The sequence below is a fragment of the Myceligenerans salitolerans genome, from assembly GCF_017349295.1.
GTDB lineage: Bacteria > Actinomycetota > Actinomycetes > Actinomycetales > Cellulomonadaceae > Myceligenerans > Myceligenerans salitolerans.
Genome location: NZ_JAFMPK010000046.1, coordinates 57,672 through 171,585, shown reverse-complemented (window position 1 = coordinate 171,585; position 113,914 = coordinate 57,672). Strand labels below are relative to the sequence as shown.

The following is a 113,914-nucleotide window of genomic DNA, read 5'->3' as shown; positions in this document are numbered from 1 at the left end:
CCGCAGGGGCGGCAGGCGCGGGAGCCTCGGCCGGGGTCTCCGGCGCGGGCTTCGGGGCAGGCTTGGCACCGGGCTTCGGTGCGGACTTCGCCGCCGGCTTCGGCGCGGGCTTGGCCCCGGGCTTCGGGGCAGGCTTCGCACCGGACCTGGCAGATGCCTTCGCGGCACCGGCGTCGGTGAACTTGTCGCGCATACGCCGCGCGACGGGCGCCTCGAGCGTCGATGACGCCGAACGAACGTACTCGCCTGCCGACTTCAGCTCGGCGAGCAGGGTCTTGCTTTCCACTCCGAGCTCCTTGGCGAGCTCGTAGACGCGGACCTTTGCCACAACTCTCCTGTCTCGGTCCGTCCCGAGGCAGGGGCGAACCGCACTAGTACGACGTACTCATCGCTGGGGACTCATCGGGTGCCCATCGGCTTCTGACCCGCTTTCCTGTCGACGATTCGCTGGTGCGGCCGGACGTTTCCGCGCCCGGTCGTGACGTCCCGGCCCTCACGGCCCGAGATGCTCCCGGAGCTCCGCCAGATCGACGGGGCCACCCGCGCGCAGTGCACGCGGTATCGCCCGACGACGCTCGGCGAGCTCCAGGCATTCTGCTCCCGGATGGATCCAGGCACCTCGCCCCGGCAGGCAGGCCCGCACGTCGACGACGATCCGGGGCTGCGCCGCTGCGGGATCCAGAACCACACGCAAGAGAGCAGACCGCTGGTCACGTCCCCGGCATCCGACGCACGTCCGCACCGGACCTGTCGGTGCGGGACGTGATGTCGTCACCGAAGTGGCCCCTGAAGCAGAAGAGGACGGAGTACGGGCTCGCGGCCCAGACTCGGTCAGTCTACCTTGCCTGTTCAACTGCTGTTACCGGTTCGGCGACATCCGAGCGCCGCCCCCGCCGCCCGCGGACGCCTCGCCGGCGTCTCCGTACCCGGCCGGGTCGGCCGCCTCGTCGGACCGGATGTCGATGCGCCAGCCGGTGAGCTTCGCGGCCAGGCGGGCGTTCTGCCCCTCCTTGCCGATGGCGAGGGACAGCTGGTAGTCGGGGACGACGGCACGCACGGCGCGGGCGGACTCGTCGACCACGGTCACGGACGAGGTCCGTGCCGGGGACAGCGCGTTGGCGACGAAACGGGTGGGGTCCTCGCTCCAGTCGACGATGTCGATCTTCTCGCCGTGCAGCTCGGTCATCACCGCCCTGACGCGCGCGCCCATCGGCCCGATGCACGCACCCTTCGCGTTCAGGCCCGCCACGTGCGAGACGACGGCGACCTTCGTCCGGTGGCCCGCTTCGCGCGCCACAGACATGATTTCCACCGACCCGTCGGCGATCTCCGGAACCTCCAGCTCGAACAGCTTGCGCACGAGACCGGGGTGCGTCCGGCTCAACGTCACCTGGGCGCCCTTCATTCCCCGGGAGACCTCGACGACGTATGCGCGCAGCCGCTCGCCGTGCTCGTACTCCTCGCCCGGGACCTGTTCGTGCGGCGGGAGCACGGCCTCGGTGTCTCCGACGTCCACCAGCACCATGCGCGGGTCCCGGCCCTGCTGGATGATGCCGGCGACGACCTCGCCCTCCTTGTCGCGGAACGTGCCGAGCACCTGGTCGTCCTCCGCGTCACGCAGACGCTGGACGATCACCTGACGCGCGGTCGCCGTGGCGATCCGGCCGAAGTCGCGTGGCGTGTCGTCGAACTCCGGCCCGAGCTCGACCGGGGCAGGACCCGCGGGGTCCTCCGGGTCCGTGTACGCCTCGATCTCCTCACGGGCCCAGACCGTGACGTGACCGCTGCTGCGGTCGACCTCGACGCGCGCGTGGCGGTAGGAGTCGGGCGTACGGTGGTACGCCGAGAGCAGGGCCTGTTCGATCGCCGAGACGAGCACATCCAGACTGAAGTCCTTCTCGCGCTCCAGCATGCGCAGCGCGGCCATGTCGATATCCATCTCAGCCCTCCTCGTTGCGGCCCGTGGCCCCGCGGCGGGGCCGTCGGGTCACGGCGTCGTCGTCAGCACCAGAACTCTCGCTCACCGCGGCGCCGTCGGCATTCCCGGCGCCCGGGCCCGCGGGCGCGCCGTCGCGCGCCACGTCGTCCTCCGCGGACGGCACGGAGGCATCCTCGTCCGGCCCGGGGTCGTCGGGCCGGCGGAGCTCGACCTCGATCCTTCCCCGGCGCACCTCGGACAGCGCGATCCTCCGCGAGTCGTCCAGCACGAGAACGGTGTCGTCGCCGTCACCGGCCACGTCGGTGAGTCTGCCCGACACCGCGTCGCCCCCGTCCGCACGGGTCAGCGTGACCAGCCGGGTGCGGGCGCGCCGGAAATGGCGCGGGGTGGTGAGCGGCCGGGAGGTTCCCGGCGTGGAGATCTCCAGGGTGTAGGCCCCGGCCACGACGTCGTCGGCGTCGAGCGCGGCCGACAACGCGCGGGAGACCTCGCCGAGCGTGTCGGAGTCCAGGCTGCCGATCCGTGTCTCGGGCAGGTCGAGCGTGATCCGCACGACCGACCTGTTCCCGGCACGCGTGACCCGCACCTCCTCGAGATACAGGTCGGCGTCGTCGACCACCGGTCCGACGATCCGGCGGACGTCGTCCTCCTGCCGGCTCGCGGGCTGCGCCATCGTGTTCCTCCCGTCGGCTCCCTGAAAAGGGGGTACCGCTCGAGCCAGGACCCGACCGGTGTGCTGTTGTCTACTGCGCTCAGCCTACGACGCGCCGCGTCCCGGGCGCAGGCGCAGCGACGTGACGTCGGACGCAGGCCGGGTGGTGCACCGGACGACTCCTGGGACATGCGCGAGCTCCTCAGCCGGACGTGGCATCATCAGGCACGATGAACCCCAACCCGGCCGCGCCGACCCGCCGCACCGCACGATCGCGCCGACGCGCGGCGATCGGGCTCGCCTGCGCGCTGCTGCTGAGCGGTTGCGGGGTGCGCTTCGACGCTCCCCCGCCGACCGAGCCGGTGCCCGATCCGGTCGAGATCGTCCGGCGTACCGCCGTCGACGACGCGCTGCACGTGGCCGAGCAGGCCGAGGCCGTCGCAGCCCGCCGGGACACGAGGCCGCGGGTGGCCGAGACGCTCACCGGCATCGCCGAGATCTCGCGGCAGCATGCCGGCCAGCTGGGTGGCGAGTACGAGTCGGGGCTGGAGTCCGAACCGTCGAGCCCGGCACCGTCCGAGGCTCCCGACGCCACAGGGCCCGGCGCCGTGCTCACCACCCTGACGGACGCGGCCGCGCGCAGTGCGACCGCCGCCGACGTGTGCGAGGACGGCCCGCTGGCGCGGCTGCTCGCGTCGATCTCGGCGGCGCAGACGCTGGCGGCACGTGACCTGGCGGGGGCGGCCGGGCGGAAGCAGCCGGCCTACGCCCCGCCGGCCGTCCCGGGAACGGAGGACTCCGGCCAGGCGACGGCGTCCGCACCGCCGGACGACGCCGGGACCGGCGAGTCGGACACGACGACGGCTGCCCTCACGCCGTCCGCCCGTCCCACGACGGCGCCCGGCGGCCTGGCGGAGGCCGATCTCGCCGCCATCGTCCTGGCCGAGGACTCCACGGCCTACGCGCTCGAGGTCCGCGCCGCGCAGGCCGACGACGAGGACGTCAGCGAACGGCTCACGGACCGCGCGGAGACACACCGCCGGCGAGCCGAGGGGTGGGCACGTGTCGCCGGCGTGGACGACACCGGCTCGGACCCTCGCCGGGCCGCGTACGAGCTTCCGAGCCCGGCCGTGACGAGCCCGGACGTCGTCCTGGAGGCCGAGGGCAAGCTCGCCGCCGGCTACGCGAGCATGGTGGGTCGCGCGGAGGCGGACACACGCGCCGTGGTGGTCGCCCTGCTCGCGGACTCGGCGCTCGCGCAGAGGTCCTGGGGAGCCCCGACGGCGCCCTTCCCCGGCCTGCCGGAGCAGGCCGGGGACTGACCCCGCAGCAGGCGGAAGACTGATCCCCCGGGACCGGGCCCGGAGCTGTCGAGAGCCCGGCGGCTCAGTCCGCCAGGAGCTGCTCGACGCGGCGGGCGGTCTCGGTCACGACGTCCTCGACCGAGAGCTGCTCCGCGTCCCCGGCGCGCGGGCGCACCTCCACGACGCCGTCCTTCAGCCCGCGGCCCACCACGACGACCAGCGGCGCACCGAGCAGCTCGGCGTCGGCGAACTTCACGCCCGGGGTCGCCTTGGGCCGGTCGTCGTACAGCACCTCGACGCCCGCGGCGACGAGCCCCTGGGCGATCTGCTCGGCGGCCTCGAACACCTCCGCGCCCTTGCCCGTCGCGACCAGGTGCACCTGCACCGGGGCGATCTGGGCCGGCCAGGCGAGGCCCTTGTCGTCGTGGTTCGCCTCCGCGAGCGCGGCCAGCGCGCGCGTCACGCCGACGCCGTACGAGCCCATCGTGACGACCGCCTGCTTGCCGTTCTCGTCGAGCACGGTCAGGCCCAGGGACTCGGCGTACTTGCGGCCGAGCTGGAAGATGTGGCCCATCTCGATGCCGCGCGCGAGCTCCAGCGGGCCGGAGCCGTCCGGCGCCGGGTCGCCCGCGCGCACCTCGGCCGCCTCGATCGTGCCGTCCGCCGTGAAGTCGCGACCGGCCACCAGGTCGAACACGTGCCGGCCGGGCTCGTTCGCGCCCGTGATCCAGCGGGTGCCGGACACGACCCGCGGGTCGAGCAGGTAGCGCACGGCGGACCGCTTCTCGCCGTCGTCCCCCTCGACCTGGGCACCCTGCGGGCCCAGGACCTGCGGGCCGATATAGCCCTTGACGAGCTCGGGGTGGGCCGTGAAGTCCTCCTCCGTGGCCGGCTCGGCCTCGGACGGCGCGACCGCCGCCTCCAGGCGCTTGAGGTCGACCTCGCGGTCCCCCGGCAGCCCGACGACGAGCAGCTCACGCGCCCCGTCGGGGTGGCGCAGTGCGAGCACGACGTTCTTCAGGGTGTCGGCGGCGGTCCAGGCACGGTCAGGGCGGGGGTACTTGTCGTTCGCGCAGGCGACGAGCGTCTCGATGGTCGGCGTGTCCGGGGTGTCCTCGACGTGCGCGGCGGGGGCGTCGTCGTACGGGACCGCCTCGGGGACGGGCGTGACGACGGCCTCGACGTTGGCGGCGTAGCCGCCGGCCGACCGCACGAACGTGTCCTCGCCGATCGGTGACGGGCTGAGGAACTCCTCGGACTTCGAGCCACCCATGGCGCCGGACATCGCCGAGACGATGACGTAGTCGAGGCCGAGCCGCGAGAAGATGCGCTCGTAGGCGTCGCGGTGCTTCTGGTAGGCGGCGTCCAGGCCGTCGTCGTGCACGTCGAAGGAGTACGAGTCCTTCATGACGAACTCGCGCCCGCGGATCAGCCCGGCACGGGGGCGCGCCTCGTCGCGGTACTTCGTCTGGATCTGGTAGATCACCAGGGGCAGGTCCTTGTACGACGAGTACAGGTCCTTGACGAGGAGGGTGAACATCTCCTCGTGGGTGGGCGCGAGCAGGTAGTCGGCCTGCTTGCGGTCCTTGAGCCGGAACAGGCCGTCGCCGTACTCGGTCCAGCGTCCCGTCGCCTCGTACGGCTCCCTCGGCAGCAGCGCCGGGAAGTGCACCTCCTGGCCGCCGATCGCGTTCATCTCCTCGCGCACGATCGCCTCGATCTTGCCCAGCACACGCAGTCCGAGCGGGAGCCACGAGTAGATCCCCGGAGCGGCCCGCCGGATGTACCCGGCACGGACCAGTAGCTTGTGGCTGGCGACCTCGGCGTCGGCCGGGTCCTCACGCAGCGTGCGGACGAAGAGGGACGACATGCGAAGCAGGTCGCCCGAGCGAAGTGCGGATGACATGGGGGCAACTCTACTGGCGGGCCGGCGCGGCGGGCAGTGCTGCGCGTGGCCGGGAGCGGACTCCGCAACGCTGGCGGCATGTGCGGCGACCGGCGAGGATGAGCCCATGCCGGAACTCCCCGAGGTCGAGGCGCTCGTGCGGTTCCTCGGCGAACGCACCGCCGGCCGTACCGTGGCCGGGATCGAGGTGGGCAGCATCGCCGCGTTGAAGACGGTCGACCCACCGCCCGCGGCACTGGTGGGCGGCGTCGTGCGGGGCTGGGAGCGGCACGGCAAGTGGCTGGATCTCGCGGTGTCCGCCGACGAACCGTCGGGCGGCGACGTCCGGGGGTCGTCGGGGTCCGCGGAAGGCACCGCACCGCGCCTCTCCACGCACCCCGTGCACCTCGTGTTCCATCTGTCCCGGGGCGGCTGGGTGCGCTGGTCGGACAGGCTGCCGGCCACACCGGTCAGACCACGGCTCGGCGGCTCGGGCAAGGGCGCGGTCATCGCGCTGCGCGTCCGGTTCGACGACGGGTCCGGGTTCGACCTCACGGAGGCCGGCACCCGCAAGCGTCTCGCCGTGCACGTGGTGCGCCGGCCCGCGGACGTCGGGATGGTGGCGTCGCTCGGGATCGACCCGTTGGACCCGGCGTTCACCGCCGGCGAGCTCGGGCGCCTGCTGGACGCGAGGAACCAGCAGGTCAAGGGGCTCCTCCGGGAGCAGTCGGCGATCGCCGGCATCGGGAACGCCTACTCGGACGAGATCCTGCACGCCGCACGGTTCAGCCCGTTCAAGCTGACGCGGACCTTCACCGAGGAGGACACCGCCCGGCTGCATGCCGCGATCGAGCAGGTTCTCGCCGGTGCGATCGCGGCGGCGACGGGGAAGCCCGCCAAGGAACTCAAGGACGCGAAGCGCGCGGGGATGCGGGTGCACGGGCGGACCGGCGCACCGTGCCCGGGCTGGGACGGGAGTCCCTGTGGCGACACGGTCCACGAGGTGAGCTTCGCGGACCGCTCGCTCCAGTACTGCCCCACCTGCCAGACCGGCGGTCAGGTCCTCGCGGACCGGCGCATGTCCCGGCTCCTGAGGTAGCGCTCAGAACAGTACGGTGGCGAAGGTGCCCACCTGCTCGAACCCGACACGGCGGTAGGTCGCGAGGGCGCGCTCGTTGTAGTTGTTCACGTAGAGGGAGACGACCGGGGCGATACTCTCGCGCACCGCCCCGACGACCGCCGCCATCCCGGCGACGGACCAGCCCCTCCCCCGGAACAGCGGGTCCACCCACACGCCCTGGATCTGCGCCACGGCGCCCGCCACGGCCCCGACCTCGGCCTTGAACGCGACGGTCTCGCGTCCGCGAGGAGTGGTCTCGGTACGGATGAAGGACCGGCCGTCGGCGATCAGGGACCGCACCCGCTGCACGTACGGGCCGCCTCCGCCCGCCACCGGGGAGTAGCCGACCTCCTCGGTGAACATGCGCACGCAGGCGGGCAGCACCATGTCCAGCTCCGCGAGCGTGGAACGCCGCAGCGCCGGATCGGGTGGGACGTCGGGCCCGCGCGTGATCGCCATCGACGGCTGGTCGACCCGGATCTCGCGCGGTGCCGGCCAGTACCGCTCCAGGCCGTCCCAGAGGCCGAGCGCCGCCTCGCGCTCCCCGACGATCGAGCTGGACCGGCGACCCTGCGACCGTGCCAGGGCGGCGAAAGCCGTCGCCGCGGCGTTCTGGCGGGCCGCGTCGAGCGTCTCCGGCACCACGGGCACCAGGTTCGCGCCGGCCCAGCAGACGGCCTCGATCGGTCCCGTGGCGGGAAACCCCCAGACCTGACCGCCCGCGGCCGTGAAACCCGACCGGGTGGCGATCTCCATCCGTGACGCCGCGAGCACGGACGCGACCGGCTCCGCGTAGCACACCGCGAGCGCCTCGGGCAGGTCCGGCATGCCGAGCACGCGCGCCTCCGCCGAGGAGCGGGGTCCGGGCGCACGCCCCGTGCCACCGCGAGGGTGGAGCGGGGTGCGCGAGGCGGCCATGAGCTCGTGTCCCTAGCCGACCGTCACCACGGGCGCGCCCGCCTGGGCGTCGTTCTCGGGAGCGGGCATGGACTCGGCGATCCGCATCGCCTCGTCGATCAGGGTCTCCACGATCATCGACTCGGGCACGGTCTTGATGACTTCGCCCTTCACGAAGATCTGGCCCTTGCCGTTGCCGGACGCCACGCCGAGGTCGGCCTCGCGGGCCTCGCCCGGGCCGTTGACGACGCAGCCCATGACGGCGACACGGAGGGGCACCTCCATGCCCTCGAGCCCGGCGGTGACCTTCTCGGCGAGGGTGTAGACGTCGACCTGGGCGCGGCCGCAGGACGGGCAGGAGACGATCTCGAGCTTGCGGGGGCGCAGGTTCAGCGACTGGAGGATCTGGTTGCCGACCTTGACCTCCTCGACGGGTGGCGCGGAGAGGGACACCCGGATGGTGTCGCCGATGCCCTGGCTGAGCAGCGCGCCGAACGCGGTCGCCGACTTGATGGTGCCCTGGAAGGCAGGGCCGGCCTCGGTGACGCCGAGGTGCAGCGGCCAGTCGCCGCGTTCGGAGAGCAGCTGGTAGGCCCGCACCATGACGACGGGGTCGTTGTGCTTGACGGAGATCTTGAAGTCGTGGAAGTCGTGCTCCTCGAAGAGGCTCGCCTCCCAGACCGCGGACTCGACGAGGGCCTCGGCGCTCGGCTTGCCGTACTTCTCCAGGAGGCGCCGGTCCAGGGATCCGGCGTTGACACCGATGCGGAGGGAGACGCCGGCGTCCTTGGCCGCCGCGGCGATCTCCTTGACCTGGTCGTCGAACTTGCGGATGTTGCCCGGGTTGACGCGGACGGCGGCGCAGCCGGCGTCGATGGCGGCGTACACGTACTTGGGCTGGAAGTGGATGTCGGCGATCACGGGGATCTGCGACTTGGCCGCGATGGCCGGCAGCGCGGCGGCGTCGTCGGCGCTGGGGACCGCGACGCGCACGATGTCACAGCCTGCCGCCGTCAGTTCGGCGATCTGCTGGAGCGTGGCGTTGATGTCGGTGGTGGGGGTGGTCGTCATGGACTGCACGCTCACGGGCGCGTCGCCCCCGACCTCGACCTTGCCGACCCGGATCTTGCGGGTCTTCCGGCGCGGGGCGAGAACAGGCGGGGGTGCTGCTGGCATGCCAAGACTGATCGCGGTCACGGTGTCCAGTATCCATGTTCCGGACGGCGCACTCGCAACCCGGTGGCAGGGATCACGTGATCCGCACCGGATCCACCAGGTCCGCGACGATGAGCAGGCCACCGAGCCCGAGCAGGGCGAGGAACACGACGTAGGTGACCGGCGTGAGGCGTGCGACGTCGGCCGGTCCCGGCCGGGGCAGGCCGCGCAGCTTGTGGAGCGCCCGCTTGGCCGCCTCGTAGAGCGCGTTGACCACGTGGCCGCCGTCGAGCGGGAGCAGCGGGATGAGGTTGAACACGAACAGGGCGATGTTCAGGCTGCCGAGGATTCCGATCGCCCAAGCCACCCGTTCGCTCGTCTGGTCGTAGAAGGCGAAGCCGTCGCCGAGCATGACGCCGACGCCGACGACGCTCTGCACGGAGTCGACGGACCGCTCCTCGTCCGTGAAGGCCTGGCGGGCGGTGTCGGCGATCCGCACGGGGAGCGTCGCCACCATCTTCATGGTCTCCCATGTGCCCTCGCCGACCAGCGGCAGCACGTCGGACCACTGGCCCCTGACGCGTTCCTGGAGCGGGCTGAAGCCGATGAACCCGGACGACTCCAGCACCGGTTCGCCCGTGTCGTCCTCGTCCACCTGCTTCTCGACGACCGTCGGTGTGACGGTCAGTTCCACCTCGGTGCCGTCGCGCTGCACGACGACCGGCACCGTGCGCGTTCCCGTCTCGGCGATGAGCCCGGACAGCTGTTCCCAGCTCGTCACGGTGGTGCCGTCGTAGGTGGTGATGACGTCGCCCTGCGCGAGACCCGCCTCCGCGGCCGGGACCGGCGTGTCGGTGCACTCCGGATCGTCGATGGTGTCCACGGTCACCGCGGCCGGAACGCACTCGGACACCTGGCCGACGGTGGTGGTGACCTGCATCTGGCCGAACCCGACGATCAGGATGCCGATCATCACCGTGGCGATCACCAGGTTCATCACCGGGCCGCCGAGCATGACGACGATCTTCTGCCAGGCGGGCAGGTTGTAGAACGCGCGGTGCTCCTCGCCCGGCCGGACCTCCTCGTTGGACTGTTCCCGCGCCTCGGCGATGAGGCGCCCGAACATTCCCTTGCCGGTCTCCCGCCCCTCGGGGGCCGGCGGCATCATGCCGACCAGACGGACGAAGCCGCCCAGCGGGATCGCCTTGACGCCGTACTCCGTCTCTCCCTTGACCCGGGACCAGAGGGTGGGACCGAACCCCACCATGTACTGGCTCACGCGCACACCGAACTTCTTGGCGGGAACCATGTGCCCGATCTCGTGCAACGCGATCGACAGCATGATGCCGACCAGCAGAACGAGGAAGCCTGCCACCCAGGGAAGAACGCTCACGCGGCGAGCCTACGGCACCTGCCTGACGGCGACGTGGGGATCCGGCGAAGGGCTCGCGCGCGATCGCGCGGAGGCGGGGGGGTGACGTCCGCCGTGCGACCCGCTTGGCCCGCCCCCCCCGCCAAATTTGCCTTTCGTTGACCGTGACATGATCTCGTGAATAATCTGCCGTCCATGGCAGACCTCGCAGAAGGGACGGAACTGGACGAGCACCGCGCCCACCTCCCCGCCGACCTCGACCAGATCGCCGAAGTGGTGTTCGACACCGAGGCCCGCGTGAGTGCCGACCACGCCTCGCCGCTGGCGAACCGGCTGCGCGGCCTCGGGTTCGACATCCCACGGATCTGGGCGGCGCCCCGGTGGAACATGGGAGCCACCCGCGCCTCCCGCCGCCGGCACACCGACCCCGACGACCCGCGCATCCAGCGCGCAGCCGAACTCCTCGAACAGGTCGTCGAGACGCCCTGCGGACCCGCACTCCTCGGCCTCTACCTCTGGTCGATCGCCGAGGACGCCTCCCAGCAGTCCGCCCGCCACGGGCGCGTCGCGGCCGCACTCACAGGCCTCCGCCGCGCCTGGATCGCGAGCCGCGAGCGGGTCCCCTGCCGCCACTGCCGCAGCGAGGCGGACGCCGTCGTGGCACTCGGCGACGCCTTCCGCGCCCGGCTCGACGTGGCCGCGGCCCGCAACTCCGGCAACGTCGACCGATTCGTGGTCATGCTGGACCGTGCCGTCCAGTCCTCCGCGCGGCTGGAGGAAACGGCCCGGCGGATCGCCGACGAGACGTCCTGCCTGCGCCGGCACCTGCTGCACCAGGCACGGATCCGGTTGCGCTACTTCAGCGTGGTCGGAGAGGCGGCCATCGCGACACGAGCCACGCTCGGCGGGGACCCGTCCGGCATCAGCGGTGCGATCGAGCAGCTGCGGGAACTCGAACAGGCGCCCGGCCTCAACTACATCCTCGCCAGCGAGCTGCGCGCCCACCGCGCGCACCTCGAGGCGCTCGCCGCCGGGGTCGGCTCGGACTGGCTGACCGTCGACCGCTGCCGCACGGTCTACGTGTTCCCCTTCGGCCTGCCGCAGATCGACGGCGCCGAGGCCACCGAACGCATCCGCGGGCTCGTGGGCAGCTCGCTGCCCGAGCTGCTCGGCACCCGCGCCGTGTCGGTGCGCACCGCGCTCAAGCTCGACGACGTCTGGGACACCGAGGATCCGTTCGGCGCCTTCGACGGCGCGACCCTGAACCTGCCCGACGTACGCGTCACCCAGCCGGACGGGACCCCCGTGGCGCACCTCTCGTGCGAGGTCCGGTTCGGCGACCTCGGGAACCACTACGTCCGGTTCCGCCAGACCGGGAAGCAGCTCGGGCCCCAGGAGGTCCGCGACGCCCGCTACCTGGTCTCCAGCCTGCACGACGACCTGCGGATGCACTGGGACATCCCCCGGCCCGACGGCACGGCCGCCAGCGCCTCGATCGTCGACTCCTCCGGCTACCACCCGGTACACCTCTTCCACCTCGCCTACCGCCTTCAGGAAGCCATCGCCGCGTACTTCGCCGGCCGGCCCGAGGGCTGGCGCACCCCGGAACGCCCCGACAACCCCGGCCCCGTCCTGAGCCAGAACCTCGCCCGCGGCCGCTCACACGTCCTGACGTTCGTGGTCGAGGCGAGCGCGGGGCGCGGTCCCGCCTGCCCCCCGCAGGACCGGCGCCCGGTCACGCGGGCCGACGAACTGCTGGCCACGTACGGCCACCAGCCGCTGCTCCAGCCCGTGCCGTACAACACGACGTCGCTCGTCGACTGGACGCTCCCCCAGCGTCAGCCCGTACTCCTGGAAGGCGTGCGCAACTCCGGCGACCTGGTCGCGGTCACGCCGAACGCCACGACCATCGCCATGTTCGACACGGCGCACTTCAAGATCGTGCAGTACGGCTCCCTCGTGGAGTTCGTGGCGAGCATCAGCGGCATGCTCGCGGCCTGGAACACCCGCCTGGCACAGTACTTCGACGAGGTGGAGGACATGCTCGGCCGGCCCGAGGCGGAGGAGACCGACCTCGCCGCCCGCACCACCTACCTCAGCCAGCAGCAGCTGCAGCTGCATCGGTTCGCCGGCCGGGCGCGGCGTGCGATGTCGGTCGTGAGCTCCCCGACCCTGCTCGCCTCGGCCACCGAGTACCAGCAGATGGCCGAGCTGCTGCGGGCCTTCGACCTGACCCGCCAGTCCCGCGAGCTCGACCGCCGGCTGCGCGAGCTGCTCGCCGAGCCCATCGCCGCCCGCCTGGCGACGGTTCGCCGGCAGCACGAGGAACGCGAGGCCGAGGAGCAGCGCCGCACCCTGGAAGGCCTCACCGTCGCCGTGTCCACGTTCGCCGTGCTCACCGTGTTCCACACGATCCTCGCGATCGCGGTGGAGGCGAACGACTGGGGCGGCTGGGTCCCGGTCACCCTGGCGGTCGTCTCCAGCGTGTTCGCGTTCGTCCTCGCCGTGGTGGTGTTCATGGTGTGGGTACGACGCCTGCGACGTCCCGGGAGGCGTCCCGTCCTGCCCGGGTACCGTGCCGCGCGCTGACCCGGCCCGCCGGAAGCCCTCCGTCCTGCCGTCCGCGCCCCGGGCAGCCGCGGCACGAAGGGCCGCGGCACGAAGGGCCGCGGCACGAAGGGCCCCGACCCGGGGCGACGTGGCTCAGCCGACGACGACGGAGCGGGCCCGCTCCCTCGCCCAGGCGTCCGCCGCGAGCACACCGGCGACCGACGACGCGTCACCCGGTTCGCTCGCGTGCGCGTCGACGACCGCGGCCACGGTGTCCACGATGTCGGTGAACCCGATCGCGCGGGAGTGGAACGCGTCCACGCACACCTCGTTCGCCGCGTTGTAGACGGCGGGGAACGTGCCCGCGGCCTCACCCACCTGGCGGGCGAGGCGCACGGCGGGAAACGCGTCGTCGTCCAGGGGCGCGAACTCCCAGGTGGCCGACCGGGTCCAGTCGATCGCCACGTCGACGTCGTCCAGCCGTTCCGGCCAGGACAGCCCGAGCGCGATCGGTACGAGCATCCGCGGGGGTCCCGCCTGCGCGACGGTGGAGCCGTCGACGAACTCGACCATCGAGTGGATCATCTGCTGCGGGTGCACGACGACGTCGATCGCGGAGAACGGCACACCGAACAACAGGTGCGCCTCGATGACCTCGAGCCCCTTGTTGACGAGGGTCGCGGAGTTGGTCGTGATGACCCGCCCCATGGAGAAGTTGGGATGCCGGAGCGCCTGTGCCGGCGTGACGTCGCGCAGTTCGGCGCGCGACATACCGCGGAAGGGACCGCCCGACGCCGTGACGACGAGGCGTCGCACCTCGGTCGTGGCGCCGGACCGCAGGGACTGGGCGATCGCGGAGTGCTCGCTGTCGACCGGGACGATCTGGTCCGGGCGCCGCACGGCCGCCCGCACCAGCGGACCGCCGACCACGAGCGACTCCTTGTTGGCGAGCGCCAGCGTGGAACCCGCTTCCAGGGCCGCCAGGGTGGGTCGCAGGCCGACCGATCCCGTGATGCCGTTGAGCACGACGTCGCTGCCGCGGCCCGCGAGGTCCGTGGCGGCGTCGGGCCCCGCGAGCACCTCGACGCCGGCGGCACCGGCACCGGCGAGCGCCTGACGCAGCTCGTCCGCACGGCTGGCGTCGGCCACGCCGACGGCACGCACACGGAGTTCGGCCGCCTGTGCGGCGAGCCGGGCCACGTCGCCGCCGGCGCTCAGCGCCTCGACGCGGAAGAGGTCCGGGTGCCGACGGACGACGTCGAGGGCCTGGGTGCCGATGGAGCCGGTGGAGCCGAGGATGGTGACGCTGCGCACCGGCCCATCCTTCCAGACCGCGACGGTCGTCCGGCGCGGTGTCGCGTCAACGTGACCGGGCCGGCGCCACGGGCGTGCTCCGGGTGCCGCATGCCTCGGCCAGGACCGCCAGGGAGAGGTCGAGGTCCTCGCGGTAGCGGGCACCGTGCAGTGCGACCAGGTCGTGCCGGATCGCGACGGCCTCGGTGGCATGCTCCACGGCCTCGTCGGTCAGGCCGAGCGTCACCAGGAGGGAGGCGCAGGTCGAGCAGGCACGGGCCAGGTCGGGGCGGAAGCGTGCGGGACACCGGGCCGCGAGGTCGCGCAGCAGGCCGATCGACTCACGCAGGAGCTCGGCGGCCTCGGTGACGCGGCCGAGGTCCGCGTACGTCGCCCCGAGGTTGGTGCACGCCGACGCGAGGTCGGCCCGGTGGCGCTCGGGGTCGTCGGCGGCGAGCCGGCGGAGGATCTCGACCGCCTCTCTGGTCGGTTCGACGGCGTGCTCGGGCTTGCCCAGGTCGGCGTACCGGACGCCGAGGTTCGACAGGGAGCGCGCCAGGTGCTGGTCGTACCGCTCCGGCGCCTCGGCGGCGAGATCGCGGCGGATCGCCACGGCTTCCTGCTCCAGCGGGAGCGCCTCGGTGTACCTGCCCAGCCGTGAGCAGGTCACACCGAGGTTGGAGAGGGAGGAGGCGAGCATGTACGCGTAGGCCCGTGGGTTCTGGCGGGCGAGCCGGCGCCGGGTCGCGAGCGCCTCGCTCTCGAGCGCGTAGGCGTGCTGGGCGCGCCCCAGGCCGGATAAGTGTGCGCCGAGCTGGGCGAGGGAGAGCGCGAGCTCCCAGTCGTACCGTTCGGGCTCCGCCGCGGCGAGGTGGCGGCGCATCTCCAGGGCCTCGGTCTCGGCGACGACGGCCTCCTCGAGGCGGCCGAGTTCGGCGAGCGCGTAGCTGCGCAGCGACAGCGCGAACGCCAGCTGCGGCTCGACGTCGACGGCGTACCGGCGGGCGAGACGGCGCCACAGGTCGAGCCCTTCGGTGACGGCCTCCAGCGCCTCCGCGGGCCGCCCGCGGTCCACGTCCGTCCCGCTGCCGATCAGCGCCCGGGCGAGCTGGGCCTCGTACTGGACCGGGTCGCGCCGGACGAGCCGGCGCAGCACCGCCACCTCCTCGAGTCCCGTCTCCTCGGATTCCGCGTAGCGGCCGAGGGACGCATAGGTCGACGACGCGGCCCGCAGGACGGCGGCGAGCTCGGGCTCGTTCCATACCTGCTCGCGGGGCGGGCAGGCGCGGAGGATCACCAGCGCCTCGGTGAGCGCGCCGAGGGCGTCCACGTGGCGGCCGAGACTGTTGCGGACGGTTCCCAGGCCGCTCAGTGCGCGTGCGAGACACCGGCCGTAGCGCTCCGGGTCCTCGGCGGCGACGGTGCGCCATGCGGCGACGGCTTCCGAGGCCGGCTGGAGCGCCTCCTGGTGCCTTCCCAGGACCCAGAGGGCGCGGGTGCGGTGGGTGAGTGCGTCTGCCCATGTCGCGGGCGTGCTGTCGAGCTCCAGGATGCGGGCCGTGAGCACCTCCGGCAGGCCGCCGGGTGGTGCCGGATGCTGTGGGAGCAGGCCCAGCAGCCCGCCCAGCGCGTCCGGGTCGGGCGGCAGGTCGTCCGCGAGGCGGCGGAGCACGGCCTCGACGGGAGCGCGCCGGGACGCGGACGGGGGGTCGATCTGCGCGTGGCACAGGATCGCGGCGGCACGGTGCGCGGTGGCGGCGGGCAGCCCGTGGGCCCAGCCGTCCGCGAGCCACGGGGTCGCGGCGAGGCGGCGGGCCACGTGCTGCTCGACCATCCGGTGCGGCAGAGCGGCACCGACGTCACCCGCCGAGCCGCCCAGGCCTCGAAGCCAGGTCACTCCCGCGTCGGTGGCCAGCACGGGCGCCGTCCTGCGCAGGGCTTCTCGGGCGGCGTCGTCCGATTCGGTTCCGAGCAGCATCGCGGCCGCCACGGCGTCCTCGACGTCGTCGGTGGGCAGACCGGCACGGGCGGCCTCGGCCGTCCAGCGTTCCCGCTCCCGGTCCAGCAGGGCGGTGACCGCCCGGGAGGGATCGACGATGACCGGCGCCGGATCGGCCGCGGGTGTCGCGGCTCCGCCTTCGAGGACGGCGACGAGCGCGGCCGCGTGCAGGTCGAGCGGGGACGGCCGCTCGGCGGAGCGTCGCACGGCCAGCTGGCGGGCGGCGCCGCCCAGCCGGCGCGCGAACACCTGCGCCGCAGTCGTGACGAGCTCCTGCTCGTCCTGGTCGTACGGCGGAGCGAGGTGCGTGGTGGAGGTGCGCACGTCGCGGCCTGCCCACAGGTCGCTCGCCCAGCGCAGCCGGTGCCACCACTCCCGGCCCGTCCGGGACAGGAGCAGCACGCGCAGCCTGCCGCTCGCCGAGGAGCGCAGGTGTGCGAGGAGCTTCGCGAGGTCGGTGCGCGAGGCGGCGTCGTCGACGACCACGAACACCTTGCGGGTGGCCGGCGTGCCGGCCGACAGCACGGCGCCCAGGTCGTCGTCGCCCGGCCGGATCCAGAGGCATCGCCACCCCGACCGGTCGAGCCGCCGCGCTGCCTCCACCCCGAGGCGGGTCTTGCCGACTCCTCCCGGACCGGTGGTGAGCCGGACCTGGACCGGGTGGGGATCACGGCACCAGGCCAGGAGTTCCGCGAGTTCGGCGTCGCGCCCGGAGTACGGGACGACACGCCGTGCGGGATCGAGGAGTGAGCACGGGCCGCCGTCGGACGGGCGGCCACGGAACGGTCCGGCGTTCGCGATGCGGCGCCACGCCGTCCGCGTCCGTTCGAGTACCTGGGGGCCTCGCCGACCATCGATGTCCACGCTCATGGTGCCCCAGTGAACTCCCGGCCGCCGGAGGGCTCCAGTCCTGGTCGTGATGCGCTTCCAGCCACGATGCCCGGGTTCGGCCTCTTGCGCTCTATATGGGCATTGGAGCGACGAAGCACCTCAAAGGCCGCCTTTCGTCGCCAACTCTCACGTTGCGGTTGAACTTGAGGTCACTTAGCGTCGCGACATGAGTCTTCCCACGGACCAGAAACCGACCAGGTCGGCCTTCTCGGTGATGAGAAGCACGCTCGCCCGCACCACCGCCGTCGCGGCGGTCGCGGCAGTCGCGGTCGGCACCGCGGTGTCCGCGACCCCGGCGTCCGCCCTTGCGCCGGACACCGACCGGACGGCGACCGCGCGAATCAGCTCCGCCGAGGACGGTTCCGGCGCCCCGACCTATCGCGTGTTCGCGACCCGCGAGGGCCTCGTCGGCCACACGACGGCCAACGGCCACCGGATCAAGAAGAACGACCACTTCGTCGCGCTTCCGTCACGTCTCGCCCTCTCCGGGAAAGGGGAGGGCGCCCGCTCGGTGCGCGTCTGCGCCCCTGCCACGGGACGCTGCGAGTACGCGCCCGTCTGGGACGTCGGTCCGTGGAACATCGACGACAACTACTGGGACCCCGCGAGCCGGCGCGCCCGCTTCGCCGATCTCCCCCGCGGCGTCCCCGAGGCGCAGGCCGCCTACTACGACGGCTACAACGGGGGCAAGGACGGCTTCGGGCGCGAGGTGCGAAACCCCGCCGGCATCGACCTCGCGGACGGGACCTTCTACGACGGGCTGGGCCTGACCGGCAACGCATGGGTCGACGTCACGTTCCTCTGGCTGGGCGACGGGCCGACGGGTACGATCCGGACCGGAACGAGATGGCCGCTCAACGTGCGATCCGGGCCCGGCACCAGTTATGCGCCGTCGGGGCTGGCCGCCGCCGGAACCCGCGTCACCATCCGGTGCACGGTCTGGGGCGAATGGGTCGACGGCCACCTGGGCAGCACTCCCCTGTGGAACAAGATCGGCCCGGGACACTTCGTCTCGGACGCGTACACCCGCACCGGGACCGGCCGGCCCGTCGCACCTCCGTGCTGACCACGGTCGGAGCGCAGATCACCGGTCGACACAGAGCACGAGTCGGACCATACGGCGCACGAGTCGGACCATACGGCCTGTAACGGGCCCGTAGCGGTAACCAGTGCCCCCATGGGCGATCACAGGTAGGGTCTCGAAGCGGTAACGAAATGCCACCGTCGCCACGGCGTTCGACACCATGCGCGCACACGCCTGCGATGGCGGTATTTTCGCAGGTCAAAGCCGCTTTTTTCGAGCAGGACCACAACACCTGCCCAGGTGTACAGGAGCACCGACACCCTGTTCCATACGTCGTTGAGAACCCAGACGGCCTCGGCATAAGGTCAAAGCCAATCCAGGCAAACCCGAACCGGCGTGCCAGGACGGCGCGCCGCAACGCAACCGAAAGGTCGTGGCCATATGGCCCTCCGACGCAAGACGACCCTGGCCGCGCTGACCGCGATCGGCGCCCTCACCCTCGCCGGCTGCGGCGGCGGGGACAACGGCAGCGAGGACGACGCCAGGGAGACCCTGACCATCGGCATCGCCAACGAGCAGCCCTACGGCTACATGGGCGACGACGGCAAGGCCGCCGGATTCGATCCGGAGATCGCGCGTGAGGTGCTCGGCACGATGGGCTACTCCGAGGAGGACCTCGAGTTCAAGGTGGTCGAGTTCGGCCAGCTCATCGGCGGTCTCCAGGCGCAGCAGTTCGACCTCGTCGCGGCGGGCATGTACATCAACGCCGAACGCAAGGAACAGGTCCAGTTCTCCGACCCGGACTACTGCACCAAGGAATCGTTCGCGGTCGAGGCCGGGAACCCGGAGAACATCGTCGACTACCAGTCCTTCGCCGAGAACCCGGACCTGACGATGGCCGTGGCGAGCGGCACGGTCGAGGTGGGGTACGCGGAGGACGCCGAGATCCCGGACGAGCAGCTCAAGCCGTACTCCGGCATCGACCAGATGTACGACGCCCTCGCGGCCGGCGAGGTCGACGCCGTCAGCGGTACGGCCGCCACGGTCAGCGGCCAGGTCAGGAGCCGCGACAACATCGAGGCCGTCGACGCGTTCATCCCGAAGGACGCCGCGGGCGAGGAGACCCTCCCGTGCGGCGGCTTCGCCTTCCGCCTCGACGACACGGAGTTCCGCGACGAGTTCAACACCGAGCTGAACAAGCTGCGCGAGGACGGGACGACGACGGAGATCATCACGTCCTTCGAGGACGCGGACGGCAACCCGTACTTCACGCCCGAAGACGTCGAACTGGCCAACGGACTCACGGTCGACGACTTCACGAAGTGACAAGTCTGACGTGACGCGGGCTCCGGGGCCGCTCGCCGGCTCCCGGAGCCCGCGCCGCACTATCGGAAAGGTCCATACTCGTGGAATCGTGGCTCCTGTCAGGTAGCCAGTACCGCCTCCTGCTCGAGGCGTCCGGGACGACGCTGCAGATCCTGGCCTACGCGTTCCTGCTCGGCATCGTGCTCTCCCTCGTCGTCGGGATCGCCCGCCTCTCGGAGCGCGCCTGGGTGCGAGGTCTCGCGCTGGTGTTCGTGGAGTTCGCACGAGGCATCTCCTCAATCATCCTGCTCTTCATCGTAGCGATCGCGATCCCGATCCTCTTCGGGGCGGAACAGGCCCCGCTGATCCTGCTCTCGGCCATCGCACTCGGCATCAACATGGGCGGCTACGGCGCCGAGATCATCCGCGGCGGCATCCAGGCCGTGCCGAAGGGGCAGACGGAGGCGTCGATCTCCCTGAACCTCGGTCCGGCACAACGGCTCCGCCACGTCGTCCTGCCGCAGGCCCTGACGATCATCCTGCCCCCCATGGGCAACCTGACCATCGAGATCCTCAAGGGCACAGCGCTCGTCAGCCTCGTCGGGATGACGGACATCATGCAGATGGCACGCAACATCCGCCAGCAGCAGCTGGCGGACGCCGTCGGGACGCAGCCGGTCCTGTTCCTGAACGTGCTCGTCCTCTACTTCATTCTCGCCCAAGTGATCAACCTGCTCTTCAAGGTCGCCGAAGCGTGGTTGGCCAAGCGGTACGAGGGTGGTCCGGCGCTGACCGGGACCGAACTGGAGGCGATCCGATGAGCACCGTGACCCACGAGGAGAAGACACCGGACATGGAGGAGATCCACCCGCACCGGCGCTGGTACCGGCGACCGAGCGTCGTCGTGCCGGTCGTACTGGTGGTGATCGGCTACTCCATCCTGGTCAGCCCGCTGGTGCGGGAGCAGAACTTCTTCCGTCCGGAGGTCGCCGCCGACGGCGGTGTCACGTTCGACTGGAACTTCTTCGTCCACCTGTTCCCGCTGATGCTCCAGGGACTCGTCGTCACGGTGAAGGCGACGCTGATCGGCTTCCTGCTCGCGATCGTGCTCGGGTTCTTCCTCGCGCTGGGACGACGCTCGAAGCGCCGGTTGCTCAGCTGGCCCGTCACGGCCGTGATCGAGTTCATCCGCTCCACACCGCTGCTGGTCCAGCTCTTCTTCTGGCAGGCGCTCGTGCGGGCGAGCGAGGGAATCACCCTCGAACCGATCACCATCCTCGCGCTGGGCCTCGGGATCCACTACGCGACCTACTGCTCCGAGGCCTACCGGGCGGGGATCAACAGCGTCGACAAGGGCCAGTGGGAGGCGGCCACGGCGCTGAACCTCGGTCCCGTGACGAGCTGGACGCGTGTCGCGATCCCGCAGGCGGTGCCGAACGTCCTGCCCGCGCTCGGCAACTACCTGATCGCGGGCTTCAAGGACGCCCCGATGGGCGTCGCGGTGAACGCTCACGGCCTGCTGTTCTTCGCGGACCAGGTGCGCAACGACACCTTCCGTGCCACCGAGCCCTACCTGATCGCCGGTGTCGGCTTCCTGCTCGTGAGCCTCCCCGCCGCGTGGCTCGTCCGCCGACTTGAGAAGAGGATTTCCTATGAGCGTGTCTGAGACCACCACGGCTCGCGACATCTCCAGCAAGGGTGCCGCCGGCGTCCGGATGCGGGGCGTGACGAAGGCGTTCGGCCAGAACGTCGTCCTGCGCGACCTGGACCTGGAAGTGGCACCCGGCGAGAAGGTCGTCGTCATCGGCCCGTCGGGTTCCGGAAAGACCACGATCCTGCGCACCACGATGACGCTGGAACGGATCGACGCCGGCACCATCGAGGTGGGTGGCCGGCACCTCTACCACGAATCCGTCAACGGCAAGCTGCGGCCGGCCCGCGAGAAGCACATCCGCGAGGTGCGGTCCGACATCGGTATGGTCTTCCAGCACTTCAACCTGTTCCCGCACATGACGGCGCTGGAGAACATCATGCTCGCGCCGATGAAGGTCCACGGGAAGTCGCGTCAGGAAGCCCAGGCCCTGGGCGTGGAGCTGCTCGACAAGGTGGGCCTCGCCCACGCCGTCAACCAGACACCGGGCCAGCTCTCCGGAGGCCAGAAGCAGCGGGTCGCGATCGCCCGCTCTCTCGCGTGCGAGCCCAAGGTGATGCTCTTCGACGAGGTCACCTCCGCGCTGGACCCCGAGCTCGTCGGGGAGGTCCTCAACGTGCTGCGTGACATCGCCGAGGAGGGCCGCACGACGATGATGCTCGTGACGCACGAGATGGGCTTTGCCCGCGAGATGGCCGACCGCGTCCTGATGTTCGACGGCGGCCAGATCATCGAGTCCGGCCCCCCGGCGGAGGTGCTCGGCTCCCCGCAGCACGAGCGCACGAAGGCCTTCCTGGGAGCGGTCAAGTCGCACTGAGGCGGGTTCACCTCGACCACAGGCGCCGAGGCCGGACGCCGTCTCGCCGGCCCCCGGCCCCGGCGTTCCGTGGCCGGGTTCCGGACGGGCGTGCGGTGCCCGCGTTCCGTGCGGCGTTCGGCCCACAGCGTGCCGTGTCCGGCGTACCTCACACGGTCGGGACGGGGTGGCGCAGCCGTCCCCGCCTCGACCGCCGGCCTCACTTGGGCTGCATGCGGATCGCGCCGTCGAGACGGATGACCTCACCGTTGATCAGCGGGTTGGCGACGATCTGGCGGACCAGGGCTGCGTACTCCGCCGGGGAGCCGAGGCGCGACGGGTGCGGGACCTGCGCCGCGAGGCTGGCCTGAACGTCGTCCGGCATTCCTGCCATCATCGGGGTCTGCATGATGCCGGGCGCCACCGTCACGACGCGGATCAGCAGCTTGGACAGGTCCCGGGCCATCGGCAGGGTCATCGACGCGATACCGCCCTTGGACGCCGCGTACGCCGCCTGCCCGATCTGGCCGTCGTACGCGGCCACCGAGGCCGTGCAGACGACGACGCCCCGCTCGGGGGTCTCCGGACCGCCGGGGACCTGGCCCGTGCCCGGCTCGTCGGCGGCCATCGCCGCCGCCGCGAGGCGTGTCACGTTGAACGTCCCGACCAGGTTCACGCGCACCGTGCGTTCGAAGACATCGAGCGGTGCCGGACCCTCGCGCCCGACGGTCCGCCCCGCCGTGGCGATCCCCGCGCAGTTCACGACGACACGCAGCGGACCGGCCTCCCGCGCCGCGTCCACCGCCGCCCGCACCTGTTCCTCGCTGGTGACGTCCGCCGCGACGAACCGGGCACGCGGCCCGATCTCCCGCGCGGCCTCCGCGCCACGTGACGAGGACAGGTCCACCAGGATCACCGATGCCCCGTCGTCGGCCAACGCCCGCGCCGTCGCGAACCCGAGGCCCGACGCCCCGCCCGTGACGATCGCCGATGCTCCGTCCAGCTTCATGCATGCCTCCTCGATGAGGTACCGCCGCGCGGGGTCTCCGCGCTCGACGAGGACAGCCTAGGAGACGGGCCCCGCTCGCCGGCGTCGCGGTGGGGCGGCGCGGCGTCGCGCACGCCGGTCTGCGGCGTCACTCGACGCCGAGGAGAACCTCCACCGCTCGCGAGAAGAACGCGTCCACGGAAGCCTCCTCGTACGCCTCCGGCCCTCGGGCACGGCCGAAGGTCGCCGAGCGCACCTCGGCGGCCGTCAGCGGCTCCTGCCGGTCGAAATAGCCGACGAGCCGGTCGCACAGGTCGTCGACGTCGTCCATGTTGTAGCCCTGCTGCCCACGCTCGGCGGGCGCGAACTTCTCGCCGTCGGGCCTGCCCAGACGGCCGTACAGCGTCCGGGCTCGCTCGGCGAGCGCGTTCATCCAGGCCTGCTGGCCGTTCGCGGACACGTACTCCGCACGCTGCCGCGCGATGAACGCGGCCTCGAGACGGTCGAGCGCCGCGTCGACCTCGTGCGTGTTGTAGCCGCCCCGGACCAGATCGAACGTCGAGGCCTGGATGTCGGCGCTCGTCACGCGCTCAGCGGTGCGGCCTTCGTAGGCCTGGCGGGCGTGCTCGAAGAACTCGTCCACCTCGTCCCTGGCGTAACCGGTGCGATACGGGGGAACGTTGTTGAACATGCCACCACTCACTCGTCGTCCTCCTCAGCGGCCAGCTGTCCGCAGGCGCCGTCGATGTCGCTACCGCGTGTGTCCCGGATCGTCGTGGGAATCCCCTGCCCGCGCAATCGTGCCACAAACTCGTCCTCGACCTCACGATCACTGGCGGTCCAGATCGAGCCGGGAGTCGGGTTCAACGGGATCGGATTGACGTGGACCCAGCCCTTGCCGCGGGCGTTGAGCTTCTTCCCGAGAAGGTCGGCGCGCCAGCCGTGGTCGTTCATGTCCTTGATGAGGGCGTACTCGATCGACACGCGACGGCCGGTGACCTCGTAGTAGTGCCGGGCGGCGTCGATCGCCTCGTCGACGCTCCACCGCGTGTTGATCGGGACGAGTTCGCTGCGCAGGTCGTCGTCGGGCGCGTGCAGGCTCAGCGCCAGCGTGACGGGGATGCCCTCGTCCGCCAGCTTGCGCATGGCGGGAACCAGCCCCACCGTCGAGACCGTGACGTTGCGCGCGCTCATGCCCAGGCCGTCCGGCTGCGGGGCGACGAGCGTTCGGACGGTCTCGATGATCGCCTTGTAGTTCGCCAGCGGCTCACCCATGCCCATGAAGACCAGGTTGTTCAGCCGTGCGGGGCCTCCAGGAATCTCTCCCCGGTCCAGTGCGCGGAACGCGGCCCGTACCTGCTCGAGGATCTCCGCGGTGGACAGGTTCCTGGTCAGGCCGAGCTGGCCGGTGGCGCAGAACGGGCACGCCATTCCGCAGCCCGCCTGGCTCGACACGCACAGCGTGGTGCGGTGCGGGTACCGCATCAGCACCGACTCGACCTTGGCGTCGTCGAACAGGTGCCAGAGCGTCTTGACCGTCGTTCCGCCGTCGGCCTCCATGACCTTGGTGGGCCGGATGAGCGGCGGGAACATCGTCTCGGCGAGCGCGGTTCGGCTCGCGGCCGGCAGATCGGTCATCTCGTCCGGGTCGGACGTGAAGTGCGTGAAGTAGTGCGTGGCGAGCTGCTTGGCCCGGAACGGCTTCTCCCCCGCCTCCACCACGGAGGCCACCCGCTCGGCCGGGGTCAGGTCGGCGAAGTGGCGCGGCGGCTTGCCTCTCCGGCGCGGCGCCATCTGGAGCGGTATGGGCCGGGTCTCGTCACCGGGACGGACCTGCGAGGCAGAGGACGGAACAGGCATCAGGCAACCACCGAGAGCACGAGGTAGACGAAGGGCGCGGTCAGCAGGAGTGAGTCCAACCGGTCGAGCACGCCCCCGTGCCCCGGGAGCAGCGAACCCATGTCCTTCAATTCTAGGTCGCGCTTGAGAAGGGACTCGGCCAGATCGCCGATGGTCGCCGTCACAGCCGTCAGCACGCCCAGGATCACGCCCACCCACGGATCGACGCCCAGCCCGTAGACCGCGCCGAGCACGCCCACCGCCGAGGCGAGCACCAGGGAGCCCATGAGGCCCTCCCAGGACTTCTTCGGGCTGACGGTCGGAGCGAGCGGGTGCCGGCCGAGCAGCACGCCGGCGATGTAGCCTCCGGTATCGTTCGCCACCGCCAGGAGCACGAACAGGGCCACGCGGAGCTCGCCGTCGGGCTGCGCGAGCATGAGCGCGACGAACCCGGCGAGGAAGGGCAGATAGGCCGCGCCGAACGTGGCCGCGGCCGCGTCACGGACCGCCGTCGTCCCCGAGCCGTCCAGCGCCCGCCACACCACGCACGCACCCACCGTGAGCATGAATGCGACGAGCAGCGCCTCGGCGCCGCCGTAGTAGGCCGAGACCAGCATCCCGACCGAGCCCGCGAAGAGCGGTGTCATCGGCAGCCGCAACTGGCGGCGGGCGAACGCCTGCCGCAGTTCCCACAGACCCGCCCACATGAGCACGGCCTCGAACGCGAGGAACGGCTCCGGCCGCCAGTACAACGACGCGGCGACCGCCGCGAGCAGGAGGAGGCCGACGGCGATGGCGGCCGGCAGGTTACGGCCGGCGCGCGACGTCCGGCCTGCGGCCGGCTCGGGCGACCGTGGCATCGGGACCTCGCTCGGAAAGGGTGCGGGCTGGGCGGTACTGGGCTGGAGTCGGCGGTCCATCAGACCTCGAGCAGCTCGCTCTCCTTGCCCGCGAGCAGCGCGTCCACGGCTTCGACGTGGCGCTTGGTCAGGGCCTCGAGATCCTTCTCCGCGCGAGCCACCTCGTCCTCGCCCGCCTCGCCGTCCTTGACGATGCGGTCGAGCGTGTCCTTGGCCTTGCGGCGCACGTTGCGCACGACGACGCGCGCCTCCTCCGCCTTCTGCTTGGCGAGCTTCACGTAGTCGCGGCGCCGCTCCTCGGTGAGGGTCGGCATGACGACGCGGATCGCGTTGCCGTCGTTCGACGGGTTGACGCCGAGATCCGACTCGCGCAGGGCCTTCTCGATGGTGGTCATCGAGCCCTTGTCGAACGGGGAGATCAGCACCGTGCGCGCGTCCGGGATGTTGAACGACGCGAGCTGCTGCAGCGGCGTCGGAGCCCCGTAGTAGTCGACGACGATCTTGTTGAACATGCCGGCGTTCGCGCGCCCGGTACGGATCCCCGCGAAATCCTCCTTGGCGACCTCGATCGCCTTCTCCATCTTCTCCTCGGCTTCGAGAAGTGTCTCGTCGATCACCGCTGCTCCTGTCTCTTGCTGCTGGTCCGTTGGGGCACTGCTAGGTCACTCTAGTCCGAACGGGCGAACTGAGCGGGTAGCCCTATCGTGCGGTGACGAGGGTGCCGAGGGGCTCGCCCTGCAGGACGCGCGTCACGTTGCCGTCGCCCTCCATGCCGAAGACCCGCATCTGCACGTCGTTGTCACGGCACATGCTCAACGCGGTGGCGTCCATCACCGCCAGGCCCTTCACGAGGGCCTCGGTGTAGGTGACGTGGTCGAGCCTGCGCGCGTCGGGCACCTTGCGCGGGTCGGCGTCGTAGACCCCGTCGACGCCGTTCTTGCCCATCAGGACCTGCTCGCAGTGCGTCTCCAGCGCGCGCTGGACGGAGACCGTGTCCGTCGAGAAGTAGGGCAGGCCGGCGCCCGCGCCGAACACCACCACGCGCCCCTTCTCCAGGTGCCGGATCGCTCGCAGCGGGATGTAGGGCTCGGCGACCTGCCCCATGGCGATGGCCGTCTGGACCCGGGTGGTGACCCCGGCCTGCTCGAGGAAGTCCTGCAGGGCGAGGCAGTTCATCACCGTGCCGAGCATGCCCATGTAGTCGGCGCGCGCCCGGTCCATGCCCGCCTGGCTGAGCTCGGCACCGCGGAAGAAGTTCCCGCCGCCGACCACGATCGCCACCTGGATGCCACTGCGTACCGCGGCACCCACCTCGGCGGCGATCCGCCGGACGACTCCCGCGTCCAGGCCGACACTGCCGCCACCGAACGCCTCACCGGAGAGCTTCAGGAGCACACGGCGCGCGGGCCTGCCCTCGGAGTCGACGGCCCTGCCGGTGGCCGCGTGCGGTGTCATGGCGGCCGCCGGGGGCAGCAGCCGCTGCTCCTTGCCGCTTCGGTCGTCCTGGTCGCTCACGTGCCTCGCCCTTCGTTGGTGGTGGTTCCCTGAGAATCGTGCCGCACGTGCCGCCGCCTCGCGCCTCCGCGGATCGCGGCGCCGCGGCCGTCGTCCATACGCAGGTGGCCCGGCCCGCGCGTGCGCGAGCCGGGCCACCTGGTGTGCGTCAGGAACCGACGCGGAAGCGGACGAACGCCTGCAGCGTGCCGTTCGCGTCGGCCACGTACTTGCCGACGGTCGTCTTCTGGTCCTTGGCCAGCGGCTGGTCCAGGAGCACGACCTCCTTGAAGAAGCCGCCCAGGCGGCCCTCGACGATCTTCGGGAGCGCGGCCTCCGGCTTGCCCTCGGCGATCGAGCGCTCGCGCGCGATCTCGCGCTCCTTCTCGACGACGTCGGCCGGAACCTCCTCGCGGTTCAGGTACTTCGGCGCCAGGGCGGCCACGTGCTGGGCCACGTCCCTGGCGACGGTGGCGCCGGCCTCGTCGGTCACCACGACGACGCCCACGCTCGGCGGCAGGTCCTTCGCCGTCCGGTGCAGGTAGGTCGTGATCCTCGGGCCCTCGACGCGCGCGACCCGGCGCAGCACGACCTTCTCGCCCAGGGTCGCCCCCTCGGCGGCGATCAGGTCGGCGACCGTGCCGTCGCCGGCAGGAGCGGCGGCGGCCGCGACCTCGTCCGCCGCGCCCGCGGCCGCGGCGGCCTCGAGAACGGCGTCTGCCAGAGCGATGAACTTCTCGTTCTTCACGACGAAGTCCGTCTCGGCGTTCAGCTCGATCATCGTCGCGACCTGGCCGTCGGCGGTGTCCGAGACCTTGGCCACGACGAGACCCTCGGACGTGGCGTTGCCCTCGCGCTTGGCGGCGCGGGCGAGGCCCTTCTTGCGGATGATCTCGACGGCCTTCTCGGCGTTGCCGTCGGCCTCGTCGAGAGCCTTCTTGACGTCGAGCATGCCCGCGCCGGTCTTCTCACGCAGAGCCTTGATGTCAGCGGCGGTGTAGTTCGCCATTGTCGTTCGTCCTCCGTGCAGGTAGGTCGGCTGTCACTTCTCGGTGGGCTCGGCGACGGGCGCCTCGGTCTCCGCGGGCGCGTCCGTCTCGGCGGGCGTCTCGGCCGTGGCGGCCGGGGCCTCCGCGGCGGGAGCCGGCTCGGCGGGAGCCTCCGTGGCGGCCGCCTCCGTGGCGGCCGGAGCGGTCTCACCCTCGGCGGCCTTGGCCTCGCCCGACAGGAGCTCGCGCTCCCACTCGGCCAGCGGCTCGGCCTCGGCGGTGGCCTCCTCCTCGGCACCGGTCTTGCCGGAGTGACGCTTCATGAGGCCTTCGGCGGCGGCGTCGGCGATCACGCGGGTCAGCAGGCTGACGGAGCGGATGGCGTCGTCGTTACCGGGGATGGCGTAGTCGACCATGTCGGGGTCGCAGTTGGTGTCGAGGATCGCCACGATCGGGATGCCCAGCTTGCGAGCCTCGTCGACCGCGAGGTGCTCCTTGTTCGTGTCGACGATCCACACGGCCGAGGGGACCTTGGCCATGTCACGGATACCGCCGAGCGTGCGCGTGAGCTTGTCCTTCTCACGGCGCAGCACCAGGAGCTCCTTCTTGGTGAGACCGGAGCCGGCGACGTCGTCGAAGTCGATCTCCTCGAGCTCCTTGAGGCGCTGCAGGCGCTTGTGCACGGTCGAGAAGTTGGTGAGCATGCCGCCCAGCCAGCGGTGGTTCACGTACGGCATGCCGACGCGCGCGGCCTGCTCGGCGACCGCTTCCTGCGCCTGCTTCTTCGTGCCGACGAACAGGATGGTGCCGCCGTGGGCGACGGTCTCCTTGACGAACTCGTAGGCACCGTCGATGTACGACAGCGACTGCTGGAGGTCGACGATGTAGATGCCGTTGCGCTCCGTGAAGATGAAGCGCTTCATCTTCGGGTTCCAACGGCGGGTCTGGTGCCCGAAGTGGACACCGCTCTCGAGGAGCTGACGCATGGACACGACGGCCATGACACGTCCTTCCGGTGCACCGCAGGGCTCCGCCCGTGCCGGTGCACACGATCAGGCGGCGGCAGCTCTCGCTCCCGCCGCGGTTTCCGGTTGCGTGACGACCGCCGGCTGACGGCCGTCCCTGGCGTCACCCCGCCCGGCGCCACCCTGGCCGGAGCCGGGGCGGACCGCTGCCGTGACGGGCACACGTGACGCGCGATGTCGATCGGTGAGTCGCTTGCTCGGCACGCCGATCGCGGCTCGAAGTCTACCGGACGACCACGGTGCCGGACGGGCCGCCGCCTGTGATCCGCGCGATGCCGCGTGGCCCCCGCCCGCCGCGGCCGGGTCAACGGTGCCGGAGGTGCCCGATCACGGTGACCGCGAGGCTACCGAGACCCGCCACCAGCATCCCCAGGCCCACACCCGCATCACCGGCGACGTTCAGGAGGACGGCGCCGACGGCGGCGCCGGCGAGGATCAGCACCACCGCCAGGAGACGACGCGCCCAGTTCTCGCCACTGCCCTGGGCGAGACGGGAGTCCGCCGCGAGCCCCGTGAGCGTCGAGGTGACCACGACCGTCGTGACGTCCTTCACCGCGATCCGCCGGGCGGCGGCGGCCTGGAGGCCCATCGCGACGGCGAGCACACCGGTCACGGAGAAGCCCCACGGCGTCCCCTCGACAGGCGGCTCGACCATGGCAGCCACGCCCAGCACGGTCGCGACCGTCCCCGTGGCCGCGAAGGCGATGGTCGAGGCCCGGGCCCAGTCCCGCGGCGCGGCGTTGGTCAGGCGACCGCCGAGCAGCGCACCGGCGAAGAACGCGCCGAGCGCGAGGAGCGGCCCGGCGACGGGAAGGTCGTCGCCCCCCGCGAGCGCCATCCCGAGGATCACCACGTTGCCGGTCATGTTCGCGATGAAGACGCGGTCGAGCCCCAGGTAGCCGACGGCGTCGATGATCCCGGTGGTGAAGGTCAGCACGAGCATCAGCACGAGCCGGGAGGGAATCCGGGAGCCGTTGGCGGGAGTGGTGCTCACGGCGTCATGGTGCCATGGGCCAGGACCGCACCGGTCGCGCCCGACGTCTCCGGGACGATGCCGTGCGCGTCAGGATCGGCACGGCCTCCGGCGGCACGGGCGGTCCGTCCGTGCCGCCCCGGGAACGTGACGCCGCGCGACACCGACCCGATTCCGTGGACGGCTCAGATGATGCACACCCCGCCCCGGCGCCCGCCGCGGATCCATGATCCTCACGTCAGGCTCGTGCCATGAACCTTGTCGCCGCGATGCTCCTGACCCTCGCGCTCGTCGTCCTACCCGCCAACCCTGCCTACGGGATCGGCGGTCCTCACGCCGAGGGCCGGGAGGACGTCACGGCGAGCGGTCACCCGGCGAACGATCACCCGGCGACCCGTCGGGGAAACGGCGGACCGCCTGCGAGTCCGGCCGGGTACGTGTCGCCCGTGGGCGGTACGCGGGTACCGGGCGGCGTCCTGCGCACGTTCGACGCACCGGAGAGTCCGTGGGGCGCGGGCCATCGTGGCGTGGACCTCGCCATGACCGCGGGCCAGGAGATCTCCTCGCCCGCGCCGGGAAGAGTGGCGTTCGCCGGCATGGTCGCCGGCCGGGGTGTCGTCGTCGTGGAGCATGCGGACGGGTTGCGGTCCAGTCTCGAACCGGTGACCCCGGCGGTACCGGCCGGCACGCCGGTGGACGCCGGCGAACCGGTCGGCAGGGTCGCGGCGGGACCGGGTCACTGCGGCCGTGAGCTCTGTGTCCACTGGGGCGTCCGGAACGGGGAACGGTACATCGATCCCCTCGCCCTGCTGCTCACGGAGCGTCCGGCCGTCGTGCTGCTCCCCGACGGCTGAACGCTCCGAGCCCGTCGCTCCGGCCGGGCGTGCGGCCGGACACGCGCGTCACGCTCGGGGGAACGCCTGCGCGTAGACCGCGCGCAGGCGGTCGGCGTCCACATGGGTGTAGCGCTGCGTCGTGGCCAGGCTCGCGTGCCCGAGAACCTCCTGGACGGACCGCAGGTCCGAACCACCCTGCAGGAGGTGGGTAGCCGCCGAGTGGCGCAACGCGTGAGGTGCGACGTCCTGGACGCCTGCCAGCGCCGCGAGCCGGTGGACCGCTTCACGCACCTGCCGTTGCCCCCATCGCCCGCCCCTCTCCCCCACCAGGAACGCGTCGCCGGTAGTGGCGGTCGCGAGTTCGGGCCGCCCCTCGGCCAGCCACTCGCGCACGGCACGTGCGGCCGGGACGCCGAAGGGCACGACCCGCTCCTTGCCCCCCTTGCCCAGCACCCGCACCAGACGCTCCCGCTCGTCGACCTGGCCGACGTCGACCGAGACGAGTTCACCCACCCGGATCCCGGCCCCGTAGAGCAGTTCGGCGGCGACCCAGGCGCGCAGCGCGGCAGGCCGGGCGGCGCCCTCCGCGCCGTGTGCGCCTTCCCGCGCGGTATCGAGCAGTCGGGCCGCGTCGTCGACGTCGAGAACTGTCGGCAACGTCCGCGGCACCTTCGGGCTCGCCAACCGCGCGGAGACGTCTTCGTCGACGAGGCCGGCGTTCGCGGCCCAGCGCAGGAACGCCCGAGCGGAGGCCCCGCGGCGCGCGAGCGTGGACCGTGCGAGGCCCCGGTCCGACTGCGCGGCGAGCCAGCCGCGGAGCGTCGCGAGATCGAGTGCGCCGAGCGACCGCCGCCCGTGCCGGGCGGCGTACCGGAGCAGGTCCGTCACGTCCGCGAGGTAGGCGCGTCGTGTGTGCGCGGAAAGGCCGCGCTGGGTGTCGAGATGCGTGGCGAATCGGCTCACCGCCTCGTCGACGTCGGCGGGAAGCCTCGGCAAGCCGGACAGGTCCGTAAGGTCCACGTATTCCAGTTTGCTGCCGCCCCCTCGATTCCCGGCGCACGTCAGGCGGCGTGTCACCGCGGCCCTCGGCGAGCTCGCTCGGGCCGGGCGATCAGATCCTGCTGCAGCCGCCGCCTCCGGTGAGCGGCCACCGCATGGCGTCGCGGGTCTCGGGCCCGTAGTAACCGTCGACCTCGGCGCCGACGGCGATCTGGACCTTCTTCACGGCCTCCTCCGTGTTTTCGCCGAAGACGCCGTCGGTCACCAGCCCCGTGCCGTAGCAGGCGTTCATCGCCGACTGGAGGGCTCGGACGCCACTTCCGCTGTCGCCTCTCGTGAGCTGACAGTTCCGCGATCCTGTGGCGGTGTAGTACGGCTGCGTCGTCGCGTACGACCCCTTCCGCACCGCCTTGCTGCCGTTGCAGTGCGGGTAGGCGGCGGCCTCGATCGAGGCCGTCTCACCCGCCCCTGCGTTCTCACCCGCCCCTGCGTTCTCACCTGCCCATGCGTTCGCGACGCCGGTCAGGCCTGTGACCGACACGAGCACGGCGGCCGCCACGGCGGCCATGCGCGGCAGGATTGTCGTACGCATGTGGACCTCTCCTCGAAGGGCTCGGACTCCTCGTCCCGGCAAGGACGAACGGTGCCGGAACACTACGGAGACGGCCCCGGCCGGACAAGACGTTTCGACCATCCCTGAACGGTTCCCGTGCGCGGGCCCTGTCGCCCGGGCATGCCGCGCCCGGGCGCATCCGTCCGCAGACCCGCTCGCCCCCGCACCACACCCACGACCTCAGCTCGTCCTCGGCGGGCGGGCACGGCGCCAGGACCCCGCGTCCTTCTCGGCGAGGCCTTTGATCAGCAGGCTGCCCAGCTTCGCCCGGACGTCGGGAACGCCGAGGCCAGCCACGGTGGCGACGGACTCGACGGGCGCGGCCTGGCGCACGGGCAGTGCGTCGAGCACCTGGCGCGCGACCGGGTCGAGGCCGTCCTCCGGCCGCTGCTCCACGGCCGGTTCCGGGACCGCGTCCGCCATCAGGTCGCCGGCGAGCTCGGCGGCCTCCGCGTCGTCGGTGACGCACACGGCGGCGCCCGAACGCAGCAGGTCGTGGCATCCGGTGGACGCCATGGAGGTCACCGGTCCGGGCACGGCCCCCACGGGCCGCGCGATCGAGGTCGCGTGGTTCGCCGTCGACAGCGCCCCGGAGCGACGGGCGGCCTCGACGACGACGGTCGCACCGCCGAGGGCCGCGATGATCCGGTTACGGGCCAGGAACCGCTGCCGGAAGGGCACGGACCCCGGAGGAACCTCGGAGACCACGGCGCCGTCCTTCAGCGCGGCCCGCATCAGCCGGCTGTTCGCCGCCGGGTACAACCGGTCGACACCGGATGCCAGGAGCACCACCGTGCTTCCGCCCACCGCGAGCGTCGCGCGGTGCGCGACGGCGTCGATCCCGTACGCGCCTCCGGAGACCACGGTGAACCCCCGGCCCACCAGCCCGCGCGCCATCTCCTGCGCGACGGCCTCGCCGTACCCGGTCGAGGCTCGCGCCCCGACCAGCGACACCGAGCGCCGTGTCAGACCGGCCAGGTCCGCCCGGCCGCGCACCCACAACGCCGTCGGCGCCGCCGACCCGAGCGCGGCCAGGGGCTCCGGCCATCCCGGTTCTCCCGGCACGAGCAGCGTCCCACCGAGCCGCTCCAGCGCCTCCAGATCACGCGCCGGGTCGAGGCTCTCCAGACGCTGTGCCCAGCGGCGCACCCCGGCCATGAGTACACGCGCGGACGAGCCCGGGGCGCGACGCCCACCGCTGCCACCCCGGCCGCCGCTGCCACCGCTACCGGCGCCACCGCGGCCACCGCGCGCGCCGCCACCACCGCTGCCGCTCTCGCCGCCGCCGGGGCGTCCGCGACCGCCCCCGCCGTCCGCGTCCACGTCGTCCGACAGGGTCCGGGCCACGCGCTGCCCGGCCTCCATCCGGGCCAGTTCTGCCGAGGCGGCCGCGGGCGCGCGGACCGCCTCGACGAGCCACCCGAGCGCAGGCCCTGCTCCCAGCGCGCCGACGAGCGCCCCCGCGACGACGTCGGCCGGTTCGGCAAGTCTGCTCCACGCCGCCCGCGCCATCCGCTCGTCCATGGTGTCGATGGGGAACCGGGGCAGATCGGAGAGTCCCTCAGGCACGGGGACCACCTCGCAGCGCGACGGCCTCGTTCACCTCGTCCGGTCCGGGTGAGCTCTTGCCGTGCAGGTCCGCCAGCGTCCACGCGACACGGAGCACCCTGTCCACACCCCGCAGGCTCAGCAACCCCGAGGACAGTGCGGTCGTGACGATCTGGTCGATCTTCCCGCCCGGCTCGACGCGCTCTCGCAGCCACGCCCCCGGGATCTCGGCATTGGTCGTCCACCCGGTGCCCCACAACCGGTCGCGCGCCGCCTGGCGAGCCGCCAGCACGCGCTGCGCGACGACGGCCGTCGATTCCCCGGGCCCCGCGGCCCGCTCGGCCGGATCGACAGGCAGCACATCGACCTGGAGGTCGACGCGGTCCAGCAGCGGGCCGGACAGCCGGCCCAGGTACCGCCGCCGCATCATCGGCGTGCACGTGCACCGCAGCCCCTTCCCGATCGCCTGACCACACGGGCACGGGTTCGCCGCCAGCACCATCTGGAACCGTGCCGGATACCGCACCGAGCCTCCCGACCGGTGCACCGTCAGCTCGCCGCGCTCCAACGGCTGCCGCAGCGTCTCCAGCACGCTGGGCCGGAACTCCGCGGCCTCGTCCAGGAACAACACCCCGCGATGTGCCCGCGTCACGGCCCCGGGACGCGGTATCCCGCTCCCACCCCCGATCACCGCCGCAGCGGTCGCCGTGTGATGCGGGTCCTCGTACGGCGGCCGCCGGATCAGGCCTCCGGCCGGGTCGAACGACCCCGCCACCGAATGCACGGCCGTGACCTCGACCGCCTCGGTGTCGGTCAGGTCCGGCAGAATTCCCGGGAGCCGCGAGGCGAGCATCGTCTTCCCGGCACCCGGTGGCCCGACCAGGAACAGATGGTGGCCCCCGGCCGCCGCGATCTCCAGCGCCCGGCGGGCATCGGACTGCCCCACGACGTCGGACAGGTCCCCGGCGGATCGCCGGGACGTGCCCGCCGGCTCCTTGCGAACCGGCTCGACGCCTCGCACGAGCTTGTCGTCGCCCCCGTGCAGCACGACCGCCTCGGCGAGGCTCGCCACCCCCACCACGGACGCTCCCGGCACGAGCCGCGCCTCCTCGGCGTCGGCCGCGGCGACGACCACCCGCTCGAAACCGGCCTCCACCGCGGCGGCCACTGCCGGGAGCACCCCGCGCACGGGATGCACGCGCCCGTCCAGGCCCAGCTCACCGATGTGCACCACCCGATCCACCTGCCCCGCCGGAATCTCCCCCGCCCCGGCGAGCACGGAGACCGCCACGGCGAGGTCGTAGCCGCTGCCCCGCTTGCGCAGTCCCGCCGGCGAGAGGTTCACCGTGATCTTCCGGACCGGCCAGGTCAGACCGGTGGACGTCACGGCGGCGCGGACACGGTCCCGCGACTCGCTGAGCGCGGCGTCCGGCAGGCCGACGACGGTGAAGCCCGGCACGGTGGCGCTCAGGTGTGCTTGCACCTGCACCATGTGACCGTCCAGCCCGACGAGCGAGACCGCGGTCGTCGTCGCGATGCCCATCAGAGCACCGCCTCCAGGTGCTCGACGACCGGCGCGGCGCCGGCCGGCAGCATCACCGCGATCACGTCGATCCGCACCGCGGACCAGCGACGTGGCAGGTCCGAGCGCTCACGAACGCACGCGCGCTCGACGGCCTGCCGGTGCACTCCGGCCCATCGTCCGGCCAGGAGGCGCAGCCGGGCCAGCTTCGCGCCCGTCACCGCCTCGCTCGGGTGCCCGAACCCGGGTCCGGACCGGGTCTTGACCTCGACCACCACGAGCACGTCGCCGTCGAGCGCGACGATGTCGACCTCGCCGAGACGCCCGCACCGCCAGTTCGTCGCGAGCACGGTCCATCCGCGCGCCTCGACATGTGCCAGCGCTATCCGTTCGCCGCTGCGGCCGACCTCGTCCTTGGTTCGCATCCGCCCCACCTCCACGACCAGCCTGCGCCACCTCCCCCGTCCACGGAGGGGTACGACTCAGTGCCGGTGCACGAGGAGCGTCGTCCACAGCCATCGGTCGGCGTCTCCCCCGCCGAGTTCCACCGGCGAGGACCATCCGACCAGATCCGTTCAGAGCGTCAGTTCGGCCTTGGCCAGCTCTTCGACGTTGACGTCCTTGAACGTCACCACCCGCACGGACTTCACGAACCGCGCCGACCGGTACACGTCCCACACCCACGCGTCGGCCATCCGCAGCTCGAAGTACACCTCGCCCGCAGCGGACCGCACCTGCAGATCCACCTGGTTGGCGAGATAGAACCGGCGCTCGGTCTCCACCACGTACGAGAACAGGCTCACCACGTCCCGGTACTCGCGATAGAGCGCGAGCTCCATGTCGGTCTCGTAGTTCTCGAGGTCTTCGGCACTCACCCGGCCATCATCGCACCCGGGAGGTTCCACGACCGCCGGTGCAGCACGCTGGGCCCGTGGCTCACCAGCGCCGCGAGGTGGGCAGGCGCGCTGTAGCCCTTGTTGCTCTCCCAGCCGTAGTGCGGATGGTCGTCCGCGAGCCGGGTCAGGATCGCGTCCCGCTCGACCTTCGCCAGCACACTCGCTCCGGCGACCGACGAGCACCGCATGTCGGCCTTGATCATGGTGACCACGTCCGGCCCGCCACGAAAGGCGCCGGGATCGCTCGCGACGCCGACGCCCTCCGGAGGGGTGTCGAGACCGCCGGACGCGAACAGGTCGGGGACCGGGTCGCTCAACCAGTCGTGCCTGCCGTCGAGCAGGACGACGTCGACGGCGCCCACCTGGGACTGCGCCTCGTGGAGCGCTCGCCGCCCGGCGAGCCGGAGCGCGGCGATGATCCCGTGGGCGTCGATCTCCGCCGCGGAGGCGTGCCCGACGGCGGACGCCAGCGCCCAGCGGCGCACGCGCGGCACGAGCGCTTCGCGAGCGGCGGGCGTCAGCAGCTTCGAGTCGGCAAGCCCCTGCGGCGCCGTGCGGGTACGCGCGTCGATCACGACCACGCCCACGCTCACGGGACCTGCCAGCGCGCCCCGGCCGACCTCGTCCATGCCGGCGACGAGCCGGGGCCCGGAGGCGAGCAGCGCCCGTTCCGTCCGCAGGGTCGGCGTGGTTCGTGCAGCGCCCGGGGCTCTGACCCGCCTGGGACTCTTCTCGCCCAACGTTCTCCGCTTCCGGTCAGGCGGACGGCCGCGGCGCCGGTTCGGTCGCGTCCGGGACGTCCACGAAGACGCTCGCGGGGTTGGAGTGCCACTCCATGCGGTCGAGCGGCCAGACGGTCGAGAACGCCGTCCCGACCACGTTGTCCACGGGGACGAACCCACCGCCGGGCTTGCTGGTGTTGAACCGTGAATCGGCGGAGTTCTGCCGGTGGTCACCCATCACGAACAGCATGCCGTCCGGCACGGTGACGTCGAACGGCTTGCCCGCACTGGCGGTGTTGCCCGGCTTGAGATACAGCGACTCGTCGATCGGCACACCGTTGACCCGCACCGGCCCACCGGACTCGGCACACTTGTCGTTGCAGACCACGTGGTCACCGGGAAGACCGATGGCGCGCTTGATCAGGTGCTCCCCGGTGTCGGACGGGAGCAGTCCCACGACGGTCAGGCCGGCCGTGATCGCGTTGCCGACGGGGCCGCGGTCCGGTGGCGTGTAGGGCTGCAGCCACCCACCCGGGTCCACGAACACGACGATGTCTCCGCGTTGCAGGTCGACGATGCTCGGCGTCAGGCGAGAGACCATGACCCGGTCGCCGGTGACGAGCGTGTCCTCCATCGACGCGCTCGGGATGTAGAAGGACTGCACCAGGAACGTCTTGATCAGGAACGACAGCACCAGGGCGCTGATCACGATGATCGCGATCTCCTTGAGCACCGCGAGCCCGCCGGACTGCTCCCTCGGGGTTCTGCTCGAAGAGTTCGCGTGCTGCGCCACGGGGTAAGTCGTCACTGATCTCACTTTGTCGTCTCGGTCGGATCAAGGCTCACGAGCCTTCACGACTGTAGTGCACGCTCCTGTGAAGACCCGCACCACACGCCGCCGGCCGGGTGGATCGTTGCGTGACGCAACCACCCACCCGGCCGGCGGCGGGGCGGATCAGGAGGCGACGGTCTCGCGCTTCTCCTTGATCTTGGCCTTCTTGCCACGCAGGCTGCGCAGGTAGTACAGCTTCGCCCGGCGGACGTCACCGCGGGTCACGACCTCGATCGAGTCGATCGTCGGGGCGTGCAGGGGGAAGGTGCGCTCCACGCCGACACCGAAGCTGATCTTGCGGACCGTGAACGTCTCGCCGACACCACCGCCGTGGCGGCGGATGACGATGCCCTGGAACGCCTGGACCCGGGAGCGGTTGCCCTCGATGACCTTGACGTTGACCTTCAGGGTGTCGCCGGCGCGGAACTCCGGGATGTCGTCGCGCAGCGAGGCGGCGTCGACGCTGTCGAGCTTCTGCATCGTTCTTCTCCGGGCCTGCCACAGGTCAGGCGCGAATCTCGCGGCCGCGGATGCCCGCGGCCGACTGGGCTGATGTGAGGTGGCGAGTCGTGCTGGCGATCGTGCCGGGTCCGACCCGGCGGCCGTCCCCTGTGGCAGAGACCTGACCGCCGACGCGCCGAGGAACTATTCTGCCACAGCGGAACCGGACCGTCGGCACACCGATGTGGTGTCACCCGGCAGGCCCGGCACCCCGGTCCGTCGCCCCCTCGCCCTCGGGCAGAGCCACCACGCGGCCGTCGTCGGACACGCTCCAGCCGAGCTCCGCCAGCAGGGCCACGTCCTTCTTGTCCAGCGCCGTGCCGTCGAGGGCCGCGATCATCTCCGGCCGACGCCGGGCGGTCCGGCGCAGAGCCTCGTCCCGGCGCCACCGGTCGATCCGGGCGTGGTGGCCGGAGAGCAGCACCTCCGGGATCTCGAGGTCCTGCCACCGTGGGGGTTTCGTGTACACGGGGTACTCGAGCAGCCCCGCGGCGCCGTGCGACTCCTCCACCAGGGACTCGGGGTTGCCCACCATCCCGGGCACCAGGCGCGCGACGGCCTCGATCATCACCAGGGCGGCGACCTCGCCCCCGTTCAGCACGTAGTCGCCGATGGACAGTTCCCGCACGTCGAGTCCGCCGGTCCGGTAGTGCTCGGCGACCCGCGCGTCGATCCCCTCGTACCGGCCGCAGGCGAGGACGAGACGGTCCGCGGTCGCCAGGTCCTCGGCGTGCCGCTGGGTGAAGACCTCACCGGACGGGGTCGGCAGGATCAAGGTGGTGGCGCCCGGCGGCGGCGAGTCGCCGCCGGGAGACGACGGCGACCCCGCGGGACCTTCGGGCGGCGCCGTGCCCAGCACGTCGTCCAGGGCACGCCCCCACACATCGGGCCGCATGACCATGCCGGCGCCGCCCCCGAACGGGGTGTCGTCGACCGTGCGGTGCCGGTCCGCGGTCCAGTCCCGCAGGTCGTGCACGCGCAGGTCCAGCAGACCTCGCTGCCGCGCCTTGCCGACGAGCGACAGATCGAGCGCCGCGAGGTACTCCGGGAAGATCGTGACGACGTCGATCCGCACGTCAGACGCTCCCGTCGGCGACGTCCGGGTCGGCGCCGGGCTCGGACGGCGAACCCTCCTCCGCGTCCCGGGCCAGGAGACCACCCGGCGGATCGAGCACCACCCGGCCGCCGGCTACGTCGACCGTCGGCACGATGGCCCTGACGAACGGGACGAGCGTGCGGACCTTGCCGGTGGGCAGCGGCTCGGACAGCACGAGGACGTCGTGGGCGGGAAGGTGATCGAGGCCGACGACCTCACCGACCACGGTCCCGTCGACGAGCTCCGCGCGCAGCCCGCGGAGCTCGTGCGGGTACCAGGCGTCCTCCTCGTCGGAGGCGTCCACGTCGACCACGAGTTCGACGCCACGCAGCCGCTCGGCGGCCGTCCGGTCGGCTGCCTCGGCGAACATCACCACCCAGCGGTCCTGATGGACGCGGGACCGCGTCACCGTCAGCGGGCCGGCCTCGGGCGGCAGGGTCCGCAGCACCTGGCCGACGCCGAGCCGCTCGGCGGGATCGTCCGTGCGCACGTCGAGCGAGACCTCGCCCTTCAACCCGTGAGCACGCCCGACCCGGGCGACGGTGAGCTCCATCTGAGACTCCTCGGTTCGTGAGACGGGCAGCACCCGCATCACAAGACTGCGGGGCCCGGTCCTCGGACCGGGCCCCGTGTGCTTCGTTCTCGTCAGCGCCGGTCGACGTCCACGACGTCGACGCGGACCGAGCCGTCGGCCGCGAGCGCCCCGACGACCGACCGCAGCGCACGCGCCGTCCGGCCGCCCCGGCCGATCACGCGGCCGAGGTCGTCCGGGTGCACGCGGACCTCGAGCAGGTCTCCCCGGCGCAGCGTCTTCGCGGACACGCGGACGTCGTCCGGGTTGTCGACGATCCCACGCACCAGGTGCTCGAGGGCGTCCGCGAGCATCAGGCCTCGGTCTCGGCCGGGGTCTCGGCGCTCTCCGCCGGAGCGGCGTCGGCCTTGGCCGCGGCGTCGGCCTTGACCTTCTCGGCCTCGGCGTGGACCGCGTCGATCGCGGCGGTGGCGTCCGCCTTCTCGCCCTTGGTGCGCAGCGTGCCCTCGGCGCCCGGCAGGCCCTTGAACTTCTGCCAGTCACCCGTGATCTTCAGCAGGGCCGCGACCTGCTCGGTCGGCTGTGCGCCGACACCGAGCCAGTACTGCGCGCGCTCGGAGTCGATCTCGATGAGCGACGGCTCCTCGGTGGGGTGGTACTTGCCGATCTCCTCGATGGCGCGACCGTCGCGCTTGGTCCGCGAGTCCATGATGACGACGCGGTAGTAGGGCGCCCGGATCTTGCCGAAGCGCTTCAGACGAATCTTGGTGGCCACGAAGTGGTCTCTCCTGGTTCTCAGAATGGGTGACCCGTACCGCCGGGCCGTGGGGGTGGTCCGGCGGCTGAGGTCGGGACCGGGCGCGCGCGGGTGAGAGGGGCCCGGGCGCACCGAGTACCCGGACATTGTGCCAGACGGCGCAGAGGCCCACCAACTGCCGCGTCTGCGGGGGAGACACGGTCGAAAAGCTCAGTACAGCTCGCCGCGCAGCACGATCGCCGTGGGGTAGCGCAGTACGTCGATGTTCTCGCGCGGGTCCTCCGGGTACACGACGAGGTCGGCACTCGCCCCCTCGACCACCGACCCGAGGCCGAGGAACGAGCGCGCCCGCCACGAGACCATCGCCACGACCTCGGCGGCCGGAATGCCAGCGGCGACGAGTTCCGCGCACTCGTCCGCGATCCGGCCGTGCGCGATGGTTCCGCCCGCATCCGTCCCGACGAGCAGCCGGACGCCCGCGTCGTAGAGGTCGCGCACCTGCTCGTAACGGCGGGCGTGCAGGTGGCGCATCCGCTTCGCGAACAGGGGGTACTTCGACTCCGCCTGAGCCGCGATCTCCTCGAACCGTGCGACCTGGAGCAGCGTGGGCGTCACCGCGACACCCGCCGCCGCGGCCCGCGAGATCTGCTCCCCCGTCATGCCCGTGCCGTGCTCGATGCCGTCCACGCCGGCGTCCAGCAGGGCATCGACGGTCTCGGTCGCGAACGTGTGCACCGTGACGCGCGCGGCCTCGGCATGCGCCCCGGCCACGGCCCGGGCCAGCACGTCGGGCGGCCAGAGCGGGGTCAGGTCTCCCCCGCCCGGGAGCGACCGGTCGATCCAGTCCCCGACGAGCTTGACCCAGCCGTCCCCGCGCACGGCCTGCTCGCGGACGGCTTCGGGCAGGTCGGACGGGTCGTCCAGCTCGTGGCCGAAGTCACGCAGGTAACGTCTCGTGAGCGCCAGGTGCTTTCCTGCGCGGATGAGCCGGGGCAGGTCCGTGCGGGCCTGGACCCACCGCGTGTCCGACGGCGAGCCGGCGTCCCGCACCACCAGCACGCCCGAGTCGCGGTCGGTGATCGCCTGGCGCAAGGCGACGTCGTGCGGCACGGGCCCCTCGGCGGCCAGGCCGATGTGGCAGTGGACGTCGACGAGCCCCGGCAGCACCCAGCCCTCGATCACGCGCATGCCCGCGCCCTGTGCCGAAGGGCGGGTCAGGCTGACGCGACCGCCCCGTACCCACAGGTCGCCCACCTCACGGTCGTCGTCGAGGAGAACGTTTCCGCGGATGTGCAGGGTCGGGGCGTCCGACACGGAAGTGCTCACCGGCCCAGGAACTTGCCGAGCTGTTTCTCGAGCGCCTCCATGTCCGGCGGGGCCTGGTCCTCACCGGCCTTGCCGAACGCCGCGCCGGCCGGCGCGGACGACTGCGGGCCGCCGCCGAGGGCGCGCTGCATGGCCTCCCGCTCCTGCTGCGCGCGCTTCGCCGGGTTCCCGGACTTCCCCTTCTTCTTCTTCGGGGGCTGCGTCTTGCCGCGTGACTTCTTGCCCATGCCCATACCCGGCCCGCCCGGCATCGCGGGCATGCCGCCGGGGCCCATGCCCGGCATACCGCCGCCACGACCCATCTGCTTCATCATCTTCTGCGCCTGCGAGAACCTGTCGAGCAGCTGGTTGACGGCGTTCGCCGAGGTCCCGGAACCGCGGGCGATCCGGGCCCGGCGGGAACCGTTGATGATCTTCGGGTTGTCCCGCTCGGCGGGAGTCATCGACCGGACGATCGCCTCGATGCGGTCCACCTCGCGCTCGTCGAACTGTTCGAGCTGCTCTCGCATCTGGCCCATGCCCGGCAGCATGCCGAGCATCTTCTTCATCGACCCCATGTTCTTCAGCTGCTGCATCTGGACCAGGAAGTCCGAGAGCGTGAAGTCCTCGCCGGTGGCCACCTTCTGGGCCATCTTCTCGGCCTGCTCGGTGTCGAACGCCTTCTCGGCCTGCTCGATGAGGGTGAGGACGTCACCCATGTCGAGGATGCGGGACGCCATCCGGTCGGGGTGGAAGACCTCGAAGTCCGTCAGCTTCTCGCCCGTCGAGGCGAACATGATCGGCCGGCCGGTCACCTGCGCGACCGACAACGCGGCGCCACCGCGCGCGTCGCCGTCGAGCTTGGACAGCACGACACCGGTGAAGTCGACGCCGTCCGCGAACGCCTTCGCCGTGTTCACCGCGTCCTGGCCGACCATCGCGTCGATGACGAACAGGACCTCGTCCGGCGTGACGGCCTCGCGGATGTCCGCGGCCTGCCGCATCAGGACCTCGTCGATGCCCAGACGTCCCGCGGTGTCCACGATCACGACGTCGTGCAGCTTGGCGCGCGCCTCGGCGACACCGTCACGTGCGACACCCACGGGGTCGCCGATCAGCGGCGCGTCGGCCGCGGGGTCGTCCGCCGACGACGTGTTGCCCGGGTGCGGCGCGAACACCGGCACACCGGCACGCTCGGCGACCACGGAGAGCTGGTTCACGGCGTTCGGGCGCTGCAGGTCGGCGGCGACCAGCAAGGGCGTGTGCCCCTGCTCCTTGAGGGCGAGGGCGAGCTTGCCCGCGAGCGTCGTCTTACCGGCACCCTGCAGACCGGCGAGCATGATGACCGTGGGCGGCGTCTTGGCCAGGTTGAGGGGCCGGGTCCGGCCGCCCAGGATCGTGACCAGCTCGTCGTTGACGATCTTGACGACCTGCTGCGCCGGGTTGAGAGCGCCGGACACCTCCGCCGACAGCGCCCGCTCCCGCACCGCGCGCGTGAACTCGCGCACCACGGGCACGGCGACGTCCGCGTCGAGCAGCGCACGCCGGATCTCGCGCACGGTGGCATCGATGTCCGCCTCGGAGAGGCGCCCGCGCGAACGCAGGTTCTTGAACGTCTGGGTCAACCGGTCGGACAGGGAGTTGAACACGGGGTCCAGGGTACCCGCGACACCGGGCGCGCCCGCAGTTCATCCCCGCAGCGCCTCCCGGGCCCGCCGGGTCAGGCCGTCGACCAGGGAGGCCCGCCAGGCGGTCCAGCCCTTCGGTCCCAGCGACGTGGAGTCCGCCTCGGTGAGCAGGCGCAGCACGTCGAGCAGGTCGGTGCGACGGTCGACGGCGTCCAGCAGCGTGGCCAGCGTGGCCGGGTCGTCGTGATCGCCACCCACGGCCAGCTCCGAGAGCACCAGGTGATGCCGGACCAGCCGGGTGACGTCGTCGGACACTGCTCGTTCGAAGCCCATCCGCCGCAGGACGGCGGGCACGCGGCGAGCTCCCTCGACGGAGTGGTCGGCGGCCCCGCGCACCTTGCCGATGTCGTGCAGGAGCGCGGACAGCAGGAGGAGATCACCGCCGTCGTCGTTCGTGGTACCGCCGTCGTCGTCCCCGAACGTCGCACCGCGCTTGAGGCGGGCCGCCAGACGCGCCGTCTCGACGAGGTGCCGGTCCACGGTGTGCCGGTGGATCGCCGCACGCTGGGGCCGGTTGCGCACGTCGGCCCACTCCGGGATCCAGGTGGTCACGACACCCGCCAGGTCCAGGGCCTCCCACACGGGCACCTGCGCACTGCCCGACGCGAGCAGCGCCAGCAGGTTGGCCCGGGCGGCGGGTGGCCACGGCTCGGGCAGCGGCGGGCAGCCGCGCAGGGAGGAGATCGTCACGGGCGAGAGATGAAGGCCCGTCCGGGCCGCCGTGGCGGCGGCCCGGAGGGAGAGCTGGGCGTCCGACGCCGGATCCGCGTCCACACCGAGCACCAGCTCGCCGTCGTGCTCCACCAGGCCTTCGCCCACCGGGCGCAGCCGCGGCGGTTTCCTGCGGCCGCGGATCACCAGGGGCTTCCCGATCGGCCTGCGGTCCAGCGCCTTGCGAGCACGGCGCACGGTGGAGTCGAGCGCGTACGAGATCTCACGCCCGGCGGCCGCCAGGCTCGCGAGGAGGTCGTCGCCGTCGCCGTACCCGCAGCGGCCGGCGACCTCCTCGAGGTCCGACAGGAGCAGCCGTGTGGTCCGGCGCCGGGCGGTCACCTGCAGTGCGTCGCGTACGTCGAGCAGGTGCTCGTAGGCGTCGTCGACCATGCCGTGCGGACGATCGGTGAGCCAGGTCGCGGCCAGCGCCGAGAGCACGACGGCGTCGCGGATGCCGCCGCGGGCCTCCTTGAGATCCGGCTCGATGAGATAGGCGAGCTCGCCGGAGCGCTCAGCGCGCTCCCGCACCGTCCCGAGGAGCTCGGGCAGGCGGCGGCGCGCCGCGTCCCGCCAGTCGGTCAGGACGCCCGTCGCGGCGCGGTGCACCAGGGTGGCGTCACCCGCGATCACGTGGACGTCGAGCCACGAGACGGCCGCCGGCAGGTCCTGGGACGCCACCTTGCGGCACTGGGCCAGGGAGCGGACGGAGTGGTCGAGGTCGATGCCGGAGTCCCACAGCGGGTACCAGAGGCGCTCGGCCATCCGGCCGAGCCGTTCGTCGCCGTGGGTGCGGCCGTCGTGCACGAGCACGAGGTCGAGGTCGCTCATCGGCCCCAGGTCGCCGCGGCCGAGGCTGCCGACCGCGGCCAGCGCGGCGCCGGTGGGTGGGACGCCCTCGGTCGCGTACTCCCAGAGCGTGGCGAGCCGGTCCGTCACGTGCCGCACGAGTGCGGCCCGGCGGTGCGGGCCCGAGTCCTGCGGCCCCGTCGTCTCCGAGGCGATGGCGAGCAGTTCGTCGCGGAGGCCCCGCATCCCCTGGACGGGATGCGGGGCCTCCGGCTCGTGCCCGTTCAGCGCGGCCGAGCGGTCAGTGTTCATGTCGACGTTCCCGGTGACCGGCGGGGGCGGGTGCCGTCATCCCGGCCCTGTCCCCCGCGAGCCCCTCGTCGTCAGAGCGCGGCGTCGCCGTGCTCACCCGTACGGACACGGGCCACGTCGTCGACGGGCACCGTCCACACCTTGCCGTCCCCGATCTTGCCGGTCTGGGCCGCGCCGACGATGGCGTCCGTCACGGGGGTGACGTCCTCGTCGGAGACCAGGACCTCGATGCGCACCTTCGGCACCAGGTCGACGGTGTACTCCGCGCCGCGGTAGACCTCGGTGTGACCCTTCTGACGGCCGTAGCCGCTTGCCTCGGAGACGGTCATCCCGCGGACACCCGCGGACTCGAGGGCCGACTTCACGTCGTCGAGCCGGTGCGGCTGGATGACTGCAGTGACGAGCTTCATGCACGTACCTTCCTGGTCGTAAGGTCGCTGTCCCGGACCAGGCCGGGTCAGCGCACCTCGCTGATGGTCGAGCCGACACCTTCGTACGCGGTCTCGCCGTGCACGGCGAGGTCGATTCCGTCGATCTCCTCCTGCTCGGTGACGCGCCAGCCCATGGTGGTCTTGAGAAGGTAACCGATGATCACGGTCACGACGGCCGAGAAGGCGATCGCGACGAGTGCGATGACGGCCTGCACACCGAGCTGCGCCACGCCGCCGCCGTAGAAGAGCCCCGTCGAGTCGGCGAGGAAGCCGAGCGACACCGTGCCCCAGAGGCCGGCGACGAGGTGGATGCCCACCACGTCGAGCGAGTCGTCGAAGCCGAACTTGAACTTCAGGCTGACGGCGAACGCGCTGAGCACACCGGCGACCGCACCGACGGCGATCGAGCCGAGCGGAGTGACGTCGCCCGCCGCGGGGGTGATCGCGACGAGGCCGGCCACGATGCCGGAGGCCGCACCGAGCGAGGTGGGCGCGCCGTCCCGAATCCTCTCCACGAGCAGCCAGCCGAGGATGGCGGCGCAGGTGGCGGTGGTGGTGTTGACCCAGGCCAGACCTGCGTCGTCGCCGCTGGTGTAGGCCGAGCCCGCGTTGAAGCCGAACCAGCCGAACCACAGGAGCGCCGCGCCCATCATGACGAACGGCAGGTTGTGCGGCCGCATCGGCTCCTTGCCGAATCCCTTGCGCTTGCCGACGATCAGCGCCAGCACGAGCGCCGCCACACCCGCGTTGATGTGCACCACGGTTCCACCGGCGAAGTCGATCGGTGCCGCGTCACCGAAGACGAACGGGCCCTCGTCCGACAGCAGGCCGCCTCCCCACACCATGTGGGACATCGGGAAGTAGGCCACCGTGACCCACAGGGCCGAGAAGACGATCCACGTGCTGAACTTGACGCGGTCCGCGATGGCACCGGAGATCAGCGCCACGGTGATGATGGCGAACGTCGCCTGGAAGCCCACGTCGACCAGCGTCGGGAAGTACGTGCCCGCCTCCTCGTCCACGAACGAGACGGGGTCGAAGTTGCCGCCGAGGCCGAACTGGTCGAACGGGTTGCCGAAGATCCCGCCGACCGACGGCCCGTACGACATCGACCAGCCCCACAGCACATAGATGACCCCGACCACGGCGATCGCCGAGAACGACATCATCATCATGTTGAGAACGGACTTGCCACGCACCATGCCGCCGTAGAACAACGCCAGGCCGGGGGTCATGAGGAGCACCAGTGATGCCGACACCAGCATCCACGCGGAGACTCCGGAATCCAGAACGGGTTCCATAAGCTTGTTCCTCCCTATGCCAGCCCGGAGTGGCTGGACCCGCATCACGCTCCCCAAGTGTCGTTACACAGGACCGGCATTGGTGTTACGGGTGCGTGACGCAGAGCGGGAGGGTGTAAATACTTGATTTCGTGCCCGTAGTGGGCGAAATTTCTCTCCGCATCGTGACCCGATCGTGATGGCATCGCGATCTTCACGTGACTTCACGGCCCGTGCACAGGTTCTCACCATTTGGACACATCCGTGTCCCGGAGCAACCGGAGACGGTCCCGGCGCTCAGCCGAGGATGCCGTCCACGAAGTCCGCCGCGTCGAACGGTGCCAGGTCGTCCGGTCCCTCGCCCAGGCCGACGAGCTTCACCGGGACACCGAGCTCCCGCTGCACCTGCACCACGATGCCGCCCTTCGCCGTACCGTCCAGCTTGGTCAGCACAATGCCGGTGACACCCGCGACCTCCGCGAAGACGCGAGCCTGCGTGAGACCGTTCTGGCCCGTGGTCGCGTCCAGCACGAGGAGCACCTCGCTGGGTACGGCGATCTTCGACGCCACCCGCACGATCTTGCCGAGCTCGTCCATGAGCCCGGCCTTGTTCTGCAGGCGCCCCGCCGTGTCGACCAGCACGACGTCGGCCTTGTCGTCGCGGCCGCGCGCCACGGCGTCGAACGCCACCGACGCCGGGTCCGCGCCCTCCTTGTCCGACCGCACGGTCTCGACGCCGACCCGCGCCCCCCAGGTGGTCAGCTGGTCCGCGGCCGCAGCGCGGAACGTGTCCGCGGCGCCCAGCACCACCGACTTGTCCTCCGCCACCAGGACGCGCGCGAGCTTTCCGACGGTGGTCGTCTTGCCCGTTCCGTTCACGCCGACCACGAGCACGACCGCCGGCAGCCGCGTCCCGTTCTCGCCGGAGCCCGGTTCGAGGTGCAGGGACCGGTCCATGTCCGCGCCCACGAGCGCGACGAGCTCCTCGCGCAGCAGCTCGCGCACGGCGGAGGGCTCACGCACACCCAGCACACGCACACGCGTCCGCAGGTTGTCGAGGAGTTCGGTGGTGGGACCGGCACCGATGTCGGCGAGCAGGAGCTCCTCCTCGAGCTCGTCCCAGTCGTCCTCCGTGAGCGAGTCGCGGGACAGCACCTCCAGCAGCCGCGCCCCGAGCGGCGAACCCGATCTGGCGAGGCGGTCACGGAGCCGCACGAGCCGTCCCGCGACCGGTGCCGGTCTCTCGACGGCGGGCTTCTCGGCGGCCGGCTCCGCCGGCGGCGCGGTCTGCGCCGCCGCTTCCCCGGGCTCATGGATCACCACCGTGCCCGACGACGTCCCGCCGACCTCGTCACCGTCGGAGGTGATCTCCTCGGCACCCCGGTCGGGCCGTTCCGCGGTGTCGACTCCGCCGGCCGTCTCGTCCGACCGCCTGTCCTTGGTCCGGCGGGCTCGCAGCCAGCCGATCAGGCCGCCGCCGGAGGCGACCGCGACGAGTCCGACGATGATCTCGATCCAGGGAACTTCGTTCACGCCGAAGATTCTCCCAGACGTCGCCCCCGGGTGCCGGAGGCGGGGCCGTCAGGAGGGCTTGTCCCCCTGCCGCTCACCCCCGGGACGCAACGGCCGCGGCACGAAGTTCTGCAGTGTCCGCGGATCGCTGAGCACCGGCTTCACCGTCTGGATCGGCACGTTCACGGCCTTGGTCGCCTGGTCACGCGCCTTGCCGAGCAGCCCCTGGAGCTCTTCCGCGTCCATGTAGCCCGGCTTGTCCTCGACGGTCGCCTGGAAGAACTCCGACATCTCCATGTCGACGGGCGCGGCCTCGTCCCCCTTGCGTGCCTGGCCCGGCTTGCCGACCCACACCGACGGAGCGCCCACGGCGTGCGTGGCCACCGCCGACGCGCCCTTCACCCGACCGGTCTGCCGGGGCCAGCCGCCGCCGGCCACCCGCTGCCATCCGGCGCGGAAGCGGCCGGGGAACGAGTCGGCCCGCTGATTGCCGTCCGCGGCGTCCATGACATTGGCCACCAGGAACACCCCGGCAGCCAACAGGAGACACACGACGAGCAGGAGGACCGACCACCACATGACGTTATTGTCTCCCGAACTTTTGTCAGATGCCCCAACGGACGCGCCGAACGATAGTCAGAATTACCACACCGCACCAGGCAGCCCACCCCTGGCGGCCGGGCGCGGGACCGGGACACCTTCTGCCGGCGGCCGCAGGGCCGAGCCCGGTGGCTCAGGGACAGGCGGTGCGAGCCCGGCGGCTCAGGACATCACGGTCTCGCGCTCGCCCATCCGCTGACTGATGACGGTCGTGACCCCGTCGCCGCGCATCGTCACGCCGTACAGCGCGTCCGCGACCTCCATGGTGCGCTTCTGGTGGGTGATCACGATCAGCTGGCTGTCGCGCTGCAGCTCCTTGAAGATCTCGATCAGCCGGCCGAGGTTGACGTCGTCGAGGGCGGCCTCGACCTCGTCCATGATGTAGAACGGGCTGGGCCGCGCCTTGAAGATCGACACCAGGAACGCGACGGCCGCCAGCGACCGCTCGCCACCGGACAGCAGCGAGAGCCGCTTGACCTTCTTGCCGGCCGGCCGGGCCTCCACCTCGATGCCGGTGGTCAGCAGGTCGGACGGATCCGTCAGGCGCAGCTTGCCCTCACCGCCCGGGAACAGCCGGGGGAAGATCTCCAGGAACATGTTCGCGGTGTCCTGGAAGGCCTCCGCGAACACCTGCTGCACCCGCTCGTCGATGTCGGAGACGATCTGCAGCAGGTCCTCCCGCGACTTCTTCAGGTCGGCGAGCTGCGTCTCCAGGAACTGATGCCGCTCCTCCAACGCCGCGAACTCCTCGAGAGCCAGGGGGTTCACCGCGCCGAGACGCGCCAGCGCCCGCTCCGCCTTCTTCAGGCGGGCCTCCTGTTCCTCGCGCACGTACGGGACCATCCGGTCCGGCTTCGGCCGGCGATCGGACGAGGTGCCGCCTTCGGTCGCGGACTCCTCACCGCCCGCCTCCGGCGCCCCCTCCTCACGCTCCGGCTCGGCCCCGGCGACCTCCTGAACGATCTTGGCCGCCTCCGGGTCCGCCGGGTCCAGGCCGAACTCCCGCAGTGCCGCAACGCGCAGCTCGATGGCCTCCGCCCGCGCCGCCGCGCCGCGCGGCAGGGCGGGATCGCCCTCGTAGCGGACCGGGTTGCCCTCGTCGTCCCGCTCCACGACCGCGCGGCGCGCCCGGCGACGGGCCGGGGCGTCGCCGTCGTAGACCGGGATGGGCTGGTGCGGGCCGAACTCCTCGACCAGGACGTCCGGGTCGGTGCCGAGCTCGTCGACCGCGCGCGCCTGGAGCTGCTCCAGGCGAAGGCGTTGCTGGGCCCGGGCGACCTCGTCCTTGTGCGCGACGTCCGTCAGCTCGCGCAGCTCCGCGGTCAGCGACTCGACCGTCCCACGAACCGCACCGAGCTGCGCGTTGCCCGCGGCCCGGGCCTCCTCGGCTGCGGCCTTGTCCTCCTGCGCCCGCGCCAGGGAACGGTCGATGCGTTCGAGCGCCACGGCGGTGGCCTGGCGGACCACCACCGCCCGGGCGGCGTCCCGCTGCCGGGCGGCGGCCCGCTGCGCGGCGGCAGCCCGGGCCTCACGTTCCTGCTGGGCGGCGTGCGCCAGCGCCTGTGCCCTGCCCGACACCGCGCGTGCGCGTTCCTCGGCCGTGCGCAGGGCCAGCCGCACCTCCGTCTCGCGAGCACGCGCCTCGGTCGCGGCCGCCGCGGTCTCGTCGCGACGGGCCTGCGCCTCGTCGAGTGACTCGGCCGCCTGCTCCGGCTCCTCCTCGGCGGTCTCCAGGCGCTCGACGAGGGCCGCGAGGTCCATCTCGTCCTCCTCGCGGCGGGCCATCGCCTGCTCCAGGGCCGCGCGATGGCGCTCCGCCTCCTCCCGTGCGGACCGTGCGGAAGCTCGCAGCGAACCAAGATGCTCCGCCGCCGCGGCCATCGCGGCGTCCGACTCGTTGAGCCTGGCCAGTGTCTCGTCGTGCCGGGTCTTCGCCGCCTCGAGCTCCGCACGGGCGGCCGCCAGATGCGTCTCCGCGCTCTCCTGACGGACGGCCGCGTCGTCACGGGCGGCCTTGGCCTCGTCCAGTGCCGCCTGCAGATGCAGCACGCTCGGCGCGGCGGCCGAACCGCCCCACGCCCGGGCGCCACCGAGCAGGTCGCCGGCACGGGTCGCGGCGACCAGTTCGGGGTTCTCCCGGACGAAGGCGCGGGCGCGGGCAAGATCGTCCACCACGACGACGTCGCGCAGGATCGTGCGCAGCCCCGCCTCTGCGGGGCCCGCGGCGTGCACGACGTCGGCCGCCCAGCGGACGGTGTCGGGAAGCGTCACGTCCGGCCGGGGCAACTGCTCGGACGGCGACGCGCCCACCACCAGGCTCGCGCGTCCCGCGTCCTCGTCGCGCAGCAGACGCAGGGCGTCCACCGCCGCGTCCAGGCCCGACACCGCCACCGCGTCCGCCAGCGGACCGAGGGCGGCGGCCACGGCGTCCTCCCATCCGGGCTCGACACCCAGGAGCGCCGCGACCGAGCCGAGCACGCCGGGCTGGTTCGCCGCCAGCAACGTCCCCGCGCCGTCCTTGCGGTCCAGGCTGAGTTCCAGCGCCTCGACCTTCGCCGCCGCGGCGCCTCGCTCCTTCTCGGCGGTCGCCTTCTCGGCGGTGAGCCGCTCGACGGCGCCCCTGGCCAGCTCCAGGTTCGCCACGGCCGCCTCGTGCGCGACGTCGAGGCCTTCCTCACCCTCCTCGACGCCCGAGACCTCGCTCTCGAGGGCCGCGAACTCGCGGCTCGTCTCCTCGGCACGGTGCTCGGCCTCGAAGACGGCCTCCCTCAGGCGGGCCAGCTCGGACTCCGCGGCCTCGACCCGGCTCCGCCGCGCCGCGACCTGGCCGGCCAGGCGCGCCATGCCCTCACGCCGGTCCGCCGCCGCCCGCAGGAGGGTGCCGTGCGCGCGTTCAGCCTCCTGGGCCGCCGACTCCGCCTCCGCACGCTCCTCGACGGCCGCCTCCACGGCCTCGCGGGCGATCTCGACCTCGGCGGCCAGCTCCTCCTCGCCGGCACGCGCCCGGGCGGCCTGCGCCTCCAGGTCGTCGGGGTCCTGTCCCGTGTGGTGAGCGGGCTCCGTCGTGCCGAGCAGACGGGCGCGCTCGTCTGCCAGGGACTGGAGCGCGCGCAGGCGCTCCCGCGTCTGGGACAGCGCGAAGAGCGTGTCACCCGCACGGCTCACCTCGGTGGAGGTGGCCGACGCCGACTGCTCCAGGCGGGACAACTCGGCCCGCGCCTCGGCAAGCCCGGCCTCCGCCTGGGCCTGCCGCTCGCGCAGGGCGTTCTCGTCCGCGAGATCCGCCTCGATCTGGGCCTGGAGCTGGGCGAGGTCGTCCGCGAGCAGCCGGGCACGCGCGTCGCGCAGGTCACGCTGCACGGTCTGCGCCTTCCGGGCCGCCTCGGCCTGGCGTCCCAGGGGACCGAGCTGGCGGCGCAGCTCGGCGGTGAGGTCGGCGAGCCGAGCCAGGTTGCCCTGCATCTGGTCGAGCTTCCGCAGCGCCTTCTCCTTGCGCTTGCGGTGCTTGAGAACACCCGCGGCCTCCTCGATGAAGCCGCGCCGTTCCTCGGGTGTCGCGCGCAGGACGGCGTCCAGCTGCCCCTGTCCCACCACGACGTGCATCTCCCTGCCGATGCCGGAGTCGCTCAGCAGTTCCTGGATGTCGAGCAGGCGGCACGACGAGCCGTTGATCGCGTACTCGGAGCCACCCGTGCGGAACAGCGTCCGGCTGATCGTGACCTCGGTGTAGTCGATCGGCAGCGCGCCGTCCGTGTTGTCGATGGTGAGGCTGACCTCGGCGCGGCCGAGCGGGGCGCGACCGGACGTGCCGGCGAAGATGACGTCGTCCATCTTGCCGCCACGCAGCGACTTCGCTCCCTGCTCGCCCATCACCCAGGAGAGCGCGTCGACGACGTTCGACTTGCCCGAGCCGTTGGGGCCCACCACGCAGGTGATCCCGGGCTCGAGGTTCAGCGTTGTCGCCGACGCGAAGGACTTGAAGCCCCGCAGCGTGAGCGTCTTGAGATGCACCGGCCAACCCTAACTGGACACGCGGCGAAATCCGTCACACACGGCGTGTCTCCGTTCTCCCGAGCCGCCGGGCTCCCACGCTGCGGGCGCTCGCACCTCGCGTCCTCGCGTGGTCGCTACCGGAGTCCGGCGGCCGGGGACCGGTCGGCCTGGTCACGCACCTGGCCGGCACGGGTGAGCGGAGGCCCCGAGCCGCCGGGCTCCCGCGCTCAGAGCTCGGGGAACCAGAGGGAGATCTCGCGCGACGCCGACTCGGGCGAGTCGCTGCCGTGCACGAGGTTCTGCACCACCTTGGTGCCCCAGTCTCGGCCGAGGTCCCCGCGGATCGTCCCGGGCGCCGCCTCCGTAGGGTTGGTGGCACCGGCCAGCGAGCGGAAGCCGGGAACGACGCCTTCGCCCTCGGCGACCACGGCGAGCACGGGACCCGACATCATGAACTCCACCAGCGGCTCGAAGAACGGCTTGCCCTCGTGCTCGGCGTAGTGCTGGTGCAGCACCTCGGACGTGGGCCGGAGCAGGCGCACGGCGCGCAGGGTGTACCCCTTGGCCTCGATGCGACGCAGGATCTCGCCGGACAGGCCGCGGCGCACGCCGTCGGGCTTGACGAGCACGAGCGTCCGCTCGGCCACGGGCGCCTCGGCGTTCTCGGTGGTCAGGTTCTCGGTGGCGACGTCGGTCATGGGCCCAGCGTAGTGGGACGGCAGGACGGAGATCGCCGGACGGAGAGCCCCCTGCCGTCACGCGCCCCGGCCGAGACGGGGCGCGTGTCAGACGTTGGGCGCCGTCTCCGGGTGATCGGCGTCGTACGCGGCACGTTCCCGGTCGATGCGCACACCGAGGCGCACCGCCATCACCCACAGCAGCACGAACACCAGGTTGACGACGGTCGCCAGAGGTACGGCCAGCCCCGTGGCGAGCACCAGGACCTGCGCGACGGTCCCGGCGGCGAGCCCCGCAGGACGCCCGGTCAGCCGGGACAGGACCAGGAGCAGCAGGGCGAGGCCGCCGCCCACGCCCCACACGACGGCCGCCGAGTCGGACTGGAGCGGCCCCCGCTCGTACGCGAGGTCGCGCAGCCCGAAGGCGACCAGGGTCACGAACAGCACCAGTACGGCCTCGCAGGCCAGGACTGTGGAGGTGAACTGCACCAGCGCGGAGGGCCTGGCCTTGATGCGATCACCCGGGGCGGGTCGGTCCTTGCTCACCCCGCCACGATATCCGCACCGGGGCGGGTCCCCGGAACCGGCGCCTCCTCGCAGAGAACGGACCGCAACTCGTCGATCGCCTCCGGCATGTGGACCTGGACGCCGTGTCCTCCGCCGGACCGCACCCACGCGAGGGTGGTGGCCTGCACGACGGCACCGGCGGCCGCGAGGACCGTCTCGGCGTCCGCCACGAAGGGAGCCGCCGCCCGCCGTTCCTCCAGCAGTGCGAGCAGTTCCGTGCGATGTCGCTCGATGGCGTCCTGGTGGTGCTGCAGCAGCCGGGGCTCGCGCCGCACGAGTTCGACGGCCGCCCGCACGCGCGCGGGCTCGTCCCCCAGCTGGTCCAGCATGTCCCCGATCAGGGCGCGCAGATCGGTGAGCAGATGACCGGTGGGACCGCCCGCGGCGAACCTGCGGGCGGCGTCCGGATCCAGGCCCACGTCGGTCCGGATCCCGATGACCGCCTCGTCCTTGGTGTCGAAGTAGTTGAAGAAGGTCCGCGGCGAGACCCCTGCCTCGGCGGCGATCCGCCCGGTGGTCACGGCGTCGTACCCGTGTTCCCGCACGAGACGCTGGGCGGCGTCGATGATGGCACCTCGACGCGCGCGCTTGTTGAGCTCGCGCCGGCCCGGTCCGTTCTCGCTCATCGGAATATTCTGCACCGGCCGGCGGGCATCACACCTCACCGGCCGGCGGGCATCACACCTCGCCGAAACCGGAGCCGATCATCTCCGCGAGGACCTCGGCCGCGCCGGCCGCGTCCCGTCCGCTCACCGTGATCGTCAGTTCCCGGCCCTGCGTCGCACCGAGCGCCATGAGCTGCAGCACGCTGGACGCGTCCACGCCGTCGACCAGCACCGAGGCACCCAGCTCGGCCACCTTCCGGGACACCAGCGCGGCCGGGCGGGCATGCAGCCCGAGCGGGTTGCGCAGAGTCGCCGTCGTGGTGACGCTGCCGTTCTCGTCCGCCGGCACGCCCGCCGCCCCGGGCCCGGCGTCCTCGTCGGCAGCCTCCAGCGACGCCCCGCCGGCGGCTCTCGCGAACGTCCTCCCGGCGTCGCGCACGGCCGTCACCACACCGTGCACGTCGGAGCCGCCGTGCGCCGCGACCGCCGCGGCGACCGCGCCCTCGACGAACGGGCCGGGTGCCAGGACGGCGACCGAGGCGAGCTCGTCGTCGAGCTCCAGCGCCGAGTCGACCGTCAGCACCGACGAACCGAGGTCGGCCAGCACGACGACGTCGGACGCCGCCGCGGCGGCCCGGCGCAGGGCTGCCGTCACGTCGTCGAGGGCGCTGCCCAGACCGCCGTCGGGCAGCCCGCCGACGGGAACGAGAGTGACGTCAGGGGCCATCTGGCCCGCCAGTTCCGCGAGTCCGCGCGCCATCGCCGCCGAGTGCGACACGAGGACGATCGAGACCGTCATACCGTCTCCTCGTCGAGTGCCGAGACAGCGGCCGCCAACAGGAGCGCGGTCGAGCGCGCGCCCGGATCCTCGTGCCCGGCACTGCGTTCCCCGAGGTAGGAAGCACGGCCCTTGGTGGCCACGAGCGGAATGGTCGCGGTCGCCCCGGCGTCCGCGGCCGCCGCGGCGGCTCGGAGGGCATCCGCCTCGTCCCCCTCGCCGGCGGCGCGCTCAGCGGCCTCGACGGCGGGCGTCCAGGCGTCGACCATGGTCTTCTCCCCCGGTTCGGCCTTGCCGCGGGCGGTGATCCCGTCCAGCGCGGACTCGAGCATGGCCACGATCGTGCGGGTGTCGATCGCCTCGTGGCCGGTCACCTTCGCCGCCCGGAGGAACGCGGTGCCGTAGAGAGGGCCGGAGGCACCACCGACGGTGGACATGAGCGTGGTCGCGGTGAGCTTGAGGACGTCGCCGACCAGGCGCGGTGACCCCACGGAACCGTCGGCCTCGGAACGCCTGGCGTCCAGCTTGGCCACCACCGCGCGGAAGCCGCGGACGAGGTTCTCGCCGTGGTCGCCGTCACCGATCTCCCGGTCCAGCGCGGTCAGCTCGTCACGCCTGTCGGCGACCGCGTCGGCGGTCCGCCGGATCCAGCGCTCCGCCCAGTCAGCATCCAGCGTCACCGCAGCATCACCTCATGCCTCCAGTCGTGCCGTGGAGTCGGCAAATCGGACTTTCACCCGGTCTGCTCGCGAGCATCCGGTCACCAGCGCAGCGCGGCCGTGTGCACGGGAGCATCCCAGAGCGCCTCGAGCTCGTCGTCCAACCGCAGCACGGTCACCGACGCGCCCTGCATCTCGAGCGACGTGACGTAGCTGCCCACGAGCGAGCGAGCCACCGTCACGCCCCGCTGTTCGAGCAGGCGCCGCGCTCGACCATAGACCACGTAGAGCTCCGAGGCGGGGGTGCCGCCCATTCCGTTGACGAAAAGCAACACGCGCTCCCCGCGAGACAGCTCGAGGTCGTCGGCCACCGGGTCGAGCAGCATCCGGGTGACCTCGTCCGCTGGGGCCGTACGCACCCGCCGACGGCCCGGCTCGCCGTGGATCCCGATACCGATCTCCATCTGGTCGTCCGGCAGGTCGAAGCTCGGCCCGCCCACGTGCGGGACGGTGCAGGCAGTGAGCGCGACACCCATGCTCCGCACGTTGTCCACGACGTGCTGGGCGATCCGGGTCACGTCGTCCAGATCGCCGCCCTGCATGGCCGCGGCGCCGGCGATCTTCTCGACGCAGAGCGTGCCCGCCACGCCGCGGCGCCCCGCCGTGAACGTCGAGTTCTCGACGGCGACGTCGTCGTTCACCAGCACCGTGGCGACACGCGCGCCCTCGGCCTCCGCGAGCTCGACGGCAAGGTCGAAGTTGAGCACGTCGCCCGTGTAGTTCTTCACGATGGCCAGTACGCCCGCCCCGCCGTCGGCCGCGTGCAGTGCGGGCAGGATGCCGTCGGGCGTCGGCGAGGTGAACACGGCGCCCGGCACGGCGGCGTCGAGCATGCCGTCACCGACGAAACCGCAGTGCAGCGGCTCGTGGCCGGAGCCTCCACCGCTGACCAGACCCACCTTGCCGGTGGTGGCGCCGCCGACGCGCGCGACATAGGTGGGATCGTGGTGCACCTGGACCAGGTCGGCGTGGGCCAGCGCGAATCCCGCCAGCGAATCGGCGACGGCGTTCTCGGGATCGTTGAGCAGCTTCTTCACGGCTGGTCCCTTCCTCGTCGGCGCGGGTACGACCATCCTCTCACCGGCGCAGCAGCGTGCGGGCGTCGGCGACCGTGACGACGGACCCCGTCACCAGCACGGCGCTGCCCGCCCCGACCCCGACGTCGTCCCCCGCCTCCGCGAGGTCCGTCGCGATCTGGATCGCCTCGGTGAGGTCTGCCGCGACGTGCACCCGGTCCTCGCCGAAGACCTCGTTCGCGACCTCCGCGAGTTCCTCGGGTTCCATGGAACGCTCGTTGCTGTTCCGCGTGACCACGATCTCCGCGAGGGACGGTTCCAAAACGGCGAGCAGCCCTTCGGCGTCCTTGTCCGCCATGATGCCGACGACCCCGATGACCCGCCGGAGGTCGAACGCCTCCTCCAGCGTCTCCGCCATGGCCTCGGCGCCGGCCGGGTTGTGCGCGGCGTCGACGATCATGGTGGGGCTCGACCGCACCACCTCCAGCCGCCCGGGACTGCTGGCCTGCGCGAAACCACTCTCGACGACGCCGCCGTCGAGCGCCTTGCCGCCGCTGATCAGCGCTTCGGTCGCGGCGAGCGCGAGCAGGGCGTTGTGCGCCTGATGTTCGCCGTGCAGGGGCACGTACACGTCCGTGTACAGCCCGCCGGGCGTGCGCAGGGCGACGAGCTGTCCGCCGACGGCGAGCTGCCGGCCGGCGACCTCCAGATCGACCCCCTCACGGATCAGACGGGCACCGGTCCGCTCGGCGCGGGCACGGATCTCGATGTCGGCGTCCTCACGCTGGGCGGCGACGATCGCCGTCGCGCCGTCCTTGATGATCCCGGCCTTCTCCGCGGCGATCTCCGCGATGCTGTGCCCGAGCCACCTCTCGTGGTCCATCGCGACGGGCGTGAGGACCGCCACCGGTGCGTCGACGACGTTCGTGGAGTCCCAGGTACCCCCGAGGCCGACCTCGACGACGGCGACGTCGACCGGCGCGTCGGCGAACGCGGCGAACGCCATGACGGTCAGGACCTCGAAGAAGCTCAGGGGCGGGCCACCGTCGGCCTCGGACTCGCGGTCGGCGACGCCGATGTACGGGGCGACGTCCTCGAAGACCTCGACGAAGCGGTCCTCGTCGAGCGGTTCACCGTCGATCTGGATGCGCTCGGTGACGCTCGACAGGTGAGGGCTGGTGAACAGGCCGGTCCGCAGGCCGTGCTCCCGGACCAGCGACTCGACCATGCGGGCGGTCGAGGACTTGCCGTTGGTGCCGGTGATGTGGACCGCCCGGAACGTGCGGTGGGGGTCGCCCAGCAGTTCGAGCACGCGCTCGACGCGTGCCATGGTGGGATCGATCTTGTGCTCGGGCATCCGGGAGAAGATCTCCCGGGTCACGCTCTTGAAGGGGTCGCTCACGAGACGAGGATAGGTGGGCTGGCGACGGCCGGGCTCTCCGGTCCGCCATCCCGCCCGGTCGTCCCCTGCCGTCGCAGCCCGCCACAGGACCCGGTCAGGGACGGGTCATCCGTAGATCTTCTCCGCGTACCCCGGGCCGTAGTGCTTCTCGACCTCGGCGAGCGACTGGTCCTTGCGTTCCAGTTCCTTCGAGATGACGGCCCGGCGCGGGGCGGCGTCCGGTTCCCACGTGTCCGGTTCCCAGGCCTTCGACCGCAGGAACGCCTTCGAGCAGTGGTAGAACACCTCGGCGATCTCGATCTCGAGACCGATGGCCGGGACGTGGTTGCGCACCTGGACGTCGGAGAACCACGGCGCGTCGCGCACGACACGCGCGGTGCCGTTGATCCGGAGCGTGTCTCCACGGCCGGGAACGAGGAAGATCAGGCCGATGCGGGGGTCGGTCAGCAGGTTGTGGAACCCGTCCGCGCGGCGGTTGCCCGGGCGCTCCGGGATCCCGATCGTGCGGTCGTCCAGGACGACGGCGAACGAGCCGGCGGGGTCGCCCTTGGGCGACACGTCGAGGCCGCCGCCGGGGTCGGCCGTCGCGACGAAACCGAGTGAGGAGGCGGCGAGGAACGCCTTGTCGAGCTCGTGCAGCACGGTGCGCACCTTGTCGCGCGCGGGGTACGTCGCCCGGCCGACGATGTCCTCCAGCTCCGCGGCCGACGTGATCGGGGTGCCCCGGTGGGTCGTTTGAGCAGCCATGCCCTCAACGTAGTGGTGGTGTCCAGCGACTCAGCGGAGCCAGCCCTGCTCGCGGGCGACCCAGACCGCCGCGGTGCGGTCCTGGACGTCCAGCTTGGTGAAGACACGGATCAGGTGCGTCTTCACGGTGGCTTCCGTGATGAACAGCTGGGCGCCGATCTCCGCGTTGGAGTGACCGCTCGCCACCAGGGTGAGCACCTCGACCTCACGGGGCGTGAGCCGGTCGGTCCGCACGGACGAGACCAGGCGGGTGGCCACGCTCGGTGCCAGCACCGTCTGCCCTCTGGCCGCCGCGCGGACCCCGGCGACCAGGTCGGCGCGAGGAGTGTCCTTGAGCAGGTAGCCCGTGGCTCCGGCCTCGACGGCGCGCAGGATGTCGGCGTCGGTGTCGTAGGTGGTCAGGACCACGACGCGGGGCGGGGATTCCGCCGCGCGGATCCGGGTCGTCGCTCCCACGCCGTCGAGCACGGGCATCCGGAGATCCATCAGCACGACATCGGGGGCGAGCTCGCGGGAGAGGGCGACCGCCTCGGCGCCGTCGTCCGCCTCGCCGACCACCTCGAGATCGGGTTCGACGCCCAGCATGCCGACCAGACCGGAGCGCACCACGGGATGGTCGTCGGCCACCAGAACTCGGATCATCCCTGCCGCCCTTCCGTCGCGCCCGTACGGCGACCCCGGTCCTCCGCGTCGTTCAGCGGCAGCCGTGCCACCAGCACCGTGCCGCCCGTCCGGCCCGGACCGATCGACAGGTCGCCGCCCGCCATCGCAACGCGTTCCCGCATGCCCGACAACCCGAAACCCTCGCCGGCTCCCAGCCCGAACCCCCCGGGGAGGCCGCGGCCGTCGTCGGACACCTCGAGAAGCACCGTATCGTCCACGCGGGTCAGGCGGACCTCGACCGCGCCGGCGCCCGCGTGCCGCCGCACGTTGGCCAGTCCTTCCTGCGCCACCCGCAGCAGCACCACCTCGGCCGACGGGGGCAGGTTCAGGACGCCGTCGACGACGAACCATGCCTCCAGGCCGGTTTCGTCGCCGAACCGGGTCACGAGCCGGCCGAGCGCCTCGAGGAGCGACTTCTCCTTCAGCGGTGCCGGCGCGAACGCTGCGACGAGCGCCCGGGCCTCGTCGAGGTTGTCCCGCGCGGTCTCCTCGATGAGGCGGAGGCGGTCGCGCGCCGCCTGGGCACCGCCGTCGACGTCCAGCACCGCCGACGCCGCCTGCGCCTGCATGACCACGCTCGTGAACCCCTGCGCGAGAGTGTCGTGGATCTCCCGCGCGATTCGGGCACGCTCGGCCTCCACGCCGGCCGCGTGGTGCGACCGAGCCAGGGCGTCCTGCGCGGCCCGTAGCTCGTCGACCAGGCGGGCGTGCTCCTCGCCCCTGCGCATCGTCCACGCCACCCACATCCCCAGCCCGACGGCGAACACCAGGACCACGCCCATCTGGGCCGGGACGGCCGTCATCGTCCGCGGCGTGAAACCCTCGCGGACCAGGATCCCGAGGGACGCCGACAGGGCGAGGGCCGCACTGGCGACGACCGACCAGCCGCGTCGGTCGAGCAACATCCAGCAGTGCGCGAACGCCGCGAACAGCAGGAGCGAGGCGTCCCCCGAGCGCGTGAGCGCCGCTCCCGTGCCGATCACCACCACCACGAGGTAGGCCACCGCGGCCTTCTGGTTCCGCGAGCGCGCGGCCGGACCTCCCCATCCCGCGTACGCGAGGCCGATCGCGGCGACGGCCACGCACGACAGCAGCAGGTCGGTGCCCCGCGCTCCCCCGACGGCGATCTGGATCGCCGTCAGGAGCAGGATCGCGACGAACGCGACGTCCCACCACACGACCATCCTCTCCCAGGCGGCGTACGGGCCACCCGGAGCGGGAAGGTCCTCGTCGTGTCCGGTCACCGCGTCGCCTGCCACCGCGCTCCCCCTCCGTCGCCTCACCCGTCGTCGCGCCTCCGCCAACGGAACGTCCGTACGCCGATCACGAGTCCTGCGATCAGCCACAGGCCGAGCACGACCGCGATGAGAAGATGCTGCCACTCGCCCGCCGTCTCGACCGTGGCGAACTCGTCGGGCAGGAACACCGACCGCATCCCCTGAGCCAGCCACTTCAGCGGGAAGACCTGTGCGACCTGCTGCATCCAGTCCGGCAGGGACGGGTAGGGGAAGAAGACCCCGGAGATGAACTGGAGCACCAGGACGACCGGCGTGACCACGGCCGATGCCGATCTGCCGGACCTCGGGACGGTCGAGAAGGCCACTCCGCAGACCGCCCCTGTCGCGGTCCCGAGGGCGAACACCCAGGCGAACGTCCACCAGCGGACGCCGTCCGGCATGGGGACGTCGAAGGCGAGCGCCGCGAGCGCGACGAGCGCGACCGTCTGTACGACCGAGACCAGGAGGATCTGCCCCACCTTGCCGAGGAAGTACGAGAGCGCGGACAGGGGTGTGGCGCGCAGGCGCTTGAGCGTGCCGTCGTCCCGTTCGACGGCGATCGAGATCGCCACGGTCTGGAAGCTGGACAGCATGACGCCGGTGGCGACCATGCCGGGCAGGAAGTACTGGGCGAAGTTGATCTCCATGCTCCCGGCACCGACGTCGAACACCTGCTCCTCACCTCCGAACACCGAGGCGAAGATCGCCATCATGATCAGGGGGTAGGCGAAGATGAAGATCATCGCGTCCCGTTCGCGCACGAACCCGAGCAGCTCGACGCGCATGCGCACGAGGCCGAGGGCGATCGGGCCGGGCAGCGGGTGGGTTCGGACGGGGCTCACCGAGTCACGGGTGCTGGTGGTCATCGCTGCTCCTCGTTCCCGGCGGGATCGCCGTCGCCGATCAGGTCCAGGTAGACGTCCTCCAGGGTCGGCCGCGTGACCGTGAGTCCGGGGATCTCGCCATCCGGAGCCGCGACCTCGTGCGCGATCCTCGCCACCGCCCCGGTGGGCCGGTCGGTGCGCAGCGACCGTCGTTCGCCGTCGTCCAGCCAGGTGACCAGCGGGGTGCGCGCGTGGGGCCCGCCGAGCCCGTCCGGTTCGCCGGACGCGACCGCCTGCCCGCGGTCGATGACGACGACCCGGTCGGCGAGGTACGCCGCCTCCTCCAGGTAGTGGGTGGTCAGCAGGATCGTCGCGCCGTCGTCCCGGAGGCTGGTGACCAGGTCCCAGAACGAGCGTCGCGCCTGCGGGTCGAACCCGGTGGTGGGCTCGTCGAGGAAGAGCAGCTCCGGCCGCCCGACGATGCCGAGCGCGACGTCGAGGCGGCGTCGCTGGCCGCCCGACAGGGCGCGGGTCCGCTTGCGCGCGTGTTCCGTGAGGCCGACGGCGTCGATCACCTCGGCCGGGTCGCGGGGACGGGGGTAGTACCGTGCCGTGGTGCCGACCATCTCCGCGACGGTCAGTTCACCCAGGTCGCGTGAGTCCTGCTGGACGACGCCGATCCGGGCGCGCCACGCACGGCCGGCGCGCGCCGGATCCTCGCCGAGCACGGAGACGTCACCCGCGTCCCGTTCGCGGAATCCCTCGAGGATCTCGACGGTGGTGGTCTTGCCCGCGCCGTTGGGGCCGAGGACGGCGAAGATCTCACCGCGTTCGACGTCCAGGTCCAGGCCGTCGACGGCCGCCACCTGCCGTGACCCGGTCGCGCTCGCGGCCCCGCGCGCGCGATACGACTTGCGCAGGCCGCGCACGCTCAGTGCCGTGCCGCGCACAGCGGTGTCCGCTGGGGGCCTTGTCGTGTCCGTCCGCATGCCGTCAATGCTGTCGCCGGACGCGAGCAGGCACCAGCACCGATCGGAGGGACGACGCGTCCACCGATCGGTGGACGGATCGTCGGCTCACCGCGGTGCGCGCAGCCTCCAGCCCGCCACCGCCACCCCCACGACCAGGGCGACCACCCACATGGACGCCGGCCCGTGCGCACCCGGGTCGATCAGCGTGAGCTGGAGGTACTCCCCCAGCACCCGGAACGGCTCGAACGGGTAGGCGCGGAGGAACTCCGCCCCCACATGCACCTGCTGCAAGGTGGCGGAGATCGCCGGCAGGAGCGACTGCGCCAGCCAGACGAGCGCGAGGGCCGGGACCCACATCGCCCATGTCCACGGCCGCCCGGCGGCGACGCTGGTCCCGAGCGCGACGCCCACCAGGACCGCCACGAGCCAGCTCGTTCCCAGATGCGCCCCCGGGAACTCGGGCAGCACGATGGCCAGCGCGTCCTGGGCGAACAGGATCGGCACCCCGGCCGCGCAGGCACGGAGCCAGACCGGGCCGAGGGCGGTGAGCAGACCGAGTGCGAGCCCACCGGTCGTGGCGGCCAGTGCGACGACGGCGAGCCCGGCGACGGTCTCCGAACCGGCCTCCGCGCCGCTCGGCCACCACCCCTCCAGCACCCCGCCAGCGAGGAGGAACGTCCCGACGGCGGTGCCGAGTGTGCCGACGGCGGCTGCTCCGGCCGCCCAGACGGCCGCGGTGTGCCGGCCTGCGATGACCTCACCGGCACGGCGCCGGACCAGGGCGGCCAGGCAGCCGGCGGCGGTTCCTCCCGCGACCATGCCGGTGACGAAGCTCGACACGGCCGGCACGCTGGGCTCGTCGGCCCGCACCAGGAGGAACACCTGCGGTGCGACCGCGACGAGCAACCAGGCCGCGGCCGCGGCGAGCATCACCCCGGCCCGCAACCACCACCGCCTGCGCGCCAGGCCGGGGTCGCCCGCGCGCGTCTCACCGTTCACGCGGGCGATCCTGGCAAGATATCTCCGTTCCGGTCAACTATGCGGACTTTTGCACCGAGACCGTCCGGTCCGTCCCGTCCGCGGCCGACAGGGCCACCGTGTCCGCCAGCGTCTCCGCGGCCACGAGCCCCTCGTACGCGTGCACCGCCTCGGCCCACTCGCGAGGCACCGTGAGCGTGAGCGCGATCCGGTCGGTCACGTGCAGGCCGGCCGCCTTGCGGGCCTCCTGCACGTCCCGGATCACGTCTCGCGCATACCCCTCGGCGCGCAGGTCGTCGTCGAGCGCGAGGTCGAGCACGACGAACCCGCCGCCGGCCAGGACGGCGGCCGCGACGTCGGCCCCCGCGTCCGCACCCACGACCGTGGCCAGCTCGTACTCGGACTCGAGCAGTTCGACGTCCCCGTCGTCGGTCCGCACGACGACCCGTTCGGTGCCGTCGCCGCCCGCCACCTTCGTCCAGGCGCCCGCCTTGGACGCCTTGATGACGGCCTGCACCCCCTTGCCGAGGCGCGGGCCCGCGGCCCGCGCGTTGACGGCGAGCCGCTCGGTGATCCCGTGCGACGCCGCCACCTCGGGCGAGAACGCCACCAGCTGGACCGACTTCAGGTTCAGCTCCGACGCCAGAAGGTCCGCGAACGGTGCGACGCCTTCCGGGTCCGGGACGGCCACCACGAGCGAGCGCAGGGGCTGGCGCACCCGAAGCTTGTTCGCCTTCCGCAGCGCCAGGGTCTGCGAGACGACGGCACGCGCCGACTCCACGGCGGCCACCAGCGCGTCGTCGGCCACCAGGACGGCGTCCTCCGCGCCCCCTGCCACCGTCCCGGCGGGCGCCCCGAGCGACGGCCAGTCCGCCAGGTGCACCGACCGGCCGCCCGTGAGCCCCCGCCACACCTCCTCGGTGGTCAGCGGTGCGAGCGGCGCCATGACACGGCACAGCACCTCCAGCGCGGTGTAGAGGGTGTCGAACGCGTCGGCGTCCTCGTCCCAGAACCGGTCCCGCTGCGTGCGGACGTACCAGTTGGTCAGCGCGTCGAGGTACTGGCGCACGGACTCGCACGCGCCCGCGATGTCGTACCCGTCGAGCTGATCCGTCACCACGGCGACCAGGTCGCGGGTCCGCGCGAGCAGGTACCGGTCCATCGCACCCAGCCCCGCCACACGCTCCGGGTCGAGGCTTCGCGCGATCCTGCCCCTGCTCTTCCCGGCGGAGCCGTCGCCGGAGCCCTTCACGCTGTTCGCGTACAGGGTGAAGAAGTAGTACGTGCTCCACAGCGGAAGCAGGACCTGGCGCACCGCGTCCCGGATGCCGTCCTCCGTCACCACCAGGTTGCCGCCGCGCAGGATCGGCGAGGCCATGAGGAACCAGCGCATGGCGTCGGACCCGTCGCGGTCGAAGACCTCGTTGACGTCCGGGTAGTTGCGCAGCGACTTGGACATCTTGCGGCCGTCGGAGCCCAGCACGATCCCGTGCGACAGGGCGGTCTGGAACGCCGGCCGGTCGAAGAGTGCCGTCGCGAGGATGTGCAGGGTGTAGAACCAGCCGCGGGTCTGCCCGATGTACTCCACGATGAAGTCGCCCGGGTAGTGGTGCTCGAACCAGTCGGTGTTGTCGAACGGGTAGTGCACCTGGGCGTACGGCATGGAGCCGGAGTCGAACCAGACGTCCAGCACGTCCTCGACGCGCCGCATGGTCGACCTGCCCGTCGGGTCGTCCGGGTTGGGGCGGGTCAGCTCGTCGACGAACGGGCGGTGCAGGTCCGGTACGTCAGGGTTCGCCGGATCGCGCGGCAGGCGGCCGAAGTCGCGCTCCAGCTCCTCGAACGACCCGTACACGTCGATCCGCGGATAGGCCGGGTCGTCGCTCTTCCAGACGGGGACGGGCGAGCCCCAGAACCGGTTACGGGTGATCGACCAGTCGCGCGCACCTTCCAGCCACTTGCCGAACTGCCCCTCCTGGATGTGGTCGGGCACCCAGGTGATGTCCTTGTTCAGCTCGACCATCCGGTCCTTGAACTTCGTCACCTCGACGAACCATGAGGAGACGCCCATGTACATGAGCGGCTGCCGGCAGCGCCAGCAGTGCGGGTAGGAGTGGTCGTAGGACTCGCGCCGCAGGAGCACCGTGCCCACGGTCACCGCCCCGGCCTCGTCGCCGGCCTCGCCCCGTGTACGCGCCTTCAGGTGGTCGATGATCGGCAGGTTCGCGTCGAACACCTGCAGACCGGCGTACTCGTCCACGGGGTGGGTGAAGCGGCCGTCGGCGCCGACCGGCATGACGGACTCGACGCCCTCACGGTCGCAGACGATCTTGTCGTCCTCGCCGAACGCGCCGGCGCTGTGCACCAGACCCGTGCCGTCGGTGGTGGTGACGAAGTCCGCCTCGACGACACGGTGCGCGCGCTCACGGCCCGCGTAGTAGGAGAACGGCGGCGTGTAGGCGACGCCCAGCAGGTCGCGGCCGGCGAGGCGGGCGACGACGCGCACCTCCTCCGCTCCCTCCTCGGCCAGCTCGCGGGCGTACGCGGCCGCGCGCGCCTCCGCGATCACGTAGCGGGTACCCGCCGACTCCACCACCACGTAGTCGATGTCCGGCCCCACCATGACCAGCAGGTTGGACGGCAGGGTCCAGGGAGTCGTCGTCCAGACCAGCAGTTTGTCGCCGGGCCGCACACCGGCCGACGCGGCCGGGTCCGGAACGGTCGTCACGTCGAAGCCGACCGTGACCGCCGGGTCCTGGCGGTTCTGGTAGACGTCGTCGTCCATGCGCAGCTCGTGGTTGCTCAGCGGCGTCTGGTCGTTCCAGCAGTACGGCAGGACACGGAAGTCCTCGTAGATCAGCCCCTTGTCGTACAGCGACTTGAACGCCCAGATCACCGACTCCATGAAGGTCGGGTCGAGGGTCTTGTAGTCGTGCTCGAAGTCGACCCAGCGGGCCTGGCGGGTGACGTAGGCGCGCCACTCGTCGGTGTACTTCATGACCGAGCTGCGGCAGGCGGCGTTGAACCTGTCGATGCCGAGCTCGACGATCTCGTCCTTGGTCTTGATGCCGAGCTGGTTCATCGCCTCGAGCTCGGCCGGTAGGCCGTGCGTGTCCCAGCCGAAGCGGCGCTCGACGCGCCGGCCGCGCATCGTCTGGTAGCGCGGCACGACGTCCTTCGCGTAACCGGTCAGCAGGTGGCCGTAGTGGGGCAGGCCGTTGGCGAAGGGCGGCCCGTCGTAGAACACGAACTCGTTGTCGCCGTTCTCGCCCGCGGCGCGCTGGTCGATGGAGGCCTGGAAGGTCCCGTCGACCTCCCAGTGGTCGAGAACCTCCCGCTCGATCGCGGGCAGGTCCGGGGACGCGGCGACATGCGCGTCGTCACGGTGCAAGGGATAGCGGGCTGAGTCAGCCATGGTCTGTGGCTCCTGCGGTGGTCGTCGGTCCGGCAGCGCTGCTGCGAGGACGACGTCGCGCCGCCGCCGTCGGGGGACGACGCCGGACCGCGTGCCGCGGTACCACCCCGCTTGCCGCACGCGTGTGCCGCCCCGTGGGGCGACGGCCGCGGGCGGCCGCTCGTTGACGGCTGTGACGGGCCTGCCCGTCCGGTTCTACTGAGGTGCCCCACGGCCGCGAGCGCGGTCACGCCGCGGGGAGACCCGTTCTTCCGGAGGCTCACCGGTGATGGCCGGGTCGATGCCTGTGCGGCACATCCTATCGCCAGGACAGGAGCGGGTCAGGAGACGGTGAACGCGACCGTGTGATGGCCCGTCGCCCCGTCCGGAGCCGGCGGGGCCTCCGCGTCCGTCTGCGTCTCGCCGTCGGCGTTCGTCGCACGGACCGACACGGTGTGGTCCCCCTCGTCGAGGTCCAGCACCGCCCGCCACTGGCGCCAGGTGTCGGGTCCGACGGACTCGGCGAGCTCGGCGGGCACCCAGTCGCCGTCGTCGGCCCGGACCTCGACGCTCTCGATCCCGACGTGCTGGGCCCAGGCGACCCCGGCCACGACCACCTCGCCGGCGCCGAGGTTCGCGAAGCCACGCGGCACGTCGATGCGGGACTGGACCTTGATCGGGCCGAGCGCGGACCAACCCCGAGGGGTCCAGTACCCCTCGTCCTCGTCGAAGGTGGTGACCTTGAGCTCGGTCACCCACTTGGTCGCCGACACGTACCCGTACAGCCCCGGCACCACGAGCCGTGCCGGGAAGCCGTGCCGGGTCGGCAGGGGCTCGCCGTTCATGCCGATGGCCAGGAGCGACGTGCGGTCCGGATCGGTGAGCACCTCCAGCGGCGTGCCCGCCGTGAAGCCGTCGACCGACCGGGACAGCACCATGTCGGCACCCGCCTGCGGCCGGGCACGCTCCAGCAGCTCCCGGACCGGGTACCCGAGCCAGAGGGCGTTCCCGATGAGGTCGCCGCCCACGGCGTTCGACACGCAGGCGAGCGTCACGTGGTGCTCGGTCATCGGCAGCGCGACGAGCTCGTCCCAGCCGATCTCGAACGGCTCGTCGACCATGCCGGTCACGCGCAGCGACCAGTCCGACGGGTCGACCTCGGGGACGCGCAGGGCGGTGTCGATGCGGTAGAAGTCGTCGTTCGGCGTGACGTACGGGGCCACGCCCTCCACCGACAGGTCCGCACCCGCCGGGACCGGGTCCGCCGGACGGGCCGCGCCCGGGAGGCGGAACCGCTCGCGCACCGCCTCGACGGCGCGGCCGCCCGCGCCGATCGCCTGCGACGCCGCGAGCGCCACGAGTGCACCGGCCGCGGCGAGACCGGTGAGCTGGAGGAACCGGCGCCGGTCGGGGGCCGACGACGGCGCGGAGGGAACGGCCCCGTCCAGGGGTGTGGTGGTCGAGCCGGCGTGGGCGTCGCGGGACTCGTCCGCCCCGCGCCCGCCCGGCGCGGCATCCGTCTCGTCGTCCCGTGCGGGCGGTGTTGCCGGACGGGTGCCCAGGGCGCGGACCGCGGCACGCAGCACCGGCACGGCGACGCCGATGCCGACCAGGCTCGGCGCGGCCCACAGCGGCGTGGCGCCGGGGCGCGTGACGGCGAGGGCCGCACCCGCCAGGCCGACGAGGACGAGGAGCGCGACGCCGGTCCCGGCCCGCCGACGTTCGAGCCATCCGGCGAGGGCCGCACCCGCGGCGAGCACGACGCCCATCGAGCCGAGCAGCACCGCCTTGTCGGCGGTGCCGAACCACTCGACGGCGAAGTCCTTGAGCCACGGTGGCACGACGTCGACGACTGCGGCACCGCCGGCGAAGATCGTGCTCGAGCCGGGCGCGATCACGGCGGACAGCAACTCGGAGACCGCCAGACCGAGACCACCGGTGACGATCCCCGCGACGGCGGCGAGTGCGCCGCGCTTGTCCCCTGGGTTCATGCCTGCCAGCCTGCCACCGCCGCGCCGTGGAAACCCTGCTGGGACGAGCACCGTCAGAACTCCGTAAGACCTGCCCCTCCCGGTGGTGCGACCGCCCGGTCGTGCTACCGGCCGCGGGTCACGCTCCGGCGTCGCGGACGATCTTGCTGTTGTGGGCCTGTGCGCGGGGGCGGAGCGTCACCTGGTCGATGTTCACGTGGTCGGGGCGGGAGACCGTCCAGGCGACGGTGTCGGCGACGTCGTCGGCGGTGAGCGGGGTGTAGCCGGCGTACACCTGTGCCGCCTTCTCGGCGTCGCCGCCGAAGCGCACCAGGGAGAACTCCTCGGTGGCGACCGCTCCGGGCGCGATCTCGATGACGCGCACGGGCTCGCCGGCGATCTCCCACCGCAAGGTCTGGGAGAGCATGTGCTCGCCGTGCTTGGCGGCCGTGTAGCCGGCGCCGCCCTCGTAGGCGCCGAACGCGGCGGTCGAGGTCACGTTGACCACGTCGGCGACGCCGCGTGCGGCGCCCGCCTCCCGCAGCATCGGCAGGGTCGCCTTGGTGACGCGCAGCGTACCGAGGACGTTCACCTCGTACATCCAGCGCCAGCCGTCCACGTCGCCGTCCTCGACCCGGTCGAGGCCGAGGGCGCCGCCCGCGACGTTGACGACGGCGTCCAGGCCGCCGGTCGCGGCGAGGTGCGCGGCGAGCCGGGCGACGGCGTCGTCGTCGGTCACGTCCACGGTGTACGGCTCCGCGCCGGTCCGCGCGGCGAGTGCCTCGAGCCGCTCCTCGCGGCGGGCCGCGGCCACGACCCGCCACCCGTCGGCCGTCAGTCGGCGCACCGTGGCCGCGCCGATCCCCGACGACGCCCCGGTGACGAGTGCTCTTCTCCCAGTGCTCATGTGGCACGAGACTACGGGAGGATGTCGGGCCGGGAGCGGCGACTCGTGGCACCATTTCCGACATACCGCGTTACGGACGGCGACGCGGGAGGGACGACAGGGAGCCTCAGTGAGCGATCTGCACCTGCTCGCACCGGTCGGACGCGAGGAGCCGAGGCCGCGGCGCGGCCGGTCGGCGGTGCTCGGCATCGCACTGGTGCTGGTGGTCGCCGCCGTGGTGTGGCTGTTCGTCAACCTGCTGCAGGGCTCGCGTGCGGAGGCCAGGACCGAGGCGGCACTCGGGCACAGCGCGCACGCCGCCGGCGACTGCGACGCGGCCGACAGGCACCTGAAGTCGGCCCTGAACTCCGGCACCGTCTCGTTCCTGGACTCTCCGGTCGACCGGGCGGCGCTCCGCGCGGAACGGGTCGCGTGCGAGGACCTGGAGCGCGCGCGGCACCTGGCGGGCCGCGAGGAGTACCGCAAGGCGATCCGCGGGTACGACGACTATCTCGCCTCGGGTGTGGCGCGGTACCGCGGGGCACTGGAGGAACAGTCCGAGCTGCGCATCGCGCTCGGACGCGAGCTGGAGGCGCAGGACTCGCAGCTGCGTGCCGTGCGGCAGTACGCCGCCGTCATGACCGACGCGCCCCAGACGGATCCGGCGCGGACGGCCGAGAAGCGCGTGTGGCGGCTGTACGAGCGCGACGTCGAGCGGGGCAGCAGGAAGAGACCCTGCGCGGCGCTGGATCCGGCGCGCACCTGGACGCGGCAGGAGGGAGAAGCGCTCGCGCCCGTACGCGCCGCCGCCCACGAGACCCTGTCGTGGTCGCTGCTGCGCTGCGGGGAGCAGCGGATCGCCCGCGGCGAGAGTGCCGCCCGGGACGGCCGCTACGCGGCGTCGGCATTCCGCTCGGCCCGCACCGTCCTCGGCCGCGCGGCCGAGAACTACCCGGGGACGAGGCCCGGCGAGCTCGCGGGTCGACGGCTCGACACGCTGCCGGCCGTGACCGCGCGGGCCCAGTCGCGCGCCGCGGAGGTCGCGCGGGAACGCCTCCGGGTCGCCACCATCAAGAAGCAGGTGCGGGCGGCCCTGCGCGAGGGCGGCAGTCTTCGGCGCCCCGGCAGGACCGGGGACGGCGGCAGCATGGTGCGCCTGACGGTTCGCAACGCCACGGGCCGGGAACTCCATGTCGCGTGGACCGGACGCGAGACGGACTCGCTCACGATCCCGGCCGGCGGGAGAACCTGCGCCAGGGCGAGAGCGGTCACGATCACGCTGGAACCGGGCGACTACTCGTTCGCGATGCGCGAGCGGGGCACCTGGTCCGCCGGCAGCTGGTCCTTCCCGGACAAGGACTTCACCACCTGCGTGAAGTGACCGGTACGCCCGGCACGGCGGATATGCTGTGAGCCGGATCGCGGGGCTCTTCCGGTCTGCCCCGTCGTCGCGGCCCGAGCTGTGGGTCGCTGGTCCGCTGGCGCGAGATGGCGCGTCGCCCAGACCCGGCGCCGTACGGCGCGGGTGTCATCAGCGAGCCTGCACAGGAGCCATCGTGCGCACCCTTTCCCGCGCTGCCCTCCGCCCCTTCGTCGTTCCGGCCGCCACCGTGCTGGCGGTCACCGCCCTCGCCGGCTGCTCCGGCACCGCCACCGGCATGGACGACGACGGTCCCGCGTCGGACACGTTCCCCGTCCGCATCGACAACTGCGGATTCGTCACCGAGATCCCGGCACCGCCCGAACGCGTGGTCACGATCAAGTCGTCGACCACCGAGATGCTGCTCGCCCTCGGGCTCGGCGACCGGATCGTCGGCACGGCCTTCCTGGACGGTCCCGTTCCCGACGCGCTCGCGCAGGCCGCGGCCGACGTCCCCGCCGTCGCCGAGCCGATGACGGACGAGGCGCCCGGCTCGGAGGCGGTGCTCGACCTGGAACCGGAACTGATCTACGCCGGCTGGGAGTCGAACGTCACCGCGGAGACCGCGGGCGACCGGGACACGCTCGCCGGGCTCGGCGTCGCCACCTACGTCTCCCCGGCCGCCTGCAAGGATCCCGGGTACATGCCCGACCCCCTGACGTTCGACGACGTGTTCGGCGAGATCGAGCAGGTGGGCACCATCTTCGCGGCCGAGGACGCCGCGGCGGACCTCGTCGCCGAGCAGCGGTCCGCCCTGGAGGCGATCGAGGCCGACGACCGCGGGCTGACGGCACTGTGGTACTCGTCGGGGGACGACGTCCCGTACGTCGGGGCGGGGATCGGCGCGCCGCAGATGATCATGGACGCGGCCGGGCTGGAGAACGTGGCGGGCGGCGTGCACGACACCTGGACCTCGTTCGCCTGGGAGGAGGCCGTCGCCGCCGATCCCGACGTGATCGTGCTCGTCGACGCCGCCTGGAACACCGCCGCGGCCAAGATGGAGCGGCTGGCCCGGAACCCGGCGACCGCCGAGATGACGGCCGTGCGGAACGAGAGCTACGTCGTCGTACCGTTCCCGGCGACCGAGGCCGGCGTACGGAACGTGGACGCGGTGGCCGACGTCGTCGACCAGCTGGGAGAACTCGACCTGTGAGCCGTACGAGAGGACCGGTCGCCGCCACCGGCGGGCGCGGCCACGGCGTCCGCGCCGGCGGACGCGGTCCCGTGGCGGCCGGGATCGCGCTCGGCGGCGTCCTGGTCGCCTCCCTGCTCGGGGCGGTGCTGATCGGCCCCGCCGAGTTGTCCGCCGCCGAGGTGGGGCGCTCCCTCGCGACCCACCTCCGGCTGGATCTCCTCCTGGGGCCGCTCGGCCTGGAGGTGGAGCCGCTGTCCCCGATCCGTGACGGGATGGTGTGGCACCTGCGTGCCCCGCGCGCGCTGACCGCGGCCGCGGTCGGGGCGGGTCTCGCGGTGTGCGGCGTGGTGATGCAGTCCCTCACCCGCAACCCGCTCGCCGACCCCTACCTTCTCGGCCTGAGTTCCGGGGCGTCGCTCGGCGCGGTACTGGTGCTCGTGGCGGGCGGTGCCGCCGCGCTGGCGCTCCTGCCGGTCGCGGCGTTCGCCGGTGCGGTGCTGGCGCTGGCCGCCGCGCTCGGGCTGGCGGGCGCGCTCGGCCAGGTCACGCCGACCCGGACGGTACTGGCCGGCCTGGCGATCAGCCAGATGTGCTCGGCCGCGGTGTCGTTCGTGATCTTCTGGTCGGTCAAGGGCGACGCGTTCCGCGAGGTCATGAGCTGGCTCATGGGTTCGGTCGGGTCCGCGACCTGGACGTCCGTCGCCGTCACCGGTATCGCGACCCTCGTCCTGGGCACCGGGCTGATGCTGTGCGGGTCGATCCTGGACGCGTTCACCTTCGGCGAGTCCGCGGCGGCCACGCTGGGTGTGGACGTGCAGCGGGCCCGCTGGGGGCTGCTGGTCGCCGTCGCGCTGCTCACCGGGGCCCTGGTCTCTCAGAGCGGGTCGATCGGGTTCGTCGGGCTGATCCTGCCGCACGCCGTGCGGCTGGTCACCGGCGCCCGGCACCGGCTCCTCCTGCCGCTGTCCGCGCTGGCCGGGGCGTCGTTCCTGGTCTGGGCGGACACACTGGCCCGGACCGTCTTCGCGCCGCGCGAACTCCCGGTCGGCATCGTCACGGCCGCGGTGGGCGCACCGGTCTTCGCGTTCCTCCTCTGGAAGGGCAGGTCCCGCGCATGACGGACCGATCGCCGTCCTCGCCCTCGATCACGCCGGGCCGGCTTCCCGCCGGCCAGGCGCCGCCGACCTCGGCCCCGGCCGCGCCGGCCCCGGCCGGGCCCGGCCGGGAAGCCCGCCACCAGCCGCAGGACACAGGGCTGGCCGCAGACCGCGTGTCGTGGGGCGTCGACGGCCGGCTCGTCCTGGACGGCGTCGCACTCGCCGCACCGGGCGCCGCCGTGACCGGCCTGCTGGGACCGAACGGTTCGGGCAAGTCGACCCTGCTCCGGGCTATTGCCGGCGTGCGGCCGCCGGACGACGGCGGTGTCGTGTTCGACGGCGACGACCTGCTGCGCCTGGGACGCCGTGCCCGCGCCCGCACGCTCGCCCTCGTCGAGCAGGACGCGGGCACCGACCTGCCCGTCACCGTGCACGACGCGGTCCTGCTGGGCCGCATCCCGCACCGCTCCCTCCTCGCGGGCCCCTCGGACGCCGACCGCGAGACCGCGGACCGGGCCCTGGAGCGCGCCGGTGCCGCCGAGCTCGCGGACCGCGAGGTCGCCACGTTGTCCGGTGGCGAGCGCCAGCGTGTCCACCTGGCCCGGGCACTCGCGCAGACACCGCGCCTGCTCCTGCTGGACGAGCCCACCAACCATCTGGACGTCGCCGCGCAGCTGCACACCATGCGGGTGCTGCGCACGCTCGCCGACGACGGCGTCACCGTGCTCGCCGCCCTGCACGACCTCAACCTCGCCGCGGCGACCTGCGACCACGTGGTCCTCATCGACCGGGGGCGGGTCGTCGCGGCGGGCCCGACGGCTCAGGTGCTGGTCCCCGAGATCATCGAGCCGACCTATGGCGTGAGCTGTGACGTGCTGCGGCATCCCCGCACGGGACGCCCGGTGCTCACCTTCTCGACGGCCCCGGTCCCGGGGTCTGTGCACTGACCGGGCGTCCCGGGGTGAGCCGGGCACCCGGTCCCGACTCAGCCGGGCATCCGCTCCCGGGTCCGGCCGACGTCCGCGACCTGCGCGGCGTGGACGCCGGCCGGGAGCCGGGCCGCCGCCGCGAGGCGGGCGAAGACCTCCGCGCTCCGCGTGCCCGGCCAGTCCTCGGGAAGGAGCTTCGGCGGAAGGCCGGGGTCCAGGTACGGGATGGGCCGGTAGGCATCCAGTGCGCGGATCCAGGTGCGGAACGCCTCCGAAGGCTCCGGCCCGGCGGGACGCGAGCCTCCGTCCAGCAGCCGGGCGACCGGTTCCGCGTGGCCCGCGAGGAACCGCTCGTGCAGTTCCCGCAGCGCGGGCAGATCCCACCAGCGCGCGACCGCCGCCGCGGGCCCGCCGGGGTACCGGATCTCCGAGGCGAGGAAGACCGTGGCCCGGCCCGTCAGTTCGAGGTCGTCGAGGATGACGGCGACGTCGTCGGCGAGGTGCTCCGGGCAGATCCACAGCGCCGAGGACACGGACCCGCAGCCGATCGTCGCCAGCCGGCGCCTCAGCCGGTGCCGCAGGTCCCGCTGGTCCTCGGGAACGCTCCAGGAGACGAGGCACCACCGGTCGTCGTCGCCGTCGCGCCGGACGCCGAAGATCCGCCGGTCGCCGCGGCCGAGCATGTCGGCCGCGGCCGGGGCGACGGCGTAGCCGGCGACACCGTCCCGCGCCTCGGCGACCAGGAGCCCCTTGGCCTTCACCCGCCCGAGCGCCGTACGCGTGCGCGCGGGCGGCACACCGAGCTCGGACATCAGCGTGACCAGGGCCGAGACAGGCATCCACCCACCCTGGTCCCGCAGGGTGGCACCGACGAGGGTCCGCAGCAGCGACGTGGCGCTGCCGGGACGCGACTCGAAGTCGTCGAGGACGCTCACGGTCGGCGGGTCACCGCCCCGGGGCGGCCCCGGGGTCGCGCAGCGCCTCGGCGACCAGCGCCAGGCCGCGCGCGACCTCCGTGAAGGACGTGCTCAGCGGAGACAGCCCGATCCGCATCCCGGCGGGCGGGCGGAAGTCGGGGACGACACCCCACCGCCACAGCAACGCGGTCGCCTCCCGGAACCGGGGGTGCTCCAGCATCACGTGGCTGCCGCGCACCGCGGCATCGCGGGGCGAGGCCACGCGCACGCCGAGCGGTGCCAGGTGCTGGTCCGCGGCCTCGACCACGAACTGCGTCAGGGCCACCGACTTCGCGCGGACCGCGGCCATGCCCACCTCGTCGATGAGATCGAGCATGTCGCGCATGGGCAGCATGCCCACCACCGGCGGCGTCCCGCTGACGAACTGCCGGATCCCCGGCGCGGGCTCGTAGGCCGGTCCCATGGCGAACGGGTCGGCCGCGCCCATCCAGCCCTGCACCGGCTGCCGGAGCTGGTCCTGCAGCTCCCGTGCGACGTAGCCGAACGCGGGCGCGCCCGGGCCGCCGTTCAGGAACTTGTACGTGCACCCCACCGCGAGGTCCACGCCGCACGCGTCGAGCTCGACGGGCACCGCGCCCACCGAGTGGCACAGGTCCCACAGGACGAGAGCCCCGGCGTCGTGCACGACGCGCGTGACGGCCGGCATGTCCGCGACGAACGCGGACTTGAACGCGACATGGCTCAGCAGCACGAGCGCGGTGCGCTCCGAGACGACACCCGCGACGTCGTCCGCCGTCACACCGAGCGCCGGGTCCGGCGTGATCCAGCGGATCGTCATCCCGCTCTCGGCCGCGACACCCTCCAGGACGAAGCGGTCGGTCGGGAAGTTCTCGGTGTCGGCGACGATCTCGTCGCGCCCGGCGCGTGCGCCGACGGCGGCGCGGGCCAGCTTGTACAGCATCACGGTGGTGGAGTCGGCGACGACGGTCTGCCCCGGGGCGGCACCGAGCGTGACCCGGCCGATGGTGTCGCCGAGCTCCGTGGGTGCGTCCATCCAGCCCTCGTCCCAGGCGCGGATGAGGCGGGAGGCCCAGACGTCGTCCACGAATCCGGCGAGGTGGTCGCGCGTGGCGCGCAGGGGGCGGCCGAGCGAGTTGCCGTCCAGGTAGGCGACCAGACCCGGGCTGGGGGCGAACCGGTCGCGGTAGTGGGCGAGCGGGTCCGCGGCGTCGAGCGCCGCGGCCCGCTCCGCCAGGGCGGACGGGGTGAGCGCGGCGCTGCTCTGGGTCGTCACGTCAGGGCCTCCAGGTCGGCGGGGGTCAGACGACGCGCGTCGGCGAGCCAGTCGACCATCTCGTCGGCGGTCTCCGGCCTCGGGTGCGGCGAGATCAGCGCCCGTCCCGGCACGACCCGGTCCGGGGCACCGACCACGGCGCGCAGCAGCGCCTTGCCGGTCAGCCCCGCCTCGCCGAGCAGTTCGATCTCGCGGGTGTTCAGGCCCACGGGCGTGTCACCGTTGCCCATGTCCGTGCCGTAGACGACGGCACCACCCGCCGCGGAGAAGCGGCGGACGTTGTCCAGGGCGATCCCGAGCGCCTCGCCCTCGTGGATCGCGAGCGTCGAGATCCAGGTGGTGCGCCCGGCGGAGGCCCGCAGCAGCTTGTCGGGCAGGTGCTCCGACCAGGGCGCGTGCACCAGGACCTCCGCGCCGGCGCCGAGCGCGCGGGCCGCCTGGCCGGCCCCCTCGGCGTGCACGACGGCAGGGAGCCCGGCGGCGCGGGCCGCGCGCACGAGAGCGACCAGCGTGACGTCGTCGAGCAGCGGCATCCCGGCGTGCAGCGCGATCTTGACGAACGACCCGCCCATGGCGACGACGTCGGCCACCGCTCGCTGCGCGTCGGCCCGGCCGGCGACGGACCGGACGGCGGCCCGCGGCGCCCAGGTACGGCCGGTCGGGTAGCCGCCCGGCGCGGTGTGGAACGGGCCCGCGAAGCGCACCCTGACGCCCGTGGGCGGCGCCTTGGCGATGGCGGCGATGACGACGGGGTCCCAGCCGAGGTCGTGCACCTCGGCGACGACCGTGCCGGCGAGCCGGTCCGGGTCCACCAGCCCCAGGTGCACGTGGTGGTCGACGACGGCGGGCAGGAGCGACCGGGCCATCAGGCACCGACCTCCGTCCGCACCGAGATGAGCTCCGGGAAGAACGTCAGGTCGAGGGCGCGCCGGAGGAAGTCGACGCCCGAGGACCCGCCCGTCCCCGTCTTGAACCCGATGGTGCGCCGCACCGTGCGCAGGTGGCGGAACCGCCAGAACTGGAAGGCGTCCTCCAGGTCGACCAGGTCCTCGCACGCCTCGTAGATGTCCCACGCCGACGCCGGGTCCTGGTAGATGCCGGTCAGGACGGGGATCAGGTCCGGACGCTCGACCCAGGCCTCGGTCACGTCGCGTTCGAGGATCTCGCCGGGCACGGCGTAGCCGCGGCGGGCCAGCAGACGCAGGAACGCGTCGTAGACGGTGGGCTCGTGCAGCAGCCCGTCGAGCAGGTCGTACGCCTCCGGGTTCCCGCGGAAGACGGGCAGCATCCTCTCGTTCTTGTTGCCGAGGATGAACTCCACCGCGCGGTACTGGTACGACTGGAAACCCGACGACGAGCCGAGCACCCCGCGGAACTCCGCGTACTCGCTCGGGGTCAGGGTGGCCAGGACCGACCACTGCTCCGTGATCGTGCGCTGGATGTGCTTGACCCGGGCGAGCGCCTTGAGGGCGCGGAGCAGGTCGTCGGCGTCCAGGTACGCACGCGCCGCGCTGAGCTCGTGCAGCACCAGCTTCAGCCACAGCTCCGTGGTCTGGTGCTGGATGATGAACAGCAGCTCGTCGTGGTGCTCGGGCTCGCTCACCGGGTGCTGCGCGGAGAGCACCTGGTCGAGGCCCAGGTAGGAGGCGTAGTCCATCTCCTCCCGGAAATCCGTCCGGATGCCCTTCTCCAGGGGCCGTACCCCCGCCGTCGTCTTCGTCACGCCTTTCCCCTCCTCAACCGACCATAACGCCAACCTGACGACCGACACGAATCTGAGAGACCCCGCACGGCGGCTCGCTCCGGGGCGGCCTTCTCGCCATGATGGACGCATGGACCTGCCTGAGCCCGTCGCCGCCCTGGCCAAGACCATCAACCCGACGTTCGAGAAGGTCGCGAACGGCTTCCCGCCCTTTGCCGTCGTGCACCATGTGGGCCGCATCTCCGGCAAGGAGTACACGACGCCCGTCGTCGCGTTCGCGGGGCGCGACCCCGACTCCGCGGAGATCCTCGCCGTCGTCCCGCTGCCCTGGGGCCCGCGGACCGACTGGATGCGGAACATCACCGGCGCCGGGACGTTCCGGCTCACCCGAGGGACCGAGGACTTCCACGTCGACCTGCTGCGGGTGCTGCCCGCGGAGGAGGCGGTGACGATCCTCGCCCCCGTGCCGCGCCAGCTGCTGCAGACCTTCGCGCTGGAGGAGTGCCTGGTCGGGCGGCTGCGCCGGGTACCGTCTGCGCATGCCTGAGTACACGCTGCGTGACGCACGCCTCGAGGACGCGGCCGCGGTCGCGGCCGTCCACTGGACCGGCCGGCGTGCCGTCTACCTGCCGCTCGTGGCGGAGGATCACTGGACGACGGACACGCAGGCCGCCGGTATCGAGGCCTGGAAGCGCCGGCTCATGGCGGGTGAGACCCCGCTCGTGGCGGAGGTGGACGGACTGGTCGTCGGGTTCGCCGTCGTCGGGCGCGCGACGCCGCGGCTGGGTCACCAGCCGAAACGCGACCTCGCCCTGCACGACCTGTGGGTGATGCCCGAGATGCACGGCAGCGGCATCAGCCGGGCGCTGCTGAACGGCGTCCTCCCGCCCGCCCGGTCCGCCGAGCTGTGGATCGCGGCCGCGAACACGGGTGCACGCAAGTTCTTCCAGAAGAACGGGTTCCTGCCCGACGCCACCACCGGCACGGGAGAGGACGGCGTGCTCGAGGTACGGCTCGTCCGCTGAGCGGTCCCGTCCCGGCGATCCCGCCGACAGGCACCGTCCGAGCCGGGCACCGCCCGAGCCCGGCACCCCCGTCCCGGTGATGCCCGGGAGCCTCCCGGGGCTCCCGGGCACCTCGTCAGGTGTCGCGGCGTCGGCGGACCGCGATCAGCGTGCCGCCCACCAGTACCGCGGCGGCCGCCGCCACGATCAGCAGCAGTGTCCCCGTCGCGCCCGTGATCGGCAACGGCGTGCCCGGCGGCCCGGGCGTGTCCGGACCGGGCCCGTCCGGCCCCGGCGGTCCGGGTGCGGTCGCGCTCGGCGACGGAGTGAGCTCACTCGGTCCCGGTGTCGGTTCCGTCGGGGTCGGCGTCGGCTCGGGCGGTGACGGCGTCGGACTCGGCGTGGGCTCCGGCGGGGTCGGCCCGGCCGTGTTCACCACCACGATCTCCACCACGCCACCGGCCTCGACGGTGAACGTGGCCTGGTCGAGACCGCCCGGCACGGGCGTGCCGTCGACGACGAACCGCACGCCGGTCCACCCGACGCCGGGCACCTCGTCGCGCGCCACGGTCTCCCGCACCACGATCTCGGTCCCGGCTGGGACGTCGGGCGAGGCCACGGGGGTCCCGTCCGCCGTGACGACCAGCGGCAGCCAGGTCGCGCCACCGTCGGTGGAGTACTCGAGGAGGAACCTCGTGCCGCCCGGGACATCGTCCGCCGCCTCGCCGTCCACGGCCTTGCTCACCTGGAAGCGGCCGGCCTCGGGTGCGGCGGTGTTCGTGAGGACGACGCCGATCTCCGTGCCGGCCTCGACGGTGAACGTCGCCTCCCCCTCGACGGGCACCCCGTCGACGGCCAGGACCGGCTCCCCCCAGACGACCCCGTCGACCTCGGGAAGACCCACCTCCGTGACGGTGACCTCGGCACCGTGCTCCAGCTCCGGCGACGGCCACGGCTCACCGACGACGACGGTCGCGGTCGCCGCCTCCCCGTCGACGGTGTACTCGACGGTGAACCCGGTCCCCGGGGGTACCGCGTCGGCGGCGTCGCCCTCGACGACCTTCGCCACCGAGAACGTCCCGGGAAGGTACTCGGCCGTGTTCGTCGCGACGACCGCGACGACCTCGCCGCTGCCGACGGTGAACGTGGCCGTGTCGCCGTCCACCGGTCCACCGTCGACCTCGAGCGTGACATCGCCCCATGTGACCCCGGGTACGTCCGGGCGGTCGCCGGTCTCACGCACCATCACCTGAGTCCCGGCCGGCAGGTCGCCGGAGGAGACCGTCGTGCCACCCGCGGGAACGGTCACCGGCTCCCAGGTCCCGCCCCCGTCGACCGAGTACTCGATCGTGAAGCCGGCCCCGGGCGGCACCTGCGCCGCGGCCTCGCCGTCGACCAGCTTCGCCACCGTGAACGAGCCCGGCTCCGGGGCCGCCGTGTTGGTCATCGTCACCTCGACGGTGGCGCCGGACCCGACCGTCACCGACGCCGGGTCGACGACGGGCTCGCCCCACTCGACCCCGTCGACGTCGCGGAGCTCCCCCTCGCGGAACAGCACCTCGGTGCCCGCCGGGAGGTCGGGCGACGTGACGACCTGCCCCAGCGGCACGGTCGCCGCACCCCACGTCTCGCCGCCGTCGAGGGAGTACTCGACCGCGAACTCGGTCCCCTCGGGCACGAGCTCCGCGGCCTGGCCCGTCACCACCTTGGTGACGGAGACCCTGCCGGGCGCCCGCGAGGCGGTGTTCGAAATCCCGACCGCGACGCCGTCCGCCGCCCCGACCGTGAAGGTGGCCGAGTCGCCCTGCACGGCGACGCCGTCCACGGACAACACGGGTGACTCCCACTCGACCCGGGGACCTGGGGGAACGTGACCTCGCTGACGGTGACCTCGGCGCCCGCGGGGACGCCGTCGACCGTGAGGGTCTCGCCGGCCGGGACGGAGACCTCGACCGGTGCACCGCCGTCCACCGTGTACTCGACGGTGAACCCGGTACCCGGTGGCACGTCGGCGGCGGCCTCGCCGTGCACCTCCTTGGTGAGGGTGAACGATCCGGGCACCGCCTCCGCCGTGTTGACCATGTCGATCCCGACCGCCGGCTCGTCACCCGGGCGGATCACGATCGTCGCGGGCGAGCCGGCCGGCTCGCCGTCGACCAGCAGCCGTGGCGCGCCCCATTCCACGCCTGGCACCTCCGGCAGCGGTTCCGCCTCGCGGACCAGTACCTCCGTGCCCGGCTCGAACGTCTCCGCCGGCACCCCGATGCCGTCGGCGGACACCTCGATCGGCGTCCAGGTCTCGCCGCCGTCGGTGGAGTACTCCAGCGTGAACACCGTCTCGGTGGGGACGGTCCCGGCCGCCGCGCCGGTCACCGTCTTGGTCACGGAGAAGCCGCCCGGTTCGGGTTCGGCCGTGTTCTCCAGGCTCACCTCGACGAGCGCGTCCGGCCCCACGGTGAAGGTCACCTGCCCGGTGGCCGGCTCACCGGTGCCGACCACGAACACCGGCGCGCCCCAGACGACGCCGTCCACCTCGGGAAGCGGCCCCTCACGCACGGTGACCGGCGTCCCCGGGGGGAACGTCCCCTCGGGAGAGACCGGCTCCCCGACCGGCACGTCGAGCGTCTGCCAGGAGCCGGGGTCGGCCGGGGTGGTGGTCCACTCCACCGGGAACGTCGTGCCGGGCGGCACGTCGTCGGCGGCGTCGCCCGTGACGGTCTTGACCACCTCGAAGTCACCGGGGGCCGGCGTCGCCACGTTCTCCAGGCCGAGCTCCACGGTGGTCCCGGCCTCGCCGACGGTGAAGGCCGCGCAGCCCGTCTCGGGGTCGACGGTCACGCCGTCGCCGGACAGCCGCGGGTCGCCCCACTCCACACCGTCCGGCGGGGGCGGCAGGTCGGTCTCGCACAGCAGGATCTCGGTCCCCGGCGGGAACTCCGGCGACCCGGCGGGCGCGGGCGAGCCGTCCCCGTCCGCGTCGTAGGGGACCGACAGCTCCGTCCAGGTCGCGCCGCCGTCGGTGGAGTACTCCACGCCGAAGGTCGTGCCGTCGGGCACGTCGCCCGCGGAGCCTCCGGTCACCGACTTGACGACGGTGAACGTCGCACCGGGTGCCAGCCGGTTGGTGACCTGCACGGTCGCCACGCCGTCGGTGTCGTCACCGTCCACCAGCGTCACCGGGCCCTCCGGGGTGTAGGTCACCTCCTCGACACCCTCGCCGGCGGTCTCCGAGATTTCGACGGTCGTGCCGATCGGGAACCACACCGTCGACGGGGGCACCGTGCCGTCGCCGCCGACCCGGACGGTCAGCACACCGTCGGCGGCGCCGTCCGGATCCACGTCGGTGACCAGACCCGCGTTCCCCGGGTACGTCGCGACGTCGCCGAAGGTGAAGGCGGCGTCCTCGTCGCGGTCCTGGGGCCCCGCCACCAGCCCGCGGAAGTCGGAGGTCCGCAGGGTGAGGTCGAACGTGCTGCCCGGAGCGGGCGCGGGACCCTGGTCGTCGAACAGCTTCTCGACACGCAGGGGCGCCCAGGCGAGGAAGCCCGCGTCGATCGAGTGGTCGTTCTCGCCGGGGCCGCCGAGGGTGAACGCGTACTCGCCGTCGGTGGTGCCGGGGTTCGAGTCGTGCCGGTCGGGATCGTCCGCCGGCTCGGGGGCATCCGGCATCGGATCCGGACGTGGTCCCACGCCGTCGGCGTTGTCCGTCTCGTCGTGCGGGTTGTCGCCCGCGGTCACCTGCGTCGCGGTGAACGGCACGGCGGACCACGGAGCGGTCACGGCCGTTCCCCAGAGGTCGACGGTCAGGGTGCCGTCGGCGGGTCTCACGAACCGGACGGTGTAGTCGTCACCGAACTCCAGCGGCGCGAAGTGCTCCGTGTCCGCCTCCCGTGAGGAGAAGTAGTACGTCCCGTCGTCCGCCGTGGTCTGCGTGGCGACGACGTCGCCCGCGGTGTCGACGAGCTCGACCTCGATACCGCCGAGTCCCGGTTCGTCCGCGCTCTGCAGGCCGTCCTGGTCGGCGTCGAACCACACCCGGTTGCCGATCTCGACCGGCGCCGGGAGCGCGAGCGCGTCGAGGTCGCCCAGGCCGCCCCCCTTCTGGAACGAAGGGCTCGGCAGGGTCGACTCGCCCGGGTCGGTGGTGAGCTCGACGCCGCGGTCCGGCGCTCCGTCGTCCACGGTCATCCACTCGAAGCCCTGGACGCGGACGTTGACGAGCGGGTCGAAGGCGGTGGTGACGACCTCCGTGGCGCCCGGGGGCTCCAGCACGGCGCCGAGCGCCGACTCCTCGTGGTTCAGTTCCTGCGCGAAGCCGCGGGCGTTGCCGTCGAGCGCCTGGTCGTCCGCGTAGAACTCGAACCCGCCCGGTCCGGGCTCCCGGTGCACGGGCGTGGAGTCGAACCGCTCCGTGGTCTCGCCGTCGGCACCCACCCCGGTGGCCCGGGCGGCGTGCTCCAGCGCGAACGTGCCATCGGCGTCCCGGCCGGCCAGAAGCATGTCCCCGGCCGAGACCGCCTCGAAGTGGATGTCGGGCGATGTGCCGTCGTCCTGGCCGACGTCGGCCGCCCACTGGATGTTGCCCGCTTGCAGCTCGGTCCGGTCGGTCAGACCGAGCGTCATGAACCCGGCACTGTCGAACGTCAGGGAGGACAGGATGGCCTGCGGGTACACCTGGATGTGGTGCCCGCTGGACCATCCGGTGCCCGCGGACACGTCCAGGCCTGCCGAACCGTCCGGCCAGCCGTTGCCGTCCGTGTCGCCCGCGTCCCACGTCCACTCGTCGGCCCAGGAGTTCCAGTGCCGCACCTGCGGGTACTGGTTCGAGTAGCGGGAGCCCTGGCCGCCCCAGCCGTTGATCGGGTCGCCGCGCGGATAGCCCAGGTCCACGTCGAGCACCTGCTCGGGGCTCCCGCCGTCGAGAGAGAGCTTCGCGGCGCGGGCATGCAGCGGCTCGGTGCTGTCGCACGCCGGCCACCCGTCCACGTCCGGCTCACCGGAACCCGTGGTGGCGCAGTTGCCCGGCGCCTGGCCGGTGTCGGCCCAGCCGACGAACACCTCGTCGCCGTACACCTCGACCGCCCACGGACGCTCGGACTCGCCGAGGCCGAGCGGGATCCGCAGCACGTCGGCGGCGGTCGGGACGAAGCCGGGGTCGTGGTCGGGGCTGTCCGGGCTGGTGGGCGTGATGTCGATGCGGTACAGGTCCCGGTCCGCGAGGTTCATCACGTAGAGGTAGGTGGTGAAGCCGTCGGTCCAGGTGTCGATGCCGCCGATACCGACCTTGCCGGCGTTCGCGAAGGCGTCCGGATCCGCCACCTCGTCGGTCGGCGCGCCGATCCCGCGATCCGCGTTCGACGGCACCGACCCGACGTCGATGCCCAGGTCCGTGAGGGAGAACCAGGGCTCGACGCTGCCCGCCGGGCCGATGTCGTCCGCCACCCGCCCGCTCGCCGGGTCGAGAACGTCCGGGATGCGGTAGACGGCGCCCAGCGCGCGGTCGGTGTCCCCGCCCCACCGATGCTCCGCGAGACCCGAGACCCGCTTGTACAGCGCCGAGAGCAGGTAGGTGTTGCTGGTCTTCTCGTACGCGTTGCCCCAGACCGAGCCGAGCTCGCCGAAGGTCGCGAGGTCGCGCGGAGCCGAAGGTTCGGTGAGGTTCACGGTGCGCGCCTGGGTGAACCGCGGCTCGCCGTCGTACCCGCCGGCCGGCACGAAGATACCGCTGACGGTGCCGGTGAAGTTGTAGCAGTTCACCTCGACGTCGGTCGCGGCGAACGCGCCCGCGCGAGGGCTGGTGGACTCGTCCACCTCGGTGCTCGGGTCATCCGGGACGGTCTGCGGTGTGGTGAGCCGCTCGGTGAAGACGAACGGGCCGGTCCAGCACTCGCCGTCGGGGTGCAGCACGCGGACCGAGTCGAACCGCTGCGGCTCGACGGTCCGCGTCGGTCCGACGGCGTCGACCCCGTCGTAGAGCGTCGCGTTGCTCCACGGCCCGGCGTCCCAGATCCCGTTGCCGTTCTCGTCGACGAACGAGACGTCCGAGCCCGGCTCGTCGGCGTCCCAGAAGCCGTCGCCGTTCCGGTCGTCGTACCAGCCGTACTCGTCGCCGTCCGGACCCGACGGCGCGAGGGTGTCGGTGCCCTCGTCGTAGCTGCCGTTCTTGTTCAGGTCCTGGTAGTAGTGCACGTCCTGCGACGTCGACCAGTCGGCCGCGCGGAGTGCCGTGCGGTCCGCGGACCCCGGGTCCTGCGGGTCACCGGCGGACTGGATCGCGGTGACGAGGTCGAACGGGTCGGTCCGGTGGTCCTCGGGACGCAGGACACCGTAGTCGACCGTGTCGTCCCCGGCCGCCACGAACTGCACCGACGTGTCGTTCTGCGCTCCGTCCCCCGCGAACCACGACTCGTGGTGTGCGGGCACGTCCGAGAAGGTGACCCGGAGTCGTGCGGTCGCCGTGCCGGCGGCGACGAACGGTGCGGACCCCGTCTGGTCCGCGAACTCCTGCTCCGTCATCGACCACGTTCCGTCGGACTCCTGGTACCAGTGGCCCGGGACGACGTCCGGGTCCGTCGGGTCGTTCGGGTTCTCGGGGGTGTCGGCCGGATCGCCGGGCTGCCATGCCTGCACGCGTTCGGTCCGAGTGGTCGCCGATCGCCCGAGGGCGTCGGTCACGGTGACCGTGACGTTGCCGACGCCGCGTTCGAGGAACCCGTCCGTGGCGTCGTCGTCGAACGCCCCGTCGCCGTCGTGGTCCTCGAAGACCCGGCCGGCCGCGATGACGTCCTCCGGAGCGGCCGACGTCGGCGGCACCGCCGAAGGGACGAGGAGCATCGCCGTGGTGAGCCCGACGGTCGCGGTCACGCCGAGAAGACGGGAACGGCCGAGAAGACGCGAACGGCCAGGGCTTCCGGAGATCGCAGAACGCATGGTTCTCCCGTGGAGCGCAGGTAGGAATCACGAGACCGGAATCGACGTTATCCGGATTCCCGGGGTGGCGCTCAGCACCGAACCCGAACGGTCGATGATTCACCCGCCCGCATCGCCGTGGCCAGCCGTTCGACGGTCATTCCTTCCGGAGGCCGGCGCACCCTCACCCCGCGCATCCGTGCGCAGTCCTGCGCATTTTCGCGCACGACAAAGAATGTTGAGAAAATCGCCCCGCAGATGCACCCGAACAGCGTCATGCCTACACTCCAGCCATGCCGTCGAAACGGGACCTGGCATCATTCATCGGTGTTTTCCGCCGGGCCGCGGCCGCGGTGGCCGTCCTCACCGTCGCCGCGTGCGCCGGCGGCTCCGCCGCCACCGAGGGAACGGCGGGCGGCGGGGATGGAACTCCCGCGGTCCTGCGCGTTCCGGACGAGCACACGACCGTCCAGGCCGCGGTCGACGCCGCCTCCCCCGGGGACCTGGTCCTGGTCTCTCCCGGCACCTACGCCGAGAGCGTCCTCGTCGACACCGACGACGTCACGGTTCGCGGCACCGATCGCAACGCCGTCGTGATCGACGGCGAGGGCGTCCGGAGCTCCGGGGTCGTCGCCACCGCCGACGGCGTCCGTATCGAGAACCTCACCGTCCGCCGCACGATGCACTACGGCGTGCTCGTCACGGGAATGCACGACGACGACGGCCCGAGCGCCCACGGGACCGACGGCTACGAACGACTCGACCCCTCGAGGTTTCCGCCGGTGGAACGATTCGCCGTCCGGCACGTCACCGCCGCCAACAACGGGCTGTACGGCATCTACGCGTTCGACGCCCGGCACGGCGCCATCACCGATTCCTACGCCTCGGGTTCGGCGGACTCCGGGATCTATGTCGGCCAGTGCCGCGAGTGCGACATCCTCGTACAGGGAAACGTCGCCGAACGTAATGCGGTGGGGTTCGAGAACGCGAATGCCTCCGACTCGGTGGTGGTCTCCGGGAACCGCTTCTCGGCCAACCGGGTCGGGATGACCTTCCTGTCCAACTACCAGGAGGCGTTCACCCCTCAACGCGCCGGCACGGTGGTCGGCAACGTCGTCACGACGAACACCTCCGCCGACTCCCCCGCGCACGCCGAGGGTGCGTTCGGCATCGGCATCGGCATCAGCGGCGGCCGGCACAACGTGCTGCGCGACAACCTGGTCGCGGGGAACCCGCGCGCGGGGGTGCTCCTGGCCAACACGGAGGACCTGGCCGCCGTCGGGAACCGGGTCGACGGCTCCTGGGCCGGCGACGGCGTGAGCCGCAACGGCGTCGACATCGCGAACGTCTCGGCGGACCGTGCCCCGGCGCGGGGAACCTGCCCCGGCGCCGCCGCGTCGACCCTGCCGGAGAACCTTCGAGCGGCATGCGGGACCCCCGGGCCGCTGGACGGCGTGGCACCCGGTGAGCTCCCGCGGGTGCAGGCGCCGCCGGGCATGAGCTTCCTCGAGGTGCCGGCGCCCCCGCCGCAACCGGGCATGACCGATGTCGAGAACGTTCCCGCGCCGCTGCCGAGCACGGTGACGGCCGGGATCCGACTCCCCGAAGGCGTCCCGGACGCCGACCTTCTGGCCGAACGGAGTGGTGTGGCATGACCCGGAGTCCTGGCGAGCAGCACGGCGGCCGCCGGTTCCCGCGACGGTGGCGGGCACGCCAGGCGCCGGGCGCCGTCGTCGCCGTCACGCTGCTCCTCGCCGCCGCCTGCACGGACGGCGGCGGACCGGCCGCGGAGCCCGCGCCCGCACGCCCCGTCACCGTCGCGGAGTCCGAGCAGCTGGCGAACGTCCGGTTCCGGAACTTCGACGCGGGCAGCCGCAAGGTCACCGCGCGGTACACCGAGCAGGGCCACGAGGTGAGGCTCCAGGGCTGGTTCGACTACACGACGCACACGGGCTACGGACTCGTCTCCGCCGACGGCCGGCCGTCCGACCGTGTCGCCTGGAACGGCCGGCTCGTCGCGACGAGCACCGGCGACCGCCTCGGCACACCCCTGAGGTCGCTCGACGGGTGGCAGGCCGGAGAACTGGACCCGGCGAGCTCACCGCTGGCAGTCGTCCTCACGGTGCTCGCGAGCCTGGGCTCGGACCGCCCGGAGAACCCGATGCTCATCCGCCAGGGCGGTGCGCTGTGGCTGCGCGAGGACACCACGGGCGAACGGGCGGTGACGGTGTTCGCGGGACCCACGGCGGCGCCGAAGGAGCTGGACGACGACGGTTCGGCGGGGGCGGCCGGGAGTCCGGCTCCCTCGCCCGCGCCGACGACCGGTTCCGTCGTCGATCCCGACGCCGCCGGGATCCGGTACTGGGTGGACCGGACCGGTCTCGCGCACCGGGTCGACGTACGCCTCGGCGACCGATGGGCCGCGGTCACCCTCGAGCACGCCACGGTGACCGTTCCGCCGCTGCTGCGGGACGTCGAGCTGCGCGAGACGCCCGACCGGTCCGAGAGCTGACCGATGGACCGGGTCAGCCGACGGGAGGTGCTGTTCGGGACGGGCGGGGTGATCGCCGGCGTCGTGGCGGCGGCCGGCGGGACGGCGGCCGGAACGGCCCTCGAACAGGGGCGTGACGACGGCACGCCGGCAGCCGCCGCGGACCTGCCCGCCGACGCGCCGTCGACCGGCGCGGTGCGGCCGGACGGCACGACTCAGGCCGGGATCGACCGGCCCGCCACGCCCCAGAGGTTCGGGCTGCTGACGGTGCTCGATCTGCCGGACGCCGGGAGCCCTGCCACCCTCCTGTCCCGTCTCGCCACGCTGGGCACGGCGGTTCTCGACCTCACAGGGGCCGCTTCCGCCGTCCCACCGGGCGGCGCCGGCGACCTCACCGTGACCGTGGGCCTCGGCCCGCGGCCCGTGGCCGCGATCGATCCCGGCCTTCCCGGTGCCACGGCGCTGCCCCGGTTCGCCGGCGACGAGTCGATCGCACCCGAGCGGGTGGGCGGTGATCTTCTCCTCGCCCTCCACGGCTCGGACCCGATGGCCCTGCCCGCCGCGCTCCGGGAACTGCGCGCCGCCCTCGGGGACGCGACACCGCGCTGGTCGGAGTCCTGTTTCCGGGGGCCCGGTGACGGCATGGTGGCGCGGAACCCGCTCGGCTTCCACGACGGCATCACGGTCCCGCACGGCGTCCGGGAGCTGAGCCGCGAGGTCTGGCTGCCCCCGGAAGGGGACGGCGGCGATCCTCGCGTGACAGGCGGCACCCTGTGCGTGCTGCGGCGGCTGGTCCTCGACACCGCGAGGTTCGCGGAACTCGGTACCGGCAGCCAGGAGGCCGTCATCGGACGGCGGCTCTCGGACGGCGCGCCCCTGTCGGGCGGCACGATGTCCGACGACGTCGACCTGCGCGCCAAGACACCCACGGGCCAGTACCTCGTACCGGCCCGGGCACACACGCGGGCGGCGCACCCGTCCTTCACCGGCAGCGGCCTGATGCTCCGGCGAGGCTACGGGTTCGCCGCGCCCGCCGTCGGGGACGATCCCGGCGAGACCGGGCTGTTCTTCATCTCCTTCCAGCGCGAGCTCGACACCTTCGTGCGCACGCAGCACCGGCTCGACGAGATCGACGCACTCATGGAGTTCGCCACCCCGACGGCGAGCGCCTCGTTCCTCGTGCTCCCGGGATTCGACGCGGGCCGGCCCCTCGGGTCCACGCTGACCGCGTGAGCGCCTCTGCCGTGGTACCGGCCTCGAGGGGCGGCGAGAGCATGCGGCGCGATAATGGCCGGGATGGGACGGTGGGGCACCGCCGACGCGGACCTCGGCACGCTCCGGCGTCGAGCGGTCCGCACCGTCACGCCGGATGCCGCCGGACCGGAGGCTGAGCCGGCCGTCAAGTGCGTCAGGAAGGGTGATTCTCGTGTCGTTCCACGTGACAGGCATGCCGGAGGCCGATGCCGTACTGGATGAGCATCCGTTCGCGGTGGTGGTGGCGATGCTGCTGGACCAGCAGTACGGGATGGAGCACGCGTTCCGGGGGCCGTGGAAGATCAAGTCCCGGCTCGGGTCGATCGACCCGGCCGTGATCGCCGAGACCGACCCGGACCGGTTCGTGGAGCTGGCTACCACTCCCCCGGCCATCCACCGCTACGGCCGGTCGATGGCAGGCCGGGTCCAGGACCTGGCCCGGCATGTGGTCGAGGAGTACGACGGCGACGCGACCCGCATCTGGAGCGAGGCCACGTCCGGTGAGGACCTGTTCGCTCGCGTGCGCGCACTGCCGGGGTACGGAGATCAGAAGACCAAGGTCTTCGTGGCACTCCTCGCCAAACAGATGGGCATCCGTCCCGAGGGCTGGGAGCAAGCCGCCGGTGACTACGCCCTGGACGGCTACCGCTCCGTCGCCGACGTCACGAGCCCCGAGACCCTCCAGAAGGTCCGCGACTTCAAGAAGGCCAAGAAGGCAGCCGCCGAAGCAGGCTGAGGGTGACGCGCCTGCGGCGCGTCACCGGACCTTCCGACGGCTCGCGATCGGTCGAGCATCTGTCCTGCGTCCGGACGACGGGGGTCCCTGCGATCAGCGGTCCCGGTCGTCGTCTAAGGTGGTCAGCGCTCTGATCCAACCGTGGAGGGCGGCTGACATGACTCTCTTCGAGCAACCCGAGCGACGTCGGCACGCCTACGGCCGGATACTGCTGACCGTCTCGGCGCTCATCGTTCTGCCGACGTTCGTCGCCCCATGGGTCGCCGTCGTTCCTGTCGCACCCGACCCGTCCGCGGACGGCATCGACAGCAGCAGGCTGTACCTCAACCTGGTGCCCCTGACGGTCGTGCTGCTCGGGATCGCGGTCCTGGGCGCGGTGGTCGGAACGGTGCTGGCCGGTGCCCGTCGCCCGGGCCCGTGGGTCGCGCTCGTGCTCGTCGGCGTGCTCGCGTCGGGCTCGTGGACGATGTCGTCGCCGTTCCTGAAGTGCTGGGGCTCCGCGCGCTACGCGATCGACTTCGAGGACTCGATCAGCTGCCGGTGACCGCCACGCGGGCCAGGCGCTCGGGAACGACGGCGGCGGCTTCCGCGTGTACCGCGCCGGTTCCCTGGACGCCGACAGTGGGATAGCCTCCGTGCCGTGCACGTGATCTCCCTCCTCCGTTCGGTCGCCGGTGGGCCCCGGCGAGGTCCGATCGGGGTACTGGCGATCCTGACGGTGATCTTCGGCGTGGTCACGATGCACTCGATGAGCGGGTCACCGACGGCGCACATGCACCACGTGCCGCACGGTGAGGCCCCTGTCGTCACCGCCCAGCCGGCCACGGCCGAACGCGTCGCCGCCGCACGCACCACGGCAGAGCAGGACGCGACAGCGCGGCTCACGGCCGCCGGTGACGTATCGGTGAGGCAGGCGCCGGAGAGCCGCACGCCCGGGGAACGGGAGGTGGGCGCCTGCCATGACGGGTGCGGCGGCCACGACCTCACGACGGCGATGTGCCTGATGATCCTCGTCGCGCTCCTCGCCCTCGTCGTGCCGGCGCGACGGCTCCTGTGGCGGTCCCCGCTCCTCTCGTCGGCGGCCATGACCCCGGTGTTTACCGGCGTGCGCGCCGTCGCCGCTCCTTCCTTGCACGAACTCTGCATCTCACGGACGTAGACCCGGCCGCGGCGCGCATCGCGCCGACCCGCGGAGCGTGACCGTGCCTGAGCGGCCGCGCCGATGAGTACTGCCCGAGACGAGTTCGAGGAAAACCCATGAAGCACACCCTGATGTCCGTCCTTGCCCTGGCTGCCGCAGCCGCCCTCGCAGGCTGCGCGGGTTCCGAGGAGCCCGCGCAGGACACCGCGACGGCGGCCGGCGAGCACGCAGGACACAACGACGCGGACGTCATGTTCGCGCAGATGATGATCCCGCACCACGAGCAGGCGATCGAGATGGCGGACGTGGTCCTGGCCGAACCCGGCGTCGACCCCCGGATCACCGACGTCGCCACCGAGGTCAAGGAGGCGCAGGCGCCCGAGATCGAGGAGCTCGGCCGGTGGCTGGACGCCTGGGGCGCCGAGCGCACCGCCGAGCACTCCGGGCACGCCGGGATGGACGGCATGATGTCGGAGGAGGACCTGCGGATGCTGGAGGACGCCTCCGGCGCGGAGGCGAACCGCCTGTTCCTGGAGCAGATGATCGCCCACCACCAGGGCGCGATCGAGATGGCGCAGACGCAGATCGAGTCCGGTCAGGACGCGGGTGCGATCGAGATGGCGCAGACGATCGTCGCCACACAGCAGGACGAGATCGACGAGATGCAAGACCTCCTCGCCTCACTGTGACCGACAGGTGGTGCGCCGGCGCCCGGCCGGCGCACCACCGTGCACGAAGGAGTCCCCCCATGCGCCGAACCCCCGACGGCGCGCACCCCCGCGTCGTCGTGCCCCGCACTGCCGCCGCGTTGATCGCCGCCCTTCTGCTCTCGCTCTGGTGCGCGCCGTCCGCCGGCGCGCACACCCGGCTCGAGTCGACGGCGCCCGCCGCCGGGTCGACGTCGAGCCGCCCGGTGACCGAGGTCACGCTGCGTTTCACGCTGCCGGTGAGCGTGCTCGGCGACGGTGTGGTGATCGACGGTCCGGAGGGCACCGTCGAGGCCGACGTCGCCCCAGCCGAGGACGGTCTCGTCCTGACGGCGACCCCCGGAGATCCGCTGGGCCCCGGCGACTACACCGTGACCTGGTACGCCGCGGCTCAGGACGGCCATCCGCTGGAGGGCTCCTTCGGCTTCACCGTGGCCGGCGAGGGCTCGGGCGGGTCTGCCGGAGCCGCCGGCACGCCGTCCGCCGACACGCCGTCCGCCGACGCGACGGGCCCGGCGGACGCCGACGGCGACGCCGGCAGCGGTGATGCCGCGGGCGACGCCGCCTCCGGCGGCGACTCCGCGGCGCACGCCGGCACGCACCACGACACGGGTCACGATCCCGCCACGATGGACACTCCCGCGACGAACGCCGCGAACGCGGTCGCCCGGCTGGGCAGCGCCACCGCGCTCTGGGGCGGGCTGGTCGCCGCCGGCGGCCTGGCGTTCACGGGTCTCGTGCTGCGCCGTCGCGACGTGGAGGACGCGCCGACCGTGCTGCGGCTCGTCCGGTGGGCCGGCGCGCTGGTCCTCCTCGGCCTGGCCGTCCGCGTCATGGCCAGATCGGTGCTGGTGGCGCACGGTGATCTCGCGGCGGCGGTGTCGCCCTCCGCGGTCGCCGACTCGCTCACGGGCACGACCATCTGGGACGTCGGCCTCCAGGCTGCCGGTGCCGTGGCCGTGGCGGCGGGCGCGTGGCGCACGCTGCGGGCCTCGTGGCCGGCGGTCCTCGGCGCCGCGCTGATCGGTGCCGGACAGGTCGTCAGCGGCCACAGCAACACCGTCGAGCCGCGATGGCTCGTCGTGACCGCCGACGTGGCGCATCTCGCCGCGGCCGCCACGTGGGTGGGCGGTGTCGTCGCGATCGGGCTCCTGCTGCGCACCCGGCGGCGGGACGGACGCGAGCTCGACGCCGCGCTGCTGGGGGCGCGCTTCTCCGTCGTCGCGGCCGTGTCCGTCGCGGTGGTCGGCGCGGCCGGCGTGGTGCTGGCGGCCGCCGTCCTCGACCGCCCGGCCCAGCTCTGGGAGAGCACCTGGGGGTGGTTCCTGCTGGCCAAGGTCGGGGTGGTGGTCGTCGTCGGAGCGATCGGCGCGTACAACCACTTCGACGTCGTGCCCAGACTCACGGCACGGCGCCGTGCGGTGGTGCGCCACGCGGGGCGCTCCCGGACGGCGATCGGCTCGCTACGGCGCGGCGCCGGCCGGGAGACCGCGCTCATGGTCGTGATCGTCGTGCTCACGGCCTGGCTGGTCGGGGCATCGGTGCAGTCCTGAACGACCGCGAGCCGTCGGGCCGGGACCGGTGCCCCGGGTGTCACCGGTGGCGAGTACCGGCGAGGGCATGGCTCGCACCGGCCCGCCGTCAGCGGTAGCGTGCCGCGATCGGGCACTCCATCGGGTCGACGTGGCCGAGACCCACCCTGTTGAGGTAGCGGATCACGATCCGGTAGGACTCCAGGAGCCCGGTCTCCGTGTACGGGATGCCGCGCTCGGCGCAGAACTCCCGCACGATCGGCTGGGCGCGCCGGAGGTTGCCGGACGCCATGCGCGGGAACACGTGGTGCTCGACCTGAAGGTTGAGGCCGCCCATCGCCCAGTCGACGAACCGGCCGCCACGGATGTTGCGGGAGGTGAGCACCTGCCGGCGCAGGAAGTCCACGTCGGCGTCCTTCGGGATCAGCGGCATGCCCTTGTGGTTGGGAGCGAACGCCGCCCCCATGTAGACGCCGAAGACGACGAGCTGGACCGCGAGGAAGGCCGCACCGAGCCACGGCCCGAGTGTCGCGATGACGAGCACCGGGAAGCCGACCAGCCGGATGCCGAGCAGCCACGCCTCGGCGGCCCGGTGCTTGATCGCCGGCGTGGTGGCCAGGACCTGGATGGCGTTGGCGTGGAACACCGGTCCGAACAGCGTGAGCAACGGGAAGAACAGCCAGCCCTGGCGCCGGGTCACCCAGCCGAGCAGGCCGGTACGCCCTTCCGCCTCACCGGGCACGAAGACGAGCGCTCCCGTGGCGATGTCGCCGTCCTTGCCGATCACGTTCGGGTTGCCGTGGTGCTTGTTGTGCTTACGGGTCCACCACCCGTAGCTCAGCCCGACGACGAGGTTCCCGATGACGCGGGAGTACCAGGCGTTGCGTGCGCCGCTGGTGAACACCTGCTGGTGGGCGCCGTCGTGCGCGAGGAAGGCGCCCTGGGTGAAGGCGACGGCGAACCCTGCCGCGACGAGCAGCTGCCACCACGTCTGGCCGAGCGTCAGCAGCAGCACGAACGCGACCGCCAGTTGCGCGGCCAGGGCCACCGTCCGCCAGACGTACCAGCGGAACCGCCGCTCCATCAGACCGGCGTCGGCGACGCGGCGCATGAGGTCGAAGTAGTCGTTGGTCTGCGGGTTGCGGGCGGTGCGGGGCCGGACGGGCCGAGCCGGTCGGGCCGGGCGGGCCGGGGAGGCCGGTCGGGCCGGGGAGGCCGGTCGGGCCGGGGAGGCCGGTCGGGCCGGGCTGTCGATCGTCATGCTCGTCAACCTACGAACGAGTTCACGTGGCGCGCGTCCCCCGCGAGAGCCAAGTTCACCCCCTACGTGAGTAGCGGGTCCTCGTCCTCGACCACGGGGATGACGGCGACGAGCTGGAAACCGCCGTCGGGCGTCACGTCCGCCGTCACGGTGCCGCGCAGGGCACCGACACGCTCGCGGATGCCGGCCAGGCCGAGCCGGGCGCCGGGCGCCGGCTCCGCGACCCGCTCGGGGGCGGAGTTGGCGACGCGCACCGTGAGGTCGTGCCCGTCGTCGGAGACGGTGACCGCGACGGGCGAGCCGGGGGCGTGCCGCAGGGCGTTGCTCAGCGCCTCCTGGACGACGCGGAACGCCGTGAGCCCGACAGCGTCGGGCACCTCGGCGTCGGTACCGGAGTACGTGATCTCGACGCCCGAGGCGCGGGTGGAGTCCACGAGGCCGGCGACGTCGGGAAGGCCTGGCAGCGGCGCGGTGGGCGCGGTGTCGTGCCCGCGCAGGATGCCGAGCAGGCCGCGCATCTCGCCCAGCGCGCGACGGGAGGAGGCGGCGATCTCGGCGAACTCCCGCTGGACGGCGTCGTCGAGCCCGGGCAGACGGTAACCGGCCGTCGTGGCCTGGACGGTGATGACGGACATGGAGTGTGCGACGACATCGTGCAGCTCGCGGGCGATGCGGTTGCGTTCCTCCAGCTCACGGCGCCGGGCGACCTCCGCCGCGCTGAGCCGCTGGGCCTCCTCGACGCGGCCCACGCTGGCGATCCACAGCCGGACGAGAAGCCCCACGAGAGCGAAGGCGCCGCTCACCGAGAGCAGCACCACGCCGTTGGCCATGACGGCGTCGTCGGCCGGGTGCCTGACGGCGGCCGGCGCCAGGACCGTGAGCATCGCCCCGGCCGACCAGAGCGACGCCGCCCAGTACCAGGGATGGCGCAGGGCCAGGACGAACACGGTGAGGCAGTGCGCGAGCAGCACGGTGACCGGCCACGGCCAGGGCCACTCGGGCGCGGCCCCGGCGGTGATCGGGATCAGGACCAGCGCCCCGGCGATCGACGCGCCCAGGCCCGCCCACGGCCACCGCACCGCCAGTGCCACGGCGGCGCAGTGCACGAGGGTGCCCACCATGGCCGCGAGCGGGTGGGTGCCGTAGCCCGAGGCCGTGACCGGCCACCCGACGGCGACGAGCACGACCGTGCCGACCGAGACGATCGTCCAGAGCCACACCACGGCGCGGCGTGCGGGTGAGACGGTGGCGTCGTCGGTCCTCGTCAGGGCGCGCATGACCGCGGGGAGGCGGCGTTCGCGGGTGCTGTCCATCAGGGTCAGAGTAGGCGTCCGGTACGGACCTCGGCGTCACTCCCAGGAGCCAAGCTCGGCCCGGTTCGCGCCGGGATAGGTTGAGGTCATGGCGTTCACCTCCGACGGCACCGCGCGGGAGATCCGCGTCCTGGTCGTCGACGACCAGTCGATGATCCGCGCCGGCTTCGCGGCGCTCCTGGATGCCCACGAGGGCATCACGGTGGTCGGCACGGCCGACGACGGTGCGGGCATCACGGGGATCGTGCGCCGCACACGGCCCGATGTGGTGCTGATGGACATCCGCATGCCCGGCGTGAACGGCCTGGACGCGACACGCGCGATCCTCGCGGCACCCGGCACGCCGCCCAAGGTGATCATGCTGACGACGTTCGACGCGGACGACTACGTGTTCGCCGCGCTGCGCGCCGGCGCGAGCGGCTTCCTGCTGAAGGACTCGCCGCCGGAGGAGCTGACCCACGCGGTCCGGGTGGTGGCCGAGGGGGAGGCGCTGCTCTCCCCCAAGATCACGCGGGCGCTCATCGCCGACTACGCGGCGCGGCCGGAGGCGCGGAGCCGCCCCGACGCGACACTGTCCGGGCTCACCGACCGGGAGCTCGACGTCATGCGCCAGGTGGCGGCAGGCCAGTCCAACGCGGAGATCGCCGACACGCTGGTCCTCGCCGAACAGACCGTCAAGACGCACGTGTCACGGATCCTCAACAAGCTCGGCCTGCGCGACCGGACCCAGATGGTGGTGCGCGCCTACGAGTCGGGGCTGGTGCGTGCGGGACGCTGAGGGCGCGGGTCACGGGACCGCAAGGCTTCGCCGCGTGTCGCCGGCGCCCCGCCCGGGACCTCCAGGCGCGCGAGTTCCGGCCCGGGAACCGGCCGGCGCACCTCGACGTACTCGCCGGAGGCCAGGCGGACGATCCGCCCCGTGGCGTACCCGTGCCGAGCGATCTCACGGTCCCTGCGCCGGAGCCCCACGCATATCCGCCGTGTCGCCTCGAACGACAGCGGCGGGCCGGTCACGAGCGCGACCTGCAGCACGGTGATGACCGACTCGACGGTGAGGCCGAACGCGGTGGCGAGGATGTCGGCACCGCCCGCGGCCCACAGCACCCCGTAGAACACCATGCCGGCGACGCCGAGCCCCGTGCGCGCCGGAACGTTCCGCGGCCGGTCCAGGACGTGGTGCTCGACGGTGTCGCCCGTGACCCAGTCCGCCACGAACGGGTGGACGACGACGAGAAGGAAGTAGCCGCCGACCACCAGCAGCGGGACGAGAACGGCGAAGGTCCACGTCCAGCCGAACCATTCGGCCTCCCAACCCGCGGGGACCAGGCGCAGGGCGCCGTCGAGGAAACCCATGTACCAGTCGGGCTGGCTCCCGGCCCCGACGTCTCCGGCCGCCGTCGGGCCGTACGACCCGATCGGGCTGATGGTGGAGGTGGCCCCCAGGAGTACCAGCACCGCGGCGGTGATCGCGCTCAGGCCGGCCGCGCGCAGCGCGGCGTCCGGCCACAGACGCATGCCGAGCGTCGCGTGCGGCGACCGCGCGGCGGCGGCCGGGCGCGCGGAGCCGCGGACGTACGCCAGCCGGGCACGCGCCAGGAGCAGGACGGCGATCAGTGCCGGGGTGACCACCACGTGCACGGGATACAGGTTCTCGACGACCTCGCCGGGAAACCTGCCGCCGAAGGTCCAGGACGCGAGCCACGTACCGACCACGGGGATGCCGAGCATCACTCCCTCGACGATTCGCAGGCCGGTTCCCGAGAGCATGTCGTCGGGCAGGGCGTAGCCGCTCCAGCCGGCGACGAGCACGGTGAGAAAGGCAAGGGTGAGGAGCACCCAGCCCGCCCGGCGGGGCCGGCGGAACCCGCCCGTGAAGAAGAGCGCGAGCAGCTGCAGGATCATCGCGGCCGGGAGCACGAGACCTGCCCAGTGATGGGTCTGACGGATCAGCATCCCGCCCGCCTGCTCGAACGAGATCTCCATCGTCGAGTCGAACGCCTTGCTGACCCGCGCACCGGCCAGCGGCTCGTGGGGCCCGTCGTACGTGACCAGGTCGCCCGAGGGCACGTACGTGAACATCAGCACGACCCCCGTGGCGGCCAGCACGAGCAGGCAGGCGAACGACACCACGCCGAACAGGTTCGCCCAGTGCAGGTGGACGCGCCGTTGTCCGAGCGTCGCGGCCGGCCCCTGGCCGAACGCGGTGAGCGGGTCACGCCGGCGGACAGGATTTCTTCGCATGACGACCTCCGTTGCTGTCATCCCGTCGACCGGCCGGCGCGGACGGACGTGATATGACGGCCGTCACACGGCGCCGCCCGGGGGACTGCTCGCCGTGGCAGCGGTGAGCCCGGATGCGAAGAGCCTTGCCCGCCCCTGGCGTGGCCAGGGGCGACGGCGTTACGCGCGGGTCATCTCCAGAAGGCGGTCACGCAGCGCCTCCAGCTCGGCCGCCGACGACTCGTCGCCCCAGATCGGCTGGGCGCTGGCGCCGTCGGCGGCCGCGACGACCAGAGCGCACAGGTCGTCGGGCAGCCCGTCCTCGCGGAGGTCCTCGCGCCACCGGCGCGAGTCCTGCCGCGCGAGGTCGCCGACCGCCTCGACGGTGGACAGGTGCGCGATGAGCGCCAGCTCCTCGCGGGCGGCCGCGGCGTCCTTCGCCGCGTCGATGGTCACGCGGACATAGGCCCGCACGAGGCGCCCGGGGCCTTCGTCGTCCGCGGCGACGTCGGCGAGGACGGCGGCCCGGAACCGTTCCAGGCGGTCGACCACCAGGGCCTGCAGGAGCTCGTCCTTGCCGGAGAAGTGGTAGAGCAGGCCTCCCTTGGAGACCCCCGCCCGGCGGGCGACGTCGTCCAGCGAACCTGAGACCCCGCGTTCGCGCACCACCCGCGCCGCGGCGTCCAGCAGTGCGCGTCGCGTCGCTTCCCGGTCACGTCCCGCCGTCCTGCTCACCTGACTGCACCCCTCCCGTTCGGCCGCCTCACCCTGCCACATTCGTCACACCCGCGCTTACTGTACCGTCCAGACGGTACAGTAAGCGCGTGACCACGACCGCTCCCGTCCCGCAGGCCCCGTACCGGCGTCGCTGGGCCGCGCTCGCCGTCCTCGTCCTGGCGGTCGGCCTGCTCGCCATCGACGGCACCGTCCTGTACCTGGCCGTGCCCTCACTGACCCGCGACCTCGCGGCGACCGCGACCGAGGTGCTCTGGATCGGCGACATCTACTCCCTCGCGATCGCCGGGCTCCTGGTCACGATGGGCACCATCGCCGACCGGGTCGGGCGCAAGCGACTGCTCCTGACCGGTGCCGCCGCCTTCGGCGCCGCCTCGGCGCTCGCCGCCTTCGCGCCCACGGCCGAGGTCCTCATCGCGGCGCGCCTGCTGCTCGGCGTCGCGGGGGCGACGCTCATGCCCTCCACCCTCTCGCTGATCCGCACGATCTTCCCGGACGCGCGGGAGCGCACGCGGGCGATCGCGATCTGGTCCGCGTCCGCCGGCGCCGGAGCCGCCGTCGGACCGCTCGTGGGCGGCGTGCTGCTGGAGCACTTCTGGTGGGGCTCGGTCTTCCTCGTGAACATCCCCGTGGTGCTCGTACTGGTGGGCGCGGGGATCGTGCTGCTGCCCGAGTCACGCGACCCCGCACCCGGCCGGCTCGACCTGCTCTCCGCGGCCCTGTCCTTCGCCGCGATCATGCCGTTGGTCTACGGCGTCAAGCATGCCGTGAGCGCCGGCCTCGACATCCTGACGATCGGCGCTCTCGTGTCGGCGGCCGGTGCCGGCGTCGCGTTCGTGCGCCGCCAGCGGCGCCTCCGCAGCCGGGGCCGGGCCCCTCTGCTGGACATCGACCTGTTCCGGGTACCGGCGTTCACCGGGGCGGTGCTCGCCAACCTGGTCGCCATCTTCGCCCTGACCGGCCTGCTGTTCTTCTTCTCGCAGTACCTCCAGCTGGTGCGCGGGTTCGACCCGCTGCGAGCCGGGCTGGCCGAGCTGCCCGCGACGGTCGCCTCGATCGTCGTGGTGGCCGTGGTGGGCGTGGCCGTGGCACGCCTGGGACGCGGGCGGGCGATCGCCGTCGGGCTGGCCGCCACCGCGCTCGGGATGGCCGCGATCGCGGCCGCCGAGGGCGCCGACCACTACGTGTGGCTCGCGCTCGCACTCGTGCCCACGGGGCTCGGCGTCGGGCTGGCGATGACCCTGACGACGGACGCGGTCGTGTCGGCCGTCCCACCGGCCAGGGCCGGCGCCGCGTCCGCGATCTCGGAGACCGCGTACGAGCTCGGCGCCGCGCTCGGCGTCGCCGTCCTGGGTTCGCTGGTGACGCTCGGCTACCGCGCACGCGTCGTCGTCCCGCCGGACCTGCCCGGCGACGTCGGTGCGCGCGTGTCGGACTCCCTGGCCTCCGCCGTGGCCGCCGCCGGTGACCGCCCCGAGGTGCTTGACGCCGCACGCGACGCGTTCGTCGGCGCACTGCAGACCAGTTGCCTCGTGGCGGCCGCGCTGACCCTGGCCGCCGCCGTGATGACCTGGCGGGTCATCCCGTCACAGCCCGGCGTGACGCCGTCCCGGCCGGCGGCTCCGGCGCGCGGCCTGGCCGGGAGCCGGACGACGTAGGGCGCTCCGCGGCTCCGGCGGTGTCCGGCCGGAGGGTGCCCGCGCGGGCCCCCTCCGGTGGCGGCTCAGCAGTACAGGTTGCCGCCGGGATCGACGCCGAGCTGACCGGTGAAGTTGCGGTACTTGTCGACACGGCTCTGCACCTGGGCCGGGTTCCCGCCGTCGCACTCGATGGCGCCGTTGATGCTCCGGATGCTCTCCCCGAACCCGACGCCGTTCACCATGGCGGCGTGCCCCGTCATCGTGCCGGGGCCGCTCTGGGTGTTCCAGTACCAGAGCGCGGTCCGCCAGGCGACGGCCGGGTCGTTCTGCACCAGGCTCGGGTTGTGCAACAGGTCGATACCCAGCGAGTCACCCGCGGCCTTGTAGTTGAAGTTCCAGCTGAGCTGGATCGGACCCCGGCCGTAGTACTGGTCGTGGCCCGCCGGGCAGCCGTAGGGCTGGGACGTGTCGCAGTAGTGGGGGTAGTTCGCCGTGTTCTGCTCCACGATGTGGACCAGGCCGCCGGTCTCGTGGGAGACGTTGGCGAGGAACGCCGCCGCCTCACGGCGCTGCACGGTCTCGCTGCCCGTGGTGGCGAAGGCCGGGAAGGAGTCGAGCGCGGCGACCAGCCCGGAGTAGGTGTAGAACGGGTTCCGGTTCGGGAAGAACTGGTTGAACTGGGCCTCGCTCACCACGAACCCGCCGGCCGGGGGCTCCTCGTCACCGCCGTCACCTCCTCCGCCGTCACAGGCGCCGAGCGACTCCCACACCCCCCACTGGCCGGTGGTACCGGGCTCCTCACCCTGGGTCCACCACTTGGCGCGCCATGCGCCGCCGCCGTGCGTGACCGGGTCACCACCCACGTAGACGGCACCGCTGTTCCACGCCGGGGAGGCGCACTCCGCCGGTTCGGCGTAGGCGGCGGTGCCGGGGACGAGGGCCGCTCCCGCGGCCAGGATCACGGCGGAGAGCACCGCGACGAGGAACGGCTTTCGACGGGACCTCACGTTGACCACCTCGGTTCGTGTTCGGGACTGTCACGGACGCCGACGTCCTATTTGTTCGGGACCTTAGCAAGATCCCGCACCGTCACGAATGAGGGATTCCCACACCGTCGCGGCGAGGACCCGGCCCGGCGCGCGGCAGGCAGCCGGCCCCGACGGCCTGCGGCGCCGGCGCTGAGCGGGAACCGTCCCCGTCACCGCCGGCGCCGCGTACCGTGGGCGGAGGCCGTGTGACCTCCGGTCAGTCCACGGCGTACGCCCGGATCACGGTCTCCTCGATCGTGGATCCCGCGTCGTCCCACGCCTGCGCACGGAGCGAGACGTGCTCGGTGCCGCCCGGCACGGTGACCCGCGCGTCGAAACGGCCGTCCCCACGCGCCCGGACCGGAGCCCTCCGCCACGTGTCACCGTCGTCGGCGGACCACCACAGCCTCATCCCCTCGACCCGGCCACCCGCCGACAGTTCCTGATGACCGACCGAGACCCGTAGCAGCTCGGTCTCCTCGCCGCGGTTACGGCCGTCGAGCCGTGCGCCGTAGTCGAAGCGCAGCAGCGGCAGGGCGGTGGTCTCGTCGACGGCGCCCGAACGGAACGTCCAGTCCGTGCTGACCCGCGTCGACAGCGGCCACCACCCGGCGTCCCTCGCCAGGTCGAGACGCAGCCGGTACGCCGCCTCGGCGTCGGGCACCTCGGCGAAGACGCTCGGGGAGAACCCTTCGTCGGCCAGGAGCTCGCCGTCGCGCCACAACCTCAGGCGGCTGGTGGTGAACTCGTCGACCGGCTCCCGGGCCGCGTGCCCGGCGTCGTCCACCCACGGCGGGAGCGTGGCACTCAGGAACCCGTCCGCGCGGCGGTGGACCGACGCAGCGTCCGCGTTCACCGGGCCGGCGCCGAACCCGCCGTGGTGGATCTGCCCCAGCAGCGTCTCCCTGACCCGTTGCCCCGGCTCGAAGGACCGGTCCGCCGACATCAGCGGCAGCGGCCAGCCGTCCTGCCAGGACACCGGTGATGCCCCGTGCGCCCAGGTGACGTCCGGACCGGTCGACACGTACTGCGTGACCGTCGCGGGCGCGGCGACCGTCCAGGACGTCTCCCACCTCCCGATGTTCCGGACGCCCGCGGAGGTGAAGGACTCGACCTGCCGGCCGTCCCCGCTCGCACGGTGGTCCAGCGTGATCGTCGCCGTCGTCCGGGGACCGGCGACCTCGGAGAGGTCGCGCGGGATCGCGCCGTCGTGCACGGCGATCAGGTCGTAGCGGTACGACGCCGCGCCGTCCGGCGCCCGCAGATGGTTCTCGGTGAGCAGCCGGAACTCGCCCTGGCGCACCCGGTCCGTGGGCAGCGCGTACAGCTCCTGGCCGGGCACCGCCGATGCGGCGTCGTGCGTCCACGAGGCACCCGAGAGCTCCCGCACGAGGCTCAGTCCCGCCGACTCCCGCTCGGCGGGACGATGGGTGCGCACGTCGGCCGGCACGGCGTCCCGCGCGTCGAGCGTGACCGTCACGTCGCGGTCCACGGTGACCTCCGGAGCGCTCACCGCCGTCAGGGAGCCGTGCCCCGGGCCGCCGTCGGTCACGAAGCCGCCCACGTGGTAGGTGCCCGCGGGCACGCGGTACTCCAGCACGCCGTCCGCGGGGAAGGACGGGAACTCGAAGAAGTCGTCCGAGTTCTCGAGCCGCATGATCGTCACCCAGTCGTCCACGCCGGCCGGCGCGCCGTCGCGTCCGGTCGCCTCGACGCGGAGCACGTGCGACTCGGGTTCGTCGGACAGGCCGACCACGGTTCGCAGCGAGCGCCCGTCCCCGTCCGTGGCCCGTACCTCACCGCTGAACAGCCCGCCGGCGGTGAGGCTCGCGTCGATCGTGACGTCCACCGTGGCCGAGCCGCCCGCCGGGACCGTGAGCCGCTCCGCGCCGAGCGTGAGGAGGCCGTCGGGGACGGCGCCGTCGTCGTCGGACCGCAGGGTGGCGGCGAGGTCGAGCGTGAGGCCGGTCCCGCCCGGGTTGGTGTAGGTGAGCGTGCGGGTCACGGCTCGCTGCGGCCACTCCAGGAGGCCGAGCGAGAGCGACGCCGGCGCCACCGTGATCCGCTGGTCCAGCGCGCCGGGGATCCAGAGCCGTCCCGCCCCCTCCTGCCAGGTGTTCGGCGCCGCGTCCTGGGCGCTCGTCATGAGGACGGACTTGAGCCGGGCGGCCGACAGCTCCGGGCGCTGCTGGGCCAGCACGGCGGCGGCACCGGCGACGTGCGGCGTGGCCATGGAGGTGCCGCTCAGCGAGGTGTGGAGGTCGTCGACGGGGTCGCCCAGCGTGGTGCCGGCGGCGCGGGCCGCGATGATCGCGTCGCCCGGCGCGGCGATCTCCGGTTTGAGGGCGTGGTCCCCGAACCGCGGGCCGGCACTGGAGAACCATGCCTGCTCGTCGGCGTCGTCGACGGCCGCGACAGTGAGCGCGCTCGTCGCCGTCCCGGGTGGGGTGACCGTGTGCCGGCCGGGGCCGTCGTTGCCCGCGGCGGCCACCACGAGCATGTCGTGGCGCTCGGTGACGGCGTCGACGGCGAGCGACGCCGGATCGGTGCCGTCCGTGTACACCCACGGCTGGCCGAGGCTCATGTTCGCGATGTCGGCGCCCTGGGTGGCCGCCCACTCGAGGGCATCGATCGACCACGACACGAGTCCGTCGCCGTACCGGTCGAGGACCTTCGCGTTGAGCAGCTCGGCGTCCGGCGCGATCCCCCGGTGCGCACCGCCCGAGGCGGCACCGCTTCCCGCGAGGATCGACGCGACGTGGGTGCCGTGACCCTGGCCGTCGGTGGCGTCCGTGTCGTCGGTGAAGTTCCGCTCCGCCACGACGGAGTCCGCGAGATCCGGGTGCGTCGTGTCGATCCCGCTGTCCAGGACGGCGACGGTGACGCCCTCGCCGGTGTACCCGGCGTCCCAGGCCTGTGGCGCGCCCACCTGCGGTGCGCTGTCGGAGTCGGTCGCCCGCACCGGCATGTCGAGCCAGACCTTCGGCGCGGTCCCGGCCCGGCGCGCCGCCGGGCCGCCGGCGAGCGCCTTCAGCAGGGTCCTGGTCCCGGAGGCGTTCGTGTCGGGGACGGGAGCGCCGGCCGGCGCGTCCGCGGCCCGGGACGTCACGCCCGGTGCGTCCAGCGTCGTCGTACCCGGCTCCGGCCTCGTCGTGCCCGGCTGCGGCGGGGCGGACGCCGTGGCGCGTGCGCCCGGGTGTGCGGGGGCGAGGGTGCCCGCCGTGGCGTCGATCGACTCCAGCGTACGAGCGGCGGGCGCGCCGGGCAGGTCGTCGCCACCGCGCACGATGACCGGGGTGGCGGTGTCCGGAGCGATCTCGACGGGCGGCCGGCCCTGTCGCTCCTGCGGCCGGCCGATGCCGGGGGCGCCGTGTCCCTGGGCGGCGGCGAGGGCCACGATGTCGAACAACGACGGGTCGAGGCTCGCGGGAACCAGCGGTGCGACGTCGGACGGGATGACGAGCGTGGTGCCGTCGGCCGCCGTCCGCCGGAAGGAGACGGGTTCGCCGCCGGGACGCGGTGCCGCGTCGATCCGGGTCACGGACCCGCCGGAGGGGTGGTCCGCGTCCGGGGCGAAGGACACGAGGTCCCCCGTGAGGAGCGTGACGGTGACCCTGCCGGACGGGAACGACGTGACGGCCGGCTCCTGCCCACCCGGGGGTGGGGAAGCGGTGTCCGGCGCGGCGCCGGCGGCGGTTGTCGCACCCACCACCAGTGCGGCGACGGCCGCGGTGATCCGTAGGGAAATCCTGCGCATGATGGCCTCTCTGACGACTGGCGGCGCCTCTGCGCACCGCGCGTTCACTGGGGGTGACGCCGGGGCGTGGCGGATCGTTGCCTCGCGACGGAGATCACGGATCGGACAAGGGCGGCATTTCGTGGTGCGGTGTCGGTGTCCCGTGGAACACTCGACGCATGCTCGAACTCGCCACCGGTAGCGGCCTGGCCATGGCGGCCGGCGTCAACGCCTGGATCCCGCTGCTCCTGCTCGGACTCCTGTCCCGCTTCAGTGATCTCCTCACGCTGCCGTCCGGCTGGGGATGGCTGGAGAATCCGTGGGTGATGGCCATCCTCGCGGTCCTGCTGGTCCTGGAGATGACCGCGGACAAGATCCCGGCCCTGGACTCGGTCAACGACGTGGTCCAGACCGTCGTGCGCCCCACGGCCGGCGGTATCGCGTTCGGGGCGGGGGCGGCGTCCGAGACGGTCACCGTCCAGGACCCGGAGGCCTTCGTGGCCGGCGGCGAGTGGGTCACGGTCGTGATCGGCATCGTGCTGGCGCTCGTCGTGCACGCGGCCAAGGCGGGGGGCCGGGTGATCACGAACACCGTCAGCGGCGGCACCGCCGCGCCGGTGATGAGCACGGTGGAGGACGTGGCGGCCGTCGGGGTGTCGTTCCTCGGCATCACGCTGCCGTTCCTCATGATCCCCGTGCTCGTCCTGTTCGCGATCGGGCTGTGGATGATCGTGCGCGGTGTGCGCAAGCACCGGCGCATGAAGCAGATCGACGAGGCGTACGGCGCCGCGGCCTAGCGGCGGACACACGGTCGCCACGGGCCCACGCCCGCGCGGGGGGTCGGTGGCCCCCGACGACGGCGTGCCCCGCGGTCCTGCGCCGCGGCAGAGATCCTGCGCCCCGGCAGATCTGCCAGACTGGGAATTCACCTCCCCGAGACCAAGGACGCCCATGCCTCGCACCCGCCCGTCCGTCGTCACCCGCGCCGCCCGGCGTACGGGGGCGCGGCTCGTCTGGCTCTGTACCGGCTACCGCTTCGCTCCCAGCAAGGCGCCGGACGAGCCGACCGTCTTCGTCGGTGCGCCGCACACCTCCAACACCGACTTCTTCCTGATGCTCGCCATCGCGTGGGAGCTCGACGTGCGTATCAAGTTCCTCATCAAGGACTCGTGGCTGCGGGGCCCGTTCGGTGGACTGATCCGGGCGCTCGGCGGTGTCGCCGTCGACCGGAACGACCCGGCCGGCCTCGTCGACCAGCTGCTCGGGGGCATGCGGACGGGCACGGTGTCGCATCTGGTCGTCACACCGGAAGGAACACGCGGCGCGGGCTCCGGGTACTGGAAGTCGGGCTTCTACCGGATCGCGCGAGCGGCCGGGATGCCGGTGACGCTCGGCTACGTCGACGGCGACCGGCGGGTCGCCGGCCTCGGCCCCTCCCTGCGGATGACGGGCGACGTGCGTGCGGACATGGACCGTCTGCGCGCCTTCTACGCGGACAAGTCGGGTGTCCGCCCGGAGAACCGCGTCGAGCCGCGCCTTCGCGCGGAGGACGACCCGGACGAGGGCCGGGCCACCGCGGCATGAGACTGCGGACCGCCCGGCTCGCCGACGCCGGGGCCGGGGCACGGGTCCATCACGCCACCTGGGTGAGCACGTACGGCGGCCTGCTTCCCGCGGAGTTCTGGAGCACCCATACCCTCGCCGAGCGGACCAGGAGCTGGCAGCGATCGCTGATGCGCGGGTTCGCGCCGACGCTCGCGGAGGTCGACGACGAGATCGTCGGTATCGCGCACGCGTCCCCGGCGCTGCGGCAGCACGGAGTGGCACCGGTGCGCGACTCGCAGCTGTGGATGCTCTACGTCCTGGACGGCCACCACGGAACGGGCGTGGGCCAGGCCCTGCTCGACGCGGTCGTCGCACCGGGCACGCCGTGTCAGCTCTGGGTCGCCGAGGACAACGCCCGGGCGAGACGGTTCTACGAACGCAACGGCTTCGTCGTCGAGGGTGCACGCATCACCGACGACGCGTTCGCGGGCATCACGGAGATCCGCATGGTGCGCTGAGACGGCCTGCGACGACCCGGCGGGCACACGGACCGACGGGACACGCCGCCCCCGGCCTGCCTCGGGGACGAACCGAGGACCGGCGGGGGCCGCAGCGGCGGCTCCCGCGGGTCTCTACCGTTCCAGCCTGCGCGCTTCCTCCTCGGTCTGCGCGGCACCGTCCTCGTCACCGTTGCGCCGCAGCATCCCCGCGAGCGAGCGGAGCGACAAGGCGTCGTCCGATGTGGCCAGCCCCGCGCCGCGCGCGCTGCGCCACAGGCCCATCGCCTGCTGGGCGACGTCGAGCGCCTTGCCCCGCTCCTGCTCGCCGACGAGATTGGAGCTGAGGTCGGTGAGTGCCCGTTCCATCGCCTCGCGCTGCTTGCCCGGGTCGTCGTCGAGGCTCTTGAAGACCTGGACGGCGTCCCGCACCAGGGCGGAGGTGCCCTTCTCCTCCTTGTCCCGGCCACGCTCGGTCATGGCGCTGCCGAACGAGAGGAGCGCGACGGCGAACCGGGACACCGTGCTGCCCTGGTCGCCGGGGATCCTCTCGGCGCCCCGTTCGACGAGCGCGTGCAGCGCCTCCGCCGCGCGCTCCTCGAGACCACCCCCGCGTCGCTCCGTGTCGGCTGCCGCGCTGTCGGCCGGCACCCCGTCGCCCGGCGCCACGTCGCCCGGCACCGCGTCGGCAGCCTGCGCCGTCTCGGCCGGCCTCACGTCGCTCGGCGCCGCATCGGCCGGCATCGCCGCCTCGGCACCACCCGCCGTGGCCGGCTGGGCGTCGGCAGCCCGCGCGGCGGGGACCTCGGAGGCGACGGGCGTTTCCCGCGCCACGGCGTCCTCAGCGACCTCCACGACGTTCTGTTCCGCACCAGGCTCGCGCACCGTCTGACTCCCATCGCTCATGATGAAAGCGAAGCTACCAGAACCGGGCAAAGACCCGACGTCATTACATGTCGCTGAAGTCAGGCCGGCACGTGCCGCCTACTTCCGCCGTCCGGGCTGGTCCCCCGGGTCCACGATGATCTTCGCGCCGTTGGCGGCGGGTGGCGTCGTCCCCGGTGAGGTGCCGCCCGGCTTCGTGGTGCCCTTGGCGGCGTCCGCGGCATTCCTCGCGGCGCCGCCGGCCGCCTTCGCCATGCGAGCGGCACGGAATGCCTTGACAGCCTTGTACAGCGTGTACCCGGCCACGACGACGGCGACGGCGTCGTCGGACAGGCCGAGGATGGGAATGGCGTCGGGGATCAGATCGATCGGACTCGCAATCGTGCCGATCGACGCAGCGAGCGCGATGATCTGCTTCCAGTTCATGTGTTCGAACGTAACGGAATTCGCTGCGACCCGCCAGACTTGTCCCCAAAGCCCGTCATGCCGGAGCCCGTCCCACCGTGCGCGGTGGTCGTGTCCGACGGCGCGGCCGGCGTCGCCCCGAGCCGCCCGTCAGACGCGGGCCGGCTCCTCAGGGACGAGGCGGCTCGTGTAGCCGGCGGCCACGAGGCGGTCGAACGCTCCTTGCACGTCTCCGGGGACCTCCTGGTCCGTGGCGATGTAGCCCTTCTCCGCGTAGACCGTCAGCCGCTGCGTGTCCCCGACGAGCATGTCGATCACCCGGTCCACGTCGCCGATGCTCGTCACGTACTCGTCGAGCGGAAGCGGTGGGGAGACGCAGTACACCTCCACCTCGGGCCACACGACCTGGCACGTCGCGAAGACGCGCCGCTGGTGGTACGGCTTCGTGACGAACATGACCGACCTCGCCTCGATCGAGTGCTCACTGAGCACCTTGCGGCTGTACTCGACGTTCTCGGCGGTGTTCCGGGCACGTGGTTCGATCAGGACGGCTTCGTCAGGGACACCCTGCGCGACGGCCCGTTCGCGGTATCCCACGGCCTCGCCGTGAGGAAACGCCTCGAGCGTCGTGGTGGCGTTGGCGCCGGTGAAGACGATCCGGGGAAAGTACCCCTGGTGGTAGAGATCGGCGGTGTAGTCGGCGACTCCGGTGTCGTGCCCGCCCAGACCGATGCACACATCGACCTCACGAGGATCCTGCCGCAGGTCGTGATACGCCCACAGTGTCTCGACGTCCTCCCGCACCCCCGCGGGGATCCTGACGTTCGGCATATCGGGACCATACGTCTCAGAGCGCCGCACGGCACGAGCGGGCGTCACGCCCCCTCCCGTCGGCCCCCGATGACGGGCCTCTTCGTTCATGTCGCCACGCGCTTCCGGTCGATTACCAGCGGCATGCGGAGACAACGTAGCGGAAGATTCACCCGTTTCACGACCCCGTGCCAGTGATGCCGCACGGAGCGGGATCACCGGCATGATGCCGCCAGGGCACGCACGGTCCGCACACGGGTCGCCTCCGGGTTCCCCGGGGTCTACCCCTGCGCGCCCGGCACCTCGGGTGCCGCGTCGATGGTGAATCCGGCAGCCTCCACGACACGCTGCAGCAGCGCGAAGGTGGGTTCGAACTTGCCCGACTCGATCCGGCTGACGGTGGATCGTGAGACACCCGCCAGCTCGGCGAGCAGGCTCATGCTCAGTTGCCGCTCCCCGCGGACCCGGGCGACGATCTCGGCTGCTGTGCTCACGGTTCCTCCGTGCTCGATACCTGGCTGGACGCACGACAAGGCCCGCCGGTCGGCAATCCGCCGGCAGACCTTGTCGTGCCCCGAGCCTATTCATCTAGTTTTCCACTGTCACGCCCAGGCAACCGGTGCCCCGCGAAAGGTTGCGCCCTATATCGTCGTCGGGTATTAGGCGTCACGTGCCGGTCAGCCAGACCCAGTACTCTCTGCGCACATGAGCACCGTCTCGATCGCGCGTACCGCGCGACGCCTCGCCGCCGAGCATCCCGCGTGGATGCTGCTGCGGTCGGGGGACGCGGCGGCCGCCATCACCCTTCTGCGTGAGCACCTCGCCGGGGACGTCCGCCGGCTGCCCGAGGCCGACCTCGTCGAACGCCTCGAGGACGACATCGCCGAGCTGCGGCGCCAGGGGTTCACGCTCCCCCACTCCGCGGGCCCTCAGGTGTCCGAGTGGCTGCGCGACGGCGTCCTCGTGCGCCGGCCGAGCGTGCGCGCCGGCGACGAGACGGGCCCGGAACAGCTCGAACTGTCCGACGGAGCCCTCGCCGCGATCAGCTTCGTCGCCGGTCTCGCCCGGCCTCACCCCGTCGCGACACCGACGCGGTTGTCCATCGTCCTGGACGCCCTGCGCGACCTTGCCGACGCGGTCGAGCCGGACCGCGAGGTCCGGCTCTCCGCGCTCCGCGCCGAACGGGCGAGGCTGGACACCGAGATCGAGGGCGTCCGGCGCGGGACCACCGCCGTCCTCGAGCCCGCGGAGGCCGCCGAGCGCGCCCGCGAGATCCTCGCGCTCGCCGCCGATGTCCCGGCCGACCTCCTCCGCGTCCGCGCCGCCCTCACGTCGACCGACGCCGAACTGCGCCGCGGTCTCACCGAGTCCGGTCCCGCACGGGACGCGTTCGTCGACGACGTGTTCCGCGGTGTCGACCACCTCGCCGAGACCCCGGCCGGACGGAACCTCATCGACTTCCGGACCGTGCTCGACGCGGGCGAGCACGACGCCCTGGGACACGTCACCCGGCTGCTCCGGGCTCCCGGCGCCGCCGCCGAGCTCACGCCGGACGAGGTGACCGCCCTCCGGGAGCTGGTGGGACGTCTGCGCTCGGCCACGGACGACGCGACCGGCACGATGACGGCGCTGCGCCGCGCGCTCCAGCGGGCGGCACGTTCCGGCGACCTGCCCGAGGAGCAGGCGCTCGCGGGCCTGCTCCGGGCCGCCGAGGCCACCGCGCTCGACCTCGCCGACACGGTGACCCCGCAGACGCCGACCCACCTCACCCTCAAGCTGGGAGCCGTCGGCCCCGACTCCCCCGCGGGCATCCGCCCGCACGACCCCGCCGACGACCGGCCCGCTCCGCTCGTCCGGCCGCGCCCCCCGTCCACCGACGCTCCCGCCGACCTCGCGGCGCTGCGCACGCTCGCCCGGTCCGCGGAGATCGACGAGGACGAGCTGCGCGGCAACGTGAACGACGTCGTCACCCGGCGAGGCACCGCCACCATCGGCGACGTGCTCCGGGCCCATCCGGCGACGCAGGGGCTGGCGAGCGTCGTCGGCCTGCTGTCGCTCGCGGAGCGGCACGGACGACGTGACGGTGACAGCGAGGACATCACCTGGTCGGGGTCCAGAGGCACCCTGCGCCGCGCCCGAATACCCCGCCACCGCTTCGAGGAGCCCGTCCCGTGACCGGACCCATGGAACATCTGAGCACCTCGCGCCCGGGGGGCAGCGGTACGGCACGCGTCGTCCGGCCGGGACGTCCCGGCGACACCGGGCAGCACCCCACCGCGCCCGAGGGCGTCCCCGCGCCTGGCGGTCCGGCGTCGTCGGACACCGGCACGGAGGCGGCGACCGCCCGCCTGTGGCCCGGTGACCCGGGCACCCTCCCGGCCGCCGCCCGGCGTGTGCTGGCTTCCCTGGTGCGAGGCCCGTACCTCTCCGCGGCCGACGACGACGAGACGTGGGCGGAGCTCCTGACCCACCTCGACGCGGTCCGCGGCCGGCTCGCCGACATGTACCTGGACGTCGTCGTGGACCACGACGAGCAGATCGCGTTCGTCCGTGACGCGACGTCCGCCCCCGACGCGCCCGCGGTGGTCCGCGAGGTCCCGCTGACCTTCCTCGACACGGTG

General features: G+C 72.6%; 102 protein-coding genes (1 of these 102 running past the window's edge). 30 read left to right on the top strand and 72 right to left on the bottom strand.

Annotation, left to right across the window (positions count from 1 at the left end):
• The 4 genes from J0911_RS13560 to rimP all read right to left on the bottom strand — a co-directional run.
• On the bottom strand, positions 1-328 hold a 328-nt coding region (locus J0911_RS13560), incomplete at its 3' end, for a translation initiation factor IF-2 N-terminal domain-containing protein (RefSeq protein ID WP_207275980.1).
• 165 nt (positions 329-493) lie between these two features.
• Positions 494-688, bottom strand: coding sequence for a YlxR family protein (locus J0911_RS20855; protein WP_246012414.1), 195 nt, complete (start codon positions 686-688; stop codon positions 494-496).
• A gap of 171 nt (positions 689-859) precedes the next feature.
• Positions 860-1,939, bottom strand: a complete 1,080-nt coding sequence (nusA, locus tag J0911_RS13550) for a transcription termination factor NusA (protein ID WP_207275978.1) — start codon at positions 1,937-1,939, stop codon at positions 860-862.
• A 1-nt stretch (position 1,940) separates the two neighbouring features.
• Entirely contained in the window at positions 1,941-2,612 is a 672-nt protein-coding gene (gene rimP, locus J0911_RS13545; RefSeq protein WP_207275977.1) for a ribosome maturation factor RimP, read from the bottom strand.
• 209 nt (positions 2,613-2,821) lie between these two features.
• Between rimP and J0911_RS13540 the strand changes: the two genes are divergently transcribed.
• The gene (locus J0911_RS13540) at positions 2,822-3,913 is read left to right on the top strand and encodes a DUF4439 domain-containing protein (RefSeq protein ID WP_207275976.1); all 1,092 of its coding nucleotides are present in this window, start codon (positions 2,822-2,824) and stop codon (positions 3,911-3,913) included.
• A 64-nt stretch (positions 3,914-3,977) separates the two neighbouring features.
• Here the strand turns inward: J0911_RS13540 and J0911_RS13535 are convergent, their stop codons facing one another.
• Complete coding sequence (locus J0911_RS13535; RefSeq protein ID WP_207275975.1) at positions 3,978-5,801, bottom strand: proline--tRNA ligase; 1,824 nt, start codon at positions 5,799-5,801, stop codon at positions 3,978-3,980.
• Between the two features lie 106 nt (positions 5,802-5,907).
• Between J0911_RS13535 and J0911_RS13530 the strand changes: the two genes are divergently transcribed.
• The gene (locus J0911_RS13530) at positions 5,908-6,879 is read left to right on the top strand and encodes a DNA-formamidopyrimidine glycosylase family protein (protein WP_207275974.1); all 972 of its coding nucleotides are present in this window, start codon (positions 5,908-5,910) and stop codon (positions 6,877-6,879) included.
• A gap of 3 nt (positions 6,880-6,882) precedes the next feature.
• Here the strand turns inward: J0911_RS13530 and J0911_RS13525 are convergent, their stop codons facing one another.
• From J0911_RS13525 to J0911_RS13515, 3 genes are all read right to left on the bottom strand, one after another.
• On the bottom strand, positions 6,883-7,818 hold the full coding sequence (locus J0911_RS13525) for a GNAT family N-acetyltransferase (protein ID WP_207275973.1): 936 nt from the start codon (positions 7,816-7,818) through the stop codon (positions 6,883-6,885).
• Positions 7,819-7,830: 12 nt separating this feature from the next.
• A complete protein-coding gene (gene ispG, locus J0911_RS13520) occupies positions 7,831-8,973 on the bottom strand; it encodes a flavodoxin-dependent (E)-4-hydroxy-3-methylbut-2-enyl-diphosphate synthase (protein WP_207275972.1) in 1,143 nt (380 codons plus the stop codon).
• 73 nt (positions 8,974-9,046) lie between these two features.
• Positions 9,047-10,345: a M50 family metallopeptidase gene (locus J0911_RS13515; protein WP_307865079.1), complete on the bottom strand. Its 1,299-nt coding sequence runs from the start codon at positions 10,343-10,345 to the stop codon at positions 9,047-9,049.
• A gap of 174 nt (positions 10,346-10,519) precedes the next feature.
• Between J0911_RS13515 and J0911_RS13510 the strand changes: the two genes are divergently transcribed.
• The gene (locus J0911_RS13510; RefSeq protein WP_207275971.1) at positions 10,520-12,913 is read left to right on the top strand and encodes a hypothetical protein; all 2,394 of its coding nucleotides are present in this window, start codon (positions 10,520-10,522) and stop codon (positions 12,911-12,913) included.
• A gap of 114 nt (positions 12,914-13,027) precedes the next feature.
• Here J0911_RS13510 and dxr read toward each other — a convergent pair whose 3' ends face one another.
• Both dxr and J0911_RS13500 read right to left on the bottom strand, forming a co-directional pair.
• Positions 13,028-14,188 (bottom strand): 1-deoxy-D-xylulose-5-phosphate reductoisomerase, encoded by a 1,161-nt coding sequence (gene dxr / locus J0911_RS13505; protein ID WP_207275970.1) that lies wholly within the window; start codon positions 14,186-14,188, stop codon positions 13,028-13,030.
• Positions 14,189-14,234: 46 nt separating this feature from the next.
• On the bottom strand, positions 14,235-17,036 hold the full coding sequence (locus J0911_RS13500) for a tetratricopeptide repeat protein (protein ID WP_207275969.1): 2,802 nt from the start codon (positions 17,034-17,036) through the stop codon (positions 14,235-14,237).
• Positions 17,037-17,223: 187 nt separating this feature from the next.
• Between J0911_RS13500 and J0911_RS13495 the strand changes: the two genes are divergently transcribed.
• The 5 genes from J0911_RS13495 (at position 17,224) to ehuA (ending at position 21,854) form a co-directional block, all read left to right on the top strand.
• The gene (locus J0911_RS13495) at positions 17,224-18,123 is read left to right on the top strand and encodes a DUF8814 domain-containing protein (protein WP_207275968.1); all 900 of its coding nucleotides are present in this window, start codon (positions 17,224-17,226) and stop codon (positions 18,121-18,123) included.
• A gap of 399 nt (positions 18,124-18,522) precedes the next feature.
• Positions 18,523-19,407 carry an ectoine/hydroxyectoine ABC transporter substrate-binding protein EhuB gene (ehuB, locus tag J0911_RS13490; RefSeq protein ID WP_207275967.1) on the top strand — a complete coding sequence of 295 codons (885 nt, stop codon included), beginning with the start codon at positions 18,523-18,525 and terminating at the stop codon, positions 19,405-19,407.
• An 80-nt stretch (positions 19,408-19,487) separates the two neighbouring features.
• Positions 19,488-20,207, top strand: coding sequence for an amino acid ABC transporter permease (locus J0911_RS13485; protein ID WP_207275966.1), 720 nt, complete (start codon positions 19,488-19,490; stop codon positions 20,205-20,207).
• Entirely contained in the window at positions 20,204-21,052 is an 849-nt protein-coding gene (ehuD, locus tag J0911_RS13480; protein WP_242636707.1) for an ectoine/hydroxyectoine ABC transporter permease subunit EhuD, read from the top strand. The genes J0911_RS13485 and ehuD overlap by 4 nt, the downstream gene beginning before the upstream one ends.
• Positions 21,039-21,854: an ectoine/hydroxyectoine ABC transporter ATP-binding protein EhuA gene (ehuA, locus tag J0911_RS13475; RefSeq protein WP_207275965.1), complete on the top strand. Its 816-nt coding sequence runs from the start codon at positions 21,039-21,041 to the stop codon at positions 21,852-21,854. The genes ehuD and ehuA overlap by 14 nt, the downstream gene beginning before the upstream one ends.
• Positions 21,855-22,053: 199 nt before the next feature.
• Here the strand turns inward: ehuA and J0911_RS13470 are convergent, their stop codons facing one another.
• The 9 genes from J0911_RS13470 to J0911_RS13430 form a co-directional block, all read right to left on the bottom strand.
• Positions 22,054-22,842, bottom strand: a complete 789-nt coding sequence (locus J0911_RS13470) for an SDR family NAD(P)-dependent oxidoreductase (RefSeq protein WP_207275964.1) — start codon at positions 22,840-22,842, stop codon at positions 22,054-22,056.
• Positions 22,843-22,969: 127 nt separating this feature from the next.
• Positions 22,970-23,512 carry a DivIVA domain-containing protein gene (locus J0911_RS13465; protein ID WP_207275963.1) on the bottom strand — a complete coding sequence of 181 codons (543 nt, stop codon included), beginning with the start codon at positions 23,510-23,512 and terminating at the stop codon, positions 22,970-22,972.
• An 8-nt stretch (positions 23,513-23,520) separates the two neighbouring features.
• A complete protein-coding gene (rlmN, locus tag J0911_RS13460) occupies positions 23,521-24,681 on the bottom strand; it encodes a dual-specificity RNA methyltransferase RlmN (RefSeq protein WP_207275962.1) in 1,161 nt (386 codons plus the stop codon).
• A complete protein-coding gene (locus tag J0911_RS13455; RefSeq protein WP_207275961.1) occupies positions 24,681-25,520 on the bottom strand; it encodes a phosphatidate cytidylyltransferase in 840 nt (279 codons plus the stop codon). Before J0911_RS13455 ends, rlmN begins: the two co-directional genes overlap by 1 nt.
• A 59-nt stretch (positions 25,521-25,579) precedes the next feature.
• The gene (frr, locus tag J0911_RS13450) at positions 25,580-26,137 is read right to left on the bottom strand and encodes a ribosome recycling factor (protein ID WP_207275960.1); all 558 of its coding nucleotides are present in this window, start codon (positions 26,135-26,137) and stop codon (positions 25,580-25,582) included.
• Positions 26,138-26,219: 82 nt separating this feature from the next.
• Positions 26,220-26,975 carry a UMP kinase gene (gene pyrH / locus J0911_RS13445; RefSeq protein WP_207276002.1) on the bottom strand — a complete coding sequence of 252 codons (756 nt, stop codon included), beginning with the start codon at positions 26,973-26,975 and terminating at the stop codon, positions 26,220-26,222.
• Positions 26,976-27,183: 208 nt separating this feature from the next.
• The gene (tsf, locus tag J0911_RS13440; RefSeq protein ID WP_207275959.1) at positions 27,184-28,023 is read right to left on the bottom strand and encodes a translation elongation factor Ts; all 840 of its coding nucleotides are present in this window, start codon (positions 28,021-28,023) and stop codon (positions 27,184-27,186) included.
• Between the two features lie 33 nt (positions 28,024-28,056).
• On the bottom strand, positions 28,057-29,004 hold the full coding sequence (gene rpsB, locus J0911_RS13435; RefSeq protein ID WP_207275958.1) for a 30S ribosomal protein S2: 948 nt from the start codon (positions 29,002-29,004) through the stop codon (positions 28,057-28,059).
• A 328-nt stretch (positions 29,005-29,332) separates the two neighbouring features.
• A complete protein-coding gene (locus tag J0911_RS13430; RefSeq protein ID WP_307865078.1) occupies positions 29,333-30,022 on the bottom strand; it encodes a YoaK family protein in 690 nt (229 codons plus the stop codon).
• A gap of 230 nt (positions 30,023-30,252) precedes the next feature.
• On the opposite strand from J0911_RS13430, the gene J0911_RS13425 reads away from it, so the two are divergent.
• Positions 30,253-30,855, top strand: coding sequence for a murein hydrolase activator EnvC family protein (locus tag J0911_RS13425; RefSeq protein ID WP_242636706.1), 603 nt, complete (start codon positions 30,253-30,255; stop codon positions 30,853-30,855).
• Between the two features lie 48 nt (positions 30,856-30,903).
• Here the strand turns inward: J0911_RS13425 and J0911_RS13420 are convergent, their stop codons facing one another.
• From J0911_RS13420 to J0911_RS13240, 37 genes are all read right to left on the bottom strand, one after another.
• Entirely contained in the window at positions 30,904-31,857 is a 954-nt protein-coding gene (locus J0911_RS13420) for a tyrosine recombinase XerC (RefSeq protein ID WP_307865077.1), read from the bottom strand.
• Between the two features lie 91 nt (positions 31,858-31,948).
• The gene (locus tag J0911_RS13415) at positions 31,949-32,428 is read right to left on the bottom strand and encodes a peptidoglycan-binding domain-containing protein (RefSeq protein ID WP_207275957.1); all 480 of its coding nucleotides are present in this window, start codon (positions 32,426-32,428) and stop codon (positions 31,949-31,951) included.
• A gap of 201 nt (positions 32,429-32,629) precedes the next feature.
• Complete coding sequence (gene dprA / locus J0911_RS13410; protein ID WP_307865076.1) at positions 32,630-34,018, bottom strand: DNA-processing protein DprA; 1,389 nt, start codon at positions 34,016-34,018, stop codon at positions 32,630-32,632.
• Positions 34,011-35,540 (bottom strand): YifB family Mg chelatase-like AAA ATPase, encoded by a 1,530-nt coding sequence (locus J0911_RS13405; RefSeq protein WP_207275956.1) that lies wholly within the window; start codon positions 35,538-35,540, stop codon positions 34,011-34,013. The genes dprA and J0911_RS13405 overlap by 8 nt, the downstream gene beginning before the upstream one ends.
• A complete protein-coding gene (locus J0911_RS13400) occupies positions 35,540-35,944 on the bottom strand; it encodes a YraN family protein (RefSeq protein WP_207275955.1) in 405 nt (134 codons plus the stop codon). The genes J0911_RS13405 and J0911_RS13400 overlap by 1 nt, the downstream gene beginning before the upstream one ends.
• 150 nt (positions 35,945-36,094) lie before the next feature.
• Entirely contained in the window at positions 36,095-36,394 is a 300-nt protein-coding gene (locus tag J0911_RS13395; protein WP_192861150.1) for a DUF2469 domain-containing protein, read from the bottom strand.
• Positions 36,391-37,155: a ribonuclease HII gene (gene rnhB / locus J0911_RS13390; RefSeq protein ID WP_242636705.1), complete on the bottom strand. Its 765-nt coding sequence runs from the start codon at positions 37,153-37,155 to the stop codon at positions 36,391-36,393. The genes J0911_RS13395 and rnhB overlap by 4 nt, the downstream gene beginning before the upstream one ends.
• Before the next feature lie 16 nt (positions 37,156-37,171).
• Positions 37,172-37,945 (bottom strand): signal peptidase I, encoded by a 774-nt coding sequence (gene lepB / locus J0911_RS13385; protein ID WP_307865075.1) that lies wholly within the window; start codon positions 37,943-37,945, stop codon positions 37,172-37,174.
• Positions 37,946-38,092: 147 nt separating this feature from the next.
• The gene (rplS, locus tag J0911_RS13380; RefSeq protein WP_207275954.1) at positions 38,093-38,449 is read right to left on the bottom strand and encodes a 50S ribosomal protein L19; all 357 of its coding nucleotides are present in this window, start codon (positions 38,447-38,449) and stop codon (positions 38,093-38,095) included.
• Positions 38,450-38,660: 211 nt separating this feature from the next.
• Entirely contained in the window at positions 38,661-39,545 is an 885-nt protein-coding gene (gene trmD / locus J0911_RS13375; RefSeq protein ID WP_207275953.1) for a tRNA (guanosine(37)-N1)-methyltransferase TrmD, read from the bottom strand.
• Position 39,546: 1 nt separating this feature from the next.
• Positions 39,547-40,119, bottom strand: a complete 573-nt coding sequence (gene rimM, locus J0911_RS13370; RefSeq protein ID WP_207275952.1) for a ribosome maturation factor RimM — start codon at positions 40,117-40,119, stop codon at positions 39,547-39,549.
• Positions 40,120-40,211: 92 nt separating this feature from the next.
• Positions 40,212-40,451: an RNA-binding protein gene (locus tag J0911_RS13365; RefSeq protein WP_123815114.1), complete on the bottom strand. Its 240-nt coding sequence runs from the start codon at positions 40,449-40,451 to the stop codon at positions 40,212-40,214.
• A complete protein-coding gene (gene rpsP, locus J0911_RS13360; RefSeq protein WP_207275951.1) occupies positions 40,451-40,873 on the bottom strand; it encodes a 30S ribosomal protein S16 in 423 nt (140 codons plus the stop codon). Before rpsP ends, J0911_RS13365 begins: the two co-directional genes overlap by 1 nt.
• A 192-nt stretch (positions 40,874-41,065) precedes the next feature.
• Positions 41,066-42,181, bottom strand: coding sequence for an amidohydrolase family protein (locus tag J0911_RS13355; protein WP_307865074.1), 1,116 nt, complete (start codon positions 42,179-42,181; stop codon positions 41,066-41,068).
• Positions 42,178-43,809, bottom strand: a complete 1,632-nt coding sequence (ffh, locus tag J0911_RS13350) for a signal recognition particle protein (protein ID WP_207275950.1) — start codon at positions 43,807-43,809, stop codon at positions 42,178-42,180. Before ffh ends, J0911_RS13355 begins: the two co-directional genes overlap by 4 nt.
• A 39-nt stretch (positions 43,810-43,848) precedes the next feature.
• Positions 43,849-45,660 carry a [protein-PII] uridylyltransferase family protein gene (locus J0911_RS13345; RefSeq protein WP_207275949.1) on the bottom strand — a complete coding sequence of 604 codons (1,812 nt, stop codon included), beginning with the start codon at positions 45,658-45,660 and terminating at the stop codon, positions 43,849-43,851.
• A 71-nt stretch (positions 45,661-45,731) separates the two neighbouring features.
• On the bottom strand, positions 45,732-46,070 hold the full coding sequence (locus J0911_RS13340) for a P-II family nitrogen regulator (protein ID WP_207275948.1): 339 nt from the start codon (positions 46,068-46,070) through the stop codon (positions 45,732-45,734).
• A gap of 47 nt (positions 46,071-46,117) precedes the next feature.
• Positions 46,118-47,392, bottom strand: a complete 1,275-nt coding sequence (locus tag J0911_RS13335; RefSeq protein ID WP_207275947.1) for an ammonium transporter — start codon at positions 47,390-47,392, stop codon at positions 46,118-46,120.
• A 276-nt stretch (positions 47,393-47,668) separates the two neighbouring features.
• Positions 47,669-48,904: a signal recognition particle-docking protein FtsY gene (gene ftsY, locus J0911_RS13330; RefSeq protein ID WP_207275946.1), complete on the bottom strand. Its 1,236-nt coding sequence runs from the start codon at positions 48,902-48,904 to the stop codon at positions 47,669-47,671.
• 48 nt (positions 48,905-48,952) lie between these two features.
• Positions 48,953-49,462 carry a hypothetical protein gene (locus tag J0911_RS13325; RefSeq protein ID WP_207275945.1) on the bottom strand — a complete coding sequence of 170 codons (510 nt, stop codon included), beginning with the start codon at positions 49,460-49,462 and terminating at the stop codon, positions 48,953-48,955.
• Between the two features lie 183 nt (positions 49,463-49,645).
• Positions 49,646-53,494, bottom strand: coding sequence for a chromosome segregation protein SMC (gene smc / locus J0911_RS13320; protein ID WP_207275944.1), 3,849 nt, complete (start codon positions 53,492-53,494; stop codon positions 49,646-49,648).
• Positions 53,495-53,703: 209 nt separating this feature from the next.
• Positions 53,704-54,174: a nucleoside-diphosphate kinase gene (gene ndk, locus J0911_RS13315; RefSeq protein ID WP_207275943.1), complete on the bottom strand. Its 471-nt coding sequence runs from the start codon at positions 54,172-54,174 to the stop codon at positions 53,704-53,706.
• An 87-nt stretch (positions 54,175-54,261) separates the two neighbouring features.
• Complete coding sequence (locus J0911_RS13310) at positions 54,262-54,699, bottom strand: DUF4233 domain-containing protein (RefSeq protein ID WP_207275942.1); 438 nt, start codon at positions 54,697-54,699, stop codon at positions 54,262-54,264.
• A complete protein-coding gene (locus tag J0911_RS13305; protein WP_207275941.1) occupies positions 54,696-55,346 on the bottom strand; it encodes a TetR/AcrR family transcriptional regulator in 651 nt (216 codons plus the stop codon). Before J0911_RS13305 ends, J0911_RS13310 begins: the two co-directional genes overlap by 4 nt.
• A 52-nt stretch (positions 55,347-55,398) precedes the next feature.
• Positions 55,399-56,124, bottom strand: coding sequence for a dihydroxyacetone kinase phosphoryl donor subunit DhaM (dhaM, locus tag J0911_RS13300; protein ID WP_207275940.1), 726 nt, complete (start codon positions 56,122-56,124; stop codon positions 55,399-55,401).
• Positions 56,121-56,783 carry a dihydroxyacetone kinase subunit DhaL gene (dhaL, locus tag J0911_RS13295; protein ID WP_207275939.1) on the bottom strand — a complete coding sequence of 221 codons (663 nt, stop codon included), beginning with the start codon at positions 56,781-56,783 and terminating at the stop codon, positions 56,121-56,123. The genes dhaM and dhaL overlap by 4 nt, the downstream gene beginning before the upstream one ends.
• Before the next feature lie 80 nt (positions 56,784-56,863).
• Positions 56,864-57,859: a dihydroxyacetone kinase subunit DhaK gene (gene dhaK, locus J0911_RS13290; protein ID WP_207275938.1), complete on the bottom strand. Its 996-nt coding sequence runs from the start codon at positions 57,857-57,859 to the stop codon at positions 56,864-56,866.
• Positions 57,860-57,899: 40 nt separating this feature from the next.
• Positions 57,900-59,195, bottom strand: a complete 1,296-nt coding sequence (locus tag J0911_RS13285; protein WP_242636729.1) for a bifunctional folylpolyglutamate synthase/dihydrofolate synthase — start codon at positions 59,193-59,195, stop codon at positions 57,900-57,902.
• 150 nt (positions 59,196-59,345) lie between these two features.
• Positions 59,346-59,987: an MSMEG_1061 family FMN-dependent PPOX-type flavoprotein gene (locus J0911_RS13280; protein ID WP_207275937.1), complete on the bottom strand. Its 642-nt coding sequence runs from the start codon at positions 59,985-59,987 to the stop codon at positions 59,346-59,348.
• A 30-nt stretch (positions 59,988-60,017) separates the two neighbouring features.
• Entirely contained in the window at positions 60,018-60,629 is a 612-nt protein-coding gene (locus J0911_RS13275) for a response regulator (protein ID WP_207275936.1), read from the bottom strand.
• Positions 60,626-61,909 (bottom strand): sensor histidine kinase, encoded by a 1,284-nt coding sequence (locus J0911_RS13270; protein WP_307865073.1) that lies wholly within the window; start codon positions 61,907-61,909, stop codon positions 60,626-60,628. The genes J0911_RS13275 and J0911_RS13270 overlap by 4 nt, the downstream gene beginning before the upstream one ends.
• A 20-nt stretch (positions 61,910-61,929) precedes the next feature.
• A complete protein-coding gene (locus J0911_RS13265) occupies positions 61,930-62,793 on the bottom strand; it encodes an ABC transporter permease (RefSeq protein ID WP_207275935.1) in 864 nt (287 codons plus the stop codon).
• Positions 62,790-63,740 (bottom strand): ABC transporter ATP-binding protein, encoded by a 951-nt coding sequence (locus J0911_RS13260; RefSeq protein WP_207275934.1) that lies wholly within the window; start codon positions 63,738-63,740, stop codon positions 62,790-62,792. The genes J0911_RS13265 and J0911_RS13260 overlap by 4 nt, the downstream gene beginning before the upstream one ends.
• Positions 63,741-63,827: 87 nt before the next feature.
• Positions 63,828-64,721, bottom strand: coding sequence for a hypothetical protein (locus tag J0911_RS13255; RefSeq protein WP_207275933.1), 894 nt, complete (start codon positions 64,719-64,721; stop codon positions 63,828-63,830).
• A 37-nt stretch (positions 64,722-64,758) separates the two neighbouring features.
• The gene (gene ileS, locus J0911_RS13250) at positions 64,759-68,115 is read right to left on the bottom strand and encodes an isoleucine--tRNA ligase (RefSeq protein WP_207275932.1); all 3,357 of its coding nucleotides are present in this window, start codon (positions 68,113-68,115) and stop codon (positions 64,759-64,761) included.
• 320 nt (positions 68,116-68,435) lie between these two features.
• A complete protein-coding gene (locus J0911_RS13245; RefSeq protein WP_207275931.1) occupies positions 68,436-70,085 on the bottom strand; it encodes a molybdopterin-dependent oxidoreductase in 1,650 nt (549 codons plus the stop codon).
• A gap of 118 nt (positions 70,086-70,203) precedes the next feature.
• Positions 70,204-70,971 carry an SDR family oxidoreductase gene (locus tag J0911_RS13240; protein ID WP_207275930.1) on the bottom strand — a complete coding sequence of 256 codons (768 nt, stop codon included), beginning with the start codon at positions 70,969-70,971 and terminating at the stop codon, positions 70,204-70,206.
• Between the two features lie 109 nt (positions 70,972-71,080).
• Between J0911_RS13240 and J0911_RS13235 the strand changes: the two genes are divergently transcribed.
• The 4 genes from J0911_RS13235 to J0911_RS13220 all read left to right on the top strand — a co-directional run bounded on the left by J0911_RS13235 (position 71,081) and on the right by J0911_RS13220 (position 75,549).
• The gene (locus tag J0911_RS13235) at positions 71,081-72,331 is read left to right on the top strand and encodes a hypothetical protein (protein WP_207275929.1); all 1,251 of its coding nucleotides are present in this window, start codon (positions 71,081-71,083) and stop codon (positions 72,329-72,331) included.
• A gap of 175 nt (positions 72,332-72,506) precedes the next feature.
• A complete protein-coding gene (locus tag J0911_RS13230; RefSeq protein WP_307865072.1) occupies positions 72,507-73,523 on the top strand; it encodes a putative F420-0 ABC transporter substrate-binding protein in 1,017 nt (338 codons plus the stop codon).
• 71 nt (positions 73,524-73,594) lie between these two features.
• Positions 73,595-74,623: a putative F420-0 ABC transporter permease subunit gene (locus J0911_RS13225; RefSeq protein WP_307865082.1), complete on the top strand. Its 1,029-nt coding sequence runs from the start codon at positions 73,595-73,597 to the stop codon at positions 74,621-74,623.
• Complete coding sequence (locus J0911_RS13220) at positions 74,620-75,549, top strand: ABC transporter ATP-binding protein (protein WP_207275927.1); 930 nt, start codon at positions 74,620-74,622, stop codon at positions 75,547-75,549. Before J0911_RS13225 ends, J0911_RS13220 begins: the two co-directional genes overlap by 4 nt.
• A gap of 38 nt (positions 75,550-75,587) precedes the next feature.
• On the opposite strand, the gene J0911_RS13215 is transcribed toward J0911_RS13220, so the two are convergent.
• Genes J0911_RS13215 through J0911_RS13200 form a run of 4 tightly spaced genes read right to left on the bottom strand, consistent with a single transcriptional unit; the run spans position 75,588 to position 79,399 of the window.
• Positions 75,588-76,466, bottom strand: a complete 879-nt coding sequence (locus J0911_RS13215) for a PaaX family transcriptional regulator (protein ID WP_307865071.1) — start codon at positions 76,464-76,466, stop codon at positions 75,588-75,590.
• Between the two features lie 10 nt (positions 76,467-76,476).
• Complete coding sequence (locus J0911_RS13210; protein ID WP_207275926.1) at positions 76,477-77,742, bottom strand: kynureninase; 1,266 nt, start codon at positions 77,740-77,742, stop codon at positions 76,477-76,479.
• Positions 77,739-78,608: an amidohydrolase family protein gene (locus J0911_RS13205; protein ID WP_207275925.1), complete on the bottom strand. Its 870-nt coding sequence runs from the start codon at positions 78,606-78,608 to the stop codon at positions 77,739-77,741. The genes J0911_RS13210 and J0911_RS13205 overlap by 4 nt, the downstream gene beginning before the upstream one ends.
• Positions 78,608-79,399 carry a tryptophan 2,3-dioxygenase gene (locus tag J0911_RS13200; RefSeq protein ID WP_242636724.1) on the bottom strand — a complete coding sequence of 264 codons (792 nt, stop codon included), beginning with the start codon at positions 79,397-79,399 and terminating at the stop codon, positions 78,608-78,610. Before J0911_RS13200 ends, J0911_RS13205 begins: the two co-directional genes overlap by 1 nt.
• A gap of 175 nt (positions 79,400-79,574) precedes the next feature.
• Here J0911_RS13200 and J0911_RS13195 point away from each other — a divergent pair, with 175 nt between their 5' ends.
• Both J0911_RS13195 and J0911_RS13190 read left to right on the top strand, forming a co-directional pair.
• Positions 79,575-79,991, top strand: coding sequence for a PNPOx family protein (locus J0911_RS13195; protein ID WP_207275923.1), 417 nt, complete (start codon positions 79,575-79,577; stop codon positions 79,989-79,991).
• A complete protein-coding gene (locus tag J0911_RS13190; RefSeq protein ID WP_207275922.1) occupies positions 79,984-80,469 on the top strand; it encodes a GNAT family N-acetyltransferase in 486 nt (161 codons plus the stop codon). The genes J0911_RS13195 and J0911_RS13190 overlap by 8 nt, the downstream gene beginning before the upstream one ends.
• Before the next feature lie 115 nt (positions 80,470-80,584).
• Here J0911_RS13190 and J0911_RS20480 read toward each other — a convergent pair whose 3' ends face one another.
• Together J0911_RS20480 and J0911_RS21165 are read right to left on the bottom strand one after the other, a co-directional pair.
• Positions 80,585-82,126, bottom strand: a complete 1,542-nt coding sequence (locus tag J0911_RS20480; RefSeq protein WP_307865081.1) for a DUF5979 domain-containing protein — start codon at positions 82,124-82,126, stop codon at positions 80,585-80,587.
• Positions 82,127-82,146: 20 nt separating this feature from the next.
• Entirely contained in the window at positions 82,147-87,312 is a 5,166-nt protein-coding gene (locus tag J0911_RS21165; RefSeq protein ID WP_207275921.1) for a DUF5979 domain-containing protein, read from the bottom strand.
• A 338-nt stretch (positions 87,313-87,650) separates the two neighbouring features.
• Between J0911_RS21165 and J0911_RS13180 the strand changes: the two genes are divergently transcribed.
• The 8 genes from J0911_RS13180 (at position 87,651) to J0911_RS13145 (ending at position 95,239) form a co-directional block, all read left to right on the top strand.
• Positions 87,651-89,012 (top strand): right-handed parallel beta-helix repeat-containing protein, encoded by a 1,362-nt coding sequence (locus J0911_RS13180; RefSeq protein ID WP_207275920.1) that lies wholly within the window; start codon positions 87,651-87,653, stop codon positions 89,010-89,012.
• Positions 89,009-89,869, top strand: a complete 861-nt coding sequence (locus J0911_RS13175; protein WP_207275919.1) for a hypothetical protein — start codon at positions 89,009-89,011, stop codon at positions 89,867-89,869. The genes J0911_RS13180 and J0911_RS13175 overlap by 4 nt, the downstream gene beginning before the upstream one ends.
• Before the next feature lie 3 nt (positions 89,870-89,872).
• Complete coding sequence (locus J0911_RS13170) at positions 89,873-91,081, top strand: Dyp-type peroxidase (RefSeq protein WP_207275918.1); 1,209 nt, start codon at positions 89,873-89,875, stop codon at positions 91,079-91,081.
• A gap of 187 nt (positions 91,082-91,268) precedes the next feature.
• The gene (locus J0911_RS13165) at positions 91,269-91,838 is read left to right on the top strand and encodes an HhH-GPD-type base excision DNA repair protein (RefSeq protein WP_307865080.1); all 570 of its coding nucleotides are present in this window, start codon (positions 91,269-91,271) and stop codon (positions 91,836-91,838) included.
• Between the two features lie 157 nt (positions 91,839-91,995).
• Positions 91,996-92,382 carry a hypothetical protein gene (locus tag J0911_RS13160; protein ID WP_207275917.1) on the top strand — a complete coding sequence of 129 codons (387 nt, stop codon included), beginning with the start codon at positions 91,996-91,998 and terminating at the stop codon, positions 92,380-92,382.
• Between the two features lie 96 nt (positions 92,383-92,478).
• A complete protein-coding gene (locus tag J0911_RS13155) occupies positions 92,479-92,997 on the top strand; it encodes a hypothetical protein (protein WP_207275916.1) in 519 nt (172 codons plus the stop codon).
• Positions 92,998-93,095: 98 nt separating this feature from the next.
• Positions 93,096-93,668, top strand: a complete 573-nt coding sequence (locus J0911_RS13150; RefSeq protein WP_207275915.1) for a DUF305 domain-containing protein — start codon at positions 93,096-93,098, stop codon at positions 93,666-93,668.
• 59 nt (positions 93,669-93,727) lie between these two features.
• Positions 93,728-95,239, top strand: coding sequence for a copper resistance CopC/CopD family protein (locus J0911_RS13145; RefSeq protein ID WP_207275914.1), 1,512 nt, complete (start codon positions 93,728-93,730; stop codon positions 95,237-95,239).
• Positions 95,240-95,327: 88 nt separating this feature from the next.
• On the opposite strand, the gene J0911_RS13140 is transcribed toward J0911_RS13145, so the two are convergent.
• Positions 95,328-96,479 (bottom strand): fatty acid desaturase family protein, encoded by a 1,152-nt coding sequence (locus tag J0911_RS13140; RefSeq protein WP_207275913.1) that lies wholly within the window; start codon positions 96,477-96,479, stop codon positions 95,328-95,330.
• Positions 96,480-96,541: 62 nt separating this feature from the next.
• A complete protein-coding gene (locus J0911_RS13135; RefSeq protein WP_207275912.1) occupies positions 96,542-97,792 on the bottom strand; it encodes a sensor histidine kinase in 1,251 nt (416 codons plus the stop codon).
• Between the two features lie 88 nt (positions 97,793-97,880).
• Here J0911_RS13135 and J0911_RS13130 point away from each other — a divergent pair, with 88 nt between their 5' ends.
• On the top strand, positions 97,881-98,570 hold the full coding sequence (locus J0911_RS13130) for a response regulator (RefSeq protein WP_207275911.1): 690 nt from the start codon (positions 97,881-97,883) through the stop codon (positions 98,568-98,570).
• Here the strand turns inward: J0911_RS13130 and J0911_RS13125 are convergent.
• Positions 98,537-100,033: a cytochrome b gene (locus tag J0911_RS13125; protein WP_242636703.1), complete on the bottom strand. Its 1,497-nt coding sequence runs from the start codon at positions 100,031-100,033 to the stop codon at positions 98,537-98,539. The genes J0911_RS13130 and J0911_RS13125 overlap by 34 nt on opposite strands.
• 159 nt (positions 100,034-100,192) lie before the next feature.
• Entirely contained in the window at positions 100,193-100,747 is a 555-nt protein-coding gene (locus J0911_RS13120; RefSeq protein WP_207275909.1) for a TetR/AcrR family transcriptional regulator, read from the bottom strand.
• 89 nt (positions 100,748-100,836) lie between these two features.
• Here J0911_RS13120 and J0911_RS13115 point away from each other — a divergent pair, with 89 nt between their 5' ends.
• Entirely contained in the window at positions 100,837-102,405 is a 1,569-nt protein-coding gene (locus J0911_RS13115; RefSeq protein ID WP_207275908.1) for an MFS transporter, read from the top strand.
• Positions 102,406-102,470: 65 nt separating this feature from the next.
• On the opposite strand, the gene J0911_RS13110 is transcribed toward J0911_RS13115, so the two are convergent.
• Positions 102,471-103,394: a glycoside hydrolase family 19 protein gene (locus tag J0911_RS13110; RefSeq protein ID WP_307865070.1), complete on the bottom strand. Its 924-nt coding sequence runs from the start codon at positions 103,392-103,394 to the stop codon at positions 102,471-102,473.
• 238 nt (positions 103,395-103,632) lie between these two features.
• Positions 103,633-107,172 carry a S8 family serine peptidase gene (locus J0911_RS13105; RefSeq protein WP_207275907.1) on the bottom strand — a complete coding sequence of 1,180 codons (3,540 nt, stop codon included), beginning with the start codon at positions 107,170-107,172 and terminating at the stop codon, positions 103,633-103,635.
• A gap of 158 nt (positions 107,173-107,330) precedes the next feature.
• Here J0911_RS13105 and J0911_RS13100 point away from each other — a divergent pair, with 158 nt between their 5' ends.
• The 3 genes from J0911_RS13100 (at position 107,331) to J0911_RS13090 (ending at position 109,214) form a co-directional block, all read left to right on the top strand.
• Entirely contained in the window at positions 107,331-107,948 is a 618-nt protein-coding gene (locus J0911_RS13100; RefSeq protein WP_207275906.1) for a DUF4126 domain-containing protein, read from the top strand.
• Between the two features lie 154 nt (positions 107,949-108,102).
• Positions 108,103-108,735, top strand: coding sequence for a 1-acyl-sn-glycerol-3-phosphate acyltransferase (locus tag J0911_RS13095; protein ID WP_207275905.1), 633 nt, complete (start codon positions 108,103-108,105; stop codon positions 108,733-108,735).
• A complete protein-coding gene (locus J0911_RS13090) occupies positions 108,732-109,214 on the top strand; it encodes a GNAT family N-acetyltransferase (RefSeq protein ID WP_207275904.1) in 483 nt (160 codons plus the stop codon). The genes J0911_RS13095 and J0911_RS13090 overlap by 4 nt, the downstream gene beginning before the upstream one ends.
• Before the next feature lie 114 nt (positions 109,215-109,328).
• On the opposite strand, the gene J0911_RS13085 is transcribed toward J0911_RS13090, so the two are convergent.
• The 4 genes from J0911_RS13085 to J0911_RS20850 form a co-directional block, all read right to left on the bottom strand.
• On the bottom strand, positions 109,329-110,099 hold the full coding sequence (locus J0911_RS13085; protein ID WP_207275903.1) for a hypothetical protein: 771 nt from the start codon (positions 110,097-110,099) through the stop codon (positions 109,329-109,331).
• 78 nt (positions 110,100-110,177) lie between these two features.
• Positions 110,178-110,504 carry a YkvA family protein gene (locus J0911_RS13080; RefSeq protein ID WP_207275902.1) on the bottom strand — a complete coding sequence of 109 codons (327 nt, stop codon included), beginning with the start codon at positions 110,502-110,504 and terminating at the stop codon, positions 110,178-110,180.
• Positions 110,505-110,633: 129 nt separating this feature from the next.
• Positions 110,634-111,314, bottom strand: a complete 681-nt coding sequence (locus J0911_RS13075) for a YdcF family protein (RefSeq protein ID WP_207275901.1) — start codon at positions 111,312-111,314, stop codon at positions 110,634-110,636.
• 260 nt (positions 111,315-111,574) lie between these two features.
• A complete protein-coding gene (locus tag J0911_RS20850) occupies positions 111,575-111,787 on the bottom strand; it encodes a helix-turn-helix transcriptional regulator (protein ID WP_307865069.1) in 213 nt (70 codons plus the stop codon).
• Between the two features lie 211 nt (positions 111,788-111,998).
• Here J0911_RS20850 and J0911_RS13065 point away from each other — a divergent pair, with 211 nt between their 5' ends.
• Positions 111,999-113,468: a DUF3375 domain-containing protein gene (locus tag J0911_RS13065; RefSeq protein WP_207275900.1), complete on the top strand. Its 1,470-nt coding sequence runs from the start codon at positions 111,999-112,001 to the stop codon at positions 113,466-113,468.
• Positions 113,465-113,914, top strand: partial view of a DUF4194 domain-containing protein gene (locus J0911_RS13060; RefSeq protein ID WP_307865068.1) — the 5' portion only. 309 nt of this gene lie beyond the right edge of the window; only the first 450 of its 759 coding nucleotides appear in the window; the start codon lies at positions 113,465-113,467; its stop codon lies beyond the right edge, outside the window. Before J0911_RS13065 ends, J0911_RS13060 begins: the two co-directional genes overlap by 4 nt.

Bases quoted from the DNA above. Each gene is read 5' to 3' on its own strand.
- nusA (WP_207275978.1), bottom strand. From the start codon at position 1,939: ATGGATATCGACATGGCCGCGCTGCGCATGCTGGAGCGCGAGAAGGAC.
- rimP (WP_207275977.1), bottom strand. From the start codon at position 2,612: ATGGCGCAGCCCGCGAGCCGGCAGGAGGACGACGTCCGCCGGATCGTC.
- J0911_RS13540 (WP_207275976.1), top strand. From the start codon at position 2,822: ATGAACCCCAACCCGGCCGCGCCGACCCGCCGCACCGCACGATCGCGC.
- J0911_RS13535 (WP_207275975.1), bottom strand. From the start codon at position 5,801: ATGTCATCCGCACTTCGCTCGGGCGACCTGCTTCGCATGTCGTCCCTC.
- J0911_RS13530 (WP_207275974.1), top strand. From the start codon at position 5,908: ATGCCGGAACTCCCCGAGGTCGAGGCGCTCGTGCGGTTCCTCGGCGAA.
- J0911_RS13525 (WP_207275973.1), bottom strand. From the start codon at position 7,818: ATGGCCGCCTCGCGCACCCCGCTCCACCCTCGCGGTGGCACGGGGCGT.
- ispG (WP_207275972.1), bottom strand. From the start codon at position 8,973: ATGCCAGCAGCACCCCCGCCTGTTCTCGCCCCGCGCCGGAAGACCCGC.
- J0911_RS13510 (WP_207275971.1), top strand. From the start codon at position 10,520: ATGGCAGACCTCGCAGAAGGGACGGAACTGGACGAGCACCGCGCCCAC.
- J0911_RS13500 (WP_207275969.1), bottom strand. From the start codon at position 17,036: ATGAGCGTGGACATCGATGGTCGGCGAGGCCCCCAGGTACTCGAACGG.
- J0911_RS13495 (WP_207275968.1), top strand. From the start codon at position 17,224: ATGAGTCTTCCCACGGACCAGAAACCGACCAGGTCGGCCTTCTCGGTG.
- ehuB (WP_207275967.1), top strand. From the start codon at position 18,523: ATGGCCCTCCGACGCAAGACGACCCTGGCCGCGCTGACCGCGATCGGC.
- ehuD (WP_242636707.1), top strand. From the start codon at position 20,204: ATGAGCACCGTGACCCACGAGGAGAAGACACCGGACATGGAGGAGATC.
- ehuA (WP_207275965.1), top strand. From the start codon at position 21,039: ATGAGCGTGTCTGAGACCACCACGGCTCGCGACATCTCCAGCAAGGGT.
- J0911_RS13470 (WP_207275964.1), bottom strand. From the start codon at position 22,842: ATGAAGCTGGACGGAGCATCGGCGATCGTCACGGGCGGGGCGTCGGGC.
- J0911_RS13465 (WP_207275963.1), bottom strand. From the start codon at position 23,512: ATGTTCAACAACGTTCCCCCGTATCGCACCGGTTACGCCAGGGACGAG.
- rlmN (WP_207275962.1), bottom strand. From the start codon at position 24,681: ATGCCTGTTCCGTCCTCTGCCTCGCAGGTCCGTCCCGGTGACGAGACC.
- J0911_RS13455 (WP_207275961.1), bottom strand. From the start codon at position 25,520: ATGCCACGGTCGCCCGAGCCGGCCGCAGGCCGGACGTCGCGCGCCGGC.
- pyrH (WP_207276002.1), bottom strand. From the start codon at position 26,975: ATGACACCGCACGCGGCCACCGGCAGGGCCGTCGACTCCGAGGGCAGG.
- tsf (WP_207275959.1), bottom strand. From the start codon at position 28,023: ATGGCGAACTACACCGCCGCTGACATCAAGGCTCTGCGTGAGAAGACC.
- rpsB (WP_207275958.1), bottom strand. From the start codon at position 29,004: ATGGCCGTCGTGTCCATGCGTCAGCTCCTCGAGAGCGGTGTCCACTTC.
- J0911_RS13425 (WP_242636706.1), top strand. From the start codon at position 30,253: ATGAACCTTGTCGCCGCGATGCTCCTGACCCTCGCGCTCGTCGTCCTA.
- J0911_RS13415 (WP_207275957.1), bottom strand. From the start codon at position 32,428: ATGCGTACGACAATCCTGCCGCGCATGGCCGCCGTGGCGGCCGCCGTG.
- J0911_RS13405 (WP_207275956.1), bottom strand. From the start codon at position 35,540: ATGGGCATCGCGACGACGACCGCGGTCTCGCTCGTCGGGCTGGACGGT.
- J0911_RS13400 (WP_207275955.1), bottom strand. From the start codon at position 35,944: ATGCGAACCAAGGACGAGGTCGGCCGCAGCGGCGAACGGATAGCGCTG.
- rplS (WP_207275954.1), bottom strand. From the start codon at position 38,449: ATGCAGAAGCTCGACAGCGTCGACGCCGCCTCGCTGCGCGACGACATC.
- rimM (WP_207275952.1), bottom strand. From the start codon at position 40,119: ATGGAGCTCACCGTCGCCCGGGTCGGGCGTGCTCACGGGTTGAAGGGC.
- J0911_RS13365 (WP_123815114.1), bottom strand. From the start codon at position 40,451: ATGCTCGCGGACGCCCTCGAGCACCTGGTGCGTGGGATCGTCGACAAC.
- J0911_RS13345 (WP_207275949.1), bottom strand. From the start codon at position 45,660: ATGAACACTGACCGCTCGGCCGCGCTGAACGGGCACGAGCCGGAGGCC.
- J0911_RS13340 (WP_207275948.1), bottom strand. From the start codon at position 46,070: ATGAAGCTCGTCACTGCAGTCATCCAGCCGCACCGGCTCGACGACGTG.
- J0911_RS13335 (WP_207275947.1), bottom strand. From the start codon at position 47,392: ATGGAACCCGTTCTGGATTCCGGAGTCTCCGCGTGGATGCTGGTGTCG.
- J0911_RS13325 (WP_207275945.1), bottom strand. From the start codon at position 49,462: ATGTGGTGGTCGGTCCTCCTGCTCGTCGTGTGTCTCCTGTTGGCTGCC.
- ndk (WP_207275943.1), bottom strand. From the start codon at position 54,174: ATGACCGACGTCGCCACCGAGAACCTGACCACCGAGAACGCCGAGGCG.
- J0911_RS13305 (WP_207275941.1), bottom strand. From the start codon at position 55,346: ATGAGCGAGAACGGACCGGGCCGGCGCGAGCTCAACAAGCGCGCGCGT.
- dhaM (WP_207275940.1), bottom strand. From the start codon at position 56,124: ATGACGGTCTCGATCGTCCTCGTGTCGCACTCGGCGGCGATGGCGCGC.
- J0911_RS13285 (WP_242636729.1), bottom strand. From the start codon at position 59,195: ATGCCCGAGCACAAGATCGATCCCACCATGGCACGCGTCGAGCGCGTG.
- J0911_RS13280 (WP_207275937.1), bottom strand. From the start codon at position 59,987: ATGGCTGCTCAAACGACCCACCGGGGCACCCCGATCACGTCGGCCGCG.
- J0911_RS13275 (WP_207275936.1), bottom strand. From the start codon at position 60,629: ATGATCCGAGTTCTGGTGGCCGACGACCATCCCGTGGTGCGCTCCGGT.
- J0911_RS13265 (WP_207275935.1), bottom strand. From the start codon at position 62,793: ATGACCACCAGCACCCGTGACTCGGTGAGCCCCGTCCGAACCCACCCG.
- J0911_RS13260 (WP_207275934.1), bottom strand. From the start codon at position 63,740: ATGCGGACGGACACGACAAGGCCCCCAGCGGACACCGCTGTGCGCGGC.
- ileS (WP_207275932.1), bottom strand. From the start codon at position 68,115: ATGGCTGACTCAGCCCGCTATCCCTTGCACCGTGACGACGCGCATGTC.
- J0911_RS13245 (WP_207275931.1), bottom strand. From the start codon at position 70,085: ATGAACCCAGGGGACAAGCGCGGCGCACTCGCCGCCGTCGCGGGGATC.
- J0911_RS13240 (WP_207275930.1), bottom strand. From the start codon at position 70,971: ATGAGCACTGGGAGAAGAGCACTCGTCACCGGGGCGTCGTCGGGGATC.
- J0911_RS13220 (WP_207275927.1), top strand. From the start codon at position 74,620: ATGACGGACCGATCGCCGTCCTCGCCCTCGATCACGCCGGGCCGGCTT.
- J0911_RS13205 (WP_207275925.1), bottom strand. From the start codon at position 78,608: ATGGCCCGGTCGCTCCTGCCCGCCGTCGTCGACCACCACGTGCACCTG.
- J0911_RS13200 (WP_242636724.1), bottom strand. From the start codon at position 79,399: ATGGACTACGCCTCCTACCTGGGCCTCGACCAGGTGCTCTCCGCGCAG.
- J0911_RS13195 (WP_207275923.1), top strand. From the start codon at position 79,575: ATGGACCTGCCTGAGCCCGTCGCCGCCCTGGCCAAGACCATCAACCCG.
- J0911_RS13190 (WP_207275922.1), top strand. From the start codon at position 79,984: ATGCCTGAGTACACGCTGCGTGACGCACGCCTCGAGGACGCGGCCGCG.
- J0911_RS13180 (WP_207275920.1), top strand. From the start codon at position 87,651: ATGCCGTCGAAACGGGACCTGGCATCATTCATCGGTGTTTTCCGCCGG.
- J0911_RS13175 (WP_207275919.1), top strand. From the start codon at position 89,009: ATGACCCGGAGTCCTGGCGAGCAGCACGGCGGCCGCCGGTTCCCGCGA.
- J0911_RS13170 (WP_207275918.1), top strand. From the start codon at position 89,873: ATGGACCGGGTCAGCCGACGGGAGGTGCTGTTCGGGACGGGCGGGGTG.
- J0911_RS13160 (WP_207275917.1), top strand. From the start codon at position 91,996: ATGACTCTCTTCGAGCAACCCGAGCGACGTCGGCACGCCTACGGCCGG.
- J0911_RS13150 (WP_207275915.1), top strand. From the start codon at position 93,096: ATGAAGCACACCCTGATGTCCGTCCTTGCCCTGGCTGCCGCAGCCGCC.
- J0911_RS13145 (WP_207275914.1), top strand. From the start codon at position 93,728: ATGCGCCGAACCCCCGACGGCGCGCACCCCCGCGTCGTCGTGCCCCGC.
- J0911_RS13140 (WP_207275913.1), bottom strand. From the start codon at position 96,479: ATGACGATCGACAGCCCGGCCCGACCGGCCTCCCCGGCCCGACCGGCC.
- J0911_RS13135 (WP_207275912.1), bottom strand. From the start codon at position 97,792: ATGGACAGCACCCGCGAACGCCGCCTCCCCGCGGTCATGCGCGCCCTG.
- J0911_RS13130 (WP_207275911.1), top strand. From the start codon at position 97,881: ATGGCGTTCACCTCCGACGGCACCGCGCGGGAGATCCGCGTCCTGGTC.
- J0911_RS13125 (WP_242636703.1), bottom strand. From the start codon at position 100,033: ATGCGAAGAAATCCTGTCCGCCGGCGTGACCCGCTCACCGCGTTCGGC.
- J0911_RS13105 (WP_207275907.1), bottom strand. From the start codon at position 107,172: ATGCGCAGGATTTCCCTACGGATCACCGCGGCCGTCGCCGCACTGGTG.
- J0911_RS13100 (WP_207275906.1), top strand. From the start codon at position 107,331: ATGCTCGAACTCGCCACCGGTAGCGGCCTGGCCATGGCGGCCGGCGTC.
- J0911_RS13095 (WP_207275905.1), top strand. From the start codon at position 108,103: ATGCCTCGCACCCGCCCGTCCGTCGTCACCCGCGCCGCCCGGCGTACG.
- J0911_RS13090 (WP_207275904.1), top strand. From the start codon at position 108,732: ATGAGACTGCGGACCGCCCGGCTCGCCGACGCCGGGGCCGGGGCACGG.
- J0911_RS13085 (WP_207275903.1), bottom strand. From the start codon at position 110,099: ATGAGCGATGGGAGTCAGACGGTGCGCGAGCCTGGTGCGGAACAGAAC.
- J0911_RS13080 (WP_207275902.1), bottom strand. From the start codon at position 110,504: ATGAACTGGAAGCAGATCATCGCGCTCGCTGCGTCGATCGGCACGATT.
- J0911_RS13075 (WP_207275901.1), bottom strand. From the start codon at position 111,314: ATGCCGAACGTCAGGATCCCCGCGGGGGTGCGGGAGGACGTCGAGACA.
- J0911_RS13065 (WP_207275900.1), top strand. From the start codon at position 111,999: ATGAGCACCGTCTCGATCGCGCGTACCGCGCGACGCCTCGCCGCCGAG.